Here is a 114,511-nt window from a genome sequence, read left to right on the forward strand (position 1 = left end):
CAGAGATCGTACGCGCAGTCGAGAGTCTGTCATATATTTATAGACAGATACTCGAAGTCGTGTTCTAAGTAGTCACGGGTCGGCTCGCCGGGTCTCGACAAGCTCGACCACCGGGAGTGGGGCTCGACCACCGGGTCTCGACGGGCTCGACCACCGGGTCTCGACGGGCTCGACCACCGGGTCTCGACAGGCTCGACCACCGGGGGTGGGACTCGACGGGTGGGCCGGAGGGCGGGAATATGCAGGTGTGAGGGGCGAAACCTCTCGTCAGCGCGAAATCGGGCTGATAGCTTTATTTTGACGCCCCCGTCGGTGGCCGGTCTGGGGGGACGACATGCTGAAGACTCGTGTGTGTGCGCCGCGAATCCGGGCAACGACCCTCGCGCAGCCGTCGGTGCCGCCCCAACGGATGCCCGCCGCGCGGTGCCCGCACTTCTCCAGTCATTCGTCTGACTCAGGCGCGTCCGAAAGGCACGATCATCATGGAACCGACACACCGCCGCGACCGGTTCTCTCCGAGGAGGTCCGGCGATGAATGAGACGGATGCTCTCGTCGGCGCGCTCGGGGTCATGCTTCTGCTCAGCAGCGTGGCATCCATCGCGGTCTACGTTGTCACGGCCCTTGGGCTGTCCCGGATGTTCGGCAAGGCCGACCTCGAGGGCTGGAGGGCCTGGGTCCCGGTGCTCAATACGATCACTTTCCTGCAACTGGGCGGCTACCCGGCGCTCTGGGTCATTGCTCTGCTCATCCCCGGGGTGAACATCGTCGGCGCGGTCATCCTGTGCCTCGCCCTCAACAACATCAACCGTGGGTTCGGCCGGAGCGGCGGTTTCACCGTTCTCGGGATTCTGGTATCCCCGGTCTGGGTCCTGATCCTCGGCTTCGGGAAGGACACCTGGAACCCGGCTGCCGCGGGGGCTGCGCCGCTCACCGGTCGCGCGCCGGACGTCGCCGCGGCCCCGAACCCGGCGCCGGGATCGTCAGCGGTCGCCGGCTCTCCGGTCGTCGTGCCCGCCTTTGTTCCTCCCGCGTTCGTTCCTCCGGCCACACCGCCGGCGCCGTCAGCCGCGGCCAGCTGGGACCGTCCCGCGGAGGACGCCCCGGCTGGTTCGTCTCCGACCACGGCGGCCTTCGCGCCCGTTCCGCCGGTGCCGTTCTCTGCTCCGACCAGTCGACCGGCACCCGTGCAGGTTGCAGTCCCCGTCGCATGGGCGACGGGGACAGCCTCCGCGCCAGCCGGCGTTCCGGGAGCCACGGTCAGCGCCCCGGCCGCCGCCGAAGCCGCCGGGCCGGTTGCGTGGACCGCACCGCCCGTCGTCGGCATGCAGCCCCTGCCGCCCGCGCAATCGGTGGGTGACACGCCGGTGAGCGAGGCTCCCCCAACGACGACGTCGGCGCCCCCGGTCCCAGTGGCCAGCGGAGCGGCCGGAGCGGTGCCTGCCCCTGTCGCGCATCCCTTCGCGGCAGCATCCACTGGTCTGGCGGCTCAGGCCCCCGCGCAGGCTGCTGCCCCGACAGCTCCCGGCCTCGACTCCGACCCCGGAATCGAGGAAACGGTGATCTCCCGACGCCGACACCCGATGTGGCACCTGGACTTCAGCACGGGTGGAACCACCGCTCTGACCGAGACCGTCATCCTCCTCGGCCGAGCACCGGTGCGAGACCACACGAGCCCCGCCGCCCAGCTGGTGTCGCTCAACGACCCGGCCCGCACCGTCTCGAAAACGCATGCCCGGCTGGAAAACGTGGACGGACGCTGGTTCATCACCGACCTGGCATCCACCAACGGCGTCTGCGTCACCTCTCCCGCCGGTGAGGAAACCGAAATCAGCACGGGAACACCCACCGTGATCGAGCAGTCCTTCCTGCTCGGCGACTATGGCATCAGCCTCCGGACGGGCGCGCGATGACCGCATCACTCGACCGGTCTCCGGTTGCCGGTCGCAGGCGGATGCTCCGTGGCCACCAGACCCGTGGAGAGCAGGCCCGTGGATAGCAGGCCGGGCGTCGATGGGGGCCTGCAGATCGAGCACGACGGTATCGTGTACGACCTCGACCCGACCTGCTCGTTCACTATCGGGCGCGAGGGCGACCTGGCCATCGACTCGAACAAGTACCTGCACCGGCGGTTCCTGTGCCTCGAGGTGGAGGCCGGCGTGTGGTGGATCTCCAACGTCGGGCAGCATATGAGCGTGAGCCTCTCCGCCGGCGATGGCTCTTTCCAAGCCCGGCTGGGCCCGGGAACGCGGGTTCCGATTGTCTTCTCGCACACCCTGCTGCAGTTCACGGCCGGGCCGACCAGCTACGACGTGCTGGTCAGCAACCCCTCCGCGACCTTCCAGTACCGGTCGACCGATAGGGCGACCGCCGTCGGCGAGGACACCGTCGGCAACGTTCGCCTCACGGCGTCGCAGAAACTCCTGTTGGTCGCTCTCTGCGAACCTCTTCTGCGGGAACGCGACTCCGGGGTGAGCGGCATTCCGACCTCTGCGGTCGCGGCGCAACGCCTCGGCTGGCCGGTTACGACGTTCAACCGCAAACTCGACAACGTCTGCGACCGGCTGGACCGGTTCGGAATTCAGGGGCTGCGCGGCGGTGTCGGAAACCTCGCCTCCAACCGCAAAGCCCGGCTCGTCGAGCACGCCCTTCTCGTGCAGCTCGTCACGGTCGACGACCTGGACCTTCTCGACGTTCTTCTCACCGGCTCCACCGATCAAACCGGCTCCACCGATCACGCCGGCGTGCCCGAAAGGATCATCGCACCATGAGGCTCAAACTCACCCTGCTTCGTCCCGGCGGCACAAGCGACGACATCCTCGTCACGGCTGAACCGAATGCAACCCTCGGCGACATCGCCCGCGCCATCGCCGAGAAGGATCCGCAGCGCCCCGCCGGAGCGGTGCCGCTCGACCCCGAAACCGAGTCGGGCGGCACCGCGCAGACGTTGCGCATCCACCGGCCCGGTGCCGCGGAGGCCGAGCTCCTCTCCCCGTCACGCGTGATCGGTGAGGCCCACATCGGGTCCGGCCTGGCCGTCTCCGTGGCCGACCTCGACGCCTCGCGCGGCCAGATCGCCTTCGGCGACGTCGATCTCGTCGCCGACCTGCGCGTCATCTCCGGGCCGGCGCAGGGCGAGGCGTTCCTCGTCGCCTCGGGAAGCCTCATCATCGGCCGCGACTCCAGCTGCGACATCGTGCTGCACGACAGCATGGTGTCGAAGCGCCATGCCCGTATCGAAGTCGAACCGGGAATGGTCACCTTCGTCGACCTCAACTCCGCGAACGGGCTGACCGTCGACGGCGGCATCGTCGCCCGGGTCAGCTTCGTGGCCGGTGGTCGCCTCACCCTCGGCGAGAGCGTGATCGAGGTCGTCGCGGTGGGCAAGCCCCAGGCGGATGCCGGTCCGCGTGAGCGCGTCGGCGCGCCCCGGGCGTTCAACCGGTCACCGCGCCGGGAGGAACGGTTCCCCGGGCTCGAGCTGACCGCGCCGGCCTCCCCGGTCGAGGAATTCGGTCAGGGGCTGCCCTGGCTGGTCATGATCGCCCCGCTCCTGATCGGTGTCGTGCTCTACGTGGTGACCCAGAGCATCCTCTCGGTGGTCTTCGTCGCGCTGTCCCCGATCCTGTTGCTCGGCAACTACTTCAACTCGAAATCCGAGCGCAAACGCAAGCTGAAGCGCTCTATAGCGCGGTTTCGAACCCAGTTCGCCGACCTCGAGGCCACGCTTCTCGACGGCGAAGAGAATGAGCGTCGGGTGCGGTTGCAGGAGACGCCCGCCCTCGCCGACGTCGTGAGCGGCGCCCAGGGTCGCGAACGGATGCTGTGGGTGCGGCGCCCGGAACACTGGTCCTTCCTGACGTTGCGGCTGGGCATCGGCCGGCTGCCGTCGCGGTCGCAGGTCGAGCGGCGCTCCGCGAACGACGCGTCGCTGCCCGAGTATGACGCGATGGTCGACGAGCTCGTCGACCGGTTCGAGTTGATCGACGGCGTGCCGGCGATCGAGAGCCTGCCGATTGCGGGAGGACTGGGCGTCGCCGGCTCGCGCGACGAGTCGATCGGCTACGCCTCGTCGCTGATCGTGCAGGCCACAGCCCTGCACTCGCCGGCCGAACTCGTCGTGACCGCGCTGATCGACCCGCGCGTGACCGTCGACCTGGACTGGATCAAATGGCTTCCGCACGCGACGAGCCCGCAGAGCCCGGTGGCAGCCTGGCCGCTCGCCGACAGTGTGCCCGCCGGTCTGAGACTGCTCTCGGCCCTGGAAGAGATCGTGCAGGCCCGGTCCAGCACCCAGGCCGGCGTCACCGGGGCGACCCTGCACGCCATCGACTTCGAGGATTCCACCAGCGGCATCGCCAAGACGTCAGGCCTGGGCCGGGACAAGGACACTCCGGTGCCGTTGCCGGTCATCCTCGTCGTGGTCGCCGGTGACGTCCCCGCCGACCGCGGGCGCCTGATCCAGTTGCTGGAGCGCGGAGCCGACGTGGGGGTCTACCCGATCTGGGTGGCACCCACGGCCGCCGACCTCCCCGGCATCTGCCGTACCTTCGTCGAGGTCGATGCGACCGGCACCCGGGCCACCGTGAGCTACGTGCGCGAGGGAGTCTGCCTCACCGACGTGGCCGTGCAGGTCATCGACCCCGCGCACGCGGCGCAATTCGCCCGTTCGCTCGCCCCGGTCACCGACAGCGGCTCCTATTCTGCCGACGAGAGTGACCTGCCGCGGGCGGTGTCGTTCGTGCAGATTCTCGGCGACGAACTCGCGCACACCCCCGGCGCCGTGGTGGACCGGTGGCTGCAGAACGAATCGATGCACGACCGCACGACGCATCTGCCACCCTTCACCGCCCGGCGCAACGTCGGCACGCTGCGTGCACTGATCGGGCAGGGCAGCCCCGACGCGATGCACCTGGACCTGCGCACGCAGGGCCCGCACGCCCTGGTCGGCGGCACCACCGGATCCGGTAAGAGCGAGTTCCTGCAGGCGTGGGTGCTGGGCATGGCCGCCGAATACAGCCCCGACCGGGTCACCTTCCTCTTCATCGACTACAAGGGCGGCAGCGCGTTCGCCGAGTGCGTGCACCTCCCGCACTGCGTCGGGCTCGTCACCGACCTCAGCCCGCACCTGGTGCGTCGGGCGCTGACCAGCCTGCGCGCCGAGATCCACTTCCGGGAGCGCCTCTTCAACAAGAAGGGCGTCAAGGACCTGATCGAACTCGAGAAGCAGGGCGACCCGGAGTGCCCGCCGGCGCTTGTGCTGGTCATCGACGAGTTCGCGGCCCTCGCCGGCGAGGTGCCGGAGTTCGTCGACGGGGTCGTCGACATCGGCCAGCGCGGCCGTTCCCTCGGCATCCACCTGATCATGGCCACCCAGCGACCTGCCGGCGTCATCAAAGACAACCTCCGCGCCAACACGAACCTGCGCGTCGCCCTCCGCATGGCCGATGACGCCGACAGCACGGATGTGATCGGGTCCAGCATCGCCGCGGGTTTCGACCCGAGCCTCCCGGGCCGGGCCGTCGTCAAGATGGGTCCCGGGCGACTCACGCCCTTCCAGTCCGGCTATGCCGGCGGTTGGACGGCGGGAGTGCAGCCGCGGGCGCGGATCGACGTGACCGACCTCGGCTTCGGCCAGGCCCGGGTCTGGGAGAGCCCGGCCGGAAGCACCGAAACCGAGGCCGATGAAACCGGTCCGAACGACAGTGCCCGGCTCGTGGCGAACATCGCCGCCGCCTTCGAGGCGGCAAGCCTCCCCGCGCCGCGCAAACCATGGCTCGACGAGCTGGCACCCGTGTACGACCTCGCCAAGCTGCATCAGCGCACCGATTCCGCACTGCTGCTGGGCGTCGCCGACGACCCCGCGAACCAGAAGCAGCACCCGATCTACTTCCGTCCCGACACGGACGGCAACGTGGCGATCTACGGCGCCGGGGCATCCGGAAAGACCGTGGCCCTGCGCACGCTCGCCGCGGCGGCCGGGGTCACTCCCCAGGGTGGGCCCGTCGTCGTCTACGCCCTCGACTTCACGGCAGGCGGCCTGCGGGTCCTGGAGGAGCTGCCGCACGTGGGATCGGTGATCGACGGCGACGACTCCGAGCGCATCGTGCGCCTGTTCGGCATGCTGCGCGCCATCGCGGACGAGCGCATCGAGCGGTACGCCCGGGCACGGGCGAGCACCATCACCGAATACCGGGCCCTCACCGGCGAGACCGAGGAGCAGCGCATCCTGCTGCTGGTGGACGGCATGGCCGCCTTCCGGCAGGACTACGAGTACACCGGCGCGGCGAACATCTTCACCGCCTTCCAGCAGCTCCTCTCGGACGGCCGCCAGGTGGGCATCCACGCGGCGGTGACGGCCGACCGCCCCGGGTCGGTGTCGCCGGCAGTCGCGGCATCCATTCAGCGACGGGTGGTCCTGCGGCTTGCCGACGACAACGACTACGCCATGCTCGATGTGGGAACGGATGTGCTCACGGCGGCTTCCCCGCCCGGCCGGGCCGTGATCGACGGGCTCGTCACCCAGATCGCAGTGCTCGGCGGCACGCCCAATGTGGCTCTGCAGGCCAAGGCGATCGAGCAACTCGCCAAGACACTCCGCTACGGCGGCCGGGTCACGGCCGTTCCCATCGAACGGCTCACGGACTCGGTGCTGCTGTCCGACCTCGGCTATTCGGTGCCGAACCGGATTCCACTCGGTATCAGCGACGAGACGCTGAAGCCCGTGGGCATCGAGCCGTCGGGGGTGTTCATGATCTCCGGGCCGCCGTCGAGCGGGCGCACCTCGCTGCTCCTCGCACTGTTGGCGAGCGTGGCCTCGGCCGCTCCCCACAGCCGGTGCGTCTATTTCGGCAACGCCCGATCACCGCTGGCCCAGCTGGGCAACTGGTTCCGCACGGCGACGACGACGGAGGCCTCGATCGCCCTCGCACGCGACCTGCTCGCCGCTGTCAGCGAGCCGCAGACGGCGGGGAACTCCTACACGATCGTGATCGAGTCGATGTCGGACTACCTCGGCACCGGGGTCGACACCGAACTCATACCGCTGATCAAGGCCGCGCGGCGCAACAGCCACTTCGTGATCGCCGAATCGGAGACGAGCACCTGGACCCAGTCCTGGCCGCTCACCAACGAGTTGCGCAGCGGCCGCCGCGGGTTCGCGCTGCAGCCCGACCAGCACGAGGGTGACCTGCTCTTCAAGACATCGTTCCCCCGGGTCAAGCGCAACGAATTCCCGCCCGGGCGAGGCTGGTTCGTGGAGGCCGGGCGGGTGCGCAAGGTGCAGACCGCGCAGGCGGATTAGCGCGGTGACCGTTCTGGGGAGTTCTCCCCATCGCGCGGCACGGCCGCGGCTCGCTAGTGTGAGGTTGTAGCAACGACAGATCCTGTTTTGTGGGGGGTCTCCAAGAAGAGAGAGAAAGGTCTGATCATGGCTGGATTTATTGGACAGGTTCCGGAAGAAGTCGACGCCCTCGCGCAGGACTTCGAAACCAAGGCGAGCGACATCGAGAACCTGATTTCCGCGCTCAAGGCGCGACTCGGCGGAACGACCTGGGTCGGAACAGACCGCAGCCGCTTCGAAGGCGACTGGGACGGCCAGCTCTCCTCGAGCCTGCGCAGCGTCTCCAGCGCCCTGCGCGACGCCGCCATGACCGCTCGCGGCAACGCCGAGCAGCAGCGCACCGCTTCGTCCTAGACCCGGCAGTGAGCGGGGTGGTCGGCTTCGGCCGGCCACCCCGCTGATTCGTACCGGTGTGATCGACGTGTGTTTCAGGGGGTTGTGATGCTTTTCATGAAGAGTGAATTGAGCAGTGCTGCGGCTGCGATCCGGAATGCGGAAGCGCAACTGAGCCGCACGGCCGCTGAGCTGGCGGATGCGGGCCTGTGGGCCGGGCAGGACGCGGACCGTTTTCAGGACGACTGGCGGAACTCCGTCAGGGCGCCGTTGCAGACCGCCGCGGGGATCGTCGACTCGGTGGCGTTCATCACGCTCTGACGCGCGGGTCAGCGGCATTCGAGGGGGGAACGAATGGGGCACCACATCGGCATGGATCCCGACGAGGTCGAGGGGCGGGTCGCCGTTCTGCGCAGCCAGATCGCGGAACTGGACGGCGCGCTGACGACCATGCGGCGGGCCCGGGAGGCGTCCGCCAATCCGCTCGGCTACGGACTGCTCCCGGGCAGCCCGATTCTGGCGCCGTGGGCGCTGGCCGGCCTGGCCGTGGCGGCCGCGCAGGTGAAATCCGCTCGGGTCCACGCGGAAGAACTCGTCAATCGCCTCGCCGGCGAGATCGCGCAGCAGCGCGCCGCGAGCGACGGCGGCGCAATCGCGTCAGCAGCGGGCCACCCGGCGTCGCAGACGCCCGCCGCGGCCCTCGCCGCCTACGCGGGGGACCCGACCGCTGATCCCGTCGTGGTGGCAGCCTGGTGGCGCGCCCTGTCGGAGGAGGAGCAGCGCGCCCTGGTCGTGGGGCATCCGGAACTGGTGGGGAATCTCGAGGGAGTCGACTACACGTCGCGCTCTGAGGCCAATCGAGCAGAACTCGACCGTCAGATCGGGATTGCCGAGGCATCCGGTGACGACGAAGACCTCGACTACCTCCAGTCTGTGAAGACGGCCGTCGGGCAGCACACACAGAGCGTCTATCAGCTGATCAGCTTTACCGCCGGCCCGCCACCCCTGGCAGCGATTTCCGTCGGCAACCTCGACACGGCCGCCTACGCCACGTTCCTGGCCCCCGGCATGGGCAGCAACTCGGCGGGGACGCCACAGGATCTGACCGCTGCAGCTCGCGACCTTTACGTGGAAGAGCGTTCCCTGCAGGTCGCGCGTGGACTGACCGGGGGAGTCGCCGTCGTCGCGTGGATGGCCTACGACGCACCCGAAATGGCCAGTCTCACCGACCTCGACGTCTTCAAGGGTGAGCGGGCCAGCGAGGGCGCGGTCGTTTTCGAGCGGGCCCTTCTCGGCTACGACGCCTCGTACAACGCGGGGCCGGGGCACGAAGACCACGGGTCATTCCTCAGCGTGGACGCCCATTCGTACGGGTCGACGATGGCCGCGGATGCGCTCGCCGACATTCCCGAGGGCATCGTGGACGCCTTCGTCGCGATCGGCTCGGCCGGCATCGCCACGAGCATCGGCGGTGCCGACGGCCTGAACGTGCCGGACGGGAGCGTCTACGCCATCCAGGCGTACGAGTCGCTGCCGGCGGCCGGCCTCGGCCTGCTCGGAAGCGGCCGTGAGGGAGCGTACTGGGAGTCCTTCGGGGCTGAAAGACTGAGCTCAGACCATCAGATCGTCGACGAGAGGGAAACCAGCGTGACCAACGTTCATGATCTGCAAATGGGAGAGGACAGCTGGTTGTTCAACGGATATCTGGATCGCAACACGACGTCGCTGAACAATGCGGCTCTGGTGAACCTCGGGCTGGGAGACGAGGCGTCTCGTGGCTAAGCGCCCGATCGGAGCGGCGTCACTCGTCGTGCTCGCCCTATCGCTCTTTCTCACGGGCTGTCAGGGCATCCCGGGAACACAACCAGCCAGCACGGAGGCAACAATGACCGAAGACGAATCGCTCGAGAATCTGAACGCCATTTTCGACGACGTGCAGACCCTGGTCGGCGGTGACTGGGTGGACGAGGACCTCGATTCCCCGCGCAGTTGCTCTCAGTCGGCGGGGGCGGGGGTTCAGCACAGCTCGTTCCGGGTCGGAACTGCCCCGTCGGACCGCAGCGAGGTTTTCGCTCTGGTCAAGGAGCACTGGACCGATCTGGGTTACACGGTTACCGAGCGCATCGACGAAGGCTCCGTCGTGAGCATGCGGCTGATGGCGTCGAAGCCGGACGGTCTGGACCTGACGTTCATCGCCGCCGACCTGGGGATGACGCTGGACGGTCTGACCACCTGCGTGCCCGACGACGCCGCGCGCTAGGCCGGAGGTACTGGTCCCCACCTCCACGGGAGGGGGCTCTGTCCGACGCCGGTACGCACGGATGTCTGAACACGATTCACATGCGACACACCAGGGGGAAACATGACACACACACAATCGACGAGCATCCGAGGTGCCTTCGGCGTGGTCGTGGTGGCGGCGGTGCTGCTCGTGAGCGGCTGCGCCGGCACCGCGACGGGAGCAGGGTCGGACGACCCGACGGCGTCGCCCAGCACGGAGGCGACCGCCGGCGCGGAGGACTCGGAGACCCCCGCCGGGCAGCCGGAGGCGGGAGTCGACGCGGCCACGGCGGCCGAGCAGCTGATCCAGATCAACCTCGATCTGCTCGCCGACGGTGACTTCGCGGGGGCGTGCACGCTGTACCTGCCGGCCTACCGCGAGCAGCTGACGACTCTGGCCGATCCGGGCAACACAGATTGCGCCGACGCCCTCGAGGTCGGCTACGTGACGAGCGTTGCGGCCTCCTTCGCCGCGGCGGATGAGGCCGGTGAACTGCCGCTGACGCCATTCTTCAACCTGCCCTCGGCGATCACCGTGGACAGCGCCCAGGTCGACGCCTCGGAGACCTGGCTGGCCTACGTTCCCGGTGCGGCACTCAGCAGCAACGACCCGCAGGAGTTCCGCGATGGAACGGGTGTCGTTCCGGGGTGGCTGGCCCGCTCGCTGTACGTGCAGCAGGACGACGCCGGCGTGTGGCGCTTCGCGTCGTCGACGGAGTACACGGACCGCTGACCGGTCGGCGGTGCGCCGCATCCGTCGCCGGGTCGCCCGTCGCCGGGTCGCCCGTCGCCGACAGCCCGCGGCGCACCCTGTGGAAGCGGGCGCACGGTAGAACATGCGCCCGCTTCCACAACCTGCGCCGCGAGGCGCGGGGGGTGTGGGCACGTGGGGCGCGTCGGACGTCGAAGATACATCTGTGCACAGGGCTGTGGAAAAACCTGTGGACAGCAATGGGAAAACTGACTGCTTCCTTGTGAATCACTGGCATACGGGGTGTGGATAACTCCGTGGAAAACCTGTGGATTCCGGGCCGCCACGCCGGTTGTCCCCGGCTCGATTCAGCGGATGCCCGCCTGTGAATACCTCGAATACAGGTTCGGAATGCGCGTGTCTAGCGAATCTCGGTGAGGTATGTGGTGTACCCGGCGCTGCGCATCGCGGCCATGATCGGCTCGGTGCCGCCGGGCTCGGCGATGGCGATCATGGCGCCGCCGCCCCCGCCACCGGTCAGCTTCGCCCCGAGGGCGCCGGCCCGGCGGGCGATCGCCACGAGCGCCTCGATCTCCGGGCTCGACACCTGCAGGGCATTGAGCAGTCCCTGGTTGATGTTCATCAGCTCGCCGAGCTCGGCGACGTCGCCGCGGCGGAGAGCGTCCACCCCGGCCAGGACCAGTCCGTCGATCTGGCTGAAGATGGCGTCGTAGCGCGTCGGGTTGCGCTGCCAGGCGGTGCGCACGAGGCCGACGGTCTGCGCGGTGAGCGACTCCACCCCGGACAGCCCGATCACGATGGGGATCGGATGGGGGGTGAAGATGTCGCGGATCGTGTGGCCGCCCGGGGCATCCGTTTTCTGGAACAGAACCGAACGGCCGAAGGTGGCGACGGTGTTGTCGATGCCCGACGGGGTGCCGTGCACGATCTGTTCGCACTCGAAGGCGAGACTCGACACCTCGGCGTCGCTGATCGTGAGCTGGAAGCTGTCGGCGACGGCGCGGATCACCGCCACCGCGAACGCGGCGGAGGCTCCCAGGCCGCTGGCGCGCGGCAGGTGCGAGAAGACGTCGACCCGCACGCCCGCGGCGGAGACGCCGAGCCGGGAGGCGATCAGTGCGGCCACCCGGTGCGACAGGTCCGCGCGAAGGGGTTCGCGCACCGAGCCGTCGCTGTCCCAGTCGGCGATGACCGGGGCGCGGAGCGACGCCTGGCGGGTGACCTGCGCGCGCACGGACAGCCCGATCGGGGCCGCGATCGCGTGGTAGCCGTAGACGACGGAATGCTCGCCGAGCAGAATGATCTTGCCGTAGCCGAGGTGGGCGTCCGGGCCGGGGGCGCTGGGCGCGGGTGCTGCGCTGGGCGCGGGGTGCGGCGCAGTCGGGGCGACGGATGCCGCGGGGCGCGCCTCGGCATCCGTCGCAGCCGACCGGGCGGCCGGGTCGCACTCGCTGCCCCCGTCGAGGGCCTGGATGATCTGGCGCGCCTTCCACACCTTGATCTCGCCGTCGGCGATGAGCATTTCGACGACCTCCTCGAACCGGGCTCCACTGGCTCCGGCGGCCGCGGCGACGGCCCGCGCGTGCAGGCGCATGTGTCCATGCTGGATGCCGTTGGTGGACAGGGCCTTCAGCGCGGCCAGGTTCTGGGCCAGCCCCACGGCCGCCATCACCTCGGCCAGTTCGGGCGCCGAGGACACCCCGAGGATCGTGTGCGCAAGGCGCACAGCCGGGTTCGACTCCACCTGGCCGCCGACCGTGCCGACCTTCAGCGGCATGGTCAGTTCGCCCACCAGGTCGCCGGATCCGTTCACGCTCCACGTGGTCAGCGGGCCGTAGCCGTCGCCGCGGCCGGCGTAGGCGTGGGCGGCCGCCTCGATCGCCCGCCAGTCGTTGCCGGTGGCGAGGGCGACGGCGTCGATGCCGTTCATGATGCCCTTGTTGTGCGTCGTGGCCCGGTAGGGGTCCATCGCCGCGAACTCGTTCGCCAGCACGATGCCGTCGCGCACCCGAACGCCGGGGTAGTCGGCGGTCTCGAGCAGCGCGGACGGGATCACGGCGCGGGCGCGCACCAGGGCCCGGTCGGTGAGGTTGGAGAGGATGCGCAGGAACACCCGGCCGCCGCTGATCTCCTCCACCAGTGGGGCGAGCCGTTCGCACATGGAGTTGACCAGGTTGGCACCCATCGCGTCGCGGGTGTCGACCAGCAGGTGCACCACGAGCAGCACGCCGTTCTGCGCGGTCGCACCGCGCAGGAAGACCTCGATGCCCCGGGCGCCGCCGCCGCGGGCGACCATGTTCGGATGTCCGCTGTTGGCCAGGTGCACGAGTTCGTCGCCGCGCGCGAGCAGGTCGGCCCGGGCGCGTTCGGGGTCAGTGACGTCGACGACCTGGATCTGACCGATCAGCAGTGGCTCGTCGGCGACGCTCGTGAACCCGCCGGCCTGCCGCACCAGCCGGGCCGTGGAACTGACCGCGGCGACGATGGAGGGCTCTTCGACCACCATGGGCACGAGATAGTCCTGGCCGTTGATCTGGAAATTCAGGCCCAGCCCCATCGGCAGCGAGAACACGCCGATCACGTTCTCGATCAGCCGGTCGGCAGCCGCCACGTCGAGGGCGGATGTTCCGCCGGTGAGCTGCGCGGCGGCATCCGTGCTCAGAACGCCGCGCTGCTCGAGGAGCGCGATTCGCTCGCTGACCGACAACTGGTAGAAGCGGGGGATGCGGGACCGGCTCATGACGCGGTGCCTCCCTGTAGGCCGGCGGCGAAGAAGCCGAGCGGGATGATGGCGGCCCCGGCCCGGGCGAGTGCCCCGGCAAGACGCTCGGTGGGTTCTCCAGCGTAGCTAAAGGCCAGGCCGACGTCTCCGCCGCCGGCTCCGCTGGTCTTGAAGACGCCGCCCTCGCGCCGGGCGAGGGCGTGCAACTCGCGGTGCCGCGCGCTCACGATGCCGGCCCGGGCGTGCTCATCGAGCTCGCACAGGGCCGAGAAGTAGTCGGAGGCCAGGCGCAGGAAGTCGGCCGGTTCGGCCAGGGCCGCCTCGGCCTGCCCCGCGAGGCGCGCCAGCCGATCCAGGTCGGCCCGGTGCCCGGCGGGGTTCTCGGCGGCGTAGTCGGCCACCCGGCCCACCAGACGGGTGGTCAACGACCCCTCACCGGTGACAACGGCCGAGATGCGGAGCTCCTCCGGCCAACGGAGCGGTACGATCGCGGCGCCCGGGGTGTAGCGGATCAGTCCGCCGTGCACGCTCGCGGCCACGTCACCGCCGCTGCCGGCGCCGTTCTGCGCGGAACGGTGGGCGGCGTGGGCCAGCCGGAACAGTTCGCCCTGATCCAGGCTCAGTGCCCACGCGCGGGCCAGGGCGGCGGTCAGGGCCACGGCGGTAGCGGCGCTGGAGCCGAGGCCCAGCTTGTGGCCGCCGCGGGAGAGCGCGCTGCTGTCGATGGAGATCGTGAGCGGGGGCACGGTGAGTGACCAACGGGCCGCGGTCGGCAGCGCCGCGGCCTGCACGGTGGCGCGCACCTCGTCGAAGACGCGGAGGTGGGCCCGCTGCTGGTCGGTGAGGCCGGCCGGGAGGGCGCCATCCGTTGCCAGGGTCAGATCACGGATGCCCAGATTGGGTGCACTGACCTGCCAGGCGCCCGTGCGGGACTCGTCGATCGTCACCTCCACCCGCCGGTCGACGGCGGTGAGCAGCGCGGGTGCGCCCTCGAGCACGGCGTACTCGCCCAACAGGAAGAGCTTGCCGGGTGCGGAGGCCCGGATCGTCGGCATCGTCGGGGTCGGGGTCGTCATCGCCGTCATTCCAGCCGGTAGGCGGCCGGGCCGAGTGCGCTGATGCGCGCCTCGTGCACGCCGGGCACGAGCGCCAGGGCCTGCTGCACGGCGGCGGCGTCACCCGGCAGGCAGAGCACCTTGACCTGCGGGCCGGCGTCGATGGTGAAGTAGGCCGGCAAGCCCTGGGCGCGCAGGGCCCGCACGGCGTGCATGGCGGCGACGGTCGCGGCGTTCCAGTAGATCAGCGCGGGCCGGGTCGTGAGCATCAGGGCGTGCAGCTTCAGGCAGTTGTACTCCGACAGCTCGCCGAGCCGCGCGAAATCACGGTCACGGATGGCCGCGCGCATCTCGTCGAGGTCGTCGTCGGCCGAGTCCAGCCAGGCCGGGTAGAACGGAGACGTGGCCTTGCTCTCGTTCATGCCGATTGTGGAATTTATCGATTTCTCGCCGTGCTCGGTGATCGCCACGACCACGGTCAGAGGCCATTCCTCCCGGTCGAGCAGCTCCTCCGCGTAGGCGTCCGAGCCGTCCGCGGCGGTGCCGGCGTGCATCTCGGCGAAGCCGCCGAAGATCGATCGGGCGGCCGAACCCGACCCGTGCCGGGCGAGGATCGACAGTTCCCGGGCCGGCAGGGAGAGCCCGGCGGCGCCGGCGGCTGCCACGGCGAGGGCCGCGAAACCGGAGGCCGACGAGGCGAGGCCCGCACCCGTCGGGAAGTTGTTCGTCGACGACACGATGGCGCTGTGCCCCGCGGCGGGGAGGCCCAGGCCGGCGGCATGACCGCGCACCAGGTCGAGAACGTGGCTGATGCGCGTGACCGGGCCCCGGCATCCGGCCAGCCAGAATTCGTCGGCGGCCAATCCGGGCACGAAGGTGACGCGGGTGTCGGTGTAGAGCGCGTCGAGCGTGACCGAGATCGAGCCGACGGCGGGCGTGTTCAGGGTGGCGTCGCGCTTGCCCCAGTACTTGACGAGGGCGATGTTGCTGTGTGCGCGGGCCACGGCGGTGGCTCCACCATCGATGGGTTGGTCCACAGTGGTGCTCCGATCGGGTTCCCTCGATTTTAGTCGCTTCGCGGGGCTCCGCACCGGCGCCCCGGGCCGGTTGCGGCTGACGATCTGCTCCTGGTCACCACTTTCACCAACCGGACGAGGATAATGGAAAGGTGCGTTTGAGACCCGGTGTGGGTGAACAACCACGCCAAACCTGAAGAGGGAACCGTTGACACCTGGAATTAGTGGATTCTCCCTGTTCGTGCCGCCCTACCGTGTGCAGCTCGAAGACTGGTGCGACTGGAACGACCAGCCGTGGGGGAAGGTCAAGAACGTCGTCGGCCGCAGCTTCCGCATGCGCGGTCCGGGCCAGAGCGTCTACACGCTGGCGGCGAACGCGGTGTGGCGTCTGATCCGCGACTACGACATCGACCCCGGCCAGGTCGGCCTCCTGGCCCTCGGCACCGAGTCCAGCAGCGACAACTCGGCCGGCGCGGTCATCGTCAAGGGCATGGTCAACGACGCTCTCAGTGCGCACGGCCTGCCCCTGCTCGCCCGCGACTGCGAGGTGCCCGAGTTCAAGCAGGCCTGCCTCGCCGGCGTCTACGGCATCAAGGCGGCGCTGCGCTACCTGGCGACGGATGGCGTGGGCCGTCAGGCCATCGTCGTCTCCGCCGACATCGCCGAGTACGCCCGCGGCGGCAGCGGTGAGCCCACCCAGGGTGCCGGCGCCGTCGCTGTGCTCCTGGAGAGCGAGGCGCGTCTGCTGGAGGTGAACCTGGCCGGGTCCGGCAGCGACTCCGACTACCGCGTGGCCGACTTCCGCAAACCGTTCGCGCGCTTCCGCGGCCAGCCGCCGCGCGACGACGGACAGATGCAGGACCTGCCCGTGTTCAACGGCCGCTACTCCACCAGCTGCTACATCGATGCCACCCACCACGCGATGACGGCGCTGCTGGGCAAGCGCCCCGGAAACGCCCTCGACTACTTCACCGAGGTCGACCGCGTGTTCATGCACCGCCCGTACCACCAGATGCCGGCGACGGGGTGGGTGATGGCGTACCTGTTCACGCTCGCGGCCGATGAGGAAACGGGCCGGGACCAGCTGCGCGCTCACTGCGCGGATGCCGGAATCGATGCCGACCTCCTGCTCGCCGAACTGTGCGCACCCTCGCCGTTCCACGGCAACGGTGCCGACATCGGCGAGATCACCGGCGATGTGTTCCCGCTGTCCCGCCGGCTGCGCCAGCACCTGCGCAGCACCGAGCTCTGGAACACCCTGGTCAGCGAGAAGCTCGGCCTCGGCTCTGACGCCATGCGCGACCTGGGCAACCTCTACACGGCGGCCCTGCCGGCATGGCTCGCATCCGGTCTCCAGCACGCCCTGACGGACGGTCTCGATCTCGCCGGCCAGGAATGGCTGGCACTCGGCTACGGCAGCGGCGACGCCGCCGAGGCCCTGCCGATGCGGGTCGCCGAGGGCTGGCAGGCCGCCGCCGGGCGGATCAACTCCGAGACCGCGCTGGAGAACCCGGTGGACCTGACCGAGGCGCAGTACATCGCGCTGCATGAGGGACGCCCGGGCGATCTCGTGCCGGCCCCGGCCGACGACCAGTTCGTGGTCGACCACCTCGGCACGGCGAACGGCCCCGACTTCTACGACCAGGGCATCGAGTACTACCGCTACGTGCCGCCCACGGCCTGAGCCCCGCCCCGCCCGTCCGGTACGGCGTCCGAACCAATTCGACGGAGATTTTGCTCTAGAACGTGGGTTTTGGAGTGAAACGGGGTGATTCCGCCCGAATCTCCGTCGAATTCGTTCGGGCGCGGGCGGGGCGCGGGGCGCGGAAACAGGAAGGCCCCCGACGCAGTGCGTCGGGGGCCCTTCCTGGTGAACCGCGTTAGTCGTTCGGCTCCAGGAACTCGGCGGTGTGCGCGATCGTCGGGATGGACGATGTGATGACGGTGCCGTCGGCCCGTCGCCCACCCTCGATCAGCGCCCGCGAGGGTGCTCCGGAGTCGCGCGGGCCCTGGTGGGCCAGCGGGACCGTGACGGGCAGGCCCATCCGCACGATGACGGAGACGCCGCGCACGGCCAGCATGACGTCGACGCCCTCTTCGACCGTGAGGTTGACCTCGGTCTGCCGCACGTCCACGCGCAGCCGGGTGCCCCGGAGCGTGATGCGGAAGGTCAGTGCCTCCCAGGTCTCGGGCAGACGCGGGTCGAGGGTGATCTTGCCGCCGTGGTCGCGCATTCCGCCGAAGCCGTAGACGAGCGCGCTCCAGACACCGCCGGCGGATGCCACGTGCACGCCGTCCGCCGCGTTGTGGTGCAGGTCGGCAAGGTCGACGAACAGGCCCGAGGTGAAGTACTTGAGCGCGAGCTCGTGGTAGCCGACCTCGGCCGCGATGATCGACTGCACGACGTCCGACAGCGTCGAGTCGCCCGTGGTGATCGGGTCGTAGTAGTCGAAGTCGGCGCGCTTCTGCTCCGGCGTGAACTGGTCTCCCTGCAGCAGGAGGGCGAGCACGACATCCGCCTGCTTGAGCACCTGGAAGCGGTAGATCACCAGGGGGTGGTAGTGCAGCAGCAGCGGGCGGTTGGCCGGCGGGGTCTGCGACAGGTCCCAGCGTTCCTTCTCCAGGAACTGGGCGTCCTGCGGGTGGATGCCCAGGGTCTTGTCGAACGGGATGTGCATCGCTTCCGCGGCGAAGGACCATTCGATGATCTCGGCCTCGTCGAGTCCGAGACGCGCGACCATGAAGTCGTAGGAGGCGATGTCGACCTCGCGCAGCCGGCGCACGCCCTTGACCGCGGCCCGCAGGTTCGAGCGGGCCATGATGTTCGTGTACAGGTTGTCGTTGACGACGGTGGTGTACTCGTCGGGCCCGGTGACGCCGTGGATGTGGAAGACGTCGTTGCCGTTGCCGCGCCAGAAGCCGAGGTCGGCCCACATGCGCGCGGTCTCCACCAGGATGTCGATGGCCTCGCGGGAGAGGAAGTCCTCGTCGCCGGTGGCCGACACGTACTGGGTGAGCGCATAGGAGATGTCGGCGTCGATGTGGTACTGCGCGGTGCCGGCGGCGTAGTACGCCGACGACTCCAGGCCGTTGATCGTGCGCCACGGGAACAGGGCGCCGAGCTGGTTCAGCTCGGTGGCCCGGGCGCGGGCGTGATCGAGCATCGCGTGCCGGAACCGGAGCGCGTTGCGCGCGGCGTTCGGCGACGTGTAGGTCAGGAACGGGAGCACGTACACTTCCGTGTCCCAGAAGTAGTGGCCGCCGTAGCCCGATCCGGACACGCCCTTCGCGGACACACCCTGGCCGTCGGCGCGCATGGAGGCCTGCGCGAGCTGGAAGAAGTTCCAGCGGGTGGCCTGCTGGAGGGCAGGCTGACCGGCGAGTTCGACATCCGTGCGCGCCCAGAAAGCGGTGAGCCAATCGCGCTGCTCGGCCACGTAGTGCTCGGTTCCTGCCGCGACGGCGCGGTCGAGCGTGCGGTCGCACCGGTCGGCGAGTTCGTGCGTGGGGACGCCCGTGGAGGTGTGGTAGCTCAAGGTCTTGGTCAGTTTGATCGACTGGCCCTGCTTGGCCTTGATGCGGTAGACGTGCTTGGCGAGGTCGTCGCCGATGTGCGAGGCCTCGTCGTACTCGTTGAGCGTCTCCATCTGGTGGTCGGCGGCGCAGGCGATGGTCATGCCCGAGTTCGTGCAGCGGAAGCCGAGGATGTAACGGCCGTCGGAGGCCCGCTTGAAGCGGGGACGCAGCACCCGGTCGGTGAAGGACTCGGCCTTGCGCGGGTCGAAGTCCTTGCCGTTGGTGGGCTTGGGAGCGTCGTATTCGCCGATGCCGTCCTGGCGGTTGAGGATCTGGCTCGAGATGACCACCGACGCGTCGGCGTCGAGCATGGTGACCTCGTACTCGATGATCGCCAGGTGGCGTTCGGTGAACGACACCAGGCGGCGCGACTGGATCAGCACGCGCTTGCCCGAGGGCGTACGCCATTCGAGGGAGCGGGAGAGGATGCCGCCGGCGAAGTCGAGGCGGCGCTCGTAGCTGAGCAGGTCCGCGAGGGTCAGGACGAGCGGCTCGTCGTCGACGTAGATGCGGATGATCTTGGCGTCCGGCGCGTTGACGATGGTCTGCCCGACGCGCGCGAAGCCGAAGGCCTCCTCGGCGTGCCGGATGGGCCAGGTCTCGTGGAAGCCGTTGATGAAGGTGCCGTGCGCGTGGCCGTCGCGGCCCTCGTCGACGTTGCCGCGCAGGCCGAGGTAGCCGTTGCCGACGGCGAACAGGGTCTCGGTGCGCCCCATGTCGTCACCGGAGAAGTCCTTTTCGACCAGGGCCCATTCGTCGATCGGGAACCGGTTGCGGTCGAGCGGGTCGGACGTGTCGGTGTTCCGGTTCATACCCCGGCCTCCGTTTCGGCGTTGGGGAGAAGGTCGTGCAGGTCGGGCACGACGACGTCGGCGCCGGCGTCGAGCAGCGTCTGCGTGCCCACGCCGCGGTCTACGCCGAGAACGAGGCCGAAGTTGCCGGCGCGACCGGCCTGGATGCCCGAGTGTGCGTCTTCGACGACGACGCACTGGGAGGCGTCGAGGCCGAGCAGGGCGGCGCCGAGCTCGTAGGTGTCGGGGGCCGGCTTGCCGGCCAGGCCGCGCTCGGCGGAGAGCAGGCCGTCGACGACGATCTCGAAGCGGCCACGGATGCCGGCGGCCGCGAGGGTCTTCTCCCCGTTGCGGGAGCTGGTGACGACGGCCACGGCGAGGCCGGCGGCCACGACGTAGTCGAGGAACTCGATCGATCCCGGGTACGGGGTGACGCCGTCTTCGACGAGGGTCTCGGTGAATGCCTGGTTCTTGCGGTTGCCGAGCCCGCAGACGGTGTTCAGCTCGGGGCCGTCCGTCGGGTCGCCATCGGGCAGCAGGATGCCGCGGGAGGCGAGCAGGGAGCGCACGCCGTCGTAGCGGGGCTTGCCGTCGATGTACCGGAAGTAGTCGGCGTCGCTGTAGGAGGGACTCACCCCCTGCTCCTCGAGGAAGGGGGTGAATAAGCGCGACCAGGCGGCCATGTGCACGTCGGCGGTGGGTGTGAGTACTCCGTCGAGGTCGAAGAGTACGCCCCGCAGGGACAGGAGCCGGTCGCGCGTTTCTGCGCGCGACAGGGGGGATCGCGTAGAAGTCATTACTGGTGCCTTGCTCGGTAGGTCCTCAGACGGGGGAGTCTGATCGGTCAAAGGGTCACGATTTCGATCAGGGGGGGGGATCGACGTGATGTGCGCCAACGCGGCGAGAACGCGAGTGACGACGATGCGGACCAGGTCTAGGGCTGCATGCGCCTGAATACACCAACGATCCTATGCCCCCGACACCGCTGCGCCGTCTATCGAGGCGGCGCCGTGCGGCCGGTCAGCCGGCCTCGGTGGCGCTCGCACGAGCATCCGGCTCGGCACTCGCCCTGGAATCGCCCAGTACGATTGGTCAGGTGACCCGCGAATCAGCCGCGAGCCCGGCGGCACCTGCTTCGACGGATACTGCGCGCTCCGATCGGCTGACCGGTCGACGCTTCACCCGGCTGATCTCGGTCACGATCGCGGTGCTCGTGCTCCTGGTGGCCGGTCTCGCGGCGGCGAACTTCAGCCAGGGACCTCGCCTGGCCTCGGCCGCGATCAACCTGGACGCCTCCGTCTCCCGCGGCAATCCCCGCCTGCTGCTCACCGCCAACCTGCCGCTGGCCGAGGTCGCGGCCGGCCAGGTCGCGGTCAGTCCGGCCACCGAGGTCTCCACCAGCGTCTCCGATCGCGCTCTCACGGTCGAGTTCGCGGGCATCCTGCGCTACAACACGGTCTATACCGTGACGGTGACGGATGTCGCGGGCACGTCCCAGAGCGCCACGTCCACTCTGGAATACGAGTTCACGACCCCGGACGTCGATATCTATGCGCTGCAGCGCGACCGTCGGATGAGCGACTCCGGCGCCAAGCAGCCCGACACCGTGCGCCGCACGACCCTGCTGGGACGCGGTGACGGCGACGTCGTATTCAGCGCGTCGCGCATCCAGCAGTATGTGGCCCTGGAAGACCACCTCGCGGCCGTCACGCTGGGCGACGACGACGCGGCCACCCTCGAGGTGGTCTCGTTCGCGGGCGGGGACAACGTGCAGGTGCCCCTGCCGGGCGCCGGAGTGGTCGAGAACCTGCGGGCATCCCCGTCGAAGTACCTGATCGCGTACACCTTCACCAGCGCGCCGGACTCCCAGGGACGCCGTTACGACCGCACCCCCTTCGTCTACGACCTGACCGAGTACTCGGGCCTCCCGGTGGAGGTCACCGGGGTGGACGACCTGCCGATGACCGTCATGGACCTGGTCTTCGTGCCGGACTCCACGACTCTCGTCGTGCAGAACTCGGGTTCGAGCATGTTCCTCGTCGACCTGCTCGGCGAGGCCGTGTTGACCCCGCTGGGCCAGCACGCGGAGCTGCGCGATTTCGTGCCCGGCACCCGCGCGCTGGTCGTCGCCGACCCGAACCAGGGTTCCACAATCGACCTCGCCGACGGGGCAGTGACCGCGCTCGACCTCAAACCCAGCCTGCTCGACGAGAGTGCCTACCCCGGCAAGGTCGTGCTGCTGAACGAGCAGGGCCGGTACGCCCGCCTGTTCCTGCAGGCGACCACGGACATCAACCAGCTGTCGTCCCTGATCGCCGTCACCGACCCCGACGACTCCAGCGTCGCATTCGCGCCCGCGTCGGAGTCGTCGAGCGTGCGGGACTTCTGCGTCTCCCCGAACGGCCAGTACCTCGCGGTGGAGACGATCCCGGCCGCCGGCCTCGCCGACGAGTACCCGACCCTGCCCGCGTTCTCGGGCATGACGACCACCCTCGTCGACCTGGACAGCGGCACCAGCAGCCGCAGCGTGTCCGGTTTTCTCCCTGACTGGTGCGGGTGACCGACGGATGCGCCTGCTCACCACCGACACGCAAGCCCCTGCCCCGAGCGCGGCCGAGCCGAAACACTCCAGGATGTGCACATGAGTCAGACCACCGCTGTGCGGCCCTCCGCCGCACGCCGGGGACCCGGCCGGGGCCTCACCGTCGGCCTCGTCATCATCGGGATCGTCATCCTGCTGCGGGCCTTCGCCCCGGCGCCGCCCGCCGACAGCCTCGCGGACACCGCCCGCGACTTCGTCACCCTGTCGATCAGTGTGGTCATCGAGTCGCTGCCGTTCGTCTTCCTCGGCATCGTGCTCTCGATCGGGGTGCAGATCTGGTTGCCGGAGGGGTTCCTGCTCCGGCGCCTGCCGAAGAACCCGGTCGCGCGCCGGGTGGTGCTCTCCCTGCTGGGCATGTTGCTGCCCGTCTGCGAGTGCGGCAACGTGCCCCTCGCCCGGGGCCTGATCGCCAAGGGTCTCACGGTCGGGGAATCGATGACGTTCCTGTTCGCCGCCCCGATCCTGAACCCGGTGACCATCATCACCACCCAGCAGGCGTTCGGCTGGGACAGCGGCATCCTGGCCTGGCGCATCGCCGGCGGCTTCCTGATCGCCAACCTGATCGGCTATATCTACAGCCGGCATCCGAAACCCCAGTCCCTGCTCACCCCGCGGTTCCAGGAGGCCTGCGCGCTCGGCGACGGCCACGACGCGGCCGCGGGGAAGGCTCGGCGCAGCGCGACGTTGTTCACTCAGGAGACCAGCGCGATGCTGCCGGCCCTCTTCATCGGCGCCGGCCTGGCCGGTCTGATCCAGACCGCCGTCTCCCGCGATGTGCTCGTGACGCTCGGCAGCCATCCGGTCTGGTCCGTCGTGGCGCTGATGGTGCTGGCGTTCGTGGTGTCGATCTGCTCCAACGTCGACGCCTTCTTCATCCTCTCCTTCGGCGCGACCTTCCTCCCCGGCGCGATCGTGGCCTTCCTGGTCTTCGGCCCGATGATCGACATCAAGATGCTGGCGCTGCTGCGCACGACCTTCACGGCGAAGACCCTGGTGCAACTCACCCTGATTGTGGCGCTCTGTTCCGCGGTGCTCGGATTGGCGATCAACTATGCGGTTTAGACGGCTTCTGCGGCGCTGGCAGGGCGCGGTCCTCAGCGTCGTGGGCATCGTGGCCACGGTCTGGCTGGGTTTCAGCGGGCAGCTCGGCCTGTACATCCACCCGCGCTATTTCGTGTTCACCTGGGTCATGGCGGGCATCGCCGGGGTGCTCGTGGTGGCGGCCTTCGCCCTCGTGCCGGCGGCCGAACACGAGCACGAAGCCCGGGACGACGAGGGACGCTGGGCGTGGCTCTGGTCGGCCGGCAGCATCCTGATCATCGCCTCGGCCGTCGTGGGGCTGCTGGTGCTGCCGCCGGCGACCCTGACAACGGCCACGGTCGCCAAACGTGACCTCAACGGCTCGACCTCGTCGATCACGCAGAGCGAGGCGAACGACCTCGTCGGCGGCGACTACTCCACCTTCACCGTGCGGGACTGGTCCTCGCTGCTCCGCCAGGGGGCCGGCGAGGACTTCTTCGCCGACAAGACCGCCACCGTGACCGGGTTCGTCACGCCCGACCCGAGCGACCCGGAGAACGTGTTCTTCGTGGCCCGGTTCATTGTGGCCTGCTGCGCGGTCGACGCGCAGCCGGTCGGCGTCCCCGTCTACCACCCCGGCTGGCAGGACGAGTTCCCGGTCGACAGCTGGGTGTCGATCGTGAGCGGCTTCGGCACCAATCCGAGCATCAGCAGTGAAGAGGCCATCGTCCTTGTCGGGAGCGAGATCACGCCCACCGACCAGCCGGCGCAGCCGTACGTCTACTGAGCTCCGACGTGGTTGCTGCCCGCCGTGACGCCGGCGAGGCGCAGCCAGGTGTCGACCACGGTGTCGGGGTTCAGCGACACCGAGTCGATGCCCTCGGCGACGAGCCACTCGGCGAAGTCCGGGTGGTCGCTGGGCCCCTGGCCGCAGATGCCCACGTACTTGCCGCGCGCCTTGCAGGCCGCGATGGCCATGCTGAGCAGCTTCTTCACGGCCGGGTCGCGCTCGTCGAAGCCACCGGCGACGATGGCCGAGTCGCGGTCGAGGCCGAGCGTCAGCTGCGTCATGTCGTTGGAACCGATGGAGAAGCCGTCGAAGTAGTCCAGGAACTCGTCGGCCAGCAGCGCGTTGGCCGGCAACTCGCACATCATCACGATCTCGAGGCCGTTCTCGCCGCGCCGCAGACCGTTCTCGGCCAGCAACTCGATGACGCCCGCGGCCTCGTCCAGGGTGCGCACGAAGGGGATCATCAGCTTGACGTTGGTCAGCCCCATTTCGCCCCGCACGAACGAGAGCGCCTCGCACTCGAGGTCGAAGCAGTCCCGGAAGGACGGCTCGAGGTAGCGCGACGCCCCACGGAACCCGAGCATCGGGTTCTCCTCGTGCGGTTCGTAGGCCGGCCCGCCGATCAGGTTGGCGTACTCGTTCGACTTGAAGTCGCTCATCCGCACGATCACGGTCTCCGGGGCGAACGCGGCTGCGATCGTCGACACGCCCTCGGCCAGGCGCTTGATGTAGTACTCCCGCGGGGAACCGTAGGCGGCGATGCGGGTGTTGATCTCCCGGGCCACGTCGGCAGGCTGGTCGGCCAGGTTGAGCAGGGCCTTGGGGTGGATGCCGATCTGCCGGTTGATGATGAATTCGAGCCGGGCGAGACCCACGCCGTGGTTGGGCAGCTGGGCGAAGGTGAACGCCTGCTCCGGAGTGCCGACGTTCATCATCACCTTCACCGGCGCCGGCGGCAGCGTGGTGAGCGCGGTCTCCTCCACGCCGAAGTCGAGCAGTCCGTCGTAGATCAGTCCCGCCTCGCCCTCGGCGCAGGACACCGTGACCAGGGCTCCGTCGGACAGGATGTCGGTGGCGGTCCCGGTTCCGACGACCGCGGGAATGCCGAGTTCCCGGGCGATGATGGCGGCGTGGCAGGTGCGTCCGCCGCGGTTGGTCACGATGGCGCTCGCGCGCTTCATGATCGGTTCCCAGTCGGGGTCGGTCATATCGGCGACCAGCACGTCGCCGGTGGCGAAGCTGGCCATCTGGTCGATGGATGAGAGGATGCGCACGCTCCCGGCCCCGATCCGCTGGCCGATCGCGCGGCCCTCGACCAGGACCTTGCCGGTCTCCTTCATCTTGAACCGGCTCTGCGATACGGCGCTCGCCCGTGACTGCACGGTCTCGGGGCGGGCCTGCAGAATGTAGATGCCGCCGTCCACGCCGTCCTTGCCCCACTCGATGTCCATCGGGCGCCCGTAGTGCGCCTCGATCAGAAGGGCGTGCCGGGCCAGCTCGTCCACGTCGTCGTCGGTGATGCTGAACAGGTTGCGCAGTTCGGGTTCCACGGGCACGAAGTCGATCGTGCGACCGATTTCACGGTTCTGGGTGAAGGTCATCTGCAGCGCCTTCTCGCCGAGGGTGCGCTTGAGGATGGCGGGACGGCCGGCCTTGAGCGCCGGCTTGTAGACGTAGAACTCGTCCGGGTTGACGGCGCCCTGCACGACGGCTTCGCCCAGACCGTAGGAGGACGTGATGAACACGGCGTCGCGGAAGCCGGACTCGGTGTCCATCGTGAACATGACGCCGGACGAGCCCACGTCCGAGCGCACCATGCGCTGGATCCCGGCGGAGAGGGCCACCTCGGCGTGCTCGAAGTCATGGTGCACCCGGTAGGCGATCGCCCGGTCGTTGTAGAGGGAGGCGAAGACGTCCTTGATGGCCGGCAGGATGTTCTCGATCCCGCGCACATTCAGGAACGTCTCCTGCTGGCCGGCGAAGGACGCATCCGGCAGGTCCTCGGCGGTCGCACTGGAGCGCACCGCCCAGGAGAGGTCGTCGGAGCCGCCGTGCTTCTCCACCAGCGCCGCGTACGCCTCCCGGACCTGCGCCTCGAACTCGGGCAGGAAGGGCGTGTCGCGCATCAGGCCGCGAATCTCCTGGCCGGCCGCGGCCAGTTCCGTGACGTCGTCGATGTCGAGGCCGCGCAGGCGCTCGATGATCCGCTGGTCCAGGCCGGAATCGGAGAGGAAGCGCCGGTAGGAGTCCGCCGTGGTGGCGAATCCGTCGGGAACCTTGACGCCGGCCGACGTGAGGTTCTGCACCATTTCTCCGAGGGAGGCGTTCTTGCCGCCGACCCGGTCCAGGTCCGCGAGTCCGATTTCTGAGAACCAGAGGATGTCCGTCGTCATTGTGTCTGCTCCTTTGCAGGTGTGCGGCCGAAGGTGCGGCCACCGGGTGAGCCGGCTCACCTCGTGGATGAACCCTCTGTTCCATAGTGTCAGGTCTGTCTGGCCGACGTGTGACGTGCCTACTTGATTGACATGTTTACTTGCCTGTCGTTACCGCTTCAAGTGCATCTGCTGCAGGATCGTGGCCGACATCTCCTCCACAGACATGCTCGCCGAATTGAGGAACGGTATCCCGTGGGAGGCATACAGGCGTTCCGCGCTCCGCAGCTCGAACCCGCACTGGCGCAGTGAGGCGTACGGCGACCCCTCCCGGCGCTGGGTGCGCACCTGGCTCAGCCGCAGGGGATTGGTCGTGAGGCCGAAGCATTTGTCCACGAACGGCTGCAGCGGCTTGGGTAGCCCCTCCCGCTCGAAGTCCTCGTCGACCAGGGGGAAATTCGCCGCGAAGATGCCGTGCTGCAGAGCCAGGTACATGGTCGTGGGCGTCTTGCCGCAGCGCGACGGGGCCACCAGGATCAACTGCGCCTTCTCCAGCGCGCGCAGGCTCTGCCCGTCGTCGTGCTCCATCGCGTATTCGACGGCCGTCATCCTCGACTGGTACCGCGCTGCGTTGCCGAGGCCGTGCGCGCGCCCCGGTTCGTTGCTGGCCGGGGTGGCCAGCGTTGTCTCGAGCTGGCCGAGGTAGGTGCCCAGCAGATCGATCAGCGTGGCCTGGCAGGTCCCCAGGGTGTGACGGATGTCGCTGGTCACGGCCGTGGAGAAGACGATCGGCTTCTTTCCCTCGGCCACCAGCCCGTCGACCAGGTCGACCACGGCCTGCGCCTGCTCCACGTTCAGGATGAACGGAATGGTCGTGCGGTCGAATTCCATCGTGGGGAACTGGGAGAGCAGCGTGTTCCCGAGCGTTTCCGCCGTGATGCCGGTGCTGTCGGAGAGGAAGAAAACCGGGCATGGATCGTCATTGGCCATGACTTATTGTGCACCTGCGGCGGTTTTGCGCTCAATTGAACGCAGCGCCGCGGGCGATAGTCTTACCGTGATCGAGGGAGACCATGGCCATCAATTCATTCAGCGCAAGAACCATGATCGTCATCAGCGCTGTGGCCCTGAGCTCTCTGTTCGGGTCGGTCGCAGCATCTGCCGCAGAGGCGCCACCGGCCACCGACGCCGGGGCCTTCACCCTTCGAGTCCCGCCGGGGACCTCGGTGGAATCGTTGATGAACCAGAACGCCCCGGGTGTCGTGACGTCGACCGGTTGCCCTGCCGGTGCGGGCTTCAGCGTGCAGGCGGATTACAACTACCAGGTCTCGGGCGTCACCGTCGTGCTCCCGATTCTGCTGACGCCGGGCATCATCGTTCTCGCTGACGGCGTCGCCACCGTCCCGCTGGAGCCCGTGTCGCTCTGGCTGAGCACGAACGCCTTGAGGCATGTGGGGACTGTCGTTCTCGTCGGCTCCTGCTTCCCGGAACCCTCCGGGACCGAGGCGGGCGTCGCGCCTGCCCAGGCAACCCTGACCATTCCCTACCGGTCTGACGCTCTCGGTCTGCCCCCGCCCCTCCCCGATCCCACCGGACCTGCGGCCGCGGTCCCGTCAGCGCAGACGGTGCCCGTACCGGACGACGAGCCGGCCACGGCTGTCGTCGCACAGCCGACCCTGGCAGACACGGGCTTCGCCGCTACGGGGACTCTTGTCCTGGGTGTTCTGCTGGCAGGAGCCGGCATCCTGCTGGTCGCGACCCGGCGTCGATCCGACCTGGGTTTGCTGTCCCCCCATCACGCGCAGCAGACTGAAGACCCGGGTTGCGGCTGATTCGTCGGCCCGGTAGCTAAGGAACCCACCATGACTGAACCGAACGACGCCCGCGTCGGCCTCTACATCGACTTCGACAACATCGTCATCTCGCGCTATCAGCAACTGCACGGGCGCAATGCCTTCCAGCGCGACGGCATCAGGAACTTCGACCGCACGAGTGCGGATGCCGACCCCGTCATCGCCGCACGGCTGAACGCCGCGACCGTCGACTTCAACGCCATCATCGACTTCGCCGCGTCATTCGGCACCCTGGTCGTCAACCGCGCGTACGCCGACTGGTCCGTGCCCGTGAACGCGAGCTACCAGCGCCAGCTCATGTCGCGCGCCGTGGACCTCACCCAGCTGTTCACCACCACCACGCGGGGGACGAAGAACGGCGCGGACATCCGTCTGGCCGTCGACGTGGTCGAAGACCTCTTCCGGCTGCCCGACCTCACCCACGTCATCATCATCGCCGGCGACTCCGACTACATCGCCCTGGCCCAGAAGTCGAAACGGCTCGGTCGCTTCGTGGTGGGCATCGGTGTCGCCGGTTCGACGAGCACCTCCCTCGCGGCGGCGTGCGACGAGTTCGAGGACTATGACTCCCTGCCCGGAATCGCCAAGGTCGCCCCCAGTGCCCCGGCCGCGGCGGCGACGACGGAGAAGTCCCACTCGGGCCGGAAGACGGCCGAGCCCGCTGTGGTCGCGCACTCCGAGCCGACCCCCATCCCGGCGCGCAACCTGACGATGGTCCCGATGTTCTCGCACACCGAGGAGTCGCCGTTCGACGAGCCGGAGCCGGCCGAGGACATCGACCCGCAGACCGTCGCGACGGAACTCCTCGTGCGCGCCCTGCAGATCGGTCACGCCAAGGGCGACGACGATGAGTGGCTGAACACGGGCTCGGTCAAGAACCAGATGCGTCGGATGGACCCCTCGTTCAACGAGAAGCCGCTCGGTTTCCGTTCCTTCACCGATTTTCTCTCCTCGCGCAGCGACGTGGCCGAACTGCAGGAGGATGGCCCCCATCGGCTCATCCGGCTGCGGCCCACGGCGACCGGGCGCTGAGTCCCGCTCAGGCGCCCATCAGGACGAGGGCGTTGTAGACGACGTAGACCGGCCAGACGATCGCCTGGAGCAGACCGAGGATGACGCCCCAGAAGGAGCCGTCGGAGACGGAAATGAAGTAGATGGCGGCTCCGATATAAGCCAGCAGGAAGAAGAAACCCCACGGGCCGTCCCGAACGATCACCCTGGCACGGCTGTCGGTTCCCATGTCGATCCTCCGTTGTGAGCGCCCACCGATTCGGCGTCAGGCTAGCCGGACTGCTCGCGGAGCGACACCCTCGACGCCGCCGGAACCGCCGGGGGCTCAGGCCAGCTGGTAGCCGGCCGCGGTGACGGCCGCTGCCACCGTGCCTCGGTCGAGGGCGGCCGGGCTGGTCACGTGCACGGTGGAGGCTCCGCCGCTGTTCAGGTCCACCGTGACGGCCTCCACCGAGTCGAGCGCGCCGAGCGCGGTGACGACACTGCCCACGCAGTGCTGGCAGGTCATGCCGGTCACGAGGTACGCCTCGGTGAGGCTGGTCGGGGACGTGGTCGGGGTGGTCATGGGGATTCCTAACGTTGTGGTTCGGCGCCGCAGAGCGGTGCACTGACACTTGCAAGCATACCCCTGGGGGGTATGCTCGGCTCCATGCGGCACGACCACAGGGCGATGGGTCACGGCGGCCACGGTGATCACGTGGCCCGGTTCCGGCGTCTGTTCTGGGTGATGCTGGCCCTCACCGTGCCGGTCGTCGCCTTCAGCCACATGTTCGCCATGCTCCTGGGCTACAGCCTGCCTGACCTGCCCGGAATCCAGTGGCTCTCACCCGTGCTGGGCACCGTCATGTATGTCTGGGGCGGGCAGCCCTTCCTCAGTGGGGCCGCCACGGAACTCCGGGCGCGAAAGCCCGGCATGATGCTCCTGATCGGGCTCGCGATCACGGTCGCATTCGTGTCGTCGTGGGGGGCGAGCCTCGGCATCCTGGCCCCCGAGCTCGATTTCTGGTGGGAGCTGGCGTTGCTGATCACGATCATGCTGCTGGGCCACTGGATCGAGATGCGCTCGCTCGCCCAGACCTCCACCGCACTCGAGTCACTGGCCGCGCTGCTGCCCGACGAGGCCGAGCGGGTGGAAGGCGGCGAGGTGCGGGTGGTGGCCCCGACCGAGCTGCGAGTGGGCGACCTCGTGATCGTGCGCCCGGGCGCCCGGGTGCCGGCCGACGGGCAGGTGGCCGAGGGCACGGCCGACGTCGACGAATCCATGATCACCGGCGAGTCCCGGACCGTTCGTCGCGGACCCGGCGACCCTGTCGTCGCGGGCACGGTGTCCACCGACACGGCTCTGCGCGTTCGGGTCACGGCGGTGGGCGACGACACCGCGCTCGCCGGGATCCAGCGGCTCGTAGCGGAGGCGCAGGCGTCGTCGTCCCACGCCCAGCGCCTCGCCGACCGGGCCGCCGGCTGGCTGTTCTGGTTCGCGCTCGGCACCGCGGTGCTCACCGCTGTCGTCTGGTCGGTGCTGCTCGGCGTGCCGGAGATCGCGGTCGTGCGCACCATGACGGTGCTGGTGATCGCCTGCCCGCACGCCCTCGGCCTCGCGATCCCCCTGGTGGTCTCGATCGCCACCGAGCGGGCCGCGAAGGGCGGGGTGCTCGTGAAAGACCGGCTGGCGCTGGAGAGCATGCGCACGGTCGACGCGGTGCTGTTCGACAAGACCGGCACGCTCACCACGGGTGCGCCCACGGTCACGCACCTCGTAGCGACGGATGCGGCGGACGAGCCGGCCGGGAATGCGCCGGCGGCAGAAGAGGAGCTGCTGGCGCTGGCGGCGGCTGTGGAAGCCGACAGCGAGCATCCGCTCGCCCGGGCGATCGTGGCGGCGGCCCGGGAACGCCGGGTGCGGGTGCCGCAGGCGACGGGGTTCCAGGCGTCCGCGGCGGTGGGCGTCACGGGCGCCGTCGACGGCCGGCGGGTGAGCGTCGGCGGCCCTGGCCTGCTCCGGGAACACGGTGCGCGGCCGCTGCCGGTGACCGAGTCGTGGGCTGCCGAGGGCGCCATCGTGCTGCACGTTCTTCGCGGAGACGCGGTGATCGGCGCGATCGGCCTGGCCGACGCCGTGCGGCCGGAATCCCGGCAGGCCGTCGACGCGCTGCACGCGCTCGGCATCCAGGTCGTGATGATCACCGGCGACGCCGAGCCGGTGGCGCGGTCGGTCGCCGCAGAACTCGGCATCGACCGCGTGTTCGCCGGCGTGCGGCCCGAGCACAAGGCCGCGAAGGTTGCCGAGTTGCAGGCCGAGGGCCGCAGGGTCGCCATGGTCGGCGACGGCGTCAACGACGCGCCCGCACTGGCCCAGGCCGATGTCGGCATCGCCATCGGAGCCGGCACGGATGTCGCGATCGCCTCCGCGGGGGTCATCCTCGCCAGCGACGATCCTCGCTCAGTGCTCTCGGTGATCGAGCTGTCCCGGGCGAGCTACCGCAAGATGCGTCAGAACCTGTGGTGGGCGGCCGGCTACAACCTCCTGGCCGTGCCGCTCGCGGCGGGTGTGCTCGCTCCGATCGGTTTCGTGCTGCCGATGGAGATCGGCGCGTTGCTGATGTCGGCGTCCACGGTGGTCGTCGCTCTGAACGCGCAACTGCTGCGGCGCCTCGACCTGCGCCCCGAGAGCAGCGCTCTTTCGGCCGTCTCCAGGCAGGCATAAAATTTCGGCATGTCTGCTCACCCTGAGGACTACCGCCCGGCCTTGGAACGAGCGAAGGTCCATGCCCTGGAGTGGCTCACCTCCCTGCCTGGCCGCCCGGTGGGACCGCGGGCCGACGCCGACAGCCTCGCCGCGGGCTTCGCGGCGCCGCTGCCGCCGCAGCCGACGGACCCCGCGATCGTGATCGACGAGCTGGCCCGGCTGGCCGAGCCGGGCCTGATGGCCATGCCCTCCGGCCGCTTCTTCGGCTGGGTGATCGGCGGCACCCTGCCGGCGGCCCTGGCCGCGGACTGGCTGGTCAGCGCGTGGGACCAGAACGCCGGCATGCGCTTCGCGACACCGGCCACCGCGGCCGCCGAGGAGGCCGCCGGCGGCTGGATCCTCGACCTGCTGGGACTGCCGGAGGGCGCCGACGTGGGCTTCACCACGGGGGCCACCATGGCTAATTTCGTGGGGCTGGCGGCGGGCCGGGACCACGTTCTCGGGACGGCGGGCTGGGACGTCGCCGGTGCGGGGCTGTCCGGGTCGCCGCGAGTGTCCGTTTTCGTGGGCGAGGAACGCCACGCTGTGATCGACCTCGCCCTGCGGTACCTGGGCCTCGGCGCCCCGATCGTCGTCGCGGCCGACGACCAGGGCCGGATGCTCCCCGACTCTCTGGCGGCCGCGCTCGCCGGGCACGCGGGGCCCGCCATCGTCTGCATCCAGGCCGGCAACCTGCACTCCGGCGCGTTCGACCCGGTGGGCGAACTCACCGCACTGGCGCACCGGCACGGCGCCTGGGTGCACGTCGACGGCGCCTTCGGCCTCTGGGCGGCCGCCAGCCCGCGCTACCGCGATCAGCTGGCGGGCCTCGAGACCGCCGATTCCTGGGCCACCGACGCGCACAAGACCCTCAATGTGCCCTATGACTGCGGCATGGCCATCGTGGCCCGGCCCGCCGAGGTGCGGTCCGTCTTCGGGGTGCACACGAGCTACCTGGTGGCGGCCGAGACCGGCCCGGGTGACCCGTTCGAGAAGGTTCCCGAGTTGTCGCGCCGGGCGCGGGGCGTGCCGGTCTGGGCGGCCCTGCGCTCGTTGGGCCGGTCGGGCACCGTGGAACTGGTGGAGCGGCTGGTCGATCAGGCCCGCGCCATCGCGCAGGGGCTGGCGCGCCTCCCCGGCGCCGAGGTGCGGAACGACGTGGTCTTCACCCAGGTCTGCGTCAGCTTCGGCGACGACGAGCGCACCCGCCGGGTGACCGAGGCGCTCCTCGCCGACGGAACCGCCTGGATGTCGGGGTCTCGCTGGCAGGGCCGCGACGTGCTGCGGGTCTCGGTGAGCAACTGGTCCACGGATGCCGAGGATGTCGCCCTCTCCGTCGCGGCGGTGGAGCGCGCCGTCGCCGCGGTCACCCGGGCCGACACCGAACAGGCCACCTCCGGGGTGTAGCGCCCGCCGACCGCCGTCCCTCCGGTTCGCCGCCGCGCGGTACCCTCGGCGGTAGGGCTAAAGAAGGACCAACCGTGACCCACCCATATCCGCTGCACGTGGCCATCCGGGCGCAGTGCTTCTGTTGCCAGTCGCTGCAGCCGTTCACGTTTACCTCGCCGACCGACCAGGTGGTCTGCGCATCCTGCCTGCATCACCTGGGTGCCGAGAAGGCGGAGCGTCGTGACGCCGAGCACATCAAACTCTGGGTCGGGCAGTACGCCGACCAGCAGGAGAACCACCGCCAGTTCGCCGAGAAATCCGCGGTGGTGGACGCCGCGCAACAGGCGGTGATCGACGGGCTGACCGCGCAGGTGGCCGAGCTGCGTGACGTGGTGGCCGGGGAATCAGACCGCACGAAGAGCGCCGGGGTGCGCGCGCTCCTCGAGAGCGACCTGGTGCGTCGCGCGGAACGCAAGACGGAGCTCGCGCACCGCCAGCTGGACTGGGCGATGGCCGTGCTCTGGCGGGTCGGGCAGCTGCACCATGCGGTGGAGGGCAAGCCGCTCGCCTGCGTCTGCGGGCGCACCACCGCGGCGTGCGCCGAGGGTCGGGCGATCGATCCCCAGCGCCAGGCCGTGCTCGACTGGGAGCGGAAGAACCTCACCCTGCTGCGCGCCGGCTCCCGCCACGCCCTGCCCGACGATCACCCTGAGGTGCAAGGCCCGAACCGACGCCAATGAGGGGTGCGGGCGACCGCCAACCCCCCAAACGTGTCGGTTCACCGCAGGGCGGCGTCCGGGCCTACTCTGAAGAAATGGAAACCCTGCTCAGCACCCTGCACATTGTCACCGGCGTCTTCATCGTCGGGCCCATGGCCATCCTGCCGATGTCCGCCATGCGTTCCATGCGCGCCGGCGAGGCCGGCCAGGTGGCCGCGCTGGCGAAGTCGACCAATATCTTCACGTTGCTGTCGCTGCTGGTCGTGCTCTTCGGCTTCGGCGCACTGGGTTTCCGGGGTGATTCCTCCTTCGCCTCGACCTGGGTCTGGCTGTCGATCGTGCTCTACGCCGCGGCTCTCGTCGTCAGCCTGTTCCTGGTGATCCCGGCGATGAAGTCGGCCTCGGAGCTCCTCGCCGAGCAGTCGGCCAGCGGCACCCGGGTCGCCGGAGTCAAGGTCGCCGGCTACTCGCGCGTGGCCATGGGCTCAGGCGTGGCGTCGCTGCTCCTGGTGGCCGTGGTCGTACTGATGGTCATCAAGCCCGCCTAGCCTGTCCAGCTGTTGCAGCCAGGCAGCCGTGGTCGCGACTACTTCAGGTCGTCGACCGAGACCAGGCCGTCGTGCCGCCGGCCGTCGAAGATGATGGACGGGATCTTCACGGTGTGGATGCTCTCCTCCACCAGCTGCGTGTTGGCGGCGATGATGTCGGCGACCTCATCCGAGGCGGCGACGGATGCCACGGCGTCGACCTGTTCCGGGCTGAGCCCGAACTCGGCTGACCAGTCCTGCAGCAGCGCGGTGGCGGCATCCGGCTCGGCGCTGTTCAACACGCTCTGCCAGGACACGCCCTTGTCGTTGTCCTCCGTGTAGATCCGGCTCAGGATCTGCCAGTCGACCGGCGTCTCCGCGCCCTCGAGCGGGTTCAGCCGCAGCGCCTCGAGATACTGGGTGATGAGCAGAGAGTTCTTGAACTTGTAACCGTCTTCGGACGCGATCGGGTAGGCGATGTAGGTGAGGTTCATCCGGTCGTCGAACCCGGCCTCCTCGATGTTGTTGAACAGCTGCAGGCAGTAGGTGCAGCCCGGGTCGATGACCTCGAGTGCGGTCTCCTTCTTCGCGTCGTAGGCGTCCAGGTAGCTGGCGTTGGCCGGCAGGTACTCCTCGGCGTCCCAGTTCTGCATGCGGGCCGGGATCGCGGAGAAGGTCTCGGCGAGGCTGGCGAAGTCGTTGCCGAACGCGCCGATCACGTCGCCGGCCAGCAGCGAGTCACCGAAGGTCGGCGTCTGGTCGGGGATGGCGCAGGCCTCGGCACCCAGGCTGCACGACGCCGAGTCCTGCTTGTTGCAGGTGCCGTAGACGTAGAGGTTGACGCCGCTCTTGACGACGACGTAGGCGCTCCAGATGGTGGTGAGCACCACGATCAGCGCGATCACCTCGAGGGCGACGGATGCCGGTCCGACCAGCTTGGGGCGGCGAACCGCGAGCGGCGCCAGAAGGTGGTCCTTGATGTCCTGCTTGAAGGTGGTGTCGCAGGGGCGGAATGTGACGCGGCGGAGGGTGCAGTTCCAGGCGGTGCCCAGGTAGCGGCGGTACCGGGCCGACACGGCCGCCATGAAGACGAGAACGATGAATGCGGCAATGCAGAACACTTAGGAGAGGCCTTTCATCAGGCGCGCGAGGGCCTGGGTGGCCGCATCGATGTCGGCCGTGGTCGAGTGCAGTCCGAGCGAGAAGCGCAGCAGCGGCGGCAGCCCGAGTTGGTGCTTCAGGTAGTGGTGGACGCAGAAGTACCCGCTGCGCACCATGATCTGCGACTGGGACAGGAACACGGCGAGCCGGTGCGAGTCCTGCTTCGGCGCATAGAGGCTGATCACCGGGCTGGCCTCGGTGTTGACCAGGGTGAGACCGGGGATGTCGCTGAGCCCCTCGAAGAGGCGCTGCGAGAGCCCCTGCACGTGCTCGGCCGGGTTCCGGCCGCCGGGGCGCACCTTCCCCATCCACTCGATCGCGCGGCCGAGGGCGATGATCTCGCCCCAGGCCTGCAGGCCTGGTTCGAGGAGGGCGCCCGGATCGTTGGGGAGCAGGTCGTAGGAGTCTTCGCGGACATCCGCCACCATGCCGCCGCCCACGAAGGTGAGATCGAGGGAACCGAGCAGCTCGTGGGTTGCGACGACCACACCGAGGCTCGCGCCGTACATCTTGTGGGCGGAGAAACAGATTGCGTCGGCCTCGGTCTTGGCCAGCAACGAGCGTTCGTGCGCCATGGCCTGGGCCGCGTCGAGGATGACGATGCCGCCGCGGGCGTGGGTGTCGCGAACCACGTCGGTGAGGTTGGTGAGCAGGCGACCGTCGATGTTGGAGGCCACGTTGACGACCACGACCGCGCGTTCGAGCTGGGCCGGTTGGTAGACCAAGGCACCGTCGGGGGCGCGGTCGAGCACCAGGCGGGGCACGCCCAGCCGGGTCGCCGCCGTCATGGTGGGCAGGAAGACCGAGTTGTGCTCGATGTGGCTGGTGACGACCTGCGCGAACCGGCCCTGGGGCAGCTGCTGCAGCAGCAGGTTGAGGCCGAAGGTCGTGTTGAGGGTGAAGGAGACCGCGTGGCTCCGGCCGGAGAGGCCGAGCAAGTCGAGCACGGCCTTGCGGGTGTCCTGCACCTCCCGGTCCACGCGGGTGCCCCAGGCGTATTTCACCCGCCCGCCGCAGGCGTTGTACTCCGTGTAGTACGCGGTCAGCGCGTCGACGACCGGTTGCGGCCGGAGGCTCTGACAGGCGGAGTCGAGGTAGACCGAGCCGGGGTCGAGGTAAGCGAAATCAGCGAGACGGCCGGTTTCGACCATGGCCGGCGGTGTGCGCCGGAACAACCCAGTGTGCTTCATGTCCTTCAATTCTTTCCGGCTCATTCTAGGTGAGCAGTCTGTTAGACCGCAGCGTGGCCGGGGGCCGACGGGGAACGTGCCGGAGTGCGGGTTCCGGTCGCGCTCCCGGCAGCGCGGGCCCTGGCTTGAGAGCGCTAGCCGGCGGCGGGAGCAGGGCCGCCGCGGGCCTCGATCACGCCCATCATGCCGAGGTCCTCGTGGTCGAGGATGTGGCAGTGGTAGACCGTGCGGCCCGGGAAATCGTCGAACGCGATGCGCACCCGGACCGTGCCGCCGGCCGGTACATTGACCACGTCCTGCCACTCGGCGGCGCGGGCGGGCCGGCCGTCGAATTCGATCAGCTGCATCGGCCAGACGTGCAGGTGCACCGGGTGGTCCATCGGGCTCGAGTTCGTCAGCAGCCATTCCTCGACGCTGCCGGTCTGCACCGTGGTGTCGACCCGGTCGGGGTCGAACGACTCGCCGTTGATGGTGAAGCTCATGCCCCCGCCCCCGCCCCCGCCCCCGCCCATGCCCATACCCATGGCGAAGGTCAGCTCCCGGCGCGCCGTCACGGCGGCGCCGCGCAGGTCGCGCGGCGCCGGCCGGCGGGGAACAACGGATGCCGCGGCCACCGGTTCGCCGGACACGGTCACGGTGGCCAGGTCGACCGTCGCCGTCGACGGGGAGGAGCCGCCCATCATGCCGCCCATGCCCATGCCCATGCCGCCCCGGTCGTAGGGCAGAGCGCGAAGCCTGGACGTGGTGGTGCTGCCCGCCGGGCCGCCCGGCTGTGTGGCCGCGGTGACCAGCAGGTCGGCCCGGTTGCCGGGCGCCAGCAGCACCTCCTGCACGTCGCGGGGCGTTTCGAACCGGCCGGAGTCCAGGCCGAGCAGTTGCAGTCGCTGGCCGTCCAGGCTCAGCCGCAGGTACCGGGAGACGCAGGCGTTGACGATGCGCCAGCGCTCGCGCTCGCCCGGGCGGATGCCGAGACTGGGTTCCAGTTGCCCGTTCACCAGCACGAGTCGGCCCTCGCGGCCGCGCATCCGTTCGGCCTGGCCCACCGGGGCACGCCCGAAGGCGCCGCTCGGGGTGAGGTCGGAGATCACCAGCACGCGCTCGCGGGCCACCGGCACGGGCTCGGGGTCGTCGATCACGATGGCGCCGTACAGGCCGCCGAAGATCTGGTCGGCGACCAGTCCGTGGTGGTGCGGGTGGTACCAGAACAGTCCGGGCGGGTGGTCGGCCGGCAGCCGGTAGTCGTAGTCGAACGCGGCGCCGGGCGCGATCATGACGAAGGGGTTGTCGCTGTTGCCCTCCGGCGAAACGTGCAGGCCGTGCACGTGCAGGTTGGTGGGGTCGGCGAGTCCGTTCTGCAGGCGCAGCCGCACCCGGTCGCCGGGCCGCAGGCGCAGGGTCGGGCCGGGCAGCCCCTCGTTGTAGGCGAAGACGGTCACCGTGCGGCCGCCGATCTCGGCCGGTCCGGGAGCGGCGGCCAGCTGCGCCTCGAGCAGCCCGTCGCTGCTTCGCAGTTCGGTCGGCTGGCGGAGCGGCTCACCGCCCGTGTAACCGGAGAGCGGCTCCGAGGCATCGCCGGGACCGACGGATGTCTCGGGCTGGCGGCTCCAGAGCAGCCCGGCCCCGCCGACGACGGTTCCGGCCACCCCCAGGCCGCCGAGGGTGAGTGCGGCCCGGCGGCTGAGTGGTTTCACGCCGGGCCCTCGCCGAGGGCCCGGACCTGCTCGAGGTACTGTTCCTGGGTCAGCTCCCCGGCCGCGAAGCGCTCGTCGAGGATCTGGCGGGCGCGGCTGCGCCCCGGGGTGCCGGCGTACGGAGCGCCGGATGGTGGCCCCGGTTCGCGCCGGTCCCTGCTCCCGGCCGACAGGCGCACGGCCAGCACGATGAGTGTGACAACACTGACGATGGTGATCAGGCCGAAGAGCACAGTCCAGCCCAGACCTCCGTTATAACCCCACATCATGATCGGCTTCCTTCCGTGGCGGACGGCGTTTTCGTCACTGCGAGTATGTCCCCGAGGCGGAGTTCGAGCATCCGTCGCACCGGGCTAAGCCTCGGCCGCCACGAGCACGGTCCAGGTGAGGCCGAAGTCGTCGCTCGCGACGACCCCGCGACCGTCGGCGGCGAGGAGCCAGGGTTCGCTGCCGCCGACGAAGGCGAGGGCCTCGGGGGTGCCCTCGGTCTGCCCTCCGCGGGTCCAGATCCCGCTCCGGGTCGCCTGGTACCAGACCACGCCCTCCGGGCTGATTCCCACGACGCCGCCGCCGGCCGTGGTGTCCTGCACGTCGATCAGGTACAGCATCGGGGCGTCAGACACCGGCCCGAATGTGCGCCCGGCGTCATCACTCCGGACGAGGCCGTTCTCGGTGGTCGCAAAGACCTGATCGGGATCCGCCGGGTCGGCGGCGAGGTCACGCAGCGACGCCGCCGCCCCGGACGACCAGCTGGCGCCGTCGTCGTCGCTGATGCTGACCGTTCCGGCGGCGGCGTCGTAGCCGTACACGCGCAGGGCTCCAGACTCCAGGGCCACCGCATCGAGATCGTGGAAGTCGGTCTCACCGGCGAGGGAGACGTTCGTCCAGGTGGACGCCGCATCCTCGCTGCTGATCAGTCCCACATTCGGGGCCTTCAGTGTGGACTGGCCGGACCCCGGATGCCCGGAGGCCAGCAGCAGGCCCGGTGCGGCCACCGTGAATCCCATGGCGTCGAAGGCCGGGCCGTCGCTCGGGGTGGGCCCGGTGAGCGCGGCATCCGGCGCGCCGGTCAGGTAGGTATCGGGGAGCAGGTCGGTCGGGATCTGCCACACACCCTGGTGCGTGCCGGCGTACGTCGCGCCGGTGGACGGGTCGGCGCCGAGGCCGTGGATGTGCTCGAAGGCTGCCGTGGTGGTGGCGTCCGTGTCCGTGGCACCGGTTGCCGGGGCAGCCGGAGCGGGCGTGCAACCGGCCAGCACGGCCGCGAGGCCGAGCGTGATCACGCAGGTTCCGCACAGGCGGATGGTTCTCCGGGAAGTCATCTGGGTCAGAACTCGGTGAGGAGGTCGGTCATGACGGCGATCTCGGCGGTTTGCGAGGCGACGATGGCGGCCGAGAGGGTCTGGGCGTCGGTGTTGCTTCCCTCGTCGATGTGCGTCTGCGCCATGGCGATCGCGCCCTCGTGGTGCGCGATCATCAGCTCGAGGAACACCTGGTCGGCGTCGGTGCCCGAGGCGTTGCCGAGCGTCATCATGTCGGCCTCGCTCATCATGCCGTCGGTGCCGTGGTTCATGTCGGACATGCCGCCGGTGTCCGCGCCCCACGCGCCCAGCCAGTCGGTCAGCTGGGTGATCTCGGGCTCCTGTGCGGCCTTGATCTCCGTGGCCAGGGCGATGACGCGCGGGTCGATTCCCGGCTTGGCGAGGAGGTCGTCGCTCATCGCGACGGCCTGCTCGTGGTGGGGGATCATCATCTGGGCGAAGTCGACATCCGCGGCGTTGAAATCGGCGGAAGCGGAGGCGGTGGACCCGCCGGAGGCCGGGGCGTCGGCGGCCGGGGGCGTGCCGCCGCAGGCGCTGAGCGTGAGCGCGGTCGTGAGCACGGCGGCGGTGATCAGCGCGGTGCGGAAGGTGCGGGTGGTTCTGAGCATTGTTGTTCCATTCGTCGACAAAAAGGGGTGAGAAACCGGGGGCCGGGGTACGGCCGGGCCGCGCAGCCGGACGGGTGCGCTGGCGAGGGTTTCGGCCTAAATGCGGCTGATGGAGAGCAGGGTGAGGCTCGGCCGGTGCAGATGCAGCGGAATGTCCCGACAGGACCCGACGACGAAGCCGACGACCTCGAGCAGGCGTCGGCAGACCGACGGGCGCCGGGACAGCAGGATCAGACCGCCCAGCACCAGCAGGAGGGAACAGGTCATCGAGAGGGCGGCCAGATCGGACGCGGCGTGGGCGCCGACGTTGCTGACGGCGCCGGCAGTCACGACGACAACGGCCGCTGTGGCGGAGGAGGCGGTGTGCGTGGCCGCGGAATGTGCACCGGCCGCCATCGCTGTCGTCGTCGCAGCCGCTGTCGTAACCGTTGCCGCAGCCGCTGTCGTAACCGTTGTCAGGGCCGAAGCTGTGGTTGCTGTGGTTGCCGGGGTTGCTGCGGACAGGCTGTGGCCCGGCCCGTGCCCGGTGCCGGCCGAGTGCACGGCGAGCAGGCAGAGCAGCATTGCGGCCATCGTGAGCGCCGCCAGAACGGCGGAGTGGAAGACCCGGCGGCCGCCACGGAACGAGATCGCATCGTTCGCGTGCAGCATGCCGTCTCCGTCCGAACCGAGCTCAGGGCATCCGTTTGGCCGATTGATCGCCTGGATACCCCCTCAGGGTATACCCCGGCGGCTCGGCGCCCGCTGGGAACGCCCGGGTTCATCCCCAGTCGAGGGCGAGCACCCACGATCCGTCGGTGTCGCGCCGCAGGTCGTAGCGGTGTTGTTCCTCATCGCCGCGTGAGGCGTCGAGACGCCAGAGCTCGGTGTCGATGCGGGACGGAACGCCGCCGGCGTTCTCCCACCAGCGGGTACGGGTGAAGATGGCCTGGGGCTGCCCGATGACGGTGTGTTCGAACCGGTTCCAGATGAACGCGCGCGGGTCGCCGTCGACGGACAGCTCAACGTCGACGACTGCGTCAATGATCTGAGGCATGCGTGGCTCCCTTGATTGATTCTCTCGAACATTTATTCGATGTTGAGAGTGTAGTTCATGCCCCTGACACTCGCCAGACCCGATCAGGAGTTCGCCCCGGATTCGCTTCCGGCCGCGTACGGGATCTGCTGGTGGCAGCGGAAAACCCCCGCCACCCCGGCGGGTGGCCGGGATCGCGGGGGCTTTCTGTGTCGGCTCGGGCCGACGCTCAGGGGCGGGCGCCCGGCACCGAGGACTTCCCCGGTTGCGAAGCGCCGAGGCTGGACGAGCCGGGCCGCGGAGCGAGCCCGAGCCGCCGCACGATCTCGGCGGCCTCCTCGGCCGGAGCGCGGCCGGCGTCGATGGAGATCGCGCGCTCGTCGGCGTCCGGCACCTCGAGGGTTGCCACCTGCGAATCGAGCAGCGAGGTCGGCATGTAGTGGTCGTGCCGGGCGGCGAGGCGGCGCCCGATCAGGTCGGTCGACCCGGTCAGGTGCACGAAGATCACGTTGTGCTCGCGCAGCACATCGCGGTAGCGGCGCTTGAGCGCCGAGCAGGTGATGATGCCCGGCACCCCTGCCATGGTGTGCTCGATGATCCACGACGAGACCGTGTCGAGCCAGGGTGCGCGATCCTCGTCGTTGAGCGGATGGCCGGAGGACATCTTGTCGATGTTCTCCTGCGGATGCAGGTCGTCGCCTTCCTCGAGGTCCCAGCCGAGCTGGCCGGCGAGGAGGCCGGCCACGGTGGATTTGCCGGATCCGGAGATGCCCATGATCACGAGCACGGGCTGCTGTGTGTCGAGCATGCTAGATCACGATATTCAGCAGGAGGACGCCCGCAAGGCCGACGACGGAGATGAGGCACTCCATCACGGTCCAGGTCTTGAGGTTCTGCCCGACGGTTGTGCCGAGGTACTCCTTGACGAGCCAGAACCCCGCGTCGTTGACGTGGGAGAGGAACAGGGAACCGGCGCCGATGGCCAGGACCATCAGTGAGACATCCGTGCTGCCCAGGCTGGCCGCGACGGGGGCGAGGATGCCGGCGGCCGTCACGGTGGCGACGGTGGCCGACCCGGTGGCGACGCGGATCAGGGCGGCGACGAACCAGGCGAGCACGAGCACCGAAATGCTGCTGCCGGCCACGGCATCGGCGATGACGGTGCCGATACCGGTGTCGATGAGAACCTGCTTGAAACCGCCGCCCGCGCCCACGATGAGCAGGATGCCGGCGATCGGCGGGAGGGAGTCGGAGAGCGACTTGGCGATCGCGGAGCGGTCCATGCCGCCGCCGCGGCCGAAGACGACCATCGCGTAGATCACGGCGATGCCGAGGGCGATCATGGGTGTGCCCAGGAAGTCGAGCGTGGCGTTCAGCGGGGCCGTGGAGCCCGGGTTGATCGCGTCGGCGATCGAGCGGGCGAGCATCAGGACGACGGGGAGCAGGATGCCTGAGATCGTGATCAGGAAGCTCGGGCGCTTGGCGTTCTCACCCAGTCCCTGCTCCTCGTTGGTCAGGAACAGCTGCGGCACGGGCACGGAGACCCAGCGGCTCGCGAACTTGCTGAAGATCGGGCCGGCGATGATGACGGTCGGGATGGCGATGAGCACGCCGATCGCAAGCGTCAGGCCGAGGTTGGCGCCGAGCGTGGTCACGGCGACGAGGGGTCCGGGGTGCGGCGGCACCAGCCCGTGCATGACGGACAGGCCGGCCAGGGCCGGGATGGCGATGCGGATGAGTGAGAGCCCGCTGCGGCGGGCCACCAGGATGATCACCGGAATGAGCAGGACGAGGCCGACCTCGAAGAACATCGGCAGGCCGATCAGTCCACCGATCAGGGCCATCGTCCACGGCAGGGTGCGCGCGCTGGAGCGGGTGACCAGTGAGTCGACGATGCGGTCGGCTCCGCCGGAGTCGGCCAGCAGCTTGCCGAACATGGCGCCGAAGCCGACCAGGATGCCGACGCCGGCCATGGTGGAGCCGAATCCGGTGCTGAAACTCGTGACGGCGGCGGCCGGAGCGAGGCCGGCCCCGACGCCGACGCCCACGGCGCCGATCGAGAGGGCGAGGAAGGGGTGCACCTTGAGCCAGGTGATCAGCAGGATGATCACTGCGACGCCGACGAGGGCGGCGATGATGAGCTGCAGGTCGCTGCCGGCCGGTTCGATCGGAACCACCGGAACCGCAAGGGGAGGAATCATCTGAATGTCCATTCCGAGGCGGCTTCTCTGCGACCCCATCGTCTAATAAATCTGATTAATCAGATAATTGAGTGTGGCACACGATTCCGGTCGCCCTGACCACCGCCGCTCCGCGATCGCCGCTACGATCGCGAGGGGGATGACGCGCGGCCGGGCCGCGCAGGGAGAAGCAGAGATGAACCGTGGGGTGGGCGCCGGAGTCTGGCGTGAACGAGGACTGCATGCCCGGGTGTTGAACGCACTGGGGCAACAAATCGTCGACGGTGGCTACGCGCCCGGGGACATCCTGAACCTCGAGAGCATCAGCGAGGAGTTCACCATCTCCCGCTCGGTGCTGCGCGAGACCCTGCGGGTGCTGCAATCGCTGGGCATGGTCGAACCCCGGCAGCGCGTGGGCACGCAGGTGCTCTCCCGGGAGAACTGGGACCTGATGCACCCGCAGACCATCTACTGGCGCGGACGCGGGGCGGACTACCTCATCCAGATGCGCGAGATGCTCGAGATGCGGCTCGGCATCGAGCCCGTGGCCGCCCGGTTGAGTGCGCGCCTGATGACTCCGGATCAGCTGGCCACCGTGCGGGCGGCAGCGGAAGCCATGGTCGAAGCCGATCTCGCGGGCGACGGCCGCCGCTTCCTCGAGGCGGACGTGGCGTTCCACACCCTGATCCTGATCGGATCCGGCAACAGCGTGATGGGGCACTTCGCCGGCACCGTCGAGGCGTTGCTGCGCACGCGCGAGGAGGAGAAGCGGTTCACGATCACCGAATACACGCCGCCCTCGGCCCACCGGCACAACCAGCTGGCGGAAGCTCTGATCGCCCGGGACGAGAACGCCGCGTACCGCTGGTCGTATGCCACGATCGAGGCCACCCTCATCGAGTTCATCGCGGAATCGCACAACGCCGAGCTCGGCCTCGGGGCCTGAGGCCCGCCCGGCGCGTCGGGCCTCGGGCCCTCGGGCTCAGAGCCGGGCGAGCCGTTCGATATCCTCCAGGAATTCGCTGGCGACCTGCGCCGAGACGGTGGTGCGGGTCGAGCGGATGGCGACCAGATAGTCCTCGGTAGCCGGGCCGCCGGGCGTCGACTCGTCCGCACCCTCGAACAGCGCCCGTTCCAGCGCCTGCTGCGACGCGCGCCGGGCGGCATATTCGATGTCGGCCGGTGAGAAGCCGTCGCTGGCGTCGACGAGAGCGTCGAGGTCGACCGTGCTCTTCATGCCCTCGGGGACGTAGCGCTCCCAGATGGCCTGGCGAGCGGCGACATCCGGCAGCCCGATCGGGATGACGTAGTCGAAGCGCCCATGCCGGAGGAATGCGGAATCGAGGGCGCGGATGAAGTTCGTGGCGCAGACCAGGAGCCGGCCGGGCTGCTCGCGGAATGCCGGGATGATCTTGAGCAGCTCATTGGTGACGCCCTGCAGGGGCGAGGGCGGCTCTCCGCCGCGCTGCGCCGCGATCTCCTCGACCTCGTCGATGAAGACCACCGCGTGTTCCAGTTCGGAGATCTTCAGGAAGGTCTCTCGGAGCGCGCCCGCGAGGCCCTTGGGGTCGGCCGCGAGCCGGGAGGGGAAGACCTCGACGAAGGGCCATTCCAGCCGGGAGGCAATGGCTTTGGCGAAGGTGGTCTTGCCGGTTCCGGGAGGGCCGAAGAGCACGACCGCCTTCGGCGGCACGACGCCGTACTGCTCGGCCATGTCCGGTTTGGCCAGCGGCATCACGAGCCGGCGCTCGAGCATCTCCTTCTCGGTGCGCATTCCGCCGACGCCCTCCCAGAGGTCACGGGCCAGGATGCGCCCGCCCAGCTCGGTCAGGGACCGCAGCTCCTCGCGCTGCACCGGAATGTGGCGTTCGAAGTAGCGCAGGTGGTGCTTGACCTCGAAGCCGCGCTTCACGAAGGCGTCGACGCGGGTGGCCGATTCGGGCATCAGCGCGGAGAGCTTGGTCAACGCGTGTCGGGACATCTTCTTCTCGAGGGCGGCCAGCAGCGCCGTGCCCACACCGCGGCCCTGGTAGCGCTCCGCGGTGGCGAGGAAGACCACCCAGCCCTGAGCGTGGGCGGCGCGGCCCACGGCGGCCCCGATCACCTCGTCGCCGACGAGGGCGATCACGGCGTCGTCCTTCTGGCAGGAGGCCAGCACCTCGGAGAGGCCGTAGACGGGTTCCGTCTTGGCGGCGGTGATCTCCTCCCAGAGGCGCAGGATGCCGTCCAGGTCATCCGAGTGAAAGTCGCGGATCCGCCAACCGGTCATGAGTGCTCCTTTGCGCCGACACGTACGCTCCCCAATCTAGGGCACGCGGCCCGCGGCCCGCGGGTTCGTCGCCCGCCGGCGCCCGCCGGCGCAGGTTGTGGAAGCGGGCGCACGTTCTACCGTGCGCCCGCTTCCACAACCTGCGCCACGACTGAACGCGACGGGCTCGGCGCGGCTAACCGCCGGCCAGGCGGCGGGCCAGATAGGGGGCGGTGCGGCTGTGCGGATGCTGCGCGACGGCATCCGGGGTTCCGGTCGCCACGATCCGGCCGCCCGCATCGCCGCCGGCCGGGCCTAGGTCGATCACCCAGTCCGCGGCGGCGACCACGTCGAGGTTGTGCTCGACGACGATGACCGTGTTGCCGGCATCGACCAGGCGACCCAGCTGGGCCAGGAGGAGACGGACATCCGCGGGGTGCAGGCCCGTCGTCGGCTCGTCGAGCAGGTACATCGTGTGGCCGCGGCGGGCACGCTGCAGCTCGGTGGCGAGCTTGATGCGCTGCGCCTCGCCGCCGGAGAGCTCGGTGGCGGGCTGGCCGAGGCGGAGGTAGCCGAGCCCGACCTCGCGCAGGGTGGCCAGGCTGCGGGCGGCGGCCGGCACGTCGGCGAGGAAGCCGCCGGCCTCCTCGACGCTGAGGCCGAGCACCTCGGCGACGGACTTGCCCCGGTAGGTCACCTCGAGCGTCTCCGGGTTGTAGCGCGAGCCCTGACAGGCCGGACAGGGTGTGTAGCTGCCGGGCAGGAAGAGCAGGCCGACGCTGACCGAGCCCTCGCCGAGGCAGGTCTCGCAGCGGCCGCCGGTCACGTTGAACGAGAACCGCCCGGCGCCGTAGCCGCGACTCCGGGCCAGGTCGGTGGCCGCGAAGGTCGCGCGCACGGCGTCGAAGAGCCCGGTATAGGTGGCCAGGTTGGAGCGCGGCGTGCGGCCGATGGGCTTCTGGTCCACCCGAACGAGGCGGTCCACGGCGTCGAGCCCGGTGATGCGGTCGACCCGCGCTCGCGGTTCCTGCTCGCCGGGGGAGTCGCCGAGGTCGTCGTCGTCGCCGGGTTCGGTGGCGGCCGAGGTGGCGGCTGCGCCGGATTCACCGGCGGCGACGGATGCGTCGGCGTCCGGATGCAGTGCGAGCCGCACGGCATCCGCCAGCACCTGGCTGACCAGTGTGGACTTGCCCGAACCGGACACGCCGGTCACAGCCGTGAGCACGCCGAGCGGGAAGCTCGCGTCGACGCCCTGCAGATTGTGCCGGGTGACCCCGTGCAGGCCCAGCCAGCGATCGGGCGTGCGCAGCGTGGCAGGTCGAGCGGCGGGTTCCGGTGCCGACCCGGCCGCCGCCTCGGCCGGGAACAGGAATTGCCGGGTGACGGACTCCGGCACGTCGGCCAGGCCGCCGATCGGCCCGCTGTAGAGCACGGCGCCGCCGCCGGCGCCGGCCAGCGGTCCCACGTCGACGACCCAGTCGGCCCGGCGCACGATGTCCATGTTGTGCTCGACGACGAAGACCGAATTGCCGGAGGCCTTCAGCTGCTCCAGCACGAGCAGCAGCGGTTCGGCATCGGCCGGGTGCAGCCCGGCGGAGGGCTCGTCGAGCACGTAGATCACGCCGAACAGGCCCGAGCGCAACTGGGTGGCGATACGCAGTCGCTGCATCTCGCCCGGAGAGAGGGTCGGAGTTGCGCGCCCGAGGCTGAGGTAGCCCAGGCCCAGCTCGAGCAGCACCTCGATGCGGGCGAGCAGGTCCCGGGTCAGGGTGACCGCGGCCTCGGTGGGTTCGGCGGCGCCCGGCAGCAGTGTCGGCCGCAGCAGTTCGGCGAGCCCGGTCAGCGGGAGCAGGTTGAGCTGCGCGATGGACCGGCCGGCCACCGTGACGGCGAGGGCCGCCGGCGTCAGCCCGCTGCCGTCGCAGACCGGGCACGGGCCGGATTCGACGAAGCGCAGCGCGCGCTCCCGCTGGCTCTGGCTCTTCGAGTCGGCCAGGGTGTGCAGCACATAGCTCTTCGCGCTCCAGAACCGGCCCTGGTACGGCTTGGCGATGCGGTCGCGCTGCGGGGTGACCTCCACCACGGGCTGCTCCTCGGTGAAGAGGATCCAGTCCCGCTCGGTGCGCCCCAGGTCCCGCCACGGGGTGTCCACGTCGTAGCCCAGGGTGATCAGGATGTCCCGCAGGTTCTTGCCCTGCCAGGCACCCGGCCAGGCCGCGATGGCGCCGTCACGGATGCTCAGGGTCAGGTCGGGCACGAGGGTCGCTTCGGTCACGGTGTGCGCCGTGCCGAGACCGTGGCACCGCGGGCAGGCACCGGCCACGGTGTTGGGGGAGAAGGAGTCGGATTCGAGGCGCGGGGCATCCGTCGGGTACATGCCGGCTCGGGAGTACAGCATCCGCAGCGAGTTGGACAGGGTGGTCAGGGTGCCCACGCTCGACCGGGAACTGGGCGCGCCCCGGCGCTGCTGCAGGGCGACAGCCGGTGGCAGGCCGGTGATCTCGTCGACCTGCGGCGTGTGGCCCTGCTGGATCAGGCGCCGGGCGTAGGGCGCGACCGATTCCAGGAACCGGCGCTGGGCCTCCGCGAAGATGGTGCCGAACGCCAGGGAGGATTTGCCGGAGCCGGAGACACCGGTGAACGCGACGATGGCGTCCCGGGGCACGTCGACGTCGACATTCCGGAGGTTGTTCTCCCGGGCTCCGCGCACCTGCACGAAGCCTGCTGACGACGCTGGGCCGGGCGCGTTCCGGGTCGAGGCGGCGGGAGTGGCGGCTGGGTGTGGCTGGGGCATCCGGTCGACTCTAGTCCGTGAGTCTGGGGAGGGACCGGATCGGAATGCCGGACTCGGAGGAGGCGCGGTATAATAGGCGAATTGCGATCCCGTCCACTGATGGTGGTGGGTCGGTACTCATCTCGATGCTCAACCGTGACCAATCTCGATGTTCAACCGTGACAATCTCGATCGCTCCTTACCCTGAACCAGGCTCAGTGGCGTGCCGTTCAAACCACGTTTGAGACTGAGAGACCCATGGCCGATACATCCGAAAACACCGTTACCCACCTCGTGTCGATCCAGCGGTGGGCTGCCCTCAAGCGCGAATTCCTCGCCCGCCAGCCGGCGACGAGTGATGACGTCGCTGCAGAACGAAGCTGAGTGAATCGTGGCTGAACGAGACTCCACCAACACGCCGGCCGAGCCGGTCCCGGCGAACCAGGTGTCGCCGCACCGCTGGGCCGAGCTCAAGCGCGCTTATGTCGCGCGGCTGCCCAAGAGCGACCGCGCCGCTATCGAAGCCGCCGCCGAGCGCTCGCACGACGCCCAGGACTGAACCGTCGATTCACCCGAACCGGTGAGACGACGAGATTGGGGGGTCCGGATGCCTCCGCACCCCTCAAACGTGTCGGCTGGGCCACCGTGAACCGCTAGGGCAGGCGCAGGTGGTCGACGGGCATCATGGCCAACGGTGCGCGCAGTTCCATCAGGGCCCGGGCGTGCTGGTCGAGGCGCTTGTCCTCCGCGGTGATCAGCGTGAGCGAGGGCACCGGGTCGGCGTGCCCGTCGGCGCCGATCGCGACGAAGATGCTCATGCACTGCGTCGTGAGGTGCAGGTCCGATGGTGTGCGCGGGCTGCCCGAACGCACGCGGATGCTCACGTGCATGCTGCGCTTGCCGGTGTGGATGAGCCGGGCATCCACTTCGACGATGTGCCCGATGTGGATCGGCCGGTAGAAGTGGATCCCTCCCGAGTAGACGGCCACGGCGGCCTCGGAGCTCCACGCCGCCGCCGTCGCGAAGGCGGCCTCGTCGATCCAGCGCATCACGGTGCCGCCGTGCGCGTTGCCGCCCCAATTCGCGTCGGCCGGTGCCGCCAGGAAGCGGAAGACCGTGCGCGGCGTCGTGCTGTCCTCGGTATATTCCTGTCCGCGCATGCAGGTCTGGATGCGTTTGCGCGGCTCCAGCCGGGCCGTCGCGTTCTGCTGCAGTTCGCGGTCGACGTCCGAGCGGGGCTCCCAGACGGGAACGGCCTGCGGCTTCCCGGCATCATCGACCGCGACGAAGACGAGGATGCAGTGGGTCGCCGGGGTGTACTCCCGAGCGCGCACATCCGTGGTCTCGACCGTGACGAGCACATGCATGCTCGTGCGTCCGGTGTGGATGATGCGGGCGTGCACCTCGACCAGGTCGCCGGAGCGGATCGGCCGGGTGAAGTGCACATTGCCGACGTAGGCGGTGACCGTGTCGGAGGCGCTCCAGCCCACCGCGCAGGCGTAGGCGGCCTTGTCGATCCATTCGAGCACGCTGCCCGCGGCGACGGTCGCGCCGGAGGCGGCGACGTCGGCAGGCACGGCCATGAACCGCAGGGTGATCCGGTCGTCGGGCAGGGAGCCGGCGGCCGGTGACGACGAGCTGGTGGGTGCGGTGGTCACGGGTACTCCAACGGAAGCAGGTCAGGGGCTTCACTCCACACTTTCACATCCGGGCGGGGAGGCGGTGCAGCTCAGGAGTGCGAGCGACGGTGTTCGTCGAGAACCTCGACGATCAGGTCGTGGTCATCGCGCTGGGGTAGCCCGGACACGCCGGCGACTCCGATGAGCGAGCCGCGCACGCGCAGCGGGAAGGCTCCGCCGTGCGCGGCGTGCGTTCTCGGGTCGAGGTTCGAATCGGTGCGGAAGTCGCGGGAGTTAGCCCGGAAACGGGTTCCCACGGCGAAAGACGAGCTGGCGTAGTGACGCACGACCCGGAACTTGTTCTCGAGCCACGCGTCGTTGTCGGCGCAGGCGCCGGGCAGTGCGGCGTGGAAGACGCGCTGGTCGCCGAACATGATGGACACGGCGATCGGATGCCGGCGCAGGGTGCCGAGCTCGACGAGCCGTGACCCGACGGCCCAGGCGTCGCCCACGTCGAAGGAGTCGAACTGGATGAGCCGTTCCTGGTCCAGCAGCAGCGGGAGGAGGGCGGCGGCCTCGGAAGCGTCGGTCATTGCGTGCCTTTCGGGCCGGAACTGTCGTCCGAACTGTTGATGTGAGTGCAGGGTCTGAAACAGGGCGGCAGCGCCCGCGGTCAGTCTTCCACTCCCCGGTGTCGAACGGGAACCACGGATGCCTCGCGGGCGGGCCGTGGGCCCCGTTCCCCGGCGTGCGTCACTGGAAGTATTCGGGCCTGGAGACGTAGGTCTCGGACACGAACATGACGCCACTGGATGTGCTCAGAAGCACCCCGACGGCGTCGATCAACTCGCCGGCATTGTCGGGTGGGAGGACGGTGATCAGCATGGTGAGGGTGTCGTATTCGTTGAAGAGCAGGGCTCCGGAGTGCTGACCGTGGTGTCCGATTCCGGACACCCCGGACACGGACGTGTAGCCGGTGGCGCCCGCGGAGGTGATCAGTTCGCGGATGGCGGGGGCGTCGCGGGCGGGCACAACGACCTCCAGCCGGGTCATCTGTGTCAGGTTGTTCATGGTCAGGTTCCTTTCAGTGGGGGAGAGGCGGCCGTCCAGCCGTACGGGGTGTAGCGGTGCCAGGCGGCTGCGGGGTCGTTTCGTGCGGTGAGGGTGATCCAGTCATTGTCGAGCAGGTTGCGCAACACCTGGTTGCGGGAGACGATGCGCCCGATGCTGTCCAGGGGCGCCTGGATGATGACGGTCAGGCGCATCGGTTCGTGGAACAGTCGGTCGCCGAGGCCGACGGATTGCCAGGGCAGGCCGCGGCGCAGGTCTCCGGTGTGGCCGGCGAGGACTCCGATGGTGCCGATCGCGTTGTGAATGGTTTTGGTTCCGGCGCCGAGGCTGGCGGGGTTGAGGGCGGAGAAGTAGTACTGGTGGTTGATCCATTGGGCGACCACCAGGGGCGCGGTCATGATCGTTTCCAGAGCGGCACCCTCGAGGTCCAGCTCGGCCTGGTAGGAGTGCAGGAATACCCGCCGGTCCAGGTTGACACCGCGGGTCATCTGACGCGGTCCGATGATCATGGCCGCATTTCCGGCAAGCCCCAGCTCCGGATACACCTCCGCCCAGTCGTGGGCGCGTCCCTGGACCCGGCCGGGGGAGCGGGGGGATGCCCCGGGCAGGTCCCTGGCCCGTTCCCTGAGCAACAACCCGGCCGCTGTCCGTTGTGCCCGATCGAACGTTCCCGCCGCATCGACGTGGCTCTCGGGGATCAGGTGACGGTCCAGAAGCGTGACGGCGTCGGTGACGGTGTTGTGCTCCGCCGCGATGAAGAAACTGTCGGAGGGGATGACGATTCCGCGGGGCACCAGGAGGGCGCGCACGTCGGGGTCGTTGAAGATGGCGGCGGAGGCGCGGGCATTCGCCCCGCCGGGGTTTCCGCCGCAGGCGCCGCAATCCAGAGCCGACTGGTACAGGTTGTTCACCGACTCGGATCCGTGGCCGGCGAGCACGACCAGCGGGGCGAACTGTGTCACGCCCATCATCCGCACCGCGGTTTCAGCCATCGCGGCCCGCTCCTCCAGGGTGAACGAGTCGGTGATTGTCACGTTGCTCGGAAGCGTGGCCGTCGACGGGGTCAGGAACCGCTGGATTCGCGCCTGCAGGGTGGGGGTGAGGGTGCGCAGCACGCTGATGGCGCCGTACAGCCATCCGGTCACCTCCGCGAAGGCGAACGGTGTCCCGGTGCCGGAGTCGGCCTGGTGGGTCGACTGTCGGAGCGCATCCCGGCTGCGACCGCGCATCACGTGGTCTTTCGCCTTCGCCGAGTCGGTCGGGTGTTCGGTGAGGTGGTGGCGGGGCGTCAGGAGAGCCGGCAGCGAATTGACGGCCCCGCGGGCCAGGTAGCGGGAGAAGCGCACGGGGACCCCGAAGAATCCTGCGAACCCGAACGTCTCGGCTTCGGGGAGGTTCTCGAGGTGACGCCGGATGCCTTCGGACCGGGGATCGATGCACATCACCAGTTGCAGGTGGGGGCGAGGGGTGAAGGGATCGGTGTCCCTGACGGAGTGCACCAGGGCGGCGCGGTAATGCAGCTCGTAGGCCTTCTGCCAGGTCAACGCGTGATCGGCCACCGGGTGGGTGGCCAGGACCCGGATCACGGCCGCGATTTCTTCCCGGTCGACGCGACTGCCGCCGATGGACCGGGCAACGTGCTCGGCCCGGTGGCGCAGGGTCGGCGGCGCCTCGTCGGCTACCGGCGGTGTGGGTGAGGAGGGAGAGAGGGACAGACCCAGAACGGCTCGAACGGTCAGCCTCACGGACAGGTACGAGAGCAGGTCGATGTCACCGATCTTCTCGGCCCGCCACTTGATCTGACCAACCCAGCCGGGCAGGTAGTGCAGCTCTGTTCGGAGCGTCTCCGTGACCGACTCGGCGGCGACCCCGAGCTTGACCAGGGCCCACGCGAGTGCGGCGTCGGGCTCGGCGGGCAGCTCGGCCGCCGTCCGGCGGACCGTTCGGGGGAGTGACGGGTCCCGGCGGGCCAGGATTCGCCACGCCTGGTAAAAGCCGCGCTGGGTGTGGGGCATCGCCCAGAGGGGGTCCGGGTTCAGGTAGGACGACACCCAGGCGGCCAGGTACTCGTCCAGCCAGGGAGCCGATGGGGCGGTCGCGGCGGGGGAACTCCACGACGTGGATTTCATGTCCAGAACCGCCACGCCCACCGCGGACGCCGTCTTCCCGCCGAGGGTGAGGTGTCCGGCAAGCTCGGGGACACGCTCCGCCAGGGCTGCTTCGAGGTCGGCATCGACGATGCGGCCGCGCTCGACGTCTGCGAGGTAGGCGTCCCGAGACCGGGTGAGCACCACGCCCGGGGTGGTGGCGGTTTCGAACGGGCGGGTTTCGTGGCTCGCGAGAGGGTTCACGGCGATGAAGGACTCCAGGGGCCAGTGCGGCACGATGTCGTGGGCCGCTGCAGCCACCTGGGCGCGAAGAATCAAATTCATGAGGGGACTCCTGAGGTCGCGGACGAGCGGGGCAGCGCGGACAGGCGGGGCAGGGCGGGCGCCATCGTCCTCGCGTAAACGACGTCACGAAGGGTTTCGAACCGGTTCGGGTTGCGGGAGAGCAGTTGCACCAGGACGAGCCCGATGACCGGCACAACCAGCAGCCAGGCGGGCGCGGCGACGGTGGTCGCGGGTTCCAGTGCCGCCGTGAACACATGCAGGAGAGCCACATACCCGAACGCCAGCACACCGATCGAAGCGGTTCCGGTGAGGAACGTTCGGAGGGTGAAGGTGGTGCGCAGCGCAGCGCCCAGGGCCACGGCTGCGGTCAGCGCGACGAACGCCAGCAGACCGGCACTGGCCGCTGACACGGTCGGGGAGAACATCCATTTGGCTGCCGTCAGCGCTGCCAGCGCAACCAGCACCGACAGGCTCACGGCCACCGGGACAGCGAACGGTGAGCGGGTCGGACGGGGTGGGAGGTCCCGATCGACAGCGTGCTGGCGCACCCCCATGCCGGCCCCGAGGAAGAGGGTGGATTTGAACAGGGAGTGGGCGACGAGATGGAAAATCGCCGCCGCGTATGCTCCCAAGCCGCAGGCCAGGATCATGAATCCCATCTGCGCCATCGTCGAGTACACCAACCGGCCCTTCACGTCCGGCCGGACCAGACGAACCGCCGACGCGTAGACGAGCGTTGCGGCTCCGGCCAGGAACACCCCGATCATGACCGCCTGATGAGGAGCGATGGCCGGGGCGAACCGGATCAGCAGGATGGCGCCGGCGTTGACCACCCCGGCGTGCATCAGCGCAGAGACCGGTGTGGGCGCCGCCAGCGTGAACGGCAACCAGCCGTGGAACGGGATCTGGCTTGAGCGCGCCAACGCCGGCACCACGAGAAGCGCGGCGCAGGTCAGTGTCAGCGGCAGCGGCAGGGAGTCCGTTACCGAGCCGAGCCGAGCCCAGGGTACGTCTCCTCCGGCGGCGACCAGCAGGATGAGCACCGGAATCAGGAACACCGTGTCCGCGATTACAAACCGGATCCCGGTGCGTCGGATCCCATCGCGCGCCTGGGCCAACGGCCGATAGGTGGCCAGAAGCAGCACGAGGGCCACCCCGGCACCGACCCAGGCCACCGCGAACAGGGCCACCGATCCTGCGCACACCATCAACACGGTGAACCCGGTGAGCAGATTGGCCGAGACGACGAACCAGACCTGGCGACGGTCGCCGCGCAGGTACCGAATCGCGAAGACCTGGATCAGCGCGCTGAGTCCGAGGACCAGCATCGACAAGATCAACGCCAGGGCGTCCAGCTGGACCGACGTGGACCCGAACACCACCCAGGTCGTCCGGTGCACTCCGGCAGCGGATGCGATGGCGACCGTGACGGTGCCGGCGAACCCGAAGCCGACCACTGTCGCCGCCAGCCGGGCCGCCGTGTCCCCGCTCATCCCCGACCGGGCGAAGATCGCGGCGCAGAACCCCGCGATCCACGGTGTCAGAGTCACACCACCAACAACAAGCCAGTCCAGCATTGACACCTCTCAAAACACGACTTATAAAACAGGAAAAACATAGCACATGTTTAATGTCCTGAATCAAGTGTGCCGAGACGGCAGTCGGGTGGGAGATAATCGAGCATGGCGACATGGACGTTTCTCACCAACCACGCCCACGTGCTGTTGTGCGTGGCGGACAACCCGAACGTGCGGCTGCGCGACGTCGCCGTGCAGGTCGGCATCACCGAGCGAGCGGCGCAGCGAATCGTCACCGAGCTGGAGGAAGCCGGCTACCTGGACCGCGAGCGCGAAGGCCGCCGCAACACGTACCGGCTCAACACGGCGATGCCGCTTCGGCACCCTCTGGACCGCGATCATCGCATCGGGGAGCTGCTGGCCACGTTCGGCAATGTCCACGACGGCTAACAGACCCGCGCAGGGTTCGCGCAATATCGATATCCGTCGATATAATGGGAACACCGTCATCACGGACAAGTCGTCCCCGCTGGATGCCGGCTGAGGAGATGGTCACCCATGGCACACATCGAGATTTTCGAACCGGGACTCTGCTGCGGCACCGGCATCTGCGGAGTCGACGTCGACCAGGCGCTGGTCACCTTCTCCGCCGACCTGGACTTCACCCGCGCGAACGGCGGTGATGTCGCCCGGTTCAACCTGGCCCAGGAGCCGCTCGCCTTCGTGGAGAACGAGGTGGCCCGCCAGTTCCTGCACACCGTCGGCCAGGAAGGGCTGCCCGTCACGCTCGTCGGCGGCGCCACCGTGCTCACCGGCCGCTACCCCTCCCGGGCCGAGCTCGCGAACTGGACCGGCGGAGCGGCCGAATCCGGGGCAGCATCCGACACCGACGAGACCAGCCACCTCGCGGCCGTGCAGCCCGAGGGATCGGCGCGGCTCCTGGCCATGGCCGCTCCCGCACCGGGTAAGGACGCCGAGGACGCCGACGCGGGCTGCTGCGGCACCGGCGGCTGCTGCTAGGGGCCGATCATGACGACCCTGCACTTCCTGCACGACGCCCCGCGCTTCCTCTTCTTCACCGGCAAGGGCGGGGTCGGCAAGACCTCCATCGCGTGCGCGAGCGCGGTGCGTCTGGCCGAGGGCGGGGCATCCGTTCTGCTGGTCAGCACCGATCCGGCCTCCAATGTGGGTCAGGTCTTCGGAGTGACCATCGGCAACACGGTCACCCCGATCGCGGCGGTGCCCGGGCTGTCGGCGCTCGAGATCGACCCCGAACAGGCGGCCGAGCAGTACCGCGAACGCATCGTCGGCCCGGTCCGCGGCCTGCTGCCGCCCGCCGAGGTGGCCTCCATCGAGGAGCAGCTCTCGGGAGCCTGCACCACGGAGATCGCCTCCTTCAACGAATTCACCGACCTGCTGACGGATGCCGCGTGGACCGCCGCGTACGACCACATCCTCTTCGACACGGCCCCCACGGGGCACACCATCCGCCTGCTGCAGCTGCCCGGGTCGTGGACCGACTTCCTGACCGAGGGAACGGGCGACGCGTCCTGCCTCGGGCCGCTCTCCGGCCTCGAGAAGCAGCGCGCCGTCTACGCCGACGCCGTGGCGGCGCTCTCCGACCCTGCGCGAACGCGGCTGGTGCTCGTGGCCCGCGCCCAGGGTTCCACCCTGAGGGAAGCCGCCCGCACCCAGGCCGAACTGGCGGCCATCGGCATGGAACGGCAGTATCTGGTGGTCAACGGCATCCTGCCGGCCGGACCGGACGCGGATGCGGGCACGCCTGCCGAGGCCGCAGCCGACCCGCTCTTCGCGGCCATCCGGGCACGCGAGCAGCAGGCGCTCGCCGAGCTGCCCGCGGGGCTGCAGAACGCCCCCACCGACTACGTGGAGCTGAAGAGTTCCAACATGGTGGGCCTGGCGGCTCTTCGCAGCCTGCTCGAGCCCGAGATCGCGCAGGCGCCGGTCGCTGCCACCGTCGACACGGCTGTTCCGGGTGCCCCGCTCTCGGTCCTGGTCGACGAGATCGAGGCCGGCGGTCACGGCCTGGTGATGCTGATGGGCAAGGGCGGCGTGGGCAAGACCACGCTCGCGGCGGCGATCGCCGTGGGTCTCGCCGACCGCGGGCTGCCCGTGCACCTCACCACGACCGACCCGGCCGCGCACCTCGACGACACCCTGGTCGGCGCAGTGCCGAACCTGACCGTGTCCCGGATCGACCCGGCCGTGGAGATCGCGAACTACACCGAGCGGGTCATGCGCACCAAAGGTGCGCACCTCGACGAGCAGGGCCAGGCCATGCTCCGCGAGGACCTGCGCTCCCCGTGCACCGAGGAGATCGCTGTATTCCAGGCGTTCTCCCGCGTGAGCCGGGAGGCGAAGAACACCTTCGTCGTGATGGACACCGCGCCCACGGGCCACACCCTGCTGCTGCTGGATGCGACCGGGTCGTACCACCGTGAGGTCACCCGGCAACTGGGTGACGGCATCCGTCTGACCACGCCGATGATGCGGCTGCAGGACCCGGAGCAGACCAAGGTGATCCTGGTCACCCTCGCCGAGACCACGCCCGTGCTCGAGGCCGCGGAACTGCAGGCCGACCTGGAACGGGCCGGCATCACGCCGTGGGCGTGGATCGTGAACAACTCGATCGCCGCGGCGGCGCCGACCAGTCCGTTGCTGCTCGCGCGGGCCCGGAACGAGCTCCCCGAGCTCGAGCATGTGCACGAGAAGCGTGCCCCGCGGCTCGCGGTGGTGCCCCTGCTGGCGCAGGAGCCGGTCGGCATTCCCGCCCTGCTCGCCCTGGCGTCGGGGAGGCAGCCCGCGCCGGCATCCGTTCGCTAGCCGCCCGCCCGTCGGCCCCGAACGAATTCGACGGAGATTCTGGCCGGATCGCCCCTAATCGCGGGGAAAGAGCGCTTTCACGGCAAAATCTCCGTCGAATCGGCTCGACACCGGGTGCGGCGCTCCGCCTGCGATGAGCACGTCGCTAGCGCACGATCGGCCGGGCCGTGGCACCGCGCACGATCGACCAGACGACGATGACGACCGCCAGCGCCATGGTGACCAGGCCGAGCCCGGAATAGCCGATCGCGCTCAGGATCAGGCCGGCCAGGGCTCCGCCGAGGGCGCCCGCTCCGTTCATCGCCAGGTCGGAGAAGCCCTGCAGGGCGGCCCGGTCGTGCACGTCCACGGCCTCGGCGATCAGTGCCGAACCGGCGACGACGGATGCCGACCAGCCCAGTCCGAGCAGGATCAGCCCCACGGTCATGGCGGTCTGTGACTCGCCGGCCAGCCAGAAGATCGTCAGCGAGGCCAGCAGCAGGGCCTGGCCGAGGAGGATGACGGGCATCCGCCCGAGGCGGTCGGCCAGCCAGCCGAACACGGGCGACAGCGCGTACATGCCGGCCACGTGAAGGCTGATGGTCAGTCCCACCAGCGTCAGCGTGGCACCGTGGTCGCGCAGGTGCACCGGGGCCATCGACATCAGGGCGACCATGGTGGCGTGGCTGAGGGCGATCACGGCCACCGAGTAGCGGGCCTGCGGGTTGGTGCGTACGAGGGCCAGGCCGCCACGCCGCGTTCCGTGGGCGGGGTCGACCTCGCGGGCGGCGAGGGCGGTGAGCAGCGGGTCGGGGCGGAGGCCGACGGTGTAGACCACGGCCGCGCCAACAGTGGCGATCAGGGAGAAGGCGAAAGCCCCGGTCAGCGGCGGCAGGCCGAGTGCCTTCCCCACGACCTCGCCGGGGCCGAACAGGTTCGGGCCGAGCACGGCGCCGATGGTCGTCGACCAGACCACGATGGACAGGTCCCGTGCCCGGTATGTGGTGCTCGCGAGGTCGGTGGCGGCGAAGCGGGCCTGCAGGTTCGTGGCCGAGCCGGCGCCGAGCAGCATCAGGGCGAGCAGGAGCAGAGGGAAGACGTCGATCGCCACGGAGGTGATGGCGAGAACAGCGCCGGAGCCGGCGATCAGCGAGCCGGTCGCGAGTGAGCGGCTGCGCCCGCGGCGCTGGGCCAAGCGGGCCAGCGGCACCGCCACGAGGGCGGCGCCGAGGGTGCTCATGGTGGCGGCCATGCCCGACCAGGCACTCGAGCCGGAGAGTTGCGCGGCCAGCAGGGCGCCGAGGGAGAGCGTGGCGCCCATCCCGATCCCGCCGAGGACCTGGCCGGCGATGAGCACCCGCACCACCGCACGCTGCAGCGGCGTATGGTCGACGGGCGCGAATCCGGAGCCGACGCCCGGCGTCACGGGTGCCGGCGCCTCCGGGGTCAGGATGTGAAGGTCTTACGGAACTCGGAGCCTCGGAGGGGCTTGCCCGCGAGGGGGGCGAGGAGGCAGAAGTCGAAGGCGCCGGCGGCGATGAACACGGCGCCGAGGGCGGCCAGCAGCAGCCACCAGCCGCCGAGGACAACGGCCAGGATAACCAGGATGACCCCGGCGATGATGCGGACCCAGCGGCCGGCGGTCGAACCGAGGAACTGAATGAGAGCCATCAGATACTCCTTCTCGTGAATGAAGCCATTATACCCCCGGGGGTACGAGTCGGAAAGTGTGTGCGCCGGGCTCAGGCCTCGGCGACGAGCAGGGTGTCGAGGGCGAAGGCGGCGCCGCCGTCGCCGGGGGCCTCCGGGTCGGTGGCCAGGTCGCGGCGGATGGTCTCGCACCGCATGACGCGCACGGCGCCGACGCTCGCGGGGTCGATGCAGGAGCGCAGCAGCTCCGGCGTGTAGAGGATGTCCCGGTTCGTCGGTCCCGGAGCCCCGGTCCCGAGGTTGGCCCGGTCGTGTCCGAGCACGACCAGGTGCCCGCCGGGGGAGAGCCGGGCCGCGGCGCGCTCCACGACGCCCCGCAGCGCGGGCTCCGGCAGGTGCAGGTACATCACCGTGATCAGGTCGAACGTCTCGCCCGCGGGGTCCCAGGTCGTGGCGTCGCCGACCTGCCAGTCCACCGCCACGCCTGCCGCCGCGGCGTGCTCACGGGCCTGGCCGATGGCCTCGGCGGAGAAGTCGACCGCGGTGACGGCCCAGCCGCGGCCGGCCAGCCAGATCGCGTTGCGGCCGTCGCCGGTGGCCAGATCCAGAGCGCGCCCTGGAGTGAACGGGCTCACGGTGTCCTGCACGATCTGTGCCGGCAGGGCCGACCAGAGGCGTCCGGCCTGACCGGCCTGCGCCTCACGGGCGAGGCGGTAGCGGGTGTCCCATTCGGTGGCGTCCATGGCGTGTCCTCTCGTCGGGCATCCGTCGCCGGGAACGGATGCTGCGCGAAGGCCAGTTTGGCACGGAAGCGGCGGCTCAGCGGGAGAGTGCGGCGAGCTCCGCCCGGGTGGTGGCGCCCACTTTGCGCAGCAGGTTGGCGACGTGGAACTTGACCGTGTTCTCGCTGATCGAGAGCGCCTCGGCGATCGCCCGATTGCGCGCGCCGGAGGCCACCAGCTCGAGGACGCCCTTCTCCCGCGGGCTGAGGCCCCAGGCGGCGGCCGGGGTGAGCGGGGCGAGCGGCACGTCCAGCGGGAGACTGACGGCCATTTCGGACCCCCAGCCGGCCGTGGCCTCCAGCCGCAGCGTGCCGTTCAGTGCGGCCACCCGGCTGGTCAACCGGCTGATGCTCGGGCTGTCCGGGGTGAGGTCCCCGGAACCGTCGTCGCGGATGTGGATCAGCAGGTTGCTGCCGTCGCAGTCCCAGTGCACGCGCACCCGGGCCACCCCGGCCTGTTCGACCAGGGCCAGAACGGCGCCGCGCACGATGGCTCGGGCGGCGTGCGCGACCTCGCCGGGCAGGGCGCGGCCGTTCACAGGCGGCTCGATGAACTGCACGTCGAGGTCGCCGAAGCGCACCAGCGGGCGCAGATCGTCGCGCAGACGCTCGAAGGCCTGGGCCACGGGCTCCTCGGAGAGGGACCGGTCGTGGTCGGAGACGGCGCGCAGCGCCACCATGGCCGTCGCGGCCAGGTCGATCGCGGTCTGCCGGGCTGCGGCGTCGCTCGTGTCCCGGGAACGGAGCACGGCGAGCAGGGATTCGAGGGTGGTTGCCTGCCGGTCGGTGAGGTCGGCGACGACGCGTGCACGTTCGGCGGAGGCCGAGCGGGAGTCGAACGGCTCGATCGAGTGGGGCGGATGCGGTGAAGTCACCCGAGCAGCCTAGCGGAGGGCCCTGAGCCATTCGTTCGGGTAGGCATCCTGCCCGTTCGGTGGGCGGCACACCCACCCGAAAGAGTGGACGATAAAGGAATGCTTTCTCGTACCGACACCCTTCCGACCGTGACCGAATCGATCGCCGCGATCGCGGCCGAGAACGCGGGTATCGTGCGCCAGCTCCTGGCCTCGGCTGGTGGCGTCGCCCCCGGCTCGTCCACCGACCCGGGCACCGCCGCGCCTTTCGACCGCGCTGCGTCCGCCCTGCAGGGCGCCCGGCGGGTGTTCGTGCTCGGCGCGGGCCGGTCCGGCCTGGCCCTGCGGATGACCGCGATGCGGCTGATGCACCTGGGTCTCGACGTTCACGTGGTCGGCGAGGTGACCACCCCGGCCATCGCCGCCGGCGACGTGCTGCTGACCGCCAGCGGCTCCGGAACCACGGCTGCCGTCGTGCGTGCGGCCGAGACGGCCGCGGCATGCGGTGCCCAGGTCATCGCGATCACCACCGCCGCGGACTCCGCGCTTGCCGCGCTCGCCGCCGTGACCGTGGTCGTGCCGGCGGCCCAGAAGCAGGACCACGACGGTCTCCTGTCGATCCAATATTCGGGGGCGCTCTTCGAGCAGACCGTCGTCGTGCTCGGCGACGCGATCTTCCACAGCCTGTGGAAGGCATCCGGCGCCACGGCCGACGAACTGTGGCCGCGCCACTCGAACCTCGAATAGCGCTGTTCCGCGCTCAGACCCACCACAACCCACCAGAACCCAGTCAGACCAACCAGAACCGGAAAGAAGACAATCATGAAGCTGCAAGTCGCCATGGACGTAGTCACCACGGATGCCGCCCTCGAACTGGCCGCCAAGGTCGCCCCCTACGTGGACATCATCGAGCTCGGCACCCCGCTGATCAAGGCGGAGGGCATGCGCGCCGTGACCGCCGTCAAGGCCGCGCACCCGGACAAGACGGTCTTCGCCGACCTCAAGACGATGGATGCCGGCGAGCTTGAGGCCGACCTGGCGTTCACGGCCGGCGCCGACCTGGTCACCGTGCTCGGAACCGCAGGGGACAGCACCATCATCGGAGCCGTCGCCGCGGCCACCAAGCACGGCAAGGGTGTCGTCGTCGACCTGATCGGCGTCGCCGACAAGGTGACCCGGGCCCGTGAGGTGACCGAGCTCGGAGCCGTTTTCGTGGAGATGCACGCCGGCCTGGACGAGCAGGCCGAGCCTGGCTTCTCGCTCGCCACCCTGCTGAACCAGGGTGAGACCGCCCGGGTTCCGTTCTCCCTGGCCGGCGGTGTGAGTGTGGCCACCATCGCCTCCGTGCAGCGTGCCGGTGCCCGGGTGGCCGTCGCCGGCGGAGCGATCTACGGCGCCGAGGACCCGGCGGCCGCCGCAGCCGCCCTGCGCTCGCCATCATCTGACGCACCCGGAGGCCCGCCGAGCCGTCAGTTCTGCCTGAACGCGAAAAAGCACCCTCGTCGCAAGGCGAGGGTGCTTTGTCGTGTGGAACGGGTCAGGGGAGGTCAGCCGAGCAGCAGCTTGGCGAGCTGGTCGACGGAGTAGACGGTCGCGTGCGCGCCGGCGGCCTCGGTCGGGGAGCCATNAACGGGTCAGGGGAGGTCAGCCGAGCAGCAGCTTGGCGAGCTGGTCGACGGAGTAGACGGTCGCGTGCGCGCCGGCGGCCTCGGTCGGGGAGCCATAGCCCCACTCCACGAGGATGGTCGGGACGCCGTGTGCCGCAGCCCCTTCGGCGTCGTACCGGCGGTCGCCGACCATCACCGGGGTGGCGACGTCGGCCCCGACGGCGCCGAGTCGCGTGAGCGCCTCTGCCACGATGTCGGCCTTGGAACTGCGGGTCTCCGAATCGGAGGAGCCCACCATCACCGTGAAGTACTTCGCCAGATCGAAGTGCTCGAGCACGGCGGTCGCATGGTGCTCCGGCTTGCTGGTCGCGAGGGCCATCGGAATCTTCGCATCGTGGAGGCGCTCGATCAGCCCGGCGACTCCCGGGTAGACGGCGGTGTCCAGCATCCGTTCCTGGTAATCGGCGCGGTAGACGGCAAGAGCCTCGACGGCCTCGTCTGCGGTCATCCCGGCGTATTCGCTGAAAGCGGCCAGCAGGGGTGGGCCCACGTAGGCGGTGAGCTCCGCGTCGGTGGGAACCGGGCGGCCCAGCACGGCGAAGGTGCGAGCGAGAGAATTGGTGATGGCCGGGGCGGAATCGGTGATCGTTCCGTCGAGGTCAAAAAGGATGGCACTCCAGGTGCGAGTCAATGTCGAAATCACAGGCTAATACTAGGGGCAGGAACAAGAACTCCCGCATAAATCTTAAGAAGCTGAGACTAATACGCTTTTGCGTGAGCCACCAGTCCTAAAAGAGTTTCGACTGCGTGTCGTCCAGCCCGCGCATGGCGTCGTAGTCGAGCACGAGACAGCGGATGCCGCGGTCCTCGGCCAGCACGCGCGCCTGCGGCTTGATGATCTGCGCCGCGAAGACGCCGCTGACCGGGGACAGATGCGGGTCGCGGTTCATCAGCTCGAGGTAGCGGGTGAGCTGTTCCACGCCATCAATGTCGCCGCGCCGTTTCAGTTCGACGGCGACGGATCCCCCCGCGGAATCCCTCGCCAGGATGTCGACCGGGCCGATGGCGGTCATGTACTCCCGGCGCACGAGGGTGTGGCCGTCGCCGAGCAGGTGGATGTGCTCGGCCAGCAGCTTCTGCAGATGGGCCTCGACGCCGTCCTTGATCAGCCCGGGGTCGATGCCGAGCTCGTGGGCGGAGTCGTGCAGCACCTCATAGATGCTGACGATGAGCTGGTCGGCGGTCTTGGCGTGGGTGACCGTCCAGACGGCCGTGACGCCGGCATCCGTCTGGTCGTCATCGGGGTCCGACAGCGCCAGGCTGCACGGTGGGCTCATCCAGTTGAGCGGCTTGTAGGAGCCGCCGTCGGAGTGCACGAGCACACTGCCGTCCGACTTGATCATGAGCAGGCGGGTGGCCAGCGGCAGATGCGCGCTGAGTCTCCCGGCGTAGTCGACGGAGCATTTCGCAATCACAAGGCGCACCGTTCGAGCCTAACCGCGTGCGGCGGGCGCGGGCGCCGAATAGCTGCGCTCGCGCGCGGCGGGCGCGGCCAGGCCCGCCAGCACCATCAACGCCAGAATCAGGAACAGGGCGTTCAGGATGCCCCAGGCCTCGCCGAGCAGGCCGAGCACGGGCGGGCCCACGAGGAACGCGAAGTAGCCGATCATGGCGACGGCACTGACCCGGGCGGCGGCGTTCTTCGTGTCGTCGGCGGCAGCCGACATGCCTACCGGGAAGCCGAGCGACGCGCCGAGACCCCAGAGCACCGCGCCGGCATAGAGCAGCACGTCGTTCGGCGCGAGGATGAACAGCACCAGGCCCAGGATGCCCAGTGCGGCACACGCGCGCAGCACCGGCACCCGCCCGAACCGGTCCAGGATCGGACCGCCGAACACCCGGCCCACGGTCATCGCGCTCACGAAGACGCCGAAGACGATGGCACCCTCCGTGTTGCTCAACCCGTGCCCGTCGACGGCGGCCAGGGCCAGCCAGTCGTTGGCCGAGCCCTCGGCGAAGGTCATTCCCAGAACGATCGTGCCGATCAGGAGGATCCTGGTGTCGCCCCAGACCGACAGGCCGGCACGCAGGCGCTCCCGCCACAGCGGTGCCGCCGCGGGGCCGGCCGACGCCGCACCCGAAGGGGCGCCCGGCGCCGGCACGTCGCCGAGTTCCGAGCGCACCGGGATGTACCGCACGCCGACGACGGCCGTGGCGAGCACGAGCGTCGCGACCCCGGCCAGGTGCCAGAACACCGGCAGCGAGACGAAGGATGCCCCCGCGCCGGCCAGCGCGCCGACCACGGTGCCGAGGCTGAAGCAGGCGTGCATCAGCGGCATCAGCGTCTTGCCGACGGCACGCTCGGCCGCCGCGCCCTCGACGTTCATCATGACGTCGACGGATCCCATCCCGAGGCCGACGAGGACCAGGCCGGCGAAGACCACCTCGGTGGACGCCAGCAGGCTGGTGCCGACCCCGGCCGTGATGAGCCCGGCCGAGGAGATCGTGACGCCGAGCACCAGGGCGCGCCGGGCGCCGAGGCGGGCGAGCAGCCCGACCGCCGCGACCAGACCGATCACCGATCCGGCCGAGAGGCCGAAGATGACGATGCCCACCTGCGACGTCGACAGCTCGAGGCCGTCGCGCACGGCCGGGATGCGGGACATCCAGGTGGCCAGCGCGAGTCCGCTGATGAAGAAGAGCGCGAAAACGGCGTTCCGCCAGGCGAGCAGCCCTGGCCGGGCGGCCTGGGGATCGGCGGTTCCAGGGTTTCGGGCGGTGTCGGTCACACCCTCCAAGTTATCCGAAACGCACCGGGCCGCGTGTCCGGGGCCCACGGAGGGGGTGCCGCAGGGGCTGCCGCGGCGGCACCGCCGAAGACGACCGAACGGGGGGTGACGCGCCCCGCCGCGACCGCCGGAACGCTCGTAGACTGCCACCAGGGATCAAGCGTTTCGAAGGGGCACCGTGGCCGGTCGTTCATCGTCACCCGGGCAATCCGTGACGAGTCGCGTGTTGAGCATTCTCGCGGTCTTCGAGCAGAGCCCCTCGCCGCGGTCGCTCTCCGAGATCTGCGCCGAGAGCGGGCTGCCGCAGAGCACCGTGCACCGCCTGCTCGGCGAGCTCGAGGAGTGGGGAGCCGTGCAGCGGGATGCCCGCGGCCGCTACCAGATCGGCCTGCGCCTCTGGGAGCTCGGCCAGCACGCGGGACGGCAGCTGCGGGATGTGGCCCGCCCCTACCTGCAGGACCTCTTCGGCCTCACCCAGGAGACGGCGCACCTGGCCATCCGTGACGGGGCGGACGTGCTCTACATCGACCGGGTCTACGGCACCCGCCGGGTGCCTCAGGCCTCGCGGGTCGGCGGCCGGCTGCCCATGCATGCCACCGCCGTGGGGCGCGCGATCCTGGCGTTCGAGGAGGACTGGGTGCGGGACGCCGTGCTCGGCGGCACGCTGGTCGCCCGCACACCGTTCACGAAGACCGACCCGGAACAGCTCCGCCGGGAACTGGAGAAGGTCCGGGCGCAGGGGTTCGCCCTTGCCGCGGAGGAGGTGCGCCTCGGCTCCTGTTCCCTCGCGGTGCCGGTGTTCCAGGCCGACGGCCGCATCTTCGGCGGGCTCGGCATCGTGCTGCCGACCAGCCGCGCCCACCAGCTCGAACGCAACCTGCCGATCCTGCTCGGCACGGCGGAGCGCATCCAGGGCGGCATCGCGCACCTCCCGCCCTCGGCGCTGCAGCCCGCGGCCCGCCTGCGCAAACCACCCCGGTGATCGAGCCCCGGTGATCGAGCTTGTCGAGATCCGGTGATCGAGCTTGTCGAGATCCGGTGATCGAGCTTGTCGAGATCCGGTGATCGAGCTTGTCGAGATCCGGTGATCGAGCTTGTCGAGATCCGGTTCCATCCAGTGGGACGCTCCGAGTGATTCCAAGGATCGTCGGCATTAGATGGTCCCAGTTCCCCGCAGTTGTGGACGAGACCAAGGAGCACCCAGTGACCCAGACCGAGACGTCGAAGGCACAGCGAGAAGCAGCATCCGCCGCCCCCGGGGGCTGCCCGGTGGATCACGCCGGTCACGGTGCCGAGGCGACGGCCCACCACGGCTACGAGCCGTTCAGCATGAACGACCCGTTTCCGGCCTATGCCGCCCTCCGCGAGGAGGAGCCGGTCATGTTCGACGAGCGCATCGGCTACTACATCGTCAGCCGTTACGACGACGTGAAGGCCGTCTTCGACGACTGGCAGACGTTCAGCAGCGAGAACGCCCAGGCGCCGGTGCGGCCGCGCAGTGCGGCGGCCGTGAAGATCATGAACGACGGCGGCTTCACCGCCTACTCCGGCCTGTCCGCCCGCGTTCCCCCGGAGCACACCCGCATGCGCACCATCGTGCAGAAGGAGTTCACCCCGCGCCGCTACAAGGCGCTGGAGCCGACGATCCGCGAGAACACCGCGCGGCTGCTGCAGAAGATGCTGGCCCACCCGGATGCCCGCGGCGACTTCCTGAAAGACGTCGCCGTGGACATCCCCACCATCACCATCCTCGGCCTGCTCGGCGTGGGGCCGGAGATGGTCCCGACGTACAAGAAGTGGTCGGACTCCCGGGCCGCGATGACCTGGGGTGACCTCAGCGACGAGGAGCAGATCCCGCACGCGCACAACCTGGTCGACTACTGGAACGAGTGCCTGCGCCTGGTCGCCGACGCCCACGAGAAGGGCGGCGACAACCTGATCGCCGACCTGGTCAAGGCCCAGGATGCCGGCGGCGAGATCTCCGACCACGAGATCGCCTCGGTCTGTTACAGCCTGCTCTTCGCCGGCCACGAGACCACCACCACGCTGATCTCCAACACCATCCGGGTGCTGCTGGGCCACCCCGAGGAGTGGCAGAAGCTGCTCGCGGACCCGAGCCGCATTCCGGCCGCGATCGACGAGACGCTGCGCTACAGCCCGTCGATCGTGGGTTGGCGCCGCAAGGCGCTGACGGACACCGAGATCGCGGGCACCCCGATCCCGGCGGGCGCGGACATCCTGCTGCTGATGGGTGCGGCCAACCGTGACCCCGGCATCTTCGAGGAGCCGGAGGTGTTCGACATCAACCGGCCCAACGCCCGCACCCACCTGTCGTTCGGCTTCGGCATCCACTACTGCCTCGGCAACATGCTCGCCAAAATGCAGGACAAGATCGTGCTCGAGGAGACCCTCAAGGCCGTTCCCACCCTGCGCATCATCGACCCGGAGCAGATCACCTTCGGAGACAACCTGTCGTTCAGGGCACCCACCGCGGTGCCCGTCACCTGGGAGGCCCAGTCATGACCCACGCACCCTTCATCCAGTTCTTCGACGACGACGTCGCCCCGGCCCACGACCTGCTCGGCGGCAAATGCGCCTCGCTGGTGGCCCTGACCAAGGCCGGAATGCCGGTCCCTCCCGGGTTCGCCATCACCACGGCCGCGTACGACGCGTTCATCCACGACGCCGGCATCGAGGCCGACATCCACGCGCTGCTGAAGGACCTCGACCCGAACGACATCGTCGAGGTCGACCGCGTCTCGGCGCAGCTGCGCTCCGAGATCACCTCACGTCCAGTGCCACCCGAACTGCATGCCATCACCCTGGCGGCCTACGAGTCCCTGCAGTCCCGGTTCGACTCCCCGGTGCCGGTGGCCGTGCGCTCGTCCGCCACCGCGGAGGACCTGCCGGATGCCAGCTTCGCCGGCCAGCAGGACACCTACCTCTGGCTTCTGGGCGTGAAAGACGTCACGGAGCACATCCGGGCCTGCTGGGCGTCGCTCTACACCTCCCGGGCGATCATCTACCGGCTGAAGAACAACATCCCCAACGAGGGTCTGTCGATGGCGGTGGCCGTGCAGAAGATGGTCAACGCCAGGGTCGCCGGGGTCGCCATCACCATGGATCCCACCAACGGCGACCGGTCCAAGATCGTGATGGAGGCCGCATACGGCCTCGGTGAGCTGGTCGTCTCCGGCCAGGTCACCCCCGACAACATCACGGTCGACAAGGTCATGCTGATGGTCGTCAAGCGCCAGATCGGCGACAAACACGCCGAACTCGTGCCAGACCTCGAGAGCAAGTCCCTGGTCGAGCTCGAGGTGCCCCCGGAGCGCCGCGACCGCCTCTGCATCAGCGACGCGGAGATCACCGCCATCGCGGCGATCGCCAAGAAGGCGGAGAAGCACTTCAAATGCCCGCAGGACATCGAGTGGGCGCTCGACCGCGACCTGCCCGACGGGGAGAACCTGCTGCTCCTCCAGTCCCGGCCGGAGACGGTGTTCTCCTCCACCGCCTCGGGCTCCATCCCGGTGACGAGCGCCGGCTTCGGCATCGAGAGCATCACGAAGTCGCTGATGAGCCAGGCCGGCAAGGCCTAGGCCGGCCCATCGCATCCGTTTTCGTCCTCCTTCTTTCCCTACCCACCCGCCCCGTCCCCTTTGATACAGAACGGTTGACCCATGACAGAGAAGTCATTCCCCAGCCCGTACGACCAGAAGCCCTCAGACGCCGCCGCAGGCTGGAAGGACCTCTACGCCTACAACCTGGTCTTCCAGGAGAACCGCCGCGAGGTCGAGGAGGCCAAATTCTGGTTCTGTGACAGCCAGCACTGGCCCACCGTCACCAAGCCGTTCGAGACCATCGGCTTCGAGTTCGCGGTCTCCTGCCTCGGCCAGTACAACTCCCGCCACCTCCTGATCCCGCCGGCCAACGGCATCGAGTTCCGCATCCACAACGGTTACGTCTTCATGTCGCCGGTGGGCGTTCCCGAGTCCGAGATCGCAGCCCGCGTACCGCAGTTCATGCAGCGCGCCGGCCACTACTTCCAGAACTGGGAGACCCTGCTCGAGCAGTGGCAGGGCAAGATCCGCGGCACCATCGACGAGCTGAACGAGCTCTCCTTCGAGGCGCTGCCCGACGCAGTCCCGGTCGAAGACGTTCTGAGCGGCAAAGGCACCGGCCCGAACAACGAGCTGCTCGGCAACTTCGACAAGCTGATCTCGCTCACCTACCGGGCCTGGCAGTACCACTTCGAGTTCCTCAACCTCGGCTATGTGGCCTACCTCGACTTCTTCACCTTCTGCAAGGAGGTCTTTCCGGGCATCCCCGACCAGGCCGTCGCCAAGATGGTGCAGGGCGTCGACATGGAACTGTTCCGACCGGATGACGAGCTCAAGAAGCTGGCCAAGCTCGCCGTCGAACTGGGTCTGGCCGACCACTTCGGCGACACGGAAAACCCGGACGCCACTCTGGCGGCGATCGCCGCGCACGCCAACGGTTCCGCGTGGCTCGCCGCCTGGGCCGAGGCGCAGGACCCGTGGTTCAACTTCACGGTCGGCAACGGCTTCTACGCCCACGACAAGTACTGGATGGACCACCTCGAGCTGCCGCTCGGGTACATCAAGGACTACATCGTGCGGGTGCAGACCGGCCACAACATCGACCGCCCGGTCGAGGAGCTCGTCGCCGAGCGCGACCGCATCACCGAGGAGTACTCGGAGCTGCTCAGCCCCGAACAGCTGGAGGCGTTCCAGGGCAAGCTCGGCCTGGCCCGCCAGGTCTACCCCTACGTGGAGAACCACAACTTCTACATCGAGCACTGGACCATGGGCGTCTTCTGGCGCAAGGCCCGGCAGCTCTCGAAGATGCTGCACGAGCAGGGGTTCTGGCCGGAGGCGAACGACATGTTCTACCTCCGCCGCGACGAGGTGCGTGAGACGCTCTTCGACTACGTCACCGGCTGGGGCGTCGGCGCTCCCGCCATCGGCCCCGACTACTGGCCCGCCGAGGTCGCGCGCCGCCGCATCATCGTCGACGCCCTCTCGACGGAGCGCCCGCAGCCGGCCCTGAACACGCCGCCGGCGGTCATCACCGAGCCCTTCACCCTCATGCTCTGGGGCATCACGAGCGACCAGATCAAGAACTGGCTGGGCGAATCGGATGCGCCGGAGGGCGAATTCCGCGGAATGGCGGCCTCCAGCGGGGTCGCCGAGGGCCCGGCCCGCGTGATCAGCAGCTCCGACCAGCTCTCCGAGGTGCAGGACGGCGAGATCCTGGTGGCCCCGGTCACCGCGCCCTCGTGGGGACCGATCTTCGGCAAGATCCGCGCCACCGTCACCGACATCGGCGGCATGATGAGCCACGCGGCCATCGTCTGCCGGGAATACGGGATGCCCGCCGTCACCGGCACCGGCACCGCTTCGGCCCAGATCCAGACCGGCCAGTGGCTGCGGGTCGACGGCAACAACGGCACCGTCACCATTGTGGAGGACCACGAGCACGACCTCACCCTGGCCCCGGCCGCGGCGAACCAGCTCGACACGGCCCTGGCCTCCGCCCACCTCGAAGACAGCCATGCCTGACGCGGGCACGGCCGGACCATCCCCCCGAACGGTGCTGATCACCGGCGCCGCCGGCGGTCTCGGCCGTGCCTTCGCCCTGGGCTTCGCGGCCCAGGGCGACCGGGTGGTCGTCGCCGACCTCAACGTCGACGGATGCCGCGAGACGGTGGCGCTGATCGAGGCTGCCGGCGGCACCGCGCTGGCGGTCGGGGTGAACGTCACCGCGCTCGACTCCGTCCAGGCGATGGCCCTGACCGCCGCCTCCTTCAGCCGGGAGGGCGCGGGCCCCGGCACGATCGACGTCGTCGTCAACAACGCCGCGATCTACGCCACCATCACACGGGCCCCCTTCGACGAGATCGACGTGGACGAGTGGGACCGGGTGATGGCCGTCAACCTCAAGGGGCCATGGCTGGTCACCCGGGCCTGCTCGCCCTACCTGCAGGACGGCGGAAAGGTGATCAACCTGTCCTCCGCCACGGTGATGAGCGGCTCCGCCCACTGGGCCCACTACGTGGCGTCCAAGGGCGGGGTGATCGCCCTCACCCGGGTGCTCGCCAAAGAGCTCGGCGACCGCGGCATCACCGTCAACGCGATCGCGCCGGGCTTCACCCTGACCGAGGCCAGCTACGGGCTGATCGAGGGCGCGGAGCAGTACGGCGTTGACCGCGGCTCCCTCAAGCGGGCCAGCGAACCCGAGGACATCGTGGGGGCGGCCCTGTTCCTGGCCGGCCCCGGCAGCAACTACATCACCGGCCAGACCCTGGTCGTCGACGGCGGGCGCCAGTTCCTCTAGGAACCGGCCCCGCGCATCCGTCACTCACCCGAAGGAGATCTGAGAAATGCCCACCGTAACCTACGTTGCCCACGACGGCAGCGAGACCATCGTCGACGGATTCGCGGGCGACTCCGTCATGGAGACGGCCGTGCGCAACGGCGTGCCCGGCATCGTCGCCGAATGCGGCGGCAGCCTCTCCTGCGCCACCTGCCACGTGTTCGTCTGCGCCGACAGCGCCGAGCTGTTCCCGCCGGTCGCCGGCCTGGAAGACGACATGCTCGACGGCACCGCCGTCGACCGGGAGGACAACTCCCGGCTCTCCTGCCAGCTCAAACTGACCGACGACCTGGACGTGCAGGTCACGACCCCGGAAACGCAGGTGTGAGCACCATGGGCGACCCGATTGGCACCGGTGCCGCGCCCCGCGGCACCCTGATCGTGGGCAACTGCCAGGCGGGGGTGCAGCTGGCCTCCAGCCTGCGGGAGCTCGGCGACACCGAACCGATCACCCTGGTCGGCGAGGAACCGCACGCGCCCTACCAGCGGCCACCGCTGTCGAAGGCGTTCCTCAAGGGCGAGGCCACCGCGGACTCGCTTGCCTTCCGCAGTCACGATTTCTACCAGACCCACCGGATCGAGCTCGTCACCCGGGAACGCATCGTCAAGATCACCCGCGACGCGCGGGGCGGCGAGGCCGTGGCCGAATCCGGGCGCATCTTCCCGTTCGCCCGCCTCGCGCTCACCGTGGGGGCCGTGCCGCGCACGATCCCGCTCGAGGGTTCTGAGCTGGAGGGGGTGCACTACCTGCGGGATGCGACGGAGGCCGCGGTACTCGAGCAGCAGCTGCGCCAGGCAAGGAACGTCGTCGTGATCGGCGGCGGTTTCATCGGGCTCGAGGTGGCGGCCGGGGCCCGGGCCTCCGGCAAGGACGTCACCGTGCTGGAGGCCGCCCCGCGGCTGATCGGCCGGGCCGTCTCCGAACAGACCAGCGCGTTCTACCTCCAGGCGCATCGGCGCCGCGGCCTGAACGTCGTGCTGAACGCGACAGTGGTTCGCCTCGTCGGCGAACACGACCGGGTGGCCGGCGTGGAGCTCGGCGACGGCAGCGTCGTACCGGCCGACGTCGTGCTGATCGGCGTCGGCGTCATCCCGCGCACCGAGCTGGCCGAGCAGCTGGGTCTCCTGATCGACAACGGGATCGTCGTGGACGCCCAGGCGCTCGCCAGCGACGGGGTCACCGTCGCGGCCGGCGACTGCGCCAACATGCCCAACCCCTCCATCTCCGATTTCGGCAACGGCCGACTGCGACTCGAAAGCGTGCAGAACGCCGTGGAGCAGGCCAAGGTCGCCGCCGCCACCCTGCTGGGCATCCCGGCAGAGCACAAGACGGTGCCGTGGTTCTGGTCTGACCAGGCCGACCTGAAACTGCAGATCGCCGGGCTCAATGGCGGTCACGACCAGGTGGTTCTGCGCGGCGACCCCGATTCGGAGAAGTTCTCCGTGCTCTACTACCGCGCCGGCACCCTGATCGCCGCGGACTGCATCAACAGCCCGCTCGATTTCATGGCCGTGCGGAACGCCCTGCACAAGGGGCTGTCCGTTCCGGCCGATGCCGCCACCGACACCTCCATCCCGCTCAAGAAGCTCGCCACCGAAGCCCCGGCGCTCTCCGAGAAAGTGACAACGCCATGACCCTGCAGACCGAACAGCCGATCGACACGAGCCCGATCGGCGTCGCCGACGACTCACCGGATGACCTCGACCCGCTCTGGCGGGCCGTCGAGCCGGAGATGCGCACGCGCGGCAACGACATCCACATCCCCATGTCGTTCGCCTTCGCCGAACGCCTCTGCGACGCGTATCCGGAGGCCGATTCCCTGGTGGTGCGGGTCGCCATCCTGCTGCACGACACCGGCTGGGCCCGCGTCGACGAGACGAAGATCATCTCCGAGGGCTTCGGCAAGAATTGGCGCCAGTCCCAGATCCGGTTCGAACACGAGATCAAGGGCTGCGAGATCGCCCGCGAGGTGCTTCCCGGGCTCGGCTACGACGACGCGTTCATCACCCGGGTGACCGACATCATCGACGGGCACGACACCCGCCCGGAGTCGCACTCGATCGAGGACTCACTGGTGCGCGACGCCGACCGGCTCTGGCGCTTCACCCCGGCGGGCATCGCCCTGGCCTCGAGCTGGTTCTTCCAGACGCCGTCGTTCTACTGCCGCCGGCTGCGCTCGGAGATTCTCCCGGAGCTGATCACCGCCGCGGGGCTCGAGATGGCGACGGTCGAATTGGACCGGGCCGAAGCGCTGCTCAAGGTCGCGGTGCTGTGATGGAGACGGTGCTCGCGACCGTTCCGTACACCCACACGGACGACCTGTTCATCGACGGAACGTGGACCACGGCCGACGGGGCCGGGCGCACGATGGTGACCAACCCGGCGACGGAAGAGGTGTGGGGGAGCGTGCCCGTGGCATCCGTCACCGACCTCGACCGGGCCGTCGGCGCGGCCCGCCGGGCCTTCACCGGCAGCGGCTGGCGCGACCTGGCGCCCTCCGAACGCGCGGTCTACCTGCTGCGGCTGGCCGACGAGGTCGAGAAGCGCAGCGAGGCGATCTCGCACACCAACACCTGGGAGAACGGGTCGCCGGTCGCGGAGACCAGCCGCGCCGGTTCGAACGCGGCCGCCATCTTCCGCTACTTCGCGGGCCTCGCGCCGCACCTGGAGGCGCCGGATGTGCGCCGGTTCCCCGACGGCTCCGCCGAGACCGTAGTGCGGCAGGACCCGGTCGGGGTCTGCGCCCTGATCGCGCCGTGGAACTTCCCGATCAACCTCGTGGTCGCCAAGCTCGCCCCGGCGCTGATGGCCGGCTGCACCGTCGTGATCAAGCCGGCCTCGCCGACGCCGCTCTCGATCCGCCAGATCGCGGATGCCGTCGCCGCCGCCGGCATTCCGGCCGGGGTGGTCAACGTGGTCACCGGCAACAGCGCCGTCGGCGACGCCCTCGTGCGGCACCCCGGCATCGACAAGGTGGCCTTCACCGGCTCCACCCCGGTGGGCCGGTCCATCGGCGCGGCGTGCGGCGAGCTGCTGCGCCCAGCGACCCTGGAGCTGGGCGGCAAGTCGTCGGCCCTGGTGCTGCCCGACGCCGACCTGGCCGACATGCAGAAGGTGCTGATTCGCACCTGCATGCGCAACACCGGGCAGACCTGTTACATCTCCACCCGCATCCTCGCGCCGCGGGAGCGCTACGACGAGCTGGTCGACATGGTCACGGCGACCATCGCGGCGGCGCCGCAGGGCGATCCGATGAATCCGGCGACCGTGTTCGGGCCGAGCGCCACCGCGTCGCAGCGAGACACCGTGCTCGGCTACATCCGTTCGGGGATCACGGAGGGGGCGCGCCCCACGACCGGCGGCGATGTGCCCAGCGGGTTCGACCGGGGCTTCTACGTGAAGCCGACCGTGTTCGCCGGAGTCACGCCTGGCATGCGGATCGCCCGGGAGGAGATCTTCGGGCCCGTGCTGGCGATCCTGCGCTACGACAGCCTCGACGAGGCCGTCGGGATCGCCAACAACACGGCCTTCGGCCTCGGCGGCACGGTCTTCTCCAGAGACGAGGATGCCGCCCTCGCGGTGGCGGCCAGGGTGGACACCGGCTCGATCGGGCTCAACTTCTTCGCCTCCAACCATGCCGCCCCCTTCGCGGGACGGCATGATTCAGGACTCGGCGTCGAATTCGGCCTGGAGGGCCTGCACGTCTACCTCAAGCCGCAGTCGGTGCACCGGCGCATCCGCTCGTAGTTCGCGGAACGGCCGGGGGAGCTTAGAGTGACTGGGTACTCGCGCAGGCGAACGCTCCAGTGGAGCGGGCCCGGCGCGTCCATGCAGCGTGAAGTCCGAGGAGCCCCCATGACCGACACCATCGCCCCCATCGCACCGGCCCACGGCGTCGGCCTGACCGACGCCGCCGCCGTGAAGGTGCGCAGCCTGCTCAGCCAGGAGGGGCGCGAAGACCTGAACCTGCGCGTTGCCGTGCAGCCCGGCGGCTGCTCCGGCCTGATCTACCAGCTCTACTTCGACGAGCGCATTCTCGAGGGTGACGTCGTGGTCGACTTCGACGGCGTCGGCGTCGTGCTCGACAAGATGAGCGTGCCGTACCTCGAGGGAGCCTCGATCGACTTCGAGGACACCATTGCCAAGCAGGGCTTCACGATCGACAACCCGAACGCCGGCAGCAGCTGCGCCTGCGGCGACTCCTTCAGCTAGAGGCTCCGCTCGAGCGCCCGCTCGAGCCTCGGCCGCAGCATCCGCGGGGATGCCCGCCGCGGTATCCGTTCGATCCCGGCGCAGCTTGTGGAAGCCGGCGCACGTTAGAACCTGCGCCCGCTTCCCCAACCTGCGCCGCGAGCGACGGGGAACACCTCGGCGGGCCGGATGCCGCGGAGTCAGCGCGCGCCGACGACCATCCAGCGGGAGGCCCGGGCCCGCAGGCCCAGGGTCACCGCGCGGGCGCCGAGATAGCCGAACGCGAACGCTGCCATCAACCAGGCCAGGCCGGCGGCCCCCGTCGGTGCCAGAATCAGCACCGCGACGGCCAGCGGCACGAACGCGGCCAGGTTCACCAGCCCGGTCAGTGCGAGATAGCGCGCGTCACCGGCGCCGATCAGCACGCCGTCGAGCACGAACACCACGCCGCCGAGCGGAACCGAGAGTCCGAGCACGATCAGGGTCGCCGGCAACAGCCCGCTGACCTCGGTCGCATTCGTGAACACGCGGCCGAGCACATCGCTCGCGGCGACCACCAGCAGCCCGAGCGCGGCCCCCGTCAGCACGCCCCATTCGAGGCAGCGCTTGAGGACCATGCGCACCTCGGCCAGGTTGCCGGCGCCGAGGCCTCGGCCCACCAGAGCCTGCGCCGCAATCGCGAGGGCGTCGAGCGCGAACGCCAGCGTCGCGAACAGGGTCATCGCGATCTGGAAGGCCGCCAACTCGGGAGAACCGAGGCTCGTGGCCACGAACACCGCGAGCAGCATGGCCGCACGCAGGCTCACGGTGCGCAGGAAAAGCCAGCCGCCGGATGCCGCGCCCCGCAGCATCCCGGCCCGATGCGGTCGCAGGGGTGCTCCCTCGCGGCGGGCATGCCGGCCGACGACGGCCAGGTAGACGGCGACCATCGCCCACTGGGCGATGACCGTGCCGAGCGCGGATCCGACGATGCCGAGGCCTAGGCCGTAGATGAAGATCGCATTGAGAAGGATGTTGGCCGAGAAGCCGATCCCGGCCACCCACAGCGGGGTGCGGGTGTCCTGCAGGCCGCGGAGCAGGCCGGTCGCAGCGAAGACGATCAGCATGGCCGGGAGGCCGAACATGGAGATGCCCAGGTAGCTGGCGGCTGCGGCGGTGACGGCAGGCTCGGCGCCGAAGGCACCGACGAGCAGCGGGGTCGCGAACCAGCCGGCGGCAGCGAGGAGAACGCCGAGGCCGAGGGCCAGCCAGAGCCCGTCGATTCCGATTCCGACGGCCCGGCGACGGTCGCCGACGCCCAGCCAGCGGGCCACCGCGGGAGTGGTGCTGTAGGCCAGGAAGACCATCAGGCCGATGATCGTCTGCAGCACGGCGCTGGCCAGACCGAGTCCGGCCAGCGGAATGGCGCCGAGGTGGCCGACCATGGCGGAGTCGGCGAGCAGGAACAGCGGCTCGGCGATGAGCGCGCCGACGGCGGGAATGGCGAGGCGCAGGATCTCGCGGTCGATGGGCTGCGGGCGGAGCACGGTGAGAGTGATCCCAAGACTCTAGTTCAGCCTCTCCGCGCTCTCCCACAGTGCTCGGGCCTGTCCCCGGTGGTCGACCCTGTCGAGACCCGGCGGTCGACCCTGTCCTCCGGTGGTCGAGCCTGTCGAGACCCGGCGGGACGACCCTGTCCTCCGGTGGTCGAGCCTGTCGAGACCGGCGAGCCGACCCGGATCATTTAGAATACGACTTCGAGTATATGTCTATAAATATATGACAGACTCTCGACTACGCGTACTAACTCTGGTATTCTCGACGCATGACCACCACCGCAGACGACCTCAGAACGGCAACGGATGCCGTCGCTCGCCTGGGCTCCTCCTGCGCCGATTATGAGGCCCTGCCCGATGCCGAGGTGCTGGCCGGTCTGAGGCAGATCGCGGCCGCGCGCCGCCTGCTCGACACCCGCTCCGCCTGGATGGCGGCGACCATCGCCCGCCGCTCCCGGCCCGAGCTCGGCCACTCCGGCCTGGCCGCCCAGCAGGGCTTCCTCTCACCCGAGGCACTGATCCAGACGGTGACCGGCTCGACCAAGAACGACGCGTTCAAACTCGTCGCGGTCGGCACGATGATGGCCGATGCCGAAGCGGCGGAGAAACTGGTCGAGGCTGCCGTGGAATCATCCGATGTGGATGCCGCCGCGGTCGCTTCTTTCGCCGCGAAGGTGCCATGGCAGGCGCCGATCGCCCGGGCCGTCACCGACGGCACCCTCTCGGTCGATGCGGCCGAGTCGATCCGTTCCGGCCTCGGCCAGATCGACGCCGCGGTCACTGCGGAGAAACTCGGCACAGCCCTCGAGACGCTCCTCATTGAGGCCGCGTCACTGAATGCCGACCAGGTCTTCAAGCTCGCACGCCGGATGCGCGACCAGCTCGACGAGGCCGGCATCGCCGCCCGGGAGAAGCAGGCCCACGACGACCGGTTCCTGCGGGTCTACCGGCTGGGCAACGGCAAGGTGCGCCTGCACGGCCTCTTCGCCCCCGAAGACGGCGAGTTCGTGCTCTCGACGTTCGACTCCGTGACCAGCCCCCGCCGCGGCGGCGTGCGCTTCGTCGACAAAGACAAGGCCGCCTGGGCCAAACGGATGCAGGACGACCCCCGCACCACGGAGCAGATCGCCGCCGACGCCCTCGTGCAGTTGCTGAAGATCGCCGGGGAGGCCGACCAGGGCCGGGTTTTCGGCGGCCGCCGCCCTTCGGTGCGGGTGCTCGTCACCGAGAAGGCCCTGACGCCGGGCCAGCCGGGACAGCCGGCCGGTCAGACGGGGCAGTCGGCCGGTCAGTCGGGCCAGCCGCCCCCTGGCCAGGCCGCACAGACCGGCCCGGTTCCCGCCGCATCCGCCGCTCACGGGCAGATTGAGGGCAACCCGGTCCCCATCTCGCAGGAGACCATCGATCGTCTGCTCTGCGACACCGGAACCCGCGGCATCCAGGTTGACGACACCGGGCAGATCATCAACGTCGGCCGTGACCAACGTCTCTTCACCGAGGCACAGCGCGCCGCGATGGGTGTCCGCGACGGCGGCTGCCGTTGGGTCGACTGCGATAGATCACCCGCGTGGTCTGAAGCCCATCACATCAACGAATGGTTGAGAGACAACGGGTACACCGACCTTGCCGACGGGGTGCTGCTGTGTCATCCGCACCATCTGCTGCTGCATAACCAGCACTGGAGCATCATCCGCACCGGAAACGACTACTGGCTACGACCACCGGTCGACGTCGACCCGGAACAAACGCTGATCGCACTGCCCAGCAAACGGGCGGCACTGTAGGTGTGGCCCCTGGTCTCGACAGGCTCGACCACCGTTGTGGGAGCGTCTGGAGGGCGGGTCGCCGGGTCTCGACAGGCTCGACCACCGTTGTGGGAGCGTCTGGAGGGCGGGTCGCCGGGTTGCCGGGTCTCGACAGGCTCGACCACCGTTGTGGGAGTCTCTGGAGGGTGGGTCGCCGGGTCTCGACAGGCTCGACCACCGTTGTGGGAGCCGCTGGAGGGTGGGTCGCCGGGTCTCGATGGGCTCGACCACCGGGCGAGGAGTCGCGACTCCGATGCGGGACACCGAAGGGGCGTAACTTGAGCAGCATGAGCAGTGTCATCGAGACCCGAGGCCTGGACAAGCGCTTCGGCCGAGTGCCGGCCCTCGACGGCCTCGACCTCACGGTCACAGCCGGCGAAGTCCACGGCTTCCTCGGCCCGAACGGGGCCGGCAAGTCCACCACCATCCGCATCCTCCTGGGGCTGTATCGCCCGAGCGGAGGATCCGCCACAGTCTTCGGCCAGAACCCGTGGACGGATGCCGTCGCCCTCCATCGCCGCATCGCCTACGTGCCCGGGGACGTGAGCCTGTGGCCCAATCTGTCCGGCGGCGAGGCCATCGACCTGCTCTGCCGGTTGCGCGGCGGAACCGTGGATGCCGCTGCCTACCGGGCACGTCGCGCGCGCCTCGTCGATGCCTTCCAGCTCGACCCCACCAAGAAGGGCCGCACCTATTCGAAGGGCAACCGGCAGAAAGTCGCGCTCATTGCAGCCCTGGCTGCCCCGGCAGACCTGTTCATCCTCGACGAGCCGACCTCGGGGCTCGACCCCCTGATGGATGCCGTCTTCCGCCGGGAGCTGCAAGCGGCGACGGGGGCGGAGCAACGGTTCTGCTCTCCAGTCACATCCTCTCCGAGGTGGAGCACCTCTGTGACCGGGTGAGCATCATCCGGGCCGGCCGCATGGTGGAGACCGGAACCCTCACCCAACTGCGGCACCTCACCCGCACCGAGGTCACCTTCGCCAGCACAGGGCTGACCGACGCCGACCTGGCCGGGCTGGCCGCGCGCATCCCTGCCGCTCACGACCTCGTCCCCGGCCACGGAGGCCGCGTGAGCTTCACGGCCGACAGCGAGGCGTTGCCCGAGATGCTGCCCGTGCTCGCCGCGCTGCGCGTGCAGGGCCTGACCATCGCGCCGCCGTCGCTCGAGACCCTGTTCCTGCGGCACTATCACGAGGATGCCCCGGTTCCCACGGCCGGAACCCGGTCGTGAGCTCGGGACTCCGCACGGCCTCGCCCACCGGGACCCCCGGACGACGCCGGAGCACCCTCGGTCCCCTGCTGCGCCTGCGTATCCGGCGTGACCGCATACAGCTGGCGATCTGGATGGCCGCTTTCTTCGGGCTTGCCCTGTTCGCCGTCTCGGCCGTCGACGCGAGTTTCGGCACGATGGCCGAACGCGAGGGGCTGATCCGAATCGCGGTCGGCTCCCCGACCATCCTGATCTTCCGCGGGGAGCCGCAGGGAACGGATGCCGACGCGGTCATCTTCTTCCTCCTCTTCGCGTTCCTGGCCACGCTGGTGGCCTTCATGAGCTCGTTCCTCGCCGTGCGCCACTCCCGGGCCGAGGAGGAAGCGGGCCGATCCGAGCTCATCTCGGCGACGCCGGCGGGCCGGCTCGTGCCGTTGCTTGCCACGACCGTGCACGGGATCGGTGCTGCCGTGGCCGCCGGGGCGGCCGTGAGCCTGGGTTTCCTGATCGGGGGACTGGACCCTGCCGGCACGATCACCACCGGCGCCGCCATCGCCGCCACCGGGATCGCCTTCCTCGGGGTAGGGCTCCTGGCCGGCCAGGTGATGCGCACCTCGCGCGGGGCGAACGGCCTCGGCGCGGCCCTCATCGCCCTCGCCTATACCCTGCGGGCGCTCGGTGACGCCGGCGGCACCGCATCCGCCGACGGTCTGAGCCTGACCAGCGCCTGGCCGAGCTGGCTGTCACCCATCGGCTGGGGACAACAGACGGATGCCTTCACCGAGAACCGGCCGGCTCCCCTCCTGCTTTCCCTGGCACTGGCCGCCGTGCTCTTCGCCGTGGTCGGGCTGCTGCAATCCCGGCGCGACCTAGGCTCCAGCCTCGTCGGGGAGCGGCCCGGCCCGGAGCGGGCCGCGCGAACGCTCAGCGGCAGCCTCGGCCTGGCCTGGCGTCAGCAGCGCGCGCCTCTGGCCGGTTGGGCTCTCGCCGGCCTCGCGTTCGGTCTCCTCGCCGGGACTCTGGGCGAAACAGTGGTCGAGCTGGTCGAGTCGAGCGCGCAGGTCGGGGACACGCTGGCACGGATGGCCGGAGGCCGGGCGTCAATCATCGACCTGTACACGAACACCATCTTCGGACTGGTGAGTGTGATCGCGGCGGCGGCGGCAACCCAGGCGATGATCCGCCTGCGGCAGGAGGAGGCCAACGGTTCGGCCGAGCTCCTGCTCGCTCTGCCGCTACGCCGCGACCGCTGGTTTGCCGACTACCTCCTTGTGGGTTCCATCGCCGTCGCACTGGTGCTCCTCGCGGCGACCGGGGGAGCAGCCGCCGGTCTCGTCTGGTCGTCCGGGGCCGCGGGAACCGTGGACACGGCCGACCGGGTGGCCAGCGCCATGGCCTCCGGGGCCGCGCAGGCACCCGCAGCCCTGCTCGTCCTGGCGATCGCGGCCCTGCTCGTCGCGATGGTGCCGCGGTTCAGTGCGGGCCTCAGCTGGGGCGTGCTGCTGACCGCCGGGTTCATCGGCGAGTTCGGCGAACTCTTCGGTCTGCCGGACTGGCTGCTCAACCTGTCCCCGTTCACGCACACACCCGTGATCGGTGCTGCCGATGTGGACTGGAGCGGAGCCGGGTGGATGCTGGGCCTCGCCCTGGTGGGCGGCGTGCTGGCCTTTGTGGGCATCCGTCGCCGGGATTTGGCACTGTGACGCCTTGGCTCGAGCACCGCGGGTCTCGACGGGCTCGACCACCGCGGGTCTCGACACGCTCGACCACCGCCGAGGTGCAGCGAATAGGGTGGAGGTATGACTGACCAGGGGACCGCATCCGGAATCGACCGCACCGAACTCGACCTGGAGGTGCGTCCGCAGGACGACCTCTTCCTGCACGTGAACGGCCAGTGGATCGCCCGGAGCGAGATCCCGTCCGACAAGGCCCGCTGGGGTTCGTTCTACCTTCTCGCCGAGGAGTCGGAGAAGGCCGTGCGCGAGATCATCCTCGAGGCCCAGACGGCCGCCCCCGGCACGGAGGAACGCAAATTCGGCGACCTCTACGCCAGCTTCATGGACGAAGCCCGCGTCGAGGAGCTCGGCGCCACCCCGCTCGCGGCCGACCTGGCCACCGTCGACGCCGTCACCTCCCTCCCCGAACTGCTCGGCACCCTCGGCCGCCTCGAGCGCGCGGGCGTGTCCGGCGCTTTCGGGCTCTTCGTCGACAACGACCCGGGCAACCCCGAACGCTACCTCGTCTTCGTCGAGCAGGGCGGGCTCGGCCTGCCCGACGAGTCCTACTACCGCGACGAGAAATCCGCGTCTATCCGCGCGGCCTACCAGGCGTTCCTTGAACGGATGTTCGGTCTCGCCGGCGTCCCGGACGCCGCCGTCCGCGCCGAGCGGGTCTTCCTGCTCGAAACCGAGCTCGCCACCCACCACTGGGACAAGGTGCGCTCCCGCGACAGCGAGAAGACCTACAACCTCAAGACCTGGGGCCAGGTGACGGCGCTGGCCGCCGGCGCCGACCTGCACCTCTGGCTCGAAGGACTCGACGGACCGGCGGGCGCACTCGACGAGGTCGTCGTGCGCCAGCCCAGCTTCGTGACCGGGCTGGCGGAGATGCTCACGGACGACCAGCTCGAAGGCTGGAAGGACTGGCTGCGCTGGCAGATCATCCGTTCCGGCGCGGCGTTCCTCTCGAGCGATTTCGTCGAGTCCAGCTTCGACTTCTACGGCCGCACCCTGACCGGCACGCCCCAGCTGCGCGAGCGGTGGAAGCGCGGTGTCTCCCTGGTCGAGGGTGCTCTCGGCGAGGCCGTCGGCCGCATCTACGTGGAGCGCCATTTCAAGCCCAGTGCGAAGGCGAGCATGGACGTGCTGGTGGCCAATCTGGTCGAGGCCTACCGTCGCAGCATCACCGACCTCGAATGGATGACCGCGGAGACGCGGGCCCGGGCGCTCGACAAGCTCGAGAAGTTCACCCCCAAAATCGGCTACCCGGCCACGTGGCGCGACTATTCGACCCTCACGATCGACCCTGCCGACCTGATCTCGAACGTGCGCGCCACGAGCGAGTTCGAGTTCCAGCGCGAACTCGGCAAGATAGGCAACCCGCTCGATCGTGACGAGTGGTTCATGACCCCGCAGACCATCAACGCGTACTACAACCCGGGGTTCAACGAGATCGTTTTCCCGGCCGCCATCCTGCAGCCGCCGTTCTTCGACGATGCCCGAGACTCCGCCGCCAACTACGGTGCGATCGGTGCCGTGATCGGCCACGAGATCGGCCACGGCTTCGATGACCAGGGCTCGAAGTACGACGGCACCGGGCTGCTCACCGATTGGTGGACCGAAGAAGACCGCACGGCCTTTGAGGAACGCACCAGCTCCCTGATCGAGCAGTTCAACGCGCTCGCCCCGAAACAGGTTCCCGAGCACTTCGTCAACGGTGCACTCACCATCGGCGAGAACATCGGCGACCTCGGCGGTCTCTCCATCGCCTGGAAGGCCTACCTCATCTCCCTCGACGGCCAGGAGCCGCCCGTGATCGACGGCTTCACCGGCGCCCAGCGGTTCTTCCTCTCCTGGGCGCAGGCCTGGCAGCTCAAGATGCGCGACGAGGAGGCCATCCGTCTGCTCTCGATCGACCCGCACTCGCCCAACGAATTCCGGTGCAACCAGATCGTGCGCAACATCGACGAGTTCTACACGGCGTTCGGTGTCACACCCGACGACGCTCTCTGGCTGGACCCGGAGAAGCGCGTTACGATCTGGTGACCTCAGCGCTCCACCCGTGAGCTACCGTGAGGTCGGGGACCAGTAGCCCGAATCTACGTAAGGACCTGCCCACCGTGGCCATTTCATCCCAGGAATCAGAGCGTCGGTCGCGCCATTCCGCGCTGCGGCGGGGTCGGCACGGCGGAACGGCGGCGGCGGCGAACTTCGGCCGCGGGTTCCAGGCGCTGGGTGACCTGGCGGTCGACGGGGTGCAGGTCTCGGCCCGCGCCACCGACCTGGTCACCGGCCGGGTCCTGTTCTCCGTGGACGACCACGTGGTCATGCCCACGGCCGGCATCGGCACGGTGCTGCTCCTGATCGAGGTGGCCGCCCGGCTCCGGGACGCCAACTTCGGTGCGTACACGATCCTGGATCGCAGCGCCGCCGATTCGGTGGCCGGTTCCGGGCTCTGGCAGCACCTGCAGGCACCTTCGCTTCCGGTAGCGGACCTTGCGGCCCTGGTCGGGGCCGCGAACGACAACCTGGCCACCAACGTGCTGCTCCGTGCGGTCGGCCTCGACGCCGTGCGCGCCCGCGCCGAGCAGCTCGGGCTCAGCCGCACCGCCCTGCTCGACCTCGTGCGCGATCGGCGCGGCCCCGACGACGCCCCGCAGCTCTCGGTCGGCAGCGCCAAGGAGCTCACCTGGCTGTTCACCGCGCTGGCGCGCGGCGAGATCGTCGACGCCGAGGCGAGCGAGCGCGTGATCGGCTGGCTGTCGCTGAATTCCGATCTGTCCATGGTGGCCGGCGCCTTCGGCATCGACCCCCTCGCCCACCGCGCCGGCGACCACGGACTGCTGTTGGTGAACAAGACCGGAACGGATGCCGGCGTCCGCAGCGAGGTCGGCATCCTGCGCGGTCCGCGCGCAGGCGTGACCTATATGGTCTCGATGTCCTTCGCCGACACCCGCCTGTCGTCCCGGCTGGCGGTGCTCGACGGCATGCGTGCGGTTGGCCTCGACCTGCTGGAGTACGTGCACTGAGTTCGATGAACGCCGATTAAACGTCGCTGCCCCCGCACGAGGCAGGGGCAGCGATGCGGGTGGTGCGTCCGGTCAGGCGGCTAACAGCACCGGCCCTGGGGGTTCACGTCCTGGCGGTCGGTCTGGTCTCGCCAGAACTCGCGTTCCGTCATCATCACCGGCCTGCCGCAGGCGGCGGCATCCGGGTCATGAACGGAGTGCTCGTGGGCGTCGTCCAGCGCGTCATGGTGGGCCTTGTACTTGTCATAGGCGTCCTCACCCATGACCCCCCTCATGAACCAGGCGAAACCCTTCGCGCCCTCACGGACGCCGGCGAGGAGACTCATCGGCGGGGCACCTTCTTCGCCTTGTCCAGCTTGGCCTGGGCGATCTGGGCATCCCAGCGCACGGCCAGCTTCTTCTCCTCCGGGGTGGCGACGAAACCGGACGGGGCGAACATCTGCGATGCCACCGCGTCATCCTCGTTGGTGCCGAAGTTGCGGCTCTTGTAGGACTTCCAGGTGGCCTGAGCGGCGGTGACCATCACGATGATGGCCAGCACGACGAACAGGATCGAGAGGATGCCCTGCACCATCGTGTTACGCACGACGGCTTCCATTGCTTCGACGGTCTTGGCCGTTCCGAAGCTGGTGAGCCCGTCATCCAGGGCCTTCGAGAACGCCCGGTTCTGGGCGAAGTAGCCCACGTTGGGAACGGTCGAGAAGATCTTCAGGAACGACGCGTAGATGGTCACGACGGCGGCGAAGGTCAGCGGCAGCGCCACGACCCAGATGTACTTGAACAGCCCGCGCTTGGCCACGATCGCCAGGCAGACCGCCAGGGCGATGGCCGCGAGTAGCTGGTTCGCGATCCCGAACAGCGGGAACAGGGTGTTGATGCCGCCGAGCGGGTCGGTGACGCCCATCACGAGCACGGCGCCCCAGGCTGCGACCATGATGCCGGTCGTGACCCAGGCGCCCAGACGCCAGGAGGTGTTCTTGAACTTCGGGAAGACGTTGCCGAGGCTGTCCTGCAGCATGAACCGGGCCACGCGGGTGCCGGCGTCGACGGCGGTGAGGATGAACAGCGCCTCGAACATGATGGCGAAGTGGTACCAGAACGCCATCATTCCCGAGCCCCCGGCCACCTGCTGCATGATGTTGGCAAGGCCGACCGACAGGGTCGGGGCGCCGCCGGTGCGGGACACGATGGTCTCCTCGCCCACATTCTTCGCGGTCTCGGTGAGCATCTCGGGGGTCAGGTTGACGCCGGTCAGGCCAAGGCTGTTCACGAACGTGACGGCACCCTCCACGGTTCCGCCGGTCAGGGCCGGCGAGGAGTTCATGGCGAAGTAGATTCCGCGGTCGATCGACAGCGCGGCGACGAGCGCCATGATGGCGACGAACGATTCCATCAGCATGCCGCCGTAGCCGATGAAGCGGGTCTGACGTTCCTTCTCGATCAGCTTCGGCGTCGTGCCGGAGGCGATCAGGGCGTGGAAGCCGGAGAGGGCACCGCAGGCGATGGTGACGAACAGGAACGGGAAGAGCGAGCCGCTCACCACGGGGCCGCCGCCGTTCACGAACTCGCTGGTGGCCGGGGCCGAGATCTCGGGGCGGACGACGATGATGGCGAGTGCCAGCATCCCGATCGTGCCGATCTTCATGAAGGTGGACAGGTAGTCCCGGGGGGCCAGCAGCAGCCAGACCGGGAGGATGGCGGCCACGAAGCCGTAGACGATGATGCCGATCGCGAGGGGCAGCGGGTCGATGGCGAAGAAGGTCGAGCCCCACTCGGTGTCCGCGATCATGCCGCCGCCGATGATGGCGGCCAGCAGCAGCACGAAGCCGATGACCGAGATCTCGGTGACCCGGCCGGGGCGGAAGAAGCGCAGGTAGACGCCCATGAACAGGGCGATCGGGATGGTCATCGAGACCGAGAAGACGCCCCAGGGGCTGTCGGCGAGAGCGTTGACCACGACAAGGGCGAGAATGGCCACGATGATGACCATGATCGCCAGGGTGGCGATGAGGGCGGCCGTGCCGCCCACCTTGCCGAGCTCGTCCCGGGCCATCTGGCCCAGGGAGCGTCCGCCGCGGCGCATCGAGAAGAACAGCACCAGGTAGTCCTGCACCGCGCCGGCGAACACGACGCCGACGATGATCCAGATCGTTCCGGGCAGGTAGCCCATCTGGGCGGCCAGCACGGGGCCGACGAGCGGTCCGGCGCCGGCAATGGCGGCGAAGTGGTGGCCGAAGAGAACCCGGCGGTCGGTGGCCGCGTAGTCCTTGCCGTCGGCCTTGTACTCGGCCGGCGTCGCGCGCCGGTCATCCGGGTGCAGCAGGTGCTTCTGGATGTAGTTGGAGTAGAAGCGGTAGCCGATCAGGTAGGTGCAGACGGCGGCGAAGACGAACCAGATGGCGTTGACGGTCTCGCCGCGGACCACGGCGAGCATCACCCAGCTCAGCCCGCCGAGCAGGGAGATACCGCCCCAGATCGCAATCTTCAAGGGGGTCCAGTGTGCCTCTTCGGCATCGTGCGTGGTCTGGTCGAGGGCAACGGGCAACAGGAGGGGATCCCGGTCCAGTTCCTCGCCCCGCTTCGGTGAATCGTGTGGCGTGCGGGGCTTGGTGCCCATGATCTCTCCTTTGAGGTGCCCGCAACGTCTGCGGAAATCCTTAGCAAGGCTAACAGCTTGGCGGCAGTTTCCGGACGGACGCCTAAAATGGGCTGAGCGCCGTTCGGCTTCGGTCTGTTCACCGTGCTTTCCAGTTTTTCCGCCCTCTCGACCATTGGAGCCACCGTGGCCGCCCTGTCCCGCCTCGATTCCGTCATCGCCCTTGCCCGCCACCGCGGGTTCGTGTTCCAGGCCGGTGAAATCTACGGTGGATCGCGGTCCGCCTGGGACTACGGACCCCTCGGTGTGGAGCTCAAGGAGAACATCAAGAAGCAGTGGTGGCGCTTCATGGTCACCAGCCGCGACGACGTGGTCGGCCTTGACTCCTCGGTGATCCTTCCCCGCAAGGTGTGGGAGGCATCCGGTCACGTCGAGGTTTTCAGCGACCCGCTGGTCGAGTGCACGAGCTGCCACAAGCGCTTCCGTGCCGACCACCTCGAGGAGGAATTCGAGGAGAAGAAGGGCCGCCCGCCCGAAGGCGGCATCGACGGCATCCCCTGCCCGAACTGCGGCAACCGGCACATCTGGACCGAACCGCGCGCCTTCTCCGGCCTGCTCAAGACCTACCTCGGCCCGGTCGACGACGAGGCCGGCATGCACTACCTGCGCCCGGAGACCGCGCAGGGCATCTTCGTCAACTTCGCCAACGTGTTGCAGGCGGCCCGCATGAAGCCGCCGTTCGGCATCGGCCAGATCGGTAAGAGCTTCCGAAACGAGATCACCCCGGGCAACTTCATCTTCCGCACCCGCGAGTTCGAGCAGATGGAGATGGAATTCTTCGTCGAGCCCGGCACGGATGAGACGTGGCACCAGTACTGGATCGACCAGCGGATGAACTGGTACACGGGCCTCGGCATCAACATCGACAACCTGCGCCTGTTCGAACACCCGGCCGAGAAGCTGTCGCACTACTCCAAGCGCACCGTGGACATCGAGTACCGCTTCGGTTTCAGCGGCAGCGAGTTCGGCGAGCTCGAGGGTGTCGCCAACCGCACCGACTTCGACCTCAAGACGCACGCGGAGGCATCCGGCAAGGACCTCTCCTACTTCGATCAGACGAAGAACGAGCGCTGGGTGCCCTATGTGATCGAGCCCGCGGCCGGACTCACCCGTTCGCTGATGGCGTTCCTGGTGGACGCCTACCACGAGGAGGAAGTGCCCAACGCGAAGGGCGGCGTCGACAAGCGCACCGTGCTCAAGCTCGACCCGCGGCTCGCGCCGATCAAGGTCGCCGTGCTGCCCCTGTCGCGTAACGAGGCACTCTCGCCGATGGCGAAGTCCCTCGCGGCGCGGCTGCGCGAGTCCTGGAATGTGGACTTCGACGACGCCGGCGCCATCGGCCGCCGTTACCGCCGCCAGGACGAAATCGGCACCCCGTACTGCGTCACGGTCGACTTCGACTCGCTCGACGACCAGGCCGTCACCGTGCGCGACCGCGACTCCATGGCGCAGGAGCGCGTGCCCCTCGACGAGCTCGACGCCTACCTCGCCGTGCGTCTCCGCGGCGCCTAGCGTCCCTCCGCCTGCTGACGCCTGCCGCCTGCCGTCTGCCGCCTGCTGACGCCTGCCGCCTGCCGTCTGCCGCCTGCTGACGCCTGCCGTCTGCCGACGCCTGCCGGCCGCGGCTCCTGCTCGGCTTCTGCTCGGTGCCGCCGGTGCCTGCTCGGTGCCGCCGGTCACGTCCACATCCGGGCGTGGCCGGCTGTTTCTGCGCATAACTCCTGCAAATTGCGCCGGGCGGACCGCACTCCCGCATGTTTCCGGGGGTGCCGCCGGCTCCCGGCAACGAATTGCAGGAGTTATGCACGCGCTTGGCAGCCGGACGGCCCGGGGTCCGTGCCGAGCGCAAGGTCGAGACGGCTAGGGCCGGCCGGGCGCGCCCAGGGTCAGGAGGCGGCTGGGCCGATATCGACGACCGCGGCCACGGAACCGGCGGTGGGGAGCTCGACCTGGATGCCGAACAGGGCATCGATCCCGCCCAGGAACGCGGCCTGCTCGCCCGCCCGGGCCAGCTCGCGGGAGCGCACCATCGGGGTGTGCAGGAGCACGCCGGCCAGGTGACGCAGGGCCGACTCGGTCTGTTCGCTGTCGTCGCCCCGGTTACGCGCCCGTTCGATCTCCCCGTCGAGGATGTCGAAGATGTAGCTTCGCAGGGCGACGACGGCCGGTGCCAGGCTCTGTTCCTCGGCTACCGCCGAGAATTTGCGGGCGGCGCGCCCCACGATCAAACGGGCGTCGCTGGTGGCGTTGAGCTCCTCGAGCGGGGCGTGGATGCGGATGGTCTCGAGGTCGAGCAGTTCGACACCGGCCAGGTCCGTGACATCCGGGTCGACGTTGCGGGGCAGGCCCAGGTCGATGATGAGGCGTCGCGCGATCTCCGCCGGGGCATCCTTCATCGGGCAGGCGGGGAGCGCGCGCGCTTCGGCGGCCGGCGGCTGCAGGGAGAGGGCGCGCCCGGAGCGGAGCAGGGCCGCATCGATCACATGGGTGTCGGCGGTCGTGCAGGTGAGGATCAGGTCGGCCTCGGCGGCCTCCACGGCGAACGCGGATTCGGAGACGGCGGCGATCTGGTGCGAGGTGGCGAACTTGTGCGCTCGTCCCGAGGGGGAGTACACCCGCACGTTCTCGGCGCCGAGGTCACGCAGGGCGGCGAGGGACGCGCCCGCGTAGCGTCCGGTGCCGACCAGGAGCACGCGGGTCTCGGCCCAGTCCGTGATGCGGCTTTCGGCCAGTTCGAGAGCCAGGCGCACGAGCGAACGCCCGGCGGCGCCGATGCCGGTGCGGTTCTTCACGCCGCGCGAGGTCTGGGAGGCGCGCTGGAAGAGGCGCTCGAGTTCGGGGCTGGTGGTGCCGCCGACTCGGGCCTGCTCGAGCGAGCGGCGCACCTGACCGGCGATCTCCCCCTCGCCGACGACCACGGATTCGAGGCCGCTCGTCACGGCGAACAGGTGCTCGGCGACACTGCCGCCGTGCACGAGGTCGAGGGTGTTCCGCAGCACGTCGACCGCTACTCCAGTGGTTGCGCTGACGCCGTCGATGGCGGCGTGCACGGCCGTGAGCGGGGAGGAGCCTGCCGGCTCGTCGAGGTCGAGGTAGGCCTCGAAGCGGTTGCAGGTGGCCACGACAACGGCGCCGACCAGGGCCGAGTGCCGTTCGAGGATTCCGCCGGCCGTGTCGCTCGCACCGACAGACAATTTCTCCAGCACGTCGAAGCTGGAGTTCTTATGACTGGCGGACAGACAGATCAACACTCATCGATTGTACGACCTTCGACTGAGCCTCCCGAATCGCCCGAATGTCGGAAGTTTGACAGAATCAAGGAAATGAACCTTGACGCGCAACACCCTCTCGCAACCGGACTCACTGCCGATTCCCGCCTCATTCGCGCCTACCAGGGCACCCGGCCAGACAAGACACCGGTCTGGTTCATGCGCCAGGCCGGCCGTTCGCTGCCCGAATACCGGTCGCTGCGGGTCGGGACCCGCATGCTCGACGCCTGCCTCGAACCGGAGATGGCGAGCGAGATCACGCTGCAGCCGGTGCGCCGCCACAACGTCGACGCCGGCATCCTCTTCAGCGATATCGTGATCCCGCTGAAGCTCGTGGGCGTCGACGTCGAGATCGTCGCCGGGATGGGGCCGGTACTCGGCAAGGCAGTGCGCACCAAGAAGGATGTCGCGGAGCTCACAGCCCTCGACCCCTCCGTGCTCGATACCACTCTGGCTCCCATCCGGGCCGCCGTCGCCCGCACCGTCGCGGAACTCGGCTCGACGCCGCTGATCGGTTTCGCCGGTGCCCCGTTCACGCTGGCGGCCTACCTCGTTGAGGGCGGCCCCTCGAAGGACCACATCCACGCCCGCACGCTGATGCACGCCGACCCCGACGCCTGGGCCGAATTGATGGCCTGGACTGCCGAAGTCACCGGTCGTTTCCTGCGCGCCCAGGTCCTCGCCGGCGCGTCCGCCGCCCAACTGTTCGACTCCTGGGCCGGCGCGCTCTCCCTCGACGACTACACCCGGTTCGTCGCACCGGCCTCGACCGCGGCGATCGCCCACGTGCGCGACCTCACGTATGACGAGGTCCCCGCGGGCACGGATGCCGCAGACGCCGCATCCGTGCGCCGTAACGTGCCCGTCGTGCACTTCGGTGTCGGCACGGGAGAGCTGCTGAAGGAAATGCACAACGTCGGCGCCGACGTCGTCGGAGTCGACTACCGGGTTCCGCTCGACGAAGCCAACCGGCGACTCGGCGGACTCGTTCCGGTGCAGGGCAACATCGATCCGGCCCTCCTCGCGGCACCGTGGCCGGTGCTCGAAGCCCATGTCCTCGACGTGCTCGAGCGGGGGCGCACTGCACCGGCCCACGTGCTCAACCTGGGTCACGGCGTTCCGCCGATGACCGACCCGAACGTTCTGACCCGGCTGGTGTCCTTCGTGCACGAGGTCACCGCGGCCACGCCCGCCGCCGCCCCGCCGGCCGCTTCCTGACCGGCAGCACACCGAGCACGCACGCACGCAGAGGGAAGCGCAGGGGCAGCGAATGAAAGATGTCATCGTCATCGGCGGAGGAGTGGCCGGCCTGATCGCCGCCCGCTCCTGCGCCCGAATCGGGTTGAGCGTGACCGTGCTCGAAGCCACCGGGGTGCCGGGCGGCGCGCTCGGCAGCCATCAGGTCGCCGGACTCACCCTCGACAGCGGTGCCGAGAGTTTCGCGGTGCGCCGCAACGCGGTGGCCGAGTTCATCGCGGACCTCGGCCTGACCGACGAGGTCGTCGCCCCGAACCCTGCGGGCGCGTGGCTGCAGCTTCCCGACGACCGTGTGCCGAACGGCTCGGTCAGTGTGCCTCTGCCCAAGGCCGGCGTGCTGGGCATCCCCGGTTCGCCCCTGGCCGACGACGTACGCCGCGTGATCGGCTGGAGCGGCGCCTGGCGCGCCTACGCCGACCGGCTGATGCCGGTGATGACAATCGGTCGTGAACACAGCCTCGGCGCGCTCGTGCGCAAGCGCATGGGACGTCGCGTACTGGAGCGGCTGGTCGAGCCCGTGACCACCGGGGTGTATTCCTCCGCGGCCGACGATCTCGAGATCGACGTGGTGGCCCCGGGCCTCAACTCCGCCCTCACGGTGACCGGGTCCCTGTCCGGCGCCGTGCTCTCCCTGCGCTCGGCCGCCCCGGCCGGCTCGAACGTGGCCGGGCTCCGCGGCGGCATGTCCCGGCTCGTGGCCGCGCTCGTGGCCGACCTCCGGCATTTCGACGTGGAGATCGTGACGGATGCCCCGGTCACCGGCCTGCATCGCGCCGGCACCGACGACGCACCCACCTGGACGGTCACCCACGCCCCGGCTGCCCGGGAGACAGGCGGCCCGGACGAGCCCGCCCTCGAGCCTGAGCCCACCCTCGACGCCCGATTCGTGATCATCGCGACCCCGGGCGCGCAGGCGCTCGGTCTGATGGCCGACCTGAGCCCGGCCCACGCGGCGCTCGTCGACCTCGCCTGGCCCCAGCCGACCGCGATCGAACTGGCCACGATCGTGATCGACGCCCCAGAGCTCGACTCGCACCCGCGCGGCACCGGCGTGCTGGTCGCGGCCGCGACGCCCGGAGTCACCGCCAAGGCGCTCACGCACGTGACCGCCAAGTGGGAATGGCTGGCCGAGGCGGCCGGACCAGGCTGTCACGTCATCCGTCTGTCTTATGGCCGGGTCGGCCAGGACAGCCCGACGGCCCGGCTCAGCGACGATGAGCTCCTCGCCCTCTCCCTGCACGACGCCCGCACGATCCTGGGCGTCGACCTCGACGCCGCGGCCGTGCGCGGCTTCGCCCGAACCGTCTGGGGAGATGCCCTCTCGCCGGCGACCGTCGGCGCGCCCGAGCGCGTGAAACAGGTCCGGGAGGTCGTCGCCGCCACGTCGGGGCTCGAACTCACGGGTGCCTGGCTGGCCGGAACCGGGCTGGCGTCGGTGATCCCGGATGCCGTCGCCGCGGCCTCCCGCACCCGGCACGACGCTCTCGGCATCTGATTCCCCCCGTCCCGACAGCGCACACTCTTCTTCCATCCCGGATGGGGGATACTCTGAGAACTACGTACACGTTGAGGAATGGAGTCACAATGCGGGGAAAGCTTCTGTTCATCACGGGCGGGCTCGTCGGCTATGTGCTGGGTGCCCGGGCCGGGCGCAAGCGCTACGACCAGATCGTGGCAACCGCGGAGAACCTGTGGAACGCACCGCCCGTGCAGCGCCGAGTGAACGAGGCCCGCGACTTCGCGCTCGAACGAGTCGGGGATGTGCCGTCGGCGCTCCTCCAGACCGGCAAGAAGCTCGTCGCCGCGGTGCAGAGCAAGTCGTCCGGCTCCACCGGCACCAGCTACACGGTCCCGACACCGGCAGCGACCGCACCGGCAGCGACCGCACCGACACCGGCAGCGACCGCACCGGGCGCCGCCGGCGACACCACTTCTCAGTAATCGCCGCGACAATCCGAACGAAGGGGATTCAGTGAGTAACAGCGAATTCAATCCGAAGGCCCGGAGATCCACGTTCGAGTTGCTCGGTGAGCTGCCCGGCCAGGTCATTGCCCTGGTCAAGGCGGAACTCGGCGCGGCCAAGGCGGAATTCGCCGGCAAGGCCAAGAACATCGGACTGGGCATCGGCCTGTTCGTCGTCGCCGCCGTATTCGCGTTCTTCGCCGTCATGGTGCTGGTCGCGCTCGCGGTCATCGCCCTCGACCTCGTGCTGCCGCTCTGGCTCGCGGCCCTGATTGTGGCCCTCGCCCTGCTTCTGCTCGCCGGGGTCCTGGCGTTGGTCGGCAAAAACCGGGTGACGGCCGGAACCACATCCGATCCAGACGGAGTCACGGCGAGTATCCGTAGCGACGTCGACGCGCTCAAGGGAGTTGGCAAGTATGAGCACTGACCAGAACGCGAAGACGATCGACACCGTGGACGAGAGCGTCGCCACAGTCGACACCGCGCCGAAGAGCAAGACGGAGCTTCGCGCCGAGGCGACACGAGCCCGCGTCGAACTCGCTCAGACGCTCGACGCGATCGAGTACAAGCTCAATCTGCCGCGGCAGATGCGGGTGCGCTCGCGCCTGTTCAAGGTGCGTCTGCGCGAGTTCGGCGACAAGAACCCCGTCGCGCTCGCCGGGATCGTCCTGGGCGGCGTCTCGGCAACGGTGGGTGCCGTCTGGCTCGGCGTCAAGGCCGTACAGCGTCGCTGAGGTCACGGGATCCCGGCCTGCGGCCGAGCAGTTTTGGCTCTCGCAGGAAAGAAGTAGAGACTAGTAGTTATGACTCACCCGGCTGCCGGAGAGGCAGTAAACCCACCTCACTCCACCACCTCTGCTGAGACCCACGGAACCACCGACACACCAGCCGCATCGCCGCAGGGGTTCACCCTGTTCGCGGTGTTGCGCAAGGACCCGGGCAACCCCGATGACCTCGACGGCCACGACGTGCCGCGCGCCGTGCGTGAGCTCGACGACGTCATCGCGCTGGTCGAGGACGAGGGCGTGACGGTGCGTGGCTTCTACGACGTGTCCGGCCTTCGCGCCGACGCCGACGTGATGATCTGGACCCACGCGCCGGACGCCGAAACCCTGCAGTGGGCCAACCGCCAGTTGCGCCGCAGCGCGCTGCTGAAGAGTCTCCTCCCCACCTGGAACGCCATGGGCGTGCACCGGGACGCCGAGTTCAACAAGAGCCATGTCCCCGGATTCCTGCGCGGTATCGAACCGAAGGCCTGGCTCACCATCTACCCGTTCGTGCGCAGCTACGAGTGGTACCTGCTGCCGGAGGCCGAGCGCAGCGCCATGCTCGCCGATCACGGCCGTAAGGGCGCGGCCTTCCGCGGTGCCATCGCCAACACCGTCTCCTCGTTCGCCCTCGGCGACTATGAGTGGCTGCTGCCGATCGAAAGCGACGAGCTCACCGAGCTCGTCGACCTGATGCGCGAACTGCGGGCCACCGAGGCCCGCCGTCACGTGCGCGAAGAGGTCCCGTTCTACACCGGCCGCCGCATCACGACGGCCGAACTCGTGGAGGTTCTGCAGTAATGACTACCTACGACGCCATCCTGCTGGCCGGATTCGGCGGCCCCGAAGGCCAGGACGATGTGATCCCGTTCCTGCGCAACGTCACGGGCGGCCGCGGCATCCCCGAGGAACGCCTCGAAGAGGTTGCCAAGCACTACCGCCACTTCGGCGGAGTGAGCCCCATCAACGACCAGAACCGCGTTCTCCGGGCCGCGCTTCAGGCCGAGCTCGAGCGTCGCGGCATCGACCTGCCCGTGCTCTGGGGCAACCGCAACTGGGCACCGTACCTGCGCGACACCATCAGCGAGGCCAACGCCAACGGCCAGACCCGGCTCCTGGCCATCGCCACCAGTGCCTACAGCTCCTACTCCGGATGCCGCCAGTACCGCGAGGACTTCGCGGCGGCGCTCACCGCGACCGGGCTGGAGGGTGTGGTGCACATCGACAAGGTGCGCCAGTTCTTCGACCACCCCGGTTTCGTCACCCCGTTCGTGACCGCCCTGCACAAGGGCCTCGCGGATGTCCAGGCTCAGGTCCCCGGAATCGACCTGGCCACCGAGGTCGAGATCCTGTTCTCCACCCACTCGATCCCGATGACCGACGCCAATAAGAGCGGCCCGTCCGAGCGCGGCTTCGGCGAGGGTGGCGCCTATGCGGCGCAGCACCTGGCCGTCGCCCAGAAGGTCATGGTCGGCGTGGACACCCCGTGGCAGCTGGTCTTCCAGTCCCGCAGCGGGCCGCCCAGCATGCCGTGGCTCGAGCCCGACATCAACGATGCCATCGCCCTGCTGCCCGAGCGGGGCATCCGCGCCATCGTGATCGTGCCGCTCGGCTTCGTCAGCGACCACATGGAGGTCATGTGGGACCTCGACAACGAGGCCACCGAGACGGCCGGTGAGCTCGGCCTGGTGTCTGTGCGCGTGCCGACGCCCGGCGTCGACCCGGCGTTCGTGAGCGGACTGATCGACCTGGTCGAGGAGCGGCTGAACGACACCCCTGCCGACGCCCGCCCGCACGAGACCGACCTCGGTCCCTGGTACGACGTCTGCCGGCCGGGTTGTTGCGAGAACGTGCGGTTGGGCTTCAAGCCCGCCGTGGCCGGGATGGCTCCGTGAGCCTGATCCGCGTCGGTACCCGAGGAAGCGCGCTCGCCCTGGCCCAGACCACGGCGATCGCGAACCGCATCGCGACCGCGTCCGGCTCCGAAGTGTCGATCATCCCGATCACGACGCACGGCGACACCTCCCGCGAACCCCTCTCCACCCTGGGCGGCACGGGCGTCTTCGCCAGCGCCCTGCGCGAGTCGCTGCTGGCCGGCGAATGCGACGTGGTCGTGCACTCGTTCAAGGACCTGCCCACGGCCGAGTACCCCGGTCTCCGCATCGGCGCCACGCCGAAGCGGGCGGATGCGCGCGATGTGCTGTGCGCCCGCGGCGGCTTCAACCTGACCACTCTGCCCGTGGGCGCCCGGGTCGGCACCGGCTCACCGCGGCGGAAGGCCCAGCTTCTGTCGCTGCGCCCGGATCTCGACGTTGTCGACATCCGTGGCAACGTCGACACCCGGCTGTCCCGCGTGGCCGAGGGTGACCTCGATGCCGTCGTGCTCGCCGCCGCCGGGCTCAGCCGCCTCGCGCTGCTCGAATCCGTCGACGGGGAGTACCTGGAGCTGTCCGACTGGCCCACCGCACCCGGTCAGGGCGCGCTGGCGATCGAGGTGCGCGACGAACGTCCCGACCGGGCCCTCGCCGGTGCGCTCACCGCCATCAACCACTCCACCAGCCAGGCCACGGTCATGGCCGAACGCTTCGTGCTGGCCCGGCTCGAGGCCGGCTGCGCAGCGCCGATCGGGGCCATGGCCGCCATCGACGACGGGCTCCTCTTCCTCACCGCCACGGTGTACAGCCCGGACGGCACCCGCAGCGTCGTGAGCTCGCACGCCGCCACCCCCGATTCGCACTCCATTGCGCACCTGACCGATGCCGCGCAAGATGTTTCTGACCGTGTTTCGCGTGACCTGCTCGCCGGCGGCGCTGCCGACTTCGCCCCGATGAAGGTGACTTCGTGATGACCTCGCGCTACAAGACCAAACCCAGCCTCGCCAAGCCGCTCACCGGCTGGCGCGTCCTCGTGCCCCGCGGCGGGCCGTGGGGCGACCACGTCGCGGCCGATCTTCGCTCCCAGGGTGCCCAGCCGATCGTGGCCCCCATGATCAACTTCGCCCCGACCGATGATGCCCCCGCGCTCGAGGAGGCCCTGGCGCGCCTCGCCGCCGGGGACTTCGACTGGATGACGGTCACCAGCGCGACGACAGTGGACGTGTTGTCGTCGCACCGGGCCGTCGTGGCCTCGACCACCCGCATCGCGGCCGTCGGCGAGACCACGGCCGCCGCCCTGGTCGCGGCCGGATACCGGGTCGACATCGTGCCGTCCGAAGACAACTCCGCCCGCGGGTTGCTCGCGGAGTGGGAGGCGGCCACCGCCGGCCAGGTGCCCCTGCGCATCCTCACCCTGCGTTCGGAGATCGCCAAGCCGCTGCTGACCGAGGGTCTGCGGCGCATCGGCCACGAGGTTGAGTCGGTCGTCGCGTACCGTACCGTCGGCGTGCCCGTCGACCCGCGCGTGGTGGCGGACGTCGCCGCCGGCAACGTGCAGGCGATCCTCGTCACCTCCGGAAGCGTCGCGCAGCAGGTGCAGGACCAGCTCGGTCCCATCCCGGAATCCAGCCTGGTGGCCTGCATCGGGCCGAGGACGGCGAAGGATGCCGCAGCGATCGGCCTGCGGGTCGACGTCGTCGCCGACGCACCCAGCGCCGAGTCCCTGATCGAGGCCCTCGTCCTCGTCGCCCAGTCCCGCTGACCCGGCGCGCCCGCGCTCGGCAGGAGTCTTCTTGTTGCCGTTCCGGACAACTGTTGCCGGTACGCCGGCAACAGTTGTCCGGAACGGCAACACTCGCCGCGGCCCGTCGAGGTCGTCCAGCCGGGCGACGTAGGGTTGACGGGTGATAAACCCCGTCATCCGCCCGCGACGTTTGCGCACCACTCCTGCGCTCCGTCGCCTGGCCAGCGAAATCCGTCTGCACCCCTCCGAACTGGTTCTCCCGATGTTCGTTCGGGAGGGCACCGGCGAGGCTACGCCGATCCCGTCGATGCCCGGGGTGGTTCAACACACCATCGACAGCGCCCGGCGGGCCGTGACGGATGCCGCTGCATCCGGCATCGGCGGGGTCATGCTCTTCGGAGTGCCGGCCGTGCGCGACGCCGTCGGCTCCGGCGCCACCGATCCCGACGGCATTCTCAACGCCGCCACCCGTGCCCTGGTCGCTGAGGTCGGCGACGCCCTCGTCGTGCAGACCGACCTCTGCCTCGACGAGTTCACCGACCACGGCCACTGCGGCGTGCTCGCCGCCGACGGCAGCGTCGACAACGACTCCACCCTCGAGAGGTACTGCGAGATGGCGCTCGTGCAGGCGGCGTCCGGCTCGCAGCTGCTCGGCCTGAGCGGGATGATGGACGGCCAGGTGTCCGCCGTTCGCCAGGCGCTCGACCAGAACGGCTACGTCAACACCGCCGTCCTCGCCTACTCGGCCAAATACGCCTCGGCCTTCTACGGTCCCTTCCGCGACGCCGTCGAATCGACCCTGGAGGGTGACCGCCGCAGCTATCAGCTCGACCCCGCGAATCGTCGGGAGGGCGTGCGCGAGGCCCTGCTCGACATCGAGGAGGGTGCAGACATCGTCATGGTCAAGCCCGCCGGCAGCTACCTCGACGTGCTCGCCGACGTCGCCGCCGTCAGTGATATTCCGGTCTGGGCATACCAGGTCTCCGGCGAATACGCCATGATCGAAGCCGCGGCCGCGCACGGCTGGATCGACCGCCGCCGTGCCGTCGAGGAGTCGGTGCTCAGCATCCGTCGTGCCGGCGCAGACGCCGTTCTCACCTACTGGGCGGTCGAACTCGCCACCTGGCTCAACGAAAGACAGGCCCGATGATGACCCGCAACGACGACCTTTTCGCCCGCGCGCAGCGCGCCATCCCCGGCGGCGTCAACTCGCCCGTGCGGGCCTTCCGCTCGGTCGGCGGCACACCGCTGTTCCTGGTCAAGGCGAAGGGTGCCTACGTGACCGACTCCGACGGGCGCGAATACGTCGACCTGGTCAGTTCCTGGGGCCCGGCCATCCTCGGCCACGCCCACCCGGAGGTCGTGCAGGCGGTGCAGGATGCCGCCGCGCTCGGCCTCTCCTTCGGCGCCTCCACCCCCGGCGAGACCGTTCTGGCCGAACTGATCGAGGAGCGCGTCAGCGCGGTCGAGAAGCTGCGCCTGGTGTCGACCGGAACCGAGGCCACCATGACGGCCATCCGTCTGGCCCGCGGTTTCACCGGTCGCGACCTGCTGATCAAGTTCGCCGGGCACTACCACGGCCACTCGGACGGACTGCTGGCGCAGGCCGGCTCCGGCCTGGCCACGCTGGCCCTGCCCGGTTCGGCCGGGGTGACGGCGGCGACCGCCGCGCAAACCCTCGTGCTGCCGTACAACGATCTGGATGCCGTGCGGGCCGCCTTCGAGGCGCACCCGGGCTGCATCGCCGCCGTGATCACCGAGGCCGCGGCCGCGAACATGGGCGTCGTGGCTCCGGACCCCGGCTTCAACGCGGCCCTCACCGCGATCGCGCACGAGCACGGCGCGCTCCTGATCATCGACGAGGTCCTCACCGGCTTCCGCGTGCATCCGGCCGGATATTGGGGTCTGGACACCGCGAGCGGTGACGACGCGGGCTACACCCCCGACCTGTTCGCCTTCGGCAAGATCATCGGCGGAGGCCTGCCGGTGGCGGCGCTCGGCGGACGCGCCGACGTGATGGATTTCCTGGCGCCGAACGGCCCGGTCTACCAGGCCGGAACGCTCTCCGGAAACCCGGTGGCGGTCGCGGCCGGCATCGCCACGTTGCGGGCCCTGGACGCCGGTGTCTATGAACACATCGATGCCACATCACTGCTGCTCTCGGAGGCCGTGTCCGCCGCGTTCGCCGCCGAGGGCGTCGAGCACAGCGTGCAGCGGGCCGGCAACCTGTTCAGCTTCGCCTTCGGGGCCGAGGCTGCTGCCGCGGCGCCCCGCACCTATGCCGAGGTGCAGCGACAGGAGGCGTTCCGGTACCGGCCGTTCTTCCACTCGATGCTCGACCAGGGCATTTCGCTGCCTCCGTCGGTGTTCGAGGCGTGGTTCGTGTCCGATGCCCACGACGAGAGCGCGGTGGGCTGGATCCTCGAGGCCCTCCCGGCCGCTGCGAAGGCCGCTGCGGCGGCGACCGCCGGGGAGTGACCCCGTCTCGGGAGTGCAGCATTTCTTTGTGAGGGAGCGACACACCGATTTCGCTCGTGAGCAGGCACACTAGACGTATGGCTTCCCTCCGCGTTCACCCTGACCGGCTTGAGATCCACCTCACGAAAGCGGAGAAGGCGCTTGCGCTGCGGCGCGACGACCTCGTCGTGCCGCGGGATCACATCCGTTCAGTGGCGATCACGGATGACCCGTGGATCTGGATCCGCGGCATCCGTTCCCCCGGGGTCGGCCTGCCACACGTGGTCGCGGTCGGCACCTGGAAGTTCCACGGCGGCAAGGACTTCCTGGCCATCAAGCGCAAACGTCAGGCGGTCGTCATCGACCTCATCGACGACGAATTCTCCCGGGTGATCCTGACCACCAATCACGCACCGGACCTGATCGCGTCGCTCAAACTCGGTGGTTGAGCCCGTCGAAACCGATCCCGTCGAAACCGAGCCCGTCGCAACCGGTGGTTGAGCCCGTCGAAACCCCGAACCTGACCCTCAGGCGCGCACGTCCACGACCGTGCGCCCGTGCAGGGTACCGGCGAGGATGCCCGCAGCGGCGTCGAAGGCCGCCTCCAGGGGGATGACCTGGGTGAGGCTGTCCAGCAGGCCGAGGTCGAGGTCGGTGCGGAGCCGGTGCCAGGCCTCTTCCCGCTGGGGGAGCGGGGCCTCGACGGAGTTGATCCCGATCAGGCTGACGGCGCGCAGGATGAAGGGCATGACCGTGGCCGGAAGGTCGGCCCCCTGGGCCAGGCCGCAGGACGTGACCGCTCCGCCGTAGGTGGTCTGGGCGAGCACATTGGCGAGGGTGAAGCTACCGACCGAATCGATCGCGCCGGCCCAGCGCTGGCCCTGCAGCGGCTTCCCGGCCTCGCTCAGGGTGTTCCGGTCGACGAGTTCGACGGCGCCGAGCCCGTGCAGGTAGTCGCCGAGCTCCGTCATACGGCCGGTCGACGCGTGCACCTGGTAGCCGCGGGCCGCGAGCAGCGCGACCGCGATGCTGCCGACTCCGCCGGCCGCGCCGGTGACCAGCACAGCGCCGGCCTCCGGTGTGACCCCGGCGCGTTCGAGGCCGAGCACGGAGAGCATGGCGGTGAAGCCTGCCGTGCCGATCGCCGCGGCCTGCGCGGGGCTGATCCCCTCCGGCAGCCGCACCAGCGAGGCTCCCGAGACGCGGGCCCGCTCCGCGAGTCCGCCGTGGTGGGTTTCGCTGAGGCCGGCCCCGTTGAGGATGACCTGGTCCCCGGCCGACCAGCGCGGGTCGGCGCTCTGCTCGACCGTTCCGACGAGGTCGATCCCGGCGATCAGCGGCCAGCTGCGCACCACTCCGGGGCGGCCCATCAGGGCCAGGCCGTCCTTGAAGTTGATGCTCGAGTAGTCCACCGCGATGGTGACGTCACCGGGCATCAGGAATGCGTCGTCGATCACGCGCAGGGTCGCGCGCTGGGATTTCTTCCCGTCGGCATCCTCGGTGCGGTCGACGACGATGGCGCGGAACTCAGTCTCAATACCCATGGGTCGAGACTACGCGTACCGGTTCAGGTGACGTCGCGCTTCCAGCTGACCATGTAGCCGATGACGGTGGCCGCGATCGCGTACGCCAGAAGCACGAGCCCGCCCTGCCACCACTCCAGCATCGCCGCGGCGGTGCCTCCCGGCGCGGCGAGCGTGAAGAAGCTCGCGCCCACCAGGGCGTCGGAGGCGGCGCCGGGCAGGTAGTTGCCGATCCCCTGCGTCACCTCGGTGAACAGGGACGCGAAGCGCAGCAGTGGCTCCACGAACTGGGTGAAGGCGAGCACGATCACGATCGACGCCACCTGGCTGGGCACCAGAACGCCGAGGCCGACCCCGATGGTCGCCCAGACGGCCATGGCAAGCACCGTGCGGCCGATCAGTGCCCAGGTGGCGCTCTCGCCGAGCAGCGGGTCCAGGCCGAAGGCGCCGATCACGAGCGCGCCGACGCCGACGGATGCGAGCAGCGCGACAACCCCGAGGACAGCCCCCATCACGAACAGTGCGATGGTCTTGGCTCCGAGCACCTGACCCCGCCGGGGATTGGCGAGGAAAGTGGGAGTGAGGGTCTGGTGCCGGAACTCCCCGGTGGTGGCCAGAGCACCGAGCAGAACCGGGAAGACGTAACCGATCGATGAGGCGAAGCTGTAGATCAGAGGTGGGAGGCTGCCGAACGACGGGAGTCCCTGCGAGCCTGAACCGACGGCATCCGGGCTGATCGCGCCGCTCTCGATGCCCGCGAACAGGGCGGACAGGCCCCCCGCCAGCAGGGCGATGTAGCCGAACATGACAGCGGCGAGGATCCACCACATGCGCGTGGTCCCGATCTTGGCGAACTCGGCCCCGATGGCGCGACTGAAGGACGTCATCGCGATTCCCCTCCGCTTGCGTTTCCGGTTTCGTTTCCGTGCGTGTCGCCGCCGCCGTTCACGAGGGCGAGGAAGGCCTCCTCGAGCCCCTTCCGCTCCCGGTGCAGGGCGCTGAGCTCCACACCGGCCAGGAAGGCCACGTGCCCGATCAGGGCGGCATCGGGGGCGGCGGCGAGCAGACCGGTGCGCCCCACGGAGAACTCGATCCCGGCGTGGCCGAGGGCGGCCGCCAGGGCCGTTCGGTCGGGGGAGTCGACCAGGATGCGCGGCGCCGCCTCGGTCTCGAGGCTCGCCAGGGTGCCGCGGTGCACGAGGGCGCCGGTGGCGATGATGATGACGTCGTCCACGCTCTGCTGCACCTCGGACAAAAGGTGGGAGCTGACCAGCACCGTGCGGCCCTCGTCGGCCATGGCCCGCAGGAAACCGCGGATCCATTTGATCCCCTCCGGGTCGAGGCCGTTGATCGGCTCGTCGAGCACCAGGACGCCCGGGTCGCCGAGCAGGGTGAAGGCCAGGCCGAGGCGCTGCCGCATTCCGAGCGAATAGCCGCCGACGCGCTGGCCGCCGTGGGCGCTGAGACCGACCAGGTGCAGCACGGCGTCGATCCGCGCGGCCGGCAGCCCCGCCGCTCGGGCGTAGACCGCCAGATGGTTCCGGGCGGTGCGCCCGGGGTGGAAGCTGGCTGCCTCGAGCGCGGCCCCGACGGTCTGCAGCGGCCGCGGCAGGTCCCGGTAGCGGATGCCGCCGATCGTGGCGGTGCCGGAGGTCGGTGCGACCAGGCCGAGCAGCATGCGCAGCGTCGTGGTTTTGCCGGCGCCGTTGGGGCCGAGGAAGCCGGTGACCCGACCGGGCTCCACCGTGAAGGACAGGTCATTCACCGCGGTGACAGTGCCGAACGTCTTGGTGATGTTGCTGAACTCGATGACCGCGCCGTCCGGCATCCGTTCCCCCTCCGTTGCTGGTATTCCGCCGCTGGAATCTGGCTCCAGCCTAGGGGAGTGAGTCCTGATCGCCCGGGTACCAATTCGACGGAGATTCTTGGGTCAACACCCGTTTTTGGGCCCAAACGAGCTGTTCAGACCAGAATCTCCGTCGAATTCGTTCGAGGGATTGCCGCCCCCACCGTTTGCCCCGGGGAAGTAGCATGTCGCCATGCCACGCTCGGCTCCCCCCAGAACCGGCCCCGTCACCGGCCGCCAGACCGGGGTGTCCCGGGTCTCGTTCGGCGCCCTGGTCGACGGCTTCTTCTTCGTCTTCGCCGGCGCCGCCGCGGTCTGGCTCGCGGTGCTGTTCTTCAGCGAGAGCCTGTCGCTGGGCTGGGGCATCCTCTGGTTCGCCGTGGTGTTCTGGCTCCTGGTGGCCTACCTGGTGCTGCCGCGCCTGCACGGGATCCTGACCCGGCTCTACGTGCCCGACTACTTCATCGGGCGGGCCCGCACGAGCGACGGCCTGCTCGGCGACCCGGTCAACCTGGCCGTCAACGCAACCGAGACCCAGCTGAGGAGCACCCTGGAGGCGGCCGCCTGGACCAGAGCCGACGACGTGACACTCGGCACCGCCTGGAAAATCGTGGCGTCGACGGTGACCCGGCGAAGCTATGACGAGGCACCCGTGAGCCCCCTGTTCCTGTTCGGTCGGATGCAGGACTTCGCCTACCAGCAGGAGGTTCGGAACAATCCCGCCCGGCGGCACCACGTGCGGTTCTGGCGCTGCCCCGACGGCTGGATGCTGCCGGGCGGCTACCGCGTGGACTGGCTCGCCGCCGGAACCTTCGACAAGGCCGTGGGCTTCTCCCTGTTCACCCTGCAGATCACGCACAAGATCGACGCGGACACCGACGTCGAGCGCGACCATATCGTGGCGAGTCTGCTGGCCGCCGAACCGGCGGCCCGGGTCACCGTGATCCGGGACTTCTCCAGCGGCTATCACGCCCGCAACGGCGGCGGCGACACGATCCAGACGGATGGCGACCTGCCGGTGGTCGACCTCCGGGGCGACCCGTGAAGCGTCCGGCGGCGACGACCCTCGGCGCGCTCCTGATGGGGTCGCGGGTGCTGGCGGGACTCGGCACCATCCTGGTCGCCCTGCTGAACTGGACCGCGTTCAGCGACGCGCTGGTGATTGAGACTCCGGGGGGCCGCACTCCCGACGCCGGCCTGGTGCTGGGGATCCTGCTGGGTCTGTACGGGGTGGTTCTGCTGTTGGGCGCGGGGTTGGCCGTCTTCGTGTTCCTCGGCCGCAACTGGGCCCGCATCACGGCGATGACGGTGTCAACGTTCAGCATCGTCACCGGATTTATCGACTACGCGTTCAACGGCGCCGCGATCACGTTCCGCACCTCGCTGTTCAGCCTCACGCTGGACATCCTGATCCTGCTGGCGCTGTCGAGCACGGCCGCCCGGCACTTCGCGAGGCGGCGGAAAAGTGCCGGTTAGGCGTTCGTGGTGGCATGGGCCGCGCAGGCCGGAGCTTCGGCCAGGACACAGCTCGGGCAGACGACGAGCTGTTCCCGGCAGGAGACATCCCGGCAGTTGAGCATGTTCTTCGTCGGCTCGCCGCAGTCGATGCAGCGCCCGATCACGGCGGTGTGATCGCTGAAGTCCAGGGACATCCGCTGGTCGAAGACATAGAGCGAGCCGTTCCAGAGGCCGTCGTCGCCGAAGGTCTCGCCGTAGCGCACGACGCCGCCGTCGAGCTGGTAGACCTCGCCGAAGCCGCGCTCCTTCATCAAGGAGCTGAGCACCTCGCAACGGATGCCACCGGTGCAGTAGGTGACGACGGGCTTGTCCTTGAGGTGGTCGTATTTGCCGCTCTCCAGCTCGGCCACGAATTCGCGGGTGTTGGCGACATCCGGCACGATCGCGTTCTGGAATCGCCCGATCTCGGCCTCGAACGCGTTGCGGCCGTCGAAGAACACGACCTCGTCGCCGCGCTCGCCGACGAGCGAGTGCAGCTCGGCCGGGGTGAGCTTGGCACCGCCGCCGACCACACCATCGGCGTCGACCCGCAGCTCGCCGGGGGCGCCGAAGCTCACGATCTCGTCGCGCACCTTCACGACCAGCCGGGGAAAGTCCAGGCTCAGGCCCTGCTCGTCGAGTCCGCTGCCCTCGCTCCATTTGACGTCGAGATGCTTGAACGGGGCATAGTCCCGGGTCTTGCGCAGGTAGCGCTTGATCGCGGGCAGGTCGCCGCCGACGGTGCCGTTGATGCCGTCGGCGGAGATCAGGATGCGCCCGCGCAGGCCCAGCGACTCGCAGAGGTCGCGTTGCCAGAGGCGGATGGCCTCGGGGTCGGCCAGCGGGGTGAAGACGTAGTAGAGCAGGATCTTCGGAATGGCCACCTCGCCATTTTACGGAGTTTCGCCCGCCGGTATCCGTCCGGGATGCCTCTCGGCGGCCCTCTCGCTGGCCCTCTCGGTGGCCGGGTGGTTAAACTTCTGGCAACCAATTGGAGGCCCCATGGCCCAGAATGATCCTCTCGCCCGGTTCGGCGAGGTGCCCCTCTTCACTCTCACGAGCTCGGATATGACCGACGGCGCACCCCTCGACGCGGCGCAGTACGGCACCGGTTCCGGCGGCCGGAACCTGTCCCCGCAGCTGGAGTGGTCCGGATTCCCGGCTGGCACGAAGAGTTTCGCGGTGACCGTGTACGACCCGGATGCCCCGACCGGTTCCGGATTCTGGCATTGGGCGGTCTTCAACCTGCCGGCCGACTGCACGTCCCTGCCGGAGGCTGCCGGCGCTCTGCAGGGGCGCCTGCTGCCGACGGGTGCCGTGACACTGCCCAACGAAGGGCGCCAGCCGGCTTTCGTCGGCGCGGGCCCTCCGGCCGGCACCGGAACACACCGGTACCAGTTCATCGTGCATGCGGTCGACGTGGCCCGGCTCGACATCGATCCGGACTCCACACCGGCCGTGCTGGGGTTCAACCTGCACTTCCACACCCTCGCCCGGGCGGTTCTCGAGGCCACCGGTGTGCATGGAGGCGCCACCCCAACGGCTTAAGCTGAGACGTTCTCAGGTTGCTCACGGGAGGGTCTCCTACTGTTCTCGGGTGATCCAGATCTGCAGCCCCACCCGATGAGCCACAAGTCCCACACCTCGCAGCCTCGCAAGCATCGGGAAACCAGCCTGTCCCGCGTTCCGGTCTGGGCCTGGCGGGCTCTGATGCACCGCATCTCGGCCGGCGAGTTGCACCGGTTCAACGTGGAGCCGATCGACACCGTCGACTATCACTTCGACCTCGACTACGTGGGCGACGGCATCCGGGACCATCGCCTCGACGTGCTGGTGCCGCATGAGGCGCCGTCGTCGCTCCCGGTCTACATCTACTTCCACGGCGGCGGCTGGACCTCGGGCGACAAGGCGCCGCTGACCAAGTACGCGGCCAGCCAGGCGGCGGACGGCATGATCGTCGTCAACGCGAACTACCGGATGGCGACCCGCTTCCACCTCAAGCACATGCTCGACGACGGCAACGCGGTGCTCGACTGGGTGGCCCGTCACATCGAGGAGTTCGGCGGGGACCCCAGCCGGATCGTGCTGGGCGGGGACTCCGCCGGCGGTCATATCGCGGCGCTCCTCACGGCGTCGGCGTTCGAGCCGGAGCTGGCGGCGCACTACGACATCCGTCCCCGGGTGGCCCCCGAGAACCTGCGCGGGCTGGTGCAACACTGCAGCATCGCCGACGTGTCGGTGATGTTCGAGCGCGGGTTCGTGCTGAGCCTCAATTTTCTGCGGATGCTGCTGCCCGAGCGCGGGCGCGGGGTCGTGCTGCGCACCGCCGCCCGGTTCATGTCTCCGATCGAATGGCTCGACAGCGGCTTCCCGCCGGTCTTCGTGACCACCTCGGAACGCGACTACTTCTACCGGGCCAACCTGAATTTCATCGCCGCGCTGCGGAGGCGCGGGCTCGAGGTCGACACGTTGATCTACGACCGGCAGCAGGTCAACACCCGCCATACCTGGCAGCAGGATGCCGCGCATCCGGAATCGCAGGAGGTCTACCGTCGGCTCGGAGCGTTTGTGCGCCGCGTCGCGAATGTGCCGGCCATCGTCGCAGCCTCCGCCGCCACCTCCGTCACTGCTGCGGCCTAGAAGGTTCGGGGCGCACCCTGTGGAGGCCGGCGCATGTTCTACCGTGCGCCGGCGTCCACACGGTGCGCCGTGACGGGCGTGAGCAAGGCTCGGGCGCCGGGTCTCGACAGGCTCGGGCGCCGGGGCAGGGACGCGAGGGCTAGCTGTGGGCGCCGGTGGCGGCGAGCACGCCGCCGAGGCCGATCATCATCACGCCGCCGCCGGCGGAGAGGTGCTCCATGCGGCGGGGCGACGAGGCGAACCAGTCGCGCGCCGACCCGGCGGCGAGGGCCCAGACGCTGTCGCCGAGCAGAGCCAGCACCACGAAGACGAGACCCAGGGTCATCAGCTGGAGCGGCACGGCCCCGGCGGAGTAGTCCACGAACTGCGGCAGCACGGCAACGAAGAACACGATCGACTTCGGGTTGCTGATCCCCACGACCGAGCCCTCGGCCAGCAGGCGCCACTTCGTCTTCGGCACGATGCTCAGGCCGAGGGTCTGGGCGGCCGCCTGCCGGTGCCGGATCGCCTGCACGCCCAGGTAGACGATGTACGCGGCGCCGGCGAACTTGATCACCGTGAACACCACCACCGATCCGGTCACGATCGCGCCGAGCCCCAGCGCCACCGCCGCGATCACCGGGATCAGCCCGAGGGCGTTCCCGAGCACGCTGAGCAGTCCGCCGACCCGTCCGAGCGCGAGGGACCGCCCGATCACGAACAGCACAGTGGGTCCGGGCAGCGCGATCAGGGCGACGGATGCCAGCGCGAACGTCAGCAGGTTGGGCAGCGGAACCATGTACGAATGCTAGACCCGGCCGGGGCCGGGCATCCACTGTGGCGAGTGTGCCCGTTCCGGTCGAGAGTGACCCGCGGAACGGGCACTCTCGACCGGAACGGGCACTGTGGCGGCCGGGCACTGTGGCAATCGTGCAGGTTCCGGGCATGCGGGGCCGGATGCTTGTGGCCGACGACAGCAGAATCGAGCGTCTGGCCGACCGGTGGCTAGCATCTCAGGATGCACATGCTCTGGCGCACCCTTCTGCACTCCGTTCTGTCCCGCTTCGGCCCGCGCCTGGGCCACTACGACGTGGCCAGCACCCGGTTCGTCACGCTGCCGACCGATCAGGACATCCTTCGGCATATGAACAACGGCGTGTACCTGTCGATCATGGACATCGCCCGTTTCGACCTGCTGCACCGCACCGGCATCTGGGCGATCTTCCTGAAACGCGGCTGGTACCCGGTGGTGGTGTCGGAGACGATCAGCTTCCGCAAGTCGCTGACCCTCGGCCAGAAGTTCACGGTCGAGTCGCGCATCCTGGGCTTCGACGAGAAGGCCGTCTACGTGGAGCAGCGATTCGTGCGGCCGGATGCCGACGGCAACCCGGAGATCTACGCGCAGGGCTTCATCCGCGGACGGTTCCTCAAGCGCAGCGGAGGGGTGGTCGGCATCGACGAACTTGTCGACGCCGTGGGCGCGGTGCCCGATGACCTGACGGTGCCGGCCTGGCTCTTGGAGTGGAGCGCCGACGTCGCGATGCCGGCCACCCGCGCCGCCGCTCCCAGCCACTGGGCCTGAGCGGGCTGCAGTCCAGCTGACGTGGCTTGCGGGTCCGAGACCCGTGGCGACTCTAGGTGGTCGGTTCGGCGGCCTTCCTGGGCACGATCAACTCGCTGTAGTACTCGACGTGGGGCTTGTAGTGCGCCCGGTCGGGCAGCGGAGCACCGGCGCGCGCCGCGACGAGGCGGTCGAGGTAGTAGTCCCAGAACGGGCCGGCGACGGCGGCTTCCGCGGCGGAATGCAGGCGCTGGCCGAAGGTGAGGGTGGTCATCCCGGCACCCTCGACGAGGTGCAGGATCACGTGCCGGGCGGCGTCGTCCTCGCCGATATCGGCGGTGAACCGCTTCGGCGGGATGCACTTGATGATGCTCACGTACTCCCACTCGGCATCCGGATCGTCGAACTTGAAGCGCACGGCGCCCGTCTCGGGAGCACCCGTGTAGGTGCCGACCCAGCCCTTCAGGCCGGCGGCCCGGCTCACGCTCGCCCAGACATCTTCTTTCGACGCGGTGAAGAGTCGATCGAGCATGAGGTAGAGACCGTCTTCGCGATAGGCGAGGCGTCCGGTTGGCTTGAATGACATGCGAACCTCCACGGTGAGTGAGGCACGGGCCTCAGTACCAAGCTATGCCTTTCTCCGGGCTGGGGCCAGCGGCCACGCAGGCTGCCCCGACTCCGGTCACGAAGCCCGCCTCACGCCTCGAGTACCGCCATCGCCGCGTTGTGCCCGCCGATGCCGCTGACGCCGCCGCCGCGCCGCGCGCCGGCCCCGCAGAGCAGGATCCGCGGATGCTCCGTGGCCACGCCCCACCGCTCGGCGGAAGTGGACCGAGGCTCGTCGTCCTCGAGGAACGGCCACTCCAGCGGGCCGTGGAAGATGTTGCCGCCGGGCAGGTTGAGGGCGTGCTCCAGGTCGAGGGTGGTCTTCGTTTCGATGCAGGGCCGGCCGCCGGCATCCGTCATTATCAGGTCTTCGATGGGTTCGGCGAGGACGGAATTCAGCGAGGCCAGCACTGCGGCCTGCAGCCTGTCTCGGCGCTCGTCGTTGTTCTCCTCGGTCAGCCAGCGATGCGGTGCGTGCAGCGCGAACACCGTGAGGGTCTGCGCGCCGGCGGCGACGAGCTCGGGGGAGAGGATGCTCGGGTCGCTGAGCGAATGGCAGTAGATCTCGCAGGGCAGCAGCTCGGGGAAGCCGCCGCGGTCGGCCTGCGCGTGGGCCTGCTCCAATTGGGTCAGGGTCTCGTTGATGTGGAACGTGCCCCCGAACGCGGCCTCGGGAGACACGGTCGCGTCGCGCAGCCGTGGCAGCCGGGTCAGCAGCAGGTTGACCTTGACCTGCGCGCCCTCCGGCTTGGCGTCATTTCCCCGGTCGCCGCCGGGGCGAACGGATGCCGGTGCGTTCCCGTCGAGCAGCTGCCACAGCACCCAGGGTGCCACGTTGGCCAGCACGTGCCGGCCCTGCACGACCCGGTCGACGGTGCCGTGCCGGTAACGAACCTCGCCGTCCGGGGTGATTGCTGTAACCTCGGCGTCGGTCTCGATGCGGGCGCCGGCCTGCCGAGCGGCTTTCTCCAACTCGCCGGTGACCGCGCCCATTCCGCCGACCGGCACGTCCCAGTCCCCGGTTCCGTTGCCGATGACGTGGTACAGGAAGCAGCGGTTCGCGGCGAGGTCGGGGCTGTCGACCGAGGCGAACGTGCCGATCAGGCCGTCGGTGGCGACGACCCCGCGCACGAGGTCGTTCTGGAACCGGTCGCGCAGGGCGGTGCCGAGCGGCCGTTCGATGAACTGCTCCCAGAGCCTGTCGTCGCCGAGCAGCGCCCGTGCTTCGGAGCGGGTCGGCAGCGGCTCGCAGACCGTGGGGAACAGCGCGCGGGCGGCGCGCCCGGTGTCGCTGTAGAAGGCATTCCAGGCGGGGAAGTCGGCGGCCGCGCCGACCCGGTCGAAGCTGGTGCCGGTGGCCTCGTCGTCACCGTGGTCGACCAGGAGCCCCGTGCGCGTGTCGGCCGGGTCGGGGGTGTACGACGAGTAGCGGCGCCGCGCGAGTTCGATCTCCAGGCCGAGCTCGTCGATGATCCGCTGCGGCAGCAGGCTGACCAGGTAGGAGTAGCGCGAGAGCCGGGCGTCGACGCCGGGGAAAGCCTGGGCCGAGACGGCCGCGCCGCCCACGTGGTCTTCGCGCTCGAGGACGAGGACGGATTTGCCGGCCAGGGCCAGGTAGGCGGCTGCGGTCAGTCCGTTGTGGCCGCCGCCGACGATCACGACGTCGTGTGGGGGTTCGCGCAGGCCGGGTTCGCTCATGCTGGGTTCGCTCATGCACCGAGACTAGCGGGGGCGTCAGTCGGTGCGTTCGAGCGTGCCGATCTCGGCTCCGTCGGAGTCCTGCACGGTCATGACGCTGCCGTCCACGGTGGCGGTGCTGGCCTGGCCCAGCCAGGTGTCGACTCCCTCGCAGGCCATCAGGGTCGACGCGAATGTGCCGAACTCGATGGTCTCGCCGCTGAGCGACCAGGTGCCGACCAGCCGGTTGCAGCCATCGGTTCCGGTCGCGGACTGGTCGGCCTTCAGCTCGAGGCCGGGAGTGCCCGTGGCGTCGGGGGTTCCCCACGTGCCTGTCACGTCGTCACTGGCGGTGCCCGCGGAACACCCGGCCAGGCCGAGGGCGAGGGCCACGGCGGCGACGGCGAGCAGTGCGGTTGGTTTGGGCATGACGGGCTCCGTCCGGGTGCCGGCGCGGGCTGCCGGATGCGCCCATTCAACGTTCGAAAGGGAGGAAGGTCAAGCCGTCCCGGTGGCGGCGACCCGCGTGACGGCGCGGGCCAGCGCCTGCCGCACGGCCAGCACCCCCGGCCGGCTGGCACTCGAGCGCCGGGCGGCGGAGAACACGGTGCGCAGCGGACTGCCGGGCAGGTCGACGACGTGCACCGTCGGCGGCGCTCCGGCCCAGATCAGGTCCGGCAGGATGCCGATGGCATTGCCCGATTCGATCAGACGGATGTGCGCGATCAGGTCCGCGGTCTCGAACCGAACGTCGGGCTCGAAACCCTGCGACCGGCAGAGCTGGGTGGCCCAGTGCCGCGAGGCGGTGCCCTCGGGTTCCATCACCCAGGGCAGATCTGCGGCGTCCGTGAGCCCGGCCGGGGGCGCGTGGCCGGGGCGCGGGGGTGGAACGGCGAGTCGAAGCGCATCCGTCGCCAGGTTCACCCGGTCGAGGTCGGGCCAGTGCGCCCGGGTGTGCCCGGGATACTGCTCGGCGAGCACAAGATCGAAATCGCGCGCGGAAACCTCGAACAGGCCGCGCTCGGGCTCGCGCTCGGTGACCTCGACGCGAAGCTCGGGGAACTCCTCGGCGAGCAGCGTGAGGGCCTGGGGGATGACGGCGTGCGCCGCGGATTGGAACAGGGCCACGCGCACCGTGCCGGACACGGTCGTCAGGGAGGCGGTCATCTCCGCCTCGGCCAGT

The 114,511-nt window shown here is 69.4% G+C and carries 103 protein-coding genes and 2 pseudogenes (1 of these 105 cut by a window edge); 59 read left to right on the forward strand and 46 right to left on the reverse strand.

Going from position 1 to position 114,511, the window contains the following annotated elements; all coding sequences use genetic code 11:
* Positions 1 to 531 precede the first annotated feature (531 nt).
* The 8 genes from E3T49_RS04530 to E3T49_RS04565 all read left to right on the forward strand — a co-directional run bounded on the left by E3T49_RS04530 (position 532) and on the right by E3T49_RS04565 (position 10,686).
* Entirely contained in the window at positions 532 to 1,911 is a 1,380-nt protein-coding gene (locus tag E3T49_RS04530; RefSeq protein WP_134423776.1) for a DUF5684 domain-containing protein, read from the forward strand.
* Positions 1,912 to 1,959: 48 nt separating this feature from the next.
* Positions 1,960 to 2,769, forward strand: coding sequence for a hypothetical protein (locus E3T49_RS04535; RefSeq protein WP_241972647.1), 810 nt, complete (start codon positions 1,960 to 1,962; stop codon positions 2,767 to 2,769).
* Entirely contained in the window at positions 2,766 to 7,301 is a 4,536-nt protein-coding gene (locus E3T49_RS04540; RefSeq protein WP_134423777.1) for an FtsK/SpoIIIE domain-containing protein, read from the forward strand. The genes E3T49_RS04535 and E3T49_RS04540 overlap by 4 nt, the downstream gene beginning before the upstream one ends.
* A gap of 126 nt (positions 7,302 to 7,427) precedes the next feature.
* Positions 7,428 to 7,694 (forward strand): WXG100 family type VII secretion target, encoded by a 267-nt coding sequence (locus tag E3T49_RS04545; RefSeq protein ID WP_134423778.1) that lies wholly within the window; start codon positions 7,428 to 7,430, stop codon positions 7,692 to 7,694.
* A gap of 87 nt (positions 7,695 to 7,781) precedes the next feature.
* Positions 7,782 to 7,994: a hypothetical protein gene (locus E3T49_RS04550; RefSeq protein WP_134423779.1), complete on the forward strand. Its 213-nt coding sequence runs from the start codon at positions 7,782 to 7,784 to the stop codon at positions 7,992 to 7,994.
* A 33-nt stretch (positions 7,995 to 8,027) separates the two neighbouring features.
* Positions 8,028 to 9,455, forward strand: coding sequence for an alpha/beta hydrolase (locus tag E3T49_RS04555; RefSeq protein WP_134423780.1), 1,428 nt, complete (start codon positions 8,028 to 8,030; stop codon positions 9,453 to 9,455).
* A 103-nt stretch (positions 9,456 to 9,558) separates the two neighbouring features.
* A complete protein-coding gene (locus E3T49_RS04560; RefSeq protein WP_134423781.1) occupies positions 9,559 to 9,933 on the forward strand; it encodes a hypothetical protein in 375 nt (124 codons plus the stop codon).
* A gap of 102 nt (positions 9,934 to 10,035) precedes the next feature.
* A complete protein-coding gene (locus E3T49_RS04565) occupies positions 10,036 to 10,686 on the forward strand; it encodes a hypothetical protein (RefSeq protein WP_134423782.1) in 651 nt (216 codons plus the stop codon).
* 379 nt (positions 10,687 to 11,065) lie between these two features.
* Here E3T49_RS04565 and E3T49_RS04570 read toward each other — a convergent pair whose 3' ends face one another.
* From E3T49_RS04570 to mvaD, 3 genes are read right to left on the reverse strand one after another with little or no spacing between them, the layout of a single operon-like run.
* Positions 11,066 to 13,405, reverse strand: a complete 2,340-nt coding sequence (locus E3T49_RS04570) for a hydroxymethylglutaryl-CoA reductase, degradative (protein WP_134423783.1) — start codon at positions 13,403 to 13,405, stop codon at positions 11,066 to 11,068.
* On the reverse strand, positions 13,402 to 14,463 hold the full coding sequence (locus E3T49_RS04575) for a mevalonate kinase family protein (protein ID WP_134423784.1): 1,062 nt from the start codon (positions 14,461 to 14,463) through the stop codon (positions 13,402 to 13,404). The genes E3T49_RS04570 and E3T49_RS04575 overlap by 4 nt, the downstream gene beginning before the upstream one ends.
* 5 nt (positions 14,464 to 14,468) lie before the next feature.
* Positions 14,469 to 15,479 carry a diphosphomevalonate decarboxylase gene (mvaD, locus tag E3T49_RS04580; RefSeq protein ID WP_198414214.1) on the reverse strand — a complete coding sequence of 337 codons (1,011 nt, stop codon included), beginning with the start codon at positions 15,477 to 15,479 and terminating at the stop codon, positions 14,469 to 14,471.
* A 187-nt stretch (positions 15,480 to 15,666) separates the two neighbouring features.
* On the opposite strand from mvaD, the gene E3T49_RS04585 reads away from it, so the two are divergent.
* A complete protein-coding gene (locus E3T49_RS04585) occupies positions 15,667 to 17,142 on the forward strand; it encodes a hydroxymethylglutaryl-CoA synthase (RefSeq protein WP_134423785.1) in 1,476 nt (491 codons plus the stop codon).
* Positions 17,143 to 17,338: 196 nt separating this feature from the next.
* Here E3T49_RS04585 and E3T49_RS04590 read toward each other — a convergent pair whose 3' ends face one another.
* Together E3T49_RS04590 and E3T49_RS04595 are read right to left on the reverse strand one after the other, a co-directional pair.
* On the reverse strand, positions 17,339 to 19,846 hold the full coding sequence (locus tag E3T49_RS04590) for a glycoside hydrolase family 65 protein (protein WP_134423786.1): 2,508 nt from the start codon (positions 19,844 to 19,846) through the stop codon (positions 17,339 to 17,341).
* Positions 19,843 to 20,622, reverse strand: coding sequence for an HAD family hydrolase (locus E3T49_RS04595; RefSeq protein ID WP_134423787.1), 780 nt, complete (start codon positions 20,620 to 20,622; stop codon positions 19,843 to 19,845). Before E3T49_RS04595 ends, E3T49_RS04590 begins: the two co-directional genes overlap by 4 nt.
* Positions 20,623 to 20,921: 299 nt before the next feature.
* Between E3T49_RS04595 and E3T49_RS04600 the strand changes: the two genes are divergently transcribed.
* From E3T49_RS04600 to E3T49_RS04610, 3 genes are all read left to right on the forward strand, one after another.
* Entirely contained in the window at positions 20,922 to 22,385 is a 1,464-nt protein-coding gene (locus E3T49_RS04600) for an Ig-like domain-containing protein (protein WP_134423788.1), read from the forward strand.
* An 81-nt stretch (positions 22,386 to 22,466) separates the two neighbouring features.
* On the forward strand, positions 22,467 to 23,489 hold the full coding sequence (locus E3T49_RS04605) for a permease (RefSeq protein ID WP_134423789.1): 1,023 nt from the start codon (positions 22,467 to 22,469) through the stop codon (positions 23,487 to 23,489).
* Positions 23,479 to 24,234, forward strand: a complete 756-nt coding sequence (locus tag E3T49_RS04610) for a TIGR03943 family putative permease subunit (RefSeq protein ID WP_134423790.1) — start codon at positions 23,479 to 23,481, stop codon at positions 24,232 to 24,234. Before E3T49_RS04605 ends, E3T49_RS04610 begins: the two co-directional genes overlap by 11 nt.
* Here the strand turns inward: E3T49_RS04610 and ppsA are convergent.
* Both ppsA and E3T49_RS04620 read right to left on the reverse strand, forming a co-directional pair.
* On the reverse strand, positions 24,228 to 26,630 hold the full coding sequence (ppsA, locus tag E3T49_RS04615; RefSeq protein WP_134423791.1) for a phosphoenolpyruvate synthase: 2,403 nt from the start codon (positions 26,628 to 26,630) through the stop codon (positions 24,228 to 24,230). The genes E3T49_RS04610 and ppsA overlap by 7 nt on opposite strands.
* 150 nt (positions 26,631 to 26,780) lie before the next feature.
* On the reverse strand, positions 26,781 to 27,599 hold the full coding sequence (locus E3T49_RS04620) for a pyruvate, water dikinase regulatory protein (RefSeq protein WP_134423792.1): 819 nt from the start codon (positions 27,597 to 27,599) through the stop codon (positions 26,781 to 26,783).
* Positions 27,600 to 27,682: 83 nt separating this feature from the next.
* Here E3T49_RS04620 and E3T49_RS04625 point away from each other — a divergent pair, with 83 nt between their 5' ends.
* Positions 27,683 to 28,441, forward strand: coding sequence for a hypothetical protein (locus E3T49_RS04625; protein ID WP_134423793.1), 759 nt, complete (start codon positions 27,683 to 27,685; stop codon positions 28,439 to 28,441).
* Between the two features lie 30 nt (positions 28,442 to 28,471).
* A complete protein-coding gene (locus E3T49_RS04630) occupies positions 28,472 to 29,494 on the forward strand; it encodes an NYN domain-containing protein (protein WP_134423794.1) in 1,023 nt (340 codons plus the stop codon).
* A gap of 7 nt (positions 29,495 to 29,501) precedes the next feature.
* Here E3T49_RS04630 and E3T49_RS04635 read toward each other — a convergent pair whose 3' ends face one another.
* A complete protein-coding gene (locus E3T49_RS04635; RefSeq protein ID WP_134423795.1) occupies positions 29,502 to 29,702 on the reverse strand; it encodes a hypothetical protein in 201 nt (66 codons plus the stop codon).
* A gap of 96 nt (positions 29,703 to 29,798) precedes the next feature.
* Positions 29,799 to 30,038: a cation transporter gene (locus tag E3T49_RS04640; RefSeq protein WP_134423796.1), complete on the reverse strand. Its 240-nt coding sequence runs from the start codon at positions 30,036 to 30,038 to the stop codon at positions 29,799 to 29,801.
* A gap of 84 nt (positions 30,039 to 30,122) precedes the next feature.
* Here E3T49_RS04640 and E3T49_RS04645 point away from each other — a divergent pair, with 84 nt between their 5' ends.
* The 4 genes from E3T49_RS04645 to E3T49_RS04660 all read left to right on the forward strand — a co-directional run bounded on the left by E3T49_RS04645 (position 30,123) and on the right by E3T49_RS04660 (position 34,854).
* A complete protein-coding gene (locus E3T49_RS04645) occupies positions 30,123 to 32,177 on the forward strand; it encodes a heavy metal translocating P-type ATPase (protein WP_241972648.1) in 2,055 nt (684 codons plus the stop codon).
* Positions 32,178 to 32,186: 9 nt separating this feature from the next.
* Entirely contained in the window at positions 32,187 to 33,605 is a 1,419-nt protein-coding gene (locus tag E3T49_RS04650; protein WP_134423798.1) for a pyridoxal phosphate-dependent decarboxylase family protein, read from the forward strand.
* Between the two features lie 74 nt (positions 33,606 to 33,679).
* On the forward strand, positions 33,680 to 34,327 hold the full coding sequence (locus E3T49_RS04655) for a hypothetical protein (protein ID WP_134423799.1): 648 nt from the start codon (positions 33,680 to 33,682) through the stop codon (positions 34,325 to 34,327).
* 74 nt (positions 34,328 to 34,401) lie between these two features.
* On the forward strand, positions 34,402 to 34,854 hold the full coding sequence (locus E3T49_RS04660; protein WP_134423800.1) for a DUF2269 family protein: 453 nt from the start codon (positions 34,402 to 34,404) through the stop codon (positions 34,852 to 34,854).
* Positions 34,855 to 34,892: 38 nt separating this feature from the next.
* On the opposite strand, the gene E3T49_RS04665 is transcribed toward E3T49_RS04660, so the two are convergent.
* From E3T49_RS04665 to E3T49_RS04710, 10 genes are all read right to left on the reverse strand, one after another.
* A complete protein-coding gene (locus tag E3T49_RS04665; protein WP_134423801.1) occupies positions 34,893 to 35,954 on the reverse strand; it encodes a DsbA family protein in 1,062 nt (353 codons plus the stop codon).
* The gene (locus E3T49_RS04670; protein WP_166785468.1) at positions 35,955 to 37,184 is read right to left on the reverse strand and encodes an aminotransferase class V-fold PLP-dependent enzyme; all 1,230 of its coding nucleotides are present in this window, start codon (positions 37,182 to 37,184) and stop codon (positions 35,955 to 35,957) included.
* A gap of 134 nt (positions 37,185 to 37,318) precedes the next feature.
* Entirely contained in the window at positions 37,319 to 38,875 is a 1,557-nt protein-coding gene (locus E3T49_RS04675) for a multicopper oxidase family protein (protein WP_134423803.1), read from the reverse strand.
* Entirely contained in the window at positions 38,872 to 39,144 is a 273-nt protein-coding gene (locus tag E3T49_RS04680) for an SHOCT domain-containing protein (protein ID WP_134423804.1), read from the reverse strand. Before E3T49_RS04680 ends, E3T49_RS04675 begins: the two co-directional genes overlap by 4 nt.
* 84 nt (positions 39,145 to 39,228) lie before the next feature.
* The gene (locus tag E3T49_RS04685; RefSeq protein ID WP_134423805.1) at positions 39,229 to 40,197 is read right to left on the reverse strand and encodes a F510_1955 family glycosylhydrolase; all 969 of its coding nucleotides are present in this window, start codon (positions 40,195 to 40,197) and stop codon (positions 39,229 to 39,231) included.
* Positions 40,198 to 40,202: 5 nt separating this feature from the next.
* Positions 40,203 to 40,805, reverse strand: a complete 603-nt coding sequence (locus E3T49_RS04690) for a DUF305 domain-containing protein (RefSeq protein WP_134423806.1) — start codon at positions 40,803 to 40,805, stop codon at positions 40,203 to 40,205.
* Positions 40,806 to 40,901: 96 nt separating this feature from the next.
* A complete protein-coding gene (locus E3T49_RS04695) occupies positions 40,902 to 41,456 on the reverse strand; it encodes a hypothetical protein (RefSeq protein ID WP_134423807.1) in 555 nt (184 codons plus the stop codon).
* Positions 41,457 to 41,565: 109 nt separating this feature from the next.
* Positions 41,566 to 41,841: a hypothetical protein gene (locus tag E3T49_RS04700; protein WP_104100589.1), complete on the reverse strand. Its 276-nt coding sequence runs from the start codon at positions 41,839 to 41,841 to the stop codon at positions 41,566 to 41,568.
* A gap of 208 nt (positions 41,842 to 42,049) precedes the next feature.
* A complete protein-coding gene (locus E3T49_RS04705) occupies positions 42,050 to 42,628 on the reverse strand; it encodes a gluconokinase (RefSeq protein ID WP_134423808.1) in 579 nt (192 codons plus the stop codon).
* Position 42,629: 1 nt separating this feature from the next.
* Positions 42,630 to 44,021, reverse strand: coding sequence for a GntP family permease (locus tag E3T49_RS04710; RefSeq protein ID WP_134423809.1), 1,392 nt, complete (start codon positions 44,019 to 44,021; stop codon positions 42,630 to 42,632).
* Positions 44,022 to 44,196: 175 nt separating this feature from the next.
* Here E3T49_RS04710 and E3T49_RS04715 point away from each other — a divergent pair, with 175 nt between their 5' ends.
* On the forward strand, positions 44,197 to 44,946 hold the full coding sequence (locus tag E3T49_RS04715) for a FadR/GntR family transcriptional regulator (protein ID WP_166785469.1): 750 nt from the start codon (positions 44,197 to 44,199) through the stop codon (positions 44,944 to 44,946).
* A gap of 36 nt (positions 44,947 to 44,982) precedes the next feature.
* Here the strand turns inward: E3T49_RS04715 and E3T49_RS04720 are convergent, their stop codons facing one another.
* Entirely contained in the window at positions 44,983 to 46,269 is a 1,287-nt protein-coding gene (locus E3T49_RS04720) for an ATP-binding protein (RefSeq protein WP_134423811.1), read from the reverse strand.
* Between the two features lie 175 nt (positions 46,270 to 46,444).
* Positions 46,445 to 49,042, reverse strand: a complete 2,598-nt coding sequence (locus E3T49_RS04725; protein WP_166785470.1) for an excinuclease ABC subunit UvrA — start codon at positions 49,040 to 49,042, stop codon at positions 46,445 to 46,447.
* Positions 49,043 to 49,279: 237 nt separating this feature from the next.
* Between E3T49_RS04725 and E3T49_RS16715 the strand changes: the two genes are divergently transcribed.
* Positions 49,280 to 49,405 carry a hypothetical protein gene (locus tag E3T49_RS16715; RefSeq protein WP_277613083.1) on the forward strand — a complete coding sequence of 42 codons (126 nt, stop codon included), beginning with the start codon at positions 49,280 to 49,282 and terminating at the stop codon, positions 49,403 to 49,405.
* A 7-nt stretch (positions 49,406 to 49,412) separates the two neighbouring features.
* Positions 49,413 to 49,580 carry a hypothetical protein gene (locus E3T49_RS16110; RefSeq protein WP_166785471.1) on the forward strand — a complete coding sequence of 56 codons (168 nt, stop codon included), beginning with the start codon at positions 49,413 to 49,415 and terminating at the stop codon, positions 49,578 to 49,580.
* 94 nt (positions 49,581 to 49,674) lie between these two features.
* On the opposite strand, the gene E3T49_RS04730 is transcribed toward E3T49_RS16110, so the two are convergent.
* The 5 genes from E3T49_RS04730 to E3T49_RS04750 all read right to left on the reverse strand — a co-directional run bounded on the left by E3T49_RS04730 (position 49,675) and on the right by E3T49_RS04750 (position 55,681).
* On the reverse strand, positions 49,675 to 50,679 hold the full coding sequence (locus E3T49_RS04730; protein ID WP_241972649.1) for an acyl-CoA thioesterase: 1,005 nt from the start codon (positions 50,677 to 50,679) through the stop codon (positions 49,675 to 49,677).
* A gap of 71 nt (positions 50,680 to 50,750) precedes the next feature.
* Positions 50,751 to 51,233 carry a heme-degrading domain-containing protein gene (locus tag E3T49_RS04735; protein WP_134423812.1) on the reverse strand — a complete coding sequence of 161 codons (483 nt, stop codon included), beginning with the start codon at positions 51,231 to 51,233 and terminating at the stop codon, positions 50,751 to 50,753.
* 160 nt (positions 51,234 to 51,393) lie between these two features.
* Complete coding sequence (locus E3T49_RS04740; protein ID WP_134423813.1) at positions 51,394 to 51,711, reverse strand: P-II family nitrogen regulator; 318 nt, start codon at positions 51,709 to 51,711, stop codon at positions 51,394 to 51,396.
* A 2-nt stretch (positions 51,712 to 51,713) separates the two neighbouring features.
* A complete protein-coding gene (locus tag E3T49_RS04745) occupies positions 51,714 to 54,143 on the reverse strand; it encodes a DUF2309 domain-containing protein (RefSeq protein ID WP_134423814.1) in 2,430 nt (809 codons plus the stop codon).
* Positions 54,140 to 55,681: a proton-conducting transporter transmembrane domain-containing protein gene (locus E3T49_RS04750; protein WP_134423815.1), complete on the reverse strand. Its 1,542-nt coding sequence runs from the start codon at positions 55,679 to 55,681 to the stop codon at positions 54,140 to 54,142. The genes E3T49_RS04745 and E3T49_RS04750 overlap by 4 nt, the downstream gene beginning before the upstream one ends.
* A gap of 105 nt (positions 55,682 to 55,786) precedes the next feature.
* Between E3T49_RS04750 and E3T49_RS04755 the strand changes: the two genes are divergently transcribed.
* From E3T49_RS04755 to arsA, 3 genes are all read left to right on the forward strand, one after another.
* Positions 55,787 to 56,071 carry a helix-turn-helix transcriptional regulator gene (locus E3T49_RS04755; RefSeq protein ID WP_134423816.1) on the forward strand — a complete coding sequence of 95 codons (285 nt, stop codon included), beginning with the start codon at positions 55,787 to 55,789 and terminating at the stop codon, positions 56,069 to 56,071.
* 108 nt (positions 56,072 to 56,179) lie between these two features.
* The gene (gene arsD / locus E3T49_RS04760; protein WP_134423817.1) at positions 56,180 to 56,641 is read left to right on the forward strand and encodes an arsenite efflux transporter metallochaperone ArsD; all 462 of its coding nucleotides are present in this window, start codon (positions 56,180 to 56,182) and stop codon (positions 56,639 to 56,641) included.
* 9 nt (positions 56,642 to 56,650) lie between these two features.
* Positions 56,651 to 58,465 (forward strand): arsenical pump-driving ATPase, encoded by a 1,815-nt coding sequence (arsA, locus tag E3T49_RS04765; protein WP_277613084.1) that lies wholly within the window; start codon positions 56,651 to 56,653, stop codon positions 58,463 to 58,465.
* 145 nt (positions 58,466 to 58,610) lie between these two features.
* Here arsA and E3T49_RS04770 read toward each other — a convergent pair whose 3' ends face one another.
* From E3T49_RS04770 to E3T49_RS04785, 4 genes are all read right to left on the reverse strand, one after another.
* Positions 58,611 to 59,870 carry an MFS transporter gene (locus E3T49_RS04770; protein WP_241972650.1) on the reverse strand — a complete coding sequence of 420 codons (1,260 nt, stop codon included), beginning with the start codon at positions 59,868 to 59,870 and terminating at the stop codon, positions 58,611 to 58,613.
* A gap of 20 nt (positions 59,871 to 59,890) precedes the next feature.
* Positions 59,891 to 60,115: a YgaP family membrane protein gene (locus E3T49_RS04775; RefSeq protein ID WP_134423818.1), complete on the reverse strand. Its 225-nt coding sequence runs from the start codon at positions 60,113 to 60,115 to the stop codon at positions 59,891 to 59,893.
* A gap of 71 nt (positions 60,116 to 60,186) precedes the next feature.
* Complete coding sequence (locus E3T49_RS04780) at positions 60,187 to 60,837, reverse strand: class I SAM-dependent methyltransferase (protein WP_134423819.1); 651 nt, start codon at positions 60,835 to 60,837, stop codon at positions 60,187 to 60,189.
* Positions 60,838 to 60,913: 76 nt separating this feature from the next.
* On the reverse strand, positions 60,914 to 61,750 hold the full coding sequence (locus E3T49_RS04785; protein ID WP_134423820.1) for a LuxR C-terminal-related transcriptional regulator: 837 nt from the start codon (positions 61,748 to 61,750) through the stop codon (positions 60,914 to 60,916).
* Between the two features lie 99 nt (positions 61,751 to 61,849).
* Between E3T49_RS04785 and hxlB the strand changes: the two genes are divergently transcribed.
* Complete coding sequence (gene hxlB, locus E3T49_RS04790; RefSeq protein WP_134423821.1) at positions 61,850 to 62,476, forward strand: 6-phospho-3-hexuloisomerase; 627 nt, start codon at positions 61,850 to 61,852, stop codon at positions 62,474 to 62,476.
* Between the two features lie 75 nt (positions 62,477 to 62,551).
* Positions 62,552 to 63,163: pseudogene (hxlA, locus tag E3T49_RS04795) on the forward strand (3-hexulose-6-phosphate synthase); the annotation flags it as partial.
* 210 nt (positions 63,164 to 63,373) lie between these two features.
* On the opposite strand, the gene E3T49_RS04800 reads toward hxlA, so the two are convergent.
* The 3 genes from E3T49_RS04800 to E3T49_RS04810 all read right to left on the reverse strand — a co-directional run bounded on the left by E3T49_RS04800 (position 63,374) and on the right by E3T49_RS04810 (position 66,125).
* A complete protein-coding gene (locus E3T49_RS04800; RefSeq protein ID WP_241972651.1) occupies positions 63,374 to 64,039 on the reverse strand; it encodes an HAD hydrolase-like protein in 666 nt (221 codons plus the stop codon).
* Positions 64,040 to 64,124: 85 nt separating this feature from the next.
* Positions 64,125 to 64,820 (reverse strand): endonuclease NucS, encoded by a 696-nt coding sequence (nucS, locus tag E3T49_RS04805; protein ID WP_134423823.1) that lies wholly within the window; start codon positions 64,818 to 64,820, stop codon positions 64,125 to 64,127.
* Between the two features lie 9 nt (positions 64,821 to 64,829).
* A complete protein-coding gene (locus tag E3T49_RS04810; protein ID WP_241972652.1) occupies positions 64,830 to 66,125 on the reverse strand; it encodes an MFS transporter in 1,296 nt (431 codons plus the stop codon).
* A gap of 223 nt (positions 66,126 to 66,348) precedes the next feature.
* Here E3T49_RS04810 and E3T49_RS04815 point away from each other — a divergent pair, with 223 nt between their 5' ends.
* The 10 genes from E3T49_RS04815 to erpA all read left to right on the forward strand — a co-directional run bounded on the left by E3T49_RS04815 (position 66,349) and on the right by erpA (position 76,734).
* Positions 66,349 to 67,107 (forward strand): IclR family transcriptional regulator, encoded by a 759-nt coding sequence (locus E3T49_RS04815; protein WP_241972653.1) that lies wholly within the window; start codon positions 66,349 to 66,351, stop codon positions 67,105 to 67,107.
* Positions 67,108 to 67,328: 221 nt separating this feature from the next.
* Entirely contained in the window at positions 67,329 to 68,648 is a 1,320-nt protein-coding gene (locus E3T49_RS04820) for a cytochrome P450 (protein WP_241972654.1), read from the forward strand.
* Positions 68,645 to 69,724 carry a PEP/pyruvate-binding domain-containing protein gene (locus tag E3T49_RS04825; RefSeq protein WP_134423825.1) on the forward strand — a complete coding sequence of 360 codons (1,080 nt, stop codon included), beginning with the start codon at positions 68,645 to 68,647 and terminating at the stop codon, positions 69,722 to 69,724. The genes E3T49_RS04820 and E3T49_RS04825 overlap by 4 nt, the downstream gene beginning before the upstream one ends.
* Before the next feature lie 81 nt (positions 69,725 to 69,805).
* Positions 69,806 to 71,707 carry a PEP-utilizing enzyme gene (locus tag E3T49_RS04830; RefSeq protein ID WP_134423826.1) on the forward strand — a complete coding sequence of 634 codons (1,902 nt, stop codon included), beginning with the start codon at positions 69,806 to 69,808 and terminating at the stop codon, positions 71,705 to 71,707.
* The gene (locus E3T49_RS04835) at positions 71,700 to 72,482 is read left to right on the forward strand and encodes an SDR family NAD(P)-dependent oxidoreductase (RefSeq protein ID WP_134423827.1); all 783 of its coding nucleotides are present in this window, start codon (positions 71,700 to 71,702) and stop codon (positions 72,480 to 72,482) included. The genes E3T49_RS04830 and E3T49_RS04835 overlap by 8 nt, the downstream gene beginning before the upstream one ends.
* A 46-nt stretch (positions 72,483 to 72,528) precedes the next feature.
* A complete protein-coding gene (locus tag E3T49_RS04840; RefSeq protein ID WP_134423828.1) occupies positions 72,529 to 72,849 on the forward strand; it encodes a 2Fe-2S iron-sulfur cluster-binding protein in 321 nt (106 codons plus the stop codon).
* A 5-nt stretch (positions 72,850 to 72,854) separates the two neighbouring features.
* Complete coding sequence (locus E3T49_RS04845) at positions 72,855 to 74,156, forward strand: NAD(P)/FAD-dependent oxidoreductase (protein ID WP_134423829.1); 1,302 nt, start codon at positions 72,855 to 72,857, stop codon at positions 74,154 to 74,156.
* Positions 74,153 to 74,797, forward strand: a complete 645-nt coding sequence (locus E3T49_RS04850) for an HD domain-containing protein (protein WP_134423830.1) — start codon at positions 74,153 to 74,155, stop codon at positions 74,795 to 74,797. The genes E3T49_RS04845 and E3T49_RS04850 overlap by 4 nt, the downstream gene beginning before the upstream one ends.
* Positions 74,797 to 76,269 (forward strand): aldehyde dehydrogenase, encoded by a 1,473-nt coding sequence (locus E3T49_RS04855; protein ID WP_134423870.1) that lies wholly within the window; start codon positions 74,797 to 74,799, stop codon positions 76,267 to 76,269. Before E3T49_RS04850 ends, E3T49_RS04855 begins: the two co-directional genes overlap by 1 nt.
* A gap of 108 nt (positions 76,270 to 76,377) precedes the next feature.
* On the forward strand, positions 76,378 to 76,734 hold the full coding sequence (gene erpA / locus E3T49_RS04860) for an iron-sulfur cluster insertion protein ErpA (RefSeq protein WP_134423831.1): 357 nt from the start codon (positions 76,378 to 76,380) through the stop codon (positions 76,732 to 76,734).
* Between the two features lie 179 nt (positions 76,735 to 76,913).
* Here erpA and E3T49_RS04865 read toward each other — a convergent pair whose 3' ends face one another.
* Positions 76,914 to 78,239, reverse strand: a complete 1,326-nt coding sequence (locus E3T49_RS04865; protein WP_241972655.1) for an MATE family efflux transporter — start codon at positions 78,237 to 78,239, stop codon at positions 76,914 to 76,916.
* A gap of 278 nt (positions 78,240 to 78,517) precedes the next feature.
* Between E3T49_RS04865 and E3T49_RS04870 the strand changes: the two genes are divergently transcribed.
* From E3T49_RS04870 to E3T49_RS04890, 5 genes and pseudogenes are all read left to right on the forward strand, one after another.
* Positions 78,518 to 80,032 carry a DUF222 domain-containing protein gene (locus E3T49_RS04870; protein WP_134423833.1) on the forward strand — a complete coding sequence of 505 codons (1,515 nt, stop codon included), beginning with the start codon at positions 78,518 to 78,520 and terminating at the stop codon, positions 80,030 to 80,032.
* Positions 80,033 to 80,340: 308 nt separating this feature from the next.
* Positions 80,341 to 81,287: pseudogene (locus E3T49_RS04875) on the forward strand (ABC transporter ATP-binding protein).
* Positions 81,284 to 82,969: an ABC transporter permease gene (locus tag E3T49_RS04880; RefSeq protein WP_166785472.1), complete on the forward strand. Its 1,686-nt coding sequence runs from the start codon at positions 81,284 to 81,286 to the stop codon at positions 82,967 to 82,969. Before E3T49_RS04875 ends, E3T49_RS04880 begins: the two are co-directional and overlap by 4 nt.
* A gap of 96 nt (positions 82,970 to 83,065) precedes the next feature.
* Positions 83,066 to 85,030 carry a M13 family metallopeptidase gene (locus E3T49_RS04885; RefSeq protein WP_134423835.1) on the forward strand — a complete coding sequence of 655 codons (1,965 nt, stop codon included), beginning with the start codon at positions 83,066 to 83,068 and terminating at the stop codon, positions 85,028 to 85,030.
* 74 nt (positions 85,031 to 85,104) lie between these two features.
* Positions 85,105 to 86,013, forward strand: coding sequence for a serine hydrolase (locus E3T49_RS04890; RefSeq protein ID WP_134423836.1), 909 nt, complete (start codon positions 85,105 to 85,107; stop codon positions 86,011 to 86,013).
* Positions 86,014 to 86,093: 80 nt separating this feature from the next.
* On the opposite strand, the gene E3T49_RS04895 is transcribed toward E3T49_RS04890, so the two are convergent.
* Both E3T49_RS04895 and E3T49_RS04900 read right to left on the reverse strand, forming a co-directional pair.
* Positions 86,094 to 86,339 (reverse strand): YbdD/YjiX family protein, encoded by a 246-nt coding sequence (locus E3T49_RS04895; RefSeq protein WP_134423837.1) that lies wholly within the window; start codon positions 86,337 to 86,339, stop codon positions 86,094 to 86,096.
* Complete coding sequence (locus E3T49_RS04900; RefSeq protein ID WP_134423838.1) at positions 86,336 to 88,630, reverse strand: carbon starvation CstA family protein; 2,295 nt, start codon at positions 88,628 to 88,630, stop codon at positions 86,336 to 86,338. Before E3T49_RS04900 ends, E3T49_RS04895 begins: the two co-directional genes overlap by 4 nt.
* A 165-nt stretch (positions 88,631 to 88,795) precedes the next feature.
* Here E3T49_RS04900 and E3T49_RS04905 point away from each other — a divergent pair, with 165 nt between their 5' ends.
* The gene (locus E3T49_RS04905) at positions 88,796 to 90,181 is read left to right on the forward strand and encodes a glycine--tRNA ligase (RefSeq protein ID WP_134423871.1); all 1,386 of its coding nucleotides are present in this window, start codon (positions 88,796 to 88,798) and stop codon (positions 90,179 to 90,181) included.
* A gap of 374 nt (positions 90,182 to 90,555) precedes the next feature.
* Here the strand turns inward: E3T49_RS04905 and E3T49_RS04910 are convergent, their stop codons facing one another.
* Positions 90,556 to 91,920 carry a glutamyl-tRNA reductase gene (locus tag E3T49_RS04910; protein WP_134423839.1) on the reverse strand — a complete coding sequence of 455 codons (1,365 nt, stop codon included), beginning with the start codon at positions 91,918 to 91,920 and terminating at the stop codon, positions 90,556 to 90,558.
* Positions 91,921 to 91,992: 72 nt separating this feature from the next.
* Here E3T49_RS04910 and hemE point away from each other — a divergent pair, with 72 nt between their 5' ends.
* From hemE to E3T49_RS04970, 12 genes are all read left to right on the forward strand, one after another.
* Positions 91,993 to 93,156, forward strand: coding sequence for a uroporphyrinogen decarboxylase (hemE, locus tag E3T49_RS04915; protein ID WP_134423840.1), 1,164 nt, complete (start codon positions 91,993 to 91,995; stop codon positions 93,154 to 93,156).
* 52 nt (positions 93,157 to 93,208) lie between these two features.
* Complete coding sequence (gene hemG / locus E3T49_RS04920) at positions 93,209 to 94,690, forward strand: protoporphyrinogen oxidase (RefSeq protein WP_134423841.1); 1,482 nt, start codon at positions 93,209 to 93,211, stop codon at positions 94,688 to 94,690.
* An 89-nt stretch (positions 94,691 to 94,779) separates the two neighbouring features.
* Entirely contained in the window at positions 94,780 to 95,136 is a 357-nt protein-coding gene (locus E3T49_RS04925; RefSeq protein WP_134423842.1) for a hypothetical protein, read from the forward strand.
* A gap of 31 nt (positions 95,137 to 95,167) precedes the next feature.
* Entirely contained in the window at positions 95,168 to 95,584 is a 417-nt protein-coding gene (locus E3T49_RS04930) for a phage holin family protein (protein WP_134423843.1), read from the forward strand.
* Positions 95,574 to 95,891 carry a hypothetical protein gene (locus E3T49_RS04935; protein ID WP_241972656.1) on the forward strand — a complete coding sequence of 106 codons (318 nt, stop codon included), beginning with the start codon at positions 95,574 to 95,576 and terminating at the stop codon, positions 95,889 to 95,891. The genes E3T49_RS04930 and E3T49_RS04935 overlap by 11 nt, the downstream gene beginning before the upstream one ends.
* Before the next feature lie 69 nt (positions 95,892 to 95,960).
* Entirely contained in the window at positions 95,961 to 96,725 is a 765-nt protein-coding gene (gene hemQ, locus E3T49_RS04940) for a hydrogen peroxide-dependent heme synthase (RefSeq protein ID WP_134423844.1), read from the forward strand.
* Positions 96,725 to 97,819: a ferrochelatase gene (locus E3T49_RS04945; RefSeq protein ID WP_134423845.1), complete on the forward strand. Its 1,095-nt coding sequence runs from the start codon at positions 96,725 to 96,727 to the stop codon at positions 97,817 to 97,819. The genes hemQ and E3T49_RS04945 overlap by 1 nt, the downstream gene beginning before the upstream one ends.
* Complete coding sequence (hemC, locus tag E3T49_RS04950) at positions 97,816 to 98,769, forward strand: hydroxymethylbilane synthase (RefSeq protein ID WP_134423846.1); 954 nt, start codon at positions 97,816 to 97,818, stop codon at positions 98,767 to 98,769. Before E3T49_RS04945 ends, hemC begins: the two co-directional genes overlap by 4 nt.
* Entirely contained in the window at positions 98,769 to 99,560 is a 792-nt protein-coding gene (locus E3T49_RS04955) for a uroporphyrinogen-III synthase (RefSeq protein WP_134423873.1), read from the forward strand. The genes hemC and E3T49_RS04955 overlap by 1 nt, the downstream gene beginning before the upstream one ends.
* 145 nt (positions 99,561 to 99,705) lie before the next feature.
* Positions 99,706 to 100,692 (forward strand): porphobilinogen synthase, encoded by a 987-nt coding sequence (hemB, locus tag E3T49_RS04960; RefSeq protein WP_420898531.1) that lies wholly within the window; start codon positions 99,706 to 99,708, stop codon positions 100,690 to 100,692.
* Positions 100,692 to 102,020: a glutamate-1-semialdehyde 2,1-aminomutase gene (hemL, locus tag E3T49_RS04965; RefSeq protein ID WP_134423874.1), complete on the forward strand. Its 1,329-nt coding sequence runs from the start codon at positions 100,692 to 100,694 to the stop codon at positions 102,018 to 102,020. Before hemB ends, hemL begins: the two co-directional genes overlap by 1 nt.
* A 77-nt stretch (positions 102,021 to 102,097) precedes the next feature.
* On the forward strand, positions 102,098 to 102,448 hold the full coding sequence (locus tag E3T49_RS04970) for a hypothetical protein (protein WP_134423848.1): 351 nt from the start codon (positions 102,098 to 102,100) through the stop codon (positions 102,446 to 102,448).
* Between the two features lie 78 nt (positions 102,449 to 102,526).
* On the opposite strand, the gene E3T49_RS04975 is transcribed toward E3T49_RS04970, so the two are convergent.
* Genes E3T49_RS04975 through E3T49_RS04985 form a run of 3 tightly spaced genes read right to left on the reverse strand, consistent with a single transcriptional unit; the run spans position 102,527 to position 105,350 of the window.
* On the reverse strand, positions 102,527 to 103,543 hold the full coding sequence (locus tag E3T49_RS04975) for an MDR family oxidoreductase (RefSeq protein ID WP_134423849.1): 1,017 nt from the start codon (positions 103,541 to 103,543) through the stop codon (positions 102,527 to 102,529).
* 23 nt (positions 103,544 to 103,566) lie between these two features.
* The gene (locus E3T49_RS04980) at positions 103,567 to 104,409 is read right to left on the reverse strand and encodes an ABC-2 transporter permease (RefSeq protein ID WP_134423850.1); all 843 of its coding nucleotides are present in this window, start codon (positions 104,407 to 104,409) and stop codon (positions 103,567 to 103,569) included.
* On the reverse strand, positions 104,406 to 105,350 hold the full coding sequence (locus tag E3T49_RS04985) for an ATP-binding cassette domain-containing protein (protein ID WP_134423851.1): 945 nt from the start codon (positions 105,348 to 105,350) through the stop codon (positions 104,406 to 104,408). The genes E3T49_RS04980 and E3T49_RS04985 overlap by 4 nt, the downstream gene beginning before the upstream one ends.
* Positions 105,351 to 105,561: 211 nt before the next feature.
* Between E3T49_RS04985 and E3T49_RS16795 the strand changes: the two genes are divergently transcribed.
* Both E3T49_RS16795 and E3T49_RS16800 read left to right on the forward strand, forming a co-directional pair.
* Entirely contained in the window at positions 105,562 to 106,413 is an 852-nt protein-coding gene (locus tag E3T49_RS16795; RefSeq protein WP_134423852.1) for an LssY C-terminal domain-containing protein, read from the forward strand.
* Positions 106,410 to 106,844, forward strand: a complete 435-nt coding sequence (locus tag E3T49_RS16800; RefSeq protein WP_134423853.1) for a hypothetical protein — start codon at positions 106,410 to 106,412, stop codon at positions 106,842 to 106,844. Before E3T49_RS16795 ends, E3T49_RS16800 begins: the two co-directional genes overlap by 4 nt.
* Here the strand turns inward: E3T49_RS16800 and trhO are convergent.
* Positions 106,841 to 107,749, reverse strand: a complete 909-nt coding sequence (gene trhO / locus E3T49_RS05000; protein ID WP_134423854.1) for an oxygen-dependent tRNA uridine(34) hydroxylase TrhO — start codon at positions 107,747 to 107,749, stop codon at positions 106,841 to 106,843. The two genes, E3T49_RS16800 and trhO, sit on opposite strands and share 4 nt — an antisense overlap.
* 118 nt (positions 107,750 to 107,867) lie before the next feature.
* On the opposite strand from trhO, the gene E3T49_RS05005 reads away from it, so the two are divergent.
* Both E3T49_RS05005 and E3T49_RS05010 read left to right on the forward strand, forming a co-directional pair.
* Positions 107,868 to 108,413 carry a YbhB/YbcL family Raf kinase inhibitor-like protein gene (locus E3T49_RS05005; RefSeq protein WP_134423855.1) on the forward strand — a complete coding sequence of 182 codons (546 nt, stop codon included), beginning with the start codon at positions 107,868 to 107,870 and terminating at the stop codon, positions 108,411 to 108,413.
* A gap of 75 nt (positions 108,414 to 108,488) precedes the next feature.
* Positions 108,489 to 109,505: an alpha/beta hydrolase gene (locus E3T49_RS05010; RefSeq protein ID WP_241972657.1), complete on the forward strand. Its 1,017-nt coding sequence runs from the start codon at positions 108,489 to 108,491 to the stop codon at positions 109,503 to 109,505.
* 139 nt (positions 109,506 to 109,644) lie between these two features.
* On the opposite strand, the gene E3T49_RS05015 is transcribed toward E3T49_RS05010, so the two are convergent.
* Complete coding sequence (locus tag E3T49_RS05015; RefSeq protein ID WP_134423856.1) at positions 109,645 to 110,283, reverse strand: LysE family translocator; 639 nt, start codon at positions 110,281 to 110,283, stop codon at positions 109,645 to 109,647.
* 219 nt (positions 110,284 to 110,502) lie between these two features.
* Here E3T49_RS05015 and E3T49_RS05020 point away from each other — a divergent pair, with 219 nt between their 5' ends.
* A complete protein-coding gene (locus E3T49_RS05020) occupies positions 110,503 to 111,066 on the forward strand; it encodes an acyl-CoA thioesterase (RefSeq protein WP_134423857.1) in 564 nt (187 codons plus the stop codon).
* A 52-nt stretch (positions 111,067 to 111,118) separates the two neighbouring features.
* Here E3T49_RS05020 and E3T49_RS05025 read toward each other — a convergent pair whose 3' ends face one another.
* The 4 genes from E3T49_RS05025 to E3T49_RS05040 form a co-directional block, all read right to left on the reverse strand.
* Positions 111,119 to 111,631 (reverse strand): SRPBCC domain-containing protein, encoded by a 513-nt coding sequence (locus E3T49_RS05025; protein ID WP_134423858.1) that lies wholly within the window; start codon positions 111,629 to 111,631, stop codon positions 111,119 to 111,121.
* A gap of 110 nt (positions 111,632 to 111,741) precedes the next feature.
* Positions 111,742 to 113,364, reverse strand: coding sequence for a phytoene desaturase family protein (locus E3T49_RS05030; protein WP_241972658.1), 1,623 nt, complete (start codon positions 113,362 to 113,364; stop codon positions 111,742 to 111,744).
* A 21-nt stretch (positions 113,365 to 113,385) separates the two neighbouring features.
* On the reverse strand, positions 113,386 to 113,757 hold the full coding sequence (locus E3T49_RS05035) for an META domain-containing protein (protein WP_134423859.1): 372 nt from the start codon (positions 113,755 to 113,757) through the stop codon (positions 113,386 to 113,388).
* A 69-nt stretch (positions 113,758 to 113,826) separates the two neighbouring features.
* Positions 113,827 to 114,511: the 3' portion of a LysR family transcriptional regulator gene (locus tag E3T49_RS05040; RefSeq protein ID WP_134423860.1), read on the reverse strand. Its footprint extends 230 nt past the window's final position; only the last 685 of its 915 coding nucleotides appear in the window; the start codon falls outside the window, past its right edge; the stop codon is at positions 113,827 to 113,829.

Source organism: Cryobacterium cryoconiti, assembly GCF_004403065.1.
GTDB classification, from domain to species: Bacteria; Actinomycetota; Actinomycetes; order Actinomycetales; family Microbacteriaceae; genus Cryobacterium; species Cryobacterium cryoconiti.

Coding starts and splice junctions, on each gene's coding strand:
- E3T49_RS04530 (WP_134423776.1), top strand. CDS start 532: ATGAATGAGACGGATGCTCTCGTCGGCGCGCTCGGGGTCATGCTTCTG.
- E3T49_RS04540 (WP_134423777.1), top strand. CDS start 2,766: ATGAGGCTCAAACTCACCCTGCTTCGTCCCGGCGGCACAAGCGACGAC.
- E3T49_RS04545 (WP_134423778.1), top strand. CDS start 7,428: ATGGCTGGATTTATTGGACAGGTTCCGGAAGAAGTCGACGCCCTCGCG.
- E3T49_RS04550 (WP_134423779.1), top strand. CDS start 7,782: ATGCTTTTCATGAAGAGTGAATTGAGCAGTGCTGCGGCTGCGATCCGG.
- E3T49_RS04555 (WP_134423780.1), top strand. CDS start 8,028: ATGGGGCACCACATCGGCATGGATCCCGACGAGGTCGAGGGGCGGGTC.
- E3T49_RS04560 (WP_134423781.1), top strand. CDS start 9,559: ATGACCGAAGACGAATCGCTCGAGAATCTGAACGCCATTTTCGACGAC.
- E3T49_RS04565 (WP_134423782.1), top strand. CDS start 10,036: ATGACACACACACAATCGACGAGCATCCGAGGTGCCTTCGGCGTGGTC.
- E3T49_RS04570 (WP_134423783.1), bottom strand. CDS start 13,405: ATGAGCCGGTCCCGCATCCCCCGCTTCTACCAGTTGTCGGTCAGCGAG.
- E3T49_RS04575 (WP_134423784.1), bottom strand. CDS start 14,463: ATGACGACCCCGACCCCGACGATGCCGACGATCCGGGCCTCCGCACCC.
- E3T49_RS04590 (WP_134423786.1), bottom strand. CDS start 19,846: ATGAACCGGAACACCGACACGTCCGACCCGCTCGACCGCAACCGGTTC.
- E3T49_RS04595 (WP_134423787.1), bottom strand. CDS start 20,622: ATGACTTCTACGCGATCCCCCCTGTCGCGCGCAGAAACGCGCGACCGG.
- E3T49_RS04605 (WP_134423789.1), top strand. CDS start 22,467: ATGAGTCAGACCACCGCTGTGCGGCCCTCCGCCGCACGCCGGGGACCC.
- E3T49_RS04610 (WP_134423790.1), top strand. CDS start 23,479: ATGCGGTTTAGACGGCTTCTGCGGCGCTGGCAGGGCGCGGTCCTCAGC.
- ppsA (WP_134423791.1), bottom strand. CDS start 26,630: ATGACGACGGACATCCTCTGGTTCTCAGAAATCGGACTCGCGGACCTG.
- E3T49_RS04620 (WP_134423792.1), bottom strand. CDS start 27,599: ATGGCCAATGACGATCCATGCCCGGTTTTCTTCCTCTCCGACAGCACC.
- E3T49_RS04625 (WP_134423793.1), top strand. CDS start 27,683: ATGGCCATCAATTCATTCAGCGCAAGAACCATGATCGTCATCAGCGCT.
- E3T49_RS04630 (WP_134423794.1), top strand. CDS start 28,472: ATGACTGAACCGAACGACGCCCGCGTCGGCCTCTACATCGACTTCGAC.
- E3T49_RS04635 (WP_134423795.1), bottom strand. CDS start 29,702: ATGGGAACCGACAGCCGTGCCAGGGTGATCGTTCGGGACGGCCCGTGG.
- E3T49_RS04640 (WP_134423796.1), bottom strand. CDS start 30,038: ATGACCACCCCGACCACGTCCCCGACCAGCCTCACCGAGGCGTACCTC.
- E3T49_RS04645 (WP_241972648.1), top strand. CDS start 30,123: ATGCGGCACGACCACAGGGCGATGGGTCACGGCGGCCACGGTGATCAC.
- E3T49_RS04650 (WP_134423798.1), top strand. CDS start 32,187: ATGTCTGCTCACCCTGAGGACTACCGCCCGGCCTTGGAACGAGCGAAG.
- E3T49_RS04660 (WP_134423800.1), top strand. CDS start 34,402: ATGGAAACCCTGCTCAGCACCCTGCACATTGTCACCGGCGTCTTCATC.
- E3T49_RS04670 (WP_166785468.1), bottom strand. CDS start 37,184: ATGAAGCACACTGGGTTGTTCCGGCGCACACCGCCGGCCATGGTCGAA.
- E3T49_RS04680 (WP_134423804.1), bottom strand. CDS start 39,144: ATGATGTGGGGTTATAACGGAGGTCTGGGCTGGACTGTGCTCTTCGGC.
- E3T49_RS04685 (WP_134423805.1), bottom strand. CDS start 40,197: ATGACTTCCCGGAGAACCATCCGCCTGTGCGGAACCTGCGTGATCACG.
- E3T49_RS04690 (WP_134423806.1), bottom strand. CDS start 40,805: ATGCTCAGAACCACCCGCACCTTCCGCACCGCGCTGATCACCGCCGCC.
- E3T49_RS04695 (WP_134423807.1), bottom strand. CDS start 41,456: ATGCTGCACGCGAACGATGCGATCTCGTTCCGTGGCGGCCGCCGGGTC.
- E3T49_RS04700 (WP_104100589.1), bottom strand. CDS start 41,841: ATGCCTCAGATCATTGACGCAGTCGTCGACGTTGAGCTGTCCGTCGAC.
- E3T49_RS04705 (WP_134423808.1), bottom strand. CDS start 42,628: ATGCTCGACACACAGCAGCCCGTGCTCGTGATCATGGGCATCTCCGGA.
- E3T49_RS04710 (WP_134423809.1), bottom strand. CDS start 44,021: ATGATTCCTCCCCTTGCGGTTCCGGTGGTTCCGATCGAACCGGCCGGC.
- E3T49_RS04715 (WP_166785469.1), top strand. CDS start 44,197: ATGAACCGTGGGGTGGGCGCCGGAGTCTGGCGTGAACGAGGACTGCAT.
- E3T49_RS04720 (WP_134423811.1), bottom strand. CDS start 46,269: ATGACCGGTTGGCGGATCCGCGACTTTCACTCGGATGACCTGGACGGC.
- E3T49_RS04725 (WP_166785470.1), bottom strand. CDS start 49,042: ATGCCCCAGCCACACCCAGCCGCCACTCCCGCCGCCTCGACCCGGAAC.
- E3T49_RS16715 (WP_277613083.1), top strand. CDS start 49,280: ATGGCCGATACATCCGAAAACACCGTTACCCACCTCGTGTCGATCCAG.
- E3T49_RS04735 (WP_134423812.1), bottom strand. CDS start 51,233: ATGACCGACGCTTCCGAGGCCGCCGCCCTCCTCCCGCTGCTGCTGGAC.
- E3T49_RS04740 (WP_134423813.1), bottom strand. CDS start 51,711: ATGAACAACCTGACACAGATGACCCGGCTGGAGGTCGTTGTGCCCGCC.
- E3T49_RS04745 (WP_134423814.1), bottom strand. CDS start 54,143: ATGAATTTGATTCTTCGCGCCCAGGTGGCTGCAGCGGCCCACGACATC.
- E3T49_RS04750 (WP_134423815.1), bottom strand. CDS start 55,681: ATGCTGGACTGGCTTGTTGTTGGTGGTGTGACTCTGACACCGTGGATC.
- E3T49_RS04755 (WP_134423816.1), top strand. CDS start 55,787: ATGGCGACATGGACGTTTCTCACCAACCACGCCCACGTGCTGTTGTGC.
- arsD (WP_134423817.1), top strand. CDS start 56,180: ATGGCACACATCGAGATTTTCGAACCGGGACTCTGCTGCGGCACCGGC.
- arsA (WP_277613084.1), top strand. CDS start 56,651: ATGACGACCCTGCACTTCCTGCACGACGCCCCGCGCTTCCTCTTCTTC.
- E3T49_RS04775 (WP_134423818.1), bottom strand. CDS start 60,115: ATGGCTCTCATTCAGTTCCTCGGTTCGACCGCCGGCCGCTGGGTCCGC.
- E3T49_RS04780 (WP_134423819.1), bottom strand. CDS start 60,837: ATGGACGCCACCGAATGGGACACCCGCTACCGCCTCGCCCGTGAGGCG.
- hxlB (WP_134423821.1), top strand. CDS start 61,850: ATGCTTTCTCGTACCGACACCCTTCCGACCGTGACCGAATCGATCGCC.
- E3T49_RS04825 (WP_134423825.1), top strand. CDS start 68,645: ATGACCCACGCACCCTTCATCCAGTTCTTCGACGACGACGTCGCCCCG.
- E3T49_RS04830 (WP_134423826.1), top strand. CDS start 69,806: ATGACAGAGAAGTCATTCCCCAGCCCGTACGACCAGAAGCCCTCAGAC.
- E3T49_RS04835 (WP_134423827.1), top strand. CDS start 71,700: ATGCCTGACGCGGGCACGGCCGGACCATCCCCCCGAACGGTGCTGATC.
- E3T49_RS04840 (WP_134423828.1), top strand. CDS start 72,529: ATGCCCACCGTAACCTACGTTGCCCACGACGGCAGCGAGACCATCGTC.
- E3T49_RS04845 (WP_134423829.1), top strand. CDS start 72,855: ATGGGCGACCCGATTGGCACCGGTGCCGCGCCCCGCGGCACCCTGATC.
- E3T49_RS04850 (WP_134423830.1), top strand. CDS start 74,153: ATGACCCTGCAGACCGAACAGCCGATCGACACGAGCCCGATCGGCGTC.
- E3T49_RS04855 (WP_134423870.1), top strand. CDS start 74,797: ATGGAGACGGTGCTCGCGACCGTTCCGTACACCCACACGGACGACCTG.
- erpA (WP_134423831.1), top strand. CDS start 76,378: ATGACCGACACCATCGCCCCCATCGCACCGGCCCACGGCGTCGGCCTG.
- E3T49_RS04870 (WP_134423833.1), top strand. CDS start 78,518: ATGACCACCACCGCAGACGACCTCAGAACGGCAACGGATGCCGTCGCT.
- E3T49_RS04885 (WP_134423835.1), top strand. CDS start 83,066: ATGACTGACCAGGGGACCGCATCCGGAATCGACCGCACCGAACTCGAC.
- E3T49_RS04895 (WP_134423837.1), bottom strand. CDS start 86,339: ATGAGTCTCCTCGCCGGCGTCCGTGAGGGCGCGAAGGGTTTCGCCTGG.
- E3T49_RS04900 (WP_134423838.1), bottom strand. CDS start 88,630: ATGGGCACCAAGCCCCGCACGCCACACGATTCACCGAAGCGGGGCGAG.
- hemE (WP_134423840.1), top strand. CDS start 91,993: ATGAACCTTGACGCGCAACACCCTCTCGCAACCGGACTCACTGCCGAT.
- hemG (WP_134423841.1), top strand. CDS start 93,209: ATGAAAGATGTCATCGTCATCGGCGGAGGAGTGGCCGGCCTGATCGCC.
- E3T49_RS04925 (WP_134423842.1), top strand. CDS start 94,780: ATGCGGGGAAAGCTTCTGTTCATCACGGGCGGGCTCGTCGGCTATGTG.
- E3T49_RS04935 (WP_241972656.1), top strand. CDS start 95,574: ATGAGCACTGACCAGAACGCGAAGACGATCGACACCGTGGACGAGAGC.
- hemQ (WP_134423844.1), top strand. CDS start 95,961: ATGACTCACCCGGCTGCCGGAGAGGCAGTAAACCCACCTCACTCCACC.
- E3T49_RS04945 (WP_134423845.1), top strand. CDS start 96,725: ATGACTACCTACGACGCCATCCTGCTGGCCGGATTCGGCGGCCCCGAA.
- E3T49_RS04955 (WP_134423873.1), top strand. CDS start 98,769: ATGACCTCGCGCTACAAGACCAAACCCAGCCTCGCCAAGCCGCTCACC.
- hemL (WP_134423874.1), top strand. CDS start 100,692: ATGACCCGCAACGACGACCTTTTCGCCCGCGCGCAGCGCGCCATCCCC.
- E3T49_RS04970 (WP_134423848.1), top strand. CDS start 102,098: ATGGCTTCCCTCCGCGTTCACCCTGACCGGCTTGAGATCCACCTCACG.
- E3T49_RS04975 (WP_134423849.1), bottom strand. CDS start 103,543: ATGGGTATTGAGACTGAGTTCCGCGCCATCGTCGTCGACCGCACCGAG.
- E3T49_RS04980 (WP_134423850.1), bottom strand. CDS start 104,409: ATGACGTCCTTCAGTCGCGCCATCGGGGCCGAGTTCGCCAAGATCGGG.
- E3T49_RS04985 (WP_134423851.1), bottom strand. CDS start 105,350: ATGCCGGACGGCGCGGTCATCGAGTTCAGCAACATCACCAAGACGTTC.
- E3T49_RS16795 (WP_134423852.1), top strand. CDS start 105,562: ATGCCACGCTCGGCTCCCCCCAGAACCGGCCCCGTCACCGGCCGCCAG.
- E3T49_RS05005 (WP_134423855.1), top strand. CDS start 107,868: ATGGCCCAGAATGATCCTCTCGCCCGGTTCGGCGAGGTGCCCCTCTTC.
- E3T49_RS05010 (WP_241972657.1), top strand. CDS start 108,489: ATGAGCCACAAGTCCCACACCTCGCAGCCTCGCAAGCATCGGGAAACC.
- E3T49_RS05015 (WP_134423856.1), bottom strand. CDS start 110,283: ATGGTTCCGCTGCCCAACCTGCTGACGTTCGCGCTGGCATCCGTCGCC.
- E3T49_RS05020 (WP_134423857.1), top strand. CDS start 110,503: ATGCACATGCTCTGGCGCACCCTTCTGCACTCCGTTCTGTCCCGCTTC.
- E3T49_RS05025 (WP_134423858.1), bottom strand. CDS start 111,631: ATGTCATTCAAGCCAACCGGACGCCTCGCCTATCGCGAAGACGGTCTC.
- E3T49_RS05030 (WP_241972658.1), bottom strand. CDS start 113,364: ATGAGCGAACCCAGCATGAGCGAACCCGGCCTGCGCGAACCCCCACAC.
- E3T49_RS05035 (WP_134423859.1), bottom strand. CDS start 113,757: ATGCCCAAACCAACCGCACTGCTCGCCGTCGCCGCCGTGGCCCTCGCC.